This window comes from Pseudomonas sp. MWU16-30322 (genome assembly GCF_020515535.1).
GTDB lineage: Bacteria > Pseudomonadota > Gammaproteobacteria > Pseudomonadales > Pseudomonadaceae > Aquipseudomonas > Aquipseudomonas fluorescens_H.
Window position 1 is genome coordinate 341,661 of sequence record NZ_JAIWYL010000001.1, and the last position, 115,343, is coordinate 457,003.

96 protein-coding genes, 1 tRNA gene and 2 pseudogenes (2 of these 99 cut by a window edge) are annotated in these 115,343 nt (G+C 60.2%); 63 read left to right on the top strand and 36 right to left on the bottom strand.

Annotation, left to right across the window (positions count from 1 at the left end; all coding sequences use genetic code 11):
• The 5 genes in view from LCH64_RS01500 to LCH64_RS01520 are tightly spaced (at most 44 nt apart) and all read left to right on the top strand, a layout consistent with a single transcriptional unit that may run on beyond the window.
• Positions 1-2,808, top strand: the 3' portion of a protein-coding gene (locus LCH64_RS01500; protein WP_226499268.1) for a response regulator. It extends 690 nt beyond the left edge of the window; the window shows 2,808 of its 3,498 coding nt (coding positions 691-3,498); its start codon lies off the left edge, out of view; it ends in the stop codon at positions 2,806-2,808.
• Positions 2,808-3,641, top strand: coding sequence for a protein-glutamate O-methyltransferase CheR (locus LCH64_RS01505; protein ID WP_103483522.1), 834 nt, complete (start codon positions 2,808-2,810; stop codon positions 3,639-3,641). The genes LCH64_RS01500 and LCH64_RS01505 overlap by 1 nt, the downstream gene beginning before the upstream one ends.
• Positions 3,638-4,231, top strand: a complete 594-nt coding sequence (locus LCH64_RS01510) for a chemotaxis protein CheB (RefSeq protein WP_226499269.1) — start codon at positions 3,638-3,640, stop codon at positions 4,229-4,231. Before LCH64_RS01505 ends, LCH64_RS01510 begins: the two co-directional genes overlap by 4 nt.
• The gene (locus LCH64_RS01515) at positions 4,225-5,439 is read left to right on the top strand and encodes a hybrid sensor histidine kinase/response regulator (RefSeq protein WP_201137599.1); all 1,215 of its coding nucleotides are present in this window, start codon (positions 4,225-4,227) and stop codon (positions 5,437-5,439) included. Before LCH64_RS01510 ends, LCH64_RS01515 begins: the two co-directional genes overlap by 7 nt.
• Before the next feature lie 44 nt (positions 5,440-5,483).
• Positions 5,484-5,861, top strand: coding sequence for a response regulator (locus LCH64_RS01520; protein WP_003225116.1), 378 nt, complete (start codon positions 5,484-5,486; stop codon positions 5,859-5,861).
• A gap of 114 nt (positions 5,862-5,975) precedes the next feature.
• Here the strand turns inward: LCH64_RS01520 and LCH64_RS01525 are convergent, their stop codons facing one another.
• The 8 genes from LCH64_RS01525 to LCH64_RS01560 form a co-directional block, all read right to left on the bottom strand.
• Positions 5,976-7,646 (bottom strand): ATP-binding protein, encoded by a 1,671-nt coding sequence (locus tag LCH64_RS01525; protein ID WP_226499270.1) that lies wholly within the window; start codon positions 7,644-7,646, stop codon positions 5,976-5,978.
• The gene (locus LCH64_RS01530) at positions 7,643-9,145 is read right to left on the bottom strand and encodes an ATPase domain-containing protein (protein WP_226499271.1); all 1,503 of its coding nucleotides are present in this window, start codon (positions 9,143-9,145) and stop codon (positions 7,643-7,645) included. Before LCH64_RS01530 ends, LCH64_RS01525 begins: the two co-directional genes overlap by 4 nt.
• A gap of 140 nt (positions 9,146-9,285) precedes the next feature.
• Positions 9,286-10,341: a tetratricopeptide repeat protein gene (locus LCH64_RS01535; RefSeq protein ID WP_003225109.1), complete on the bottom strand. Its 1,056-nt coding sequence runs from the start codon at positions 10,339-10,341 to the stop codon at positions 9,286-9,288.
• A gap of 182 nt (positions 10,342-10,523) precedes the next feature.
• Positions 10,524-11,945, bottom strand: a complete 1,422-nt coding sequence (locus tag LCH64_RS01540) for a TolC family protein (RefSeq protein ID WP_226499272.1) — start codon at positions 11,943-11,945, stop codon at positions 10,524-10,526.
• A complete protein-coding gene (locus LCH64_RS01545) occupies positions 11,945-15,133 on the bottom strand; it encodes an efflux RND transporter permease subunit (RefSeq protein WP_003225105.1) in 3,189 nt (1,062 codons plus the stop codon). The genes LCH64_RS01540 and LCH64_RS01545 overlap by 1 nt, the downstream gene beginning before the upstream one ends.
• A gap of 15 nt (positions 15,134-15,148) precedes the next feature.
• The gene (mexE, locus tag LCH64_RS01550) at positions 15,149-16,402 is read right to left on the bottom strand and encodes a multidrug efflux RND transporter periplasmic adaptor subunit MexE (protein ID WP_003225103.1); all 1,254 of its coding nucleotides are present in this window, start codon (positions 16,400-16,402) and stop codon (positions 15,149-15,151) included.
• Positions 16,403-16,675: 273 nt separating this feature from the next.
• A complete protein-coding gene (locus LCH64_RS01555) occupies positions 16,676-17,128 on the bottom strand; it encodes a DUF805 domain-containing protein (RefSeq protein WP_103483515.1) in 453 nt (150 codons plus the stop codon).
• A 15-nt stretch (positions 17,129-17,143) separates the two neighbouring features.
• The gene (locus LCH64_RS01560) at positions 17,144-17,491 is read right to left on the bottom strand and encodes a DUF4190 domain-containing protein (RefSeq protein ID WP_226499273.1); all 348 of its coding nucleotides are present in this window, start codon (positions 17,489-17,491) and stop codon (positions 17,144-17,146) included.
• Positions 17,492-18,074: 583 nt separating this feature from the next.
• Here LCH64_RS01560 and LCH64_RS01565 point away from each other — a divergent pair.
• From LCH64_RS01565 to LCH64_RS01635, 15 genes are all read left to right on the top strand, one after another.
• On the top strand, positions 18,075-19,016 hold the full coding sequence (locus LCH64_RS01565; protein ID WP_003225097.1) for a sigma-54 dependent transcriptional regulator: 942 nt from the start codon (positions 18,075-18,077) through the stop codon (positions 19,014-19,016).
• A gap of 118 nt (positions 19,017-19,134) precedes the next feature.
• The gene (locus LCH64_RS01570) at positions 19,135-19,341 is read left to right on the top strand and encodes a hypothetical protein (protein WP_003225095.1); all 207 of its coding nucleotides are present in this window, start codon (positions 19,135-19,137) and stop codon (positions 19,339-19,341) included.
• 68 nt (positions 19,342-19,409) lie between these two features.
• On the top strand, positions 19,410-20,327 hold the full coding sequence (locus LCH64_RS01575; RefSeq protein ID WP_003225093.1) for a DNA-binding protein: 918 nt from the start codon (positions 19,410-19,412) through the stop codon (positions 20,325-20,327).
• A 32-nt stretch (positions 20,328-20,359) separates the two neighbouring features.
• Positions 20,360-20,716, top strand: coding sequence for a type III secretion system inner rod subunit SctI (gene sctI / locus LCH64_RS01580; protein WP_103483514.1), 357 nt, complete (start codon positions 20,360-20,362; stop codon positions 20,714-20,716).
• 9 nt (positions 20,717-20,725) lie between these two features.
• Positions 20,726-21,520 carry a type III secretion inner membrane ring lipoprotein SctJ gene (sctJ, locus tag LCH64_RS01585; protein ID WP_103522347.1) on the top strand — a complete coding sequence of 265 codons (795 nt, stop codon included), beginning with the start codon at positions 20,726-20,728 and terminating at the stop codon, positions 21,518-21,520.
• A complete protein-coding gene (locus LCH64_RS01590; RefSeq protein WP_226499274.1) occupies positions 21,517-22,146 on the top strand; it encodes a hypothetical protein in 630 nt (209 codons plus the stop codon). Before sctJ ends, LCH64_RS01590 begins: the two co-directional genes overlap by 4 nt.
• Positions 22,115-22,720 carry a type III secretion system stator protein SctL gene (sctL, locus tag LCH64_RS01595; RefSeq protein WP_226499275.1) on the top strand — a complete coding sequence of 202 codons (606 nt, stop codon included), beginning with the start codon at positions 22,115-22,117 and terminating at the stop codon, positions 22,718-22,720. The genes LCH64_RS01590 and sctL overlap by 32 nt, the downstream gene beginning before the upstream one ends.
• A 63-nt stretch (positions 22,721-22,783) precedes the next feature.
• A complete protein-coding gene (locus tag LCH64_RS01600) occupies positions 22,784-23,005 on the top strand; it encodes an HPr kinase (protein WP_003225084.1) in 222 nt (73 codons plus the stop codon).
• Positions 22,992-23,402: a type III secretion system chaperone gene (locus LCH64_RS01605; protein WP_003225083.1), complete on the top strand. Its 411-nt coding sequence runs from the start codon at positions 22,992-22,994 to the stop codon at positions 23,400-23,402. Before LCH64_RS01600 ends, LCH64_RS01605 begins: the two co-directional genes overlap by 14 nt.
• Positions 23,395-25,401: a type III secretion system outer membrane ring subunit SctC gene (gene sctC, locus LCH64_RS01610; protein ID WP_226499276.1), complete on the top strand. Its 2,007-nt coding sequence runs from the start codon at positions 23,395-23,397 to the stop codon at positions 25,399-25,401. Before LCH64_RS01605 ends, sctC begins: the two co-directional genes overlap by 8 nt.
• Before the next feature lie 100 nt (positions 25,402-25,501).
• Complete coding sequence (locus LCH64_RS01615; RefSeq protein WP_146774697.1) at positions 25,502-25,696, top strand: hypothetical protein; 195 nt, start codon at positions 25,502-25,504, stop codon at positions 25,694-25,696.
• On the top strand, positions 25,689-26,039 hold the full coding sequence (locus LCH64_RS01620) for a hypothetical protein (protein ID WP_003225079.1): 351 nt from the start codon (positions 25,689-25,691) through the stop codon (positions 26,037-26,039). Before LCH64_RS01615 ends, LCH64_RS01620 begins: the two co-directional genes overlap by 8 nt.
• Positions 26,040-26,137: 98 nt before the next feature.
• Entirely contained in the window at positions 26,138-26,536 is a 399-nt protein-coding gene (locus LCH64_RS01625) for a type III secretion system chaperone (RefSeq protein WP_003225077.1), read from the top strand.
• Between the two features lie 132 nt (positions 26,537-26,668).
• On the top strand, positions 26,669-27,967 hold the full coding sequence (locus LCH64_RS01630) for a pectate lyase (RefSeq protein ID WP_226499277.1): 1,299 nt from the start codon (positions 26,669-26,671) through the stop codon (positions 27,965-27,967).
• A gap of 1 nt (position 27,968) precedes the next feature.
• Positions 27,969-28,286 (top strand): HrpW-specific chaperone, encoded by a 318-nt coding sequence (locus LCH64_RS01635; protein WP_103520945.1) that lies wholly within the window; start codon positions 27,969-27,971, stop codon positions 28,284-28,286.
• 54 nt (positions 28,287-28,340) lie between these two features.
• On the opposite strand, the gene LCH64_RS01640 is transcribed toward LCH64_RS01635, so the two are convergent.
• The 13 genes from LCH64_RS01640 to sctW form a co-directional block, all read right to left on the bottom strand.
• Complete coding sequence (locus tag LCH64_RS01640) at positions 28,341-28,952, bottom strand: aspartyl/asparaginyl beta-hydroxylase domain-containing protein (protein WP_226499278.1); 612 nt, start codon at positions 28,950-28,952, stop codon at positions 28,341-28,343.
• Positions 28,953-29,030: 78 nt separating this feature from the next.
• Complete coding sequence (locus tag LCH64_RS01645) at positions 29,031-33,992, bottom strand: AvrE-family type 3 secretion system effector (RefSeq protein WP_226499279.1); 4,962 nt, start codon at positions 33,990-33,992, stop codon at positions 29,031-29,033.
• A 114-nt stretch (positions 33,993-34,106) separates the two neighbouring features.
• The gene (gene sctU / locus LCH64_RS01650) at positions 34,107-35,198 is read right to left on the bottom strand and encodes a type III secretion system export apparatus subunit SctU (RefSeq protein WP_201137610.1); all 1,092 of its coding nucleotides are present in this window, start codon (positions 35,196-35,198) and stop codon (positions 34,107-34,109) included.
• Positions 35,195-35,995 carry a type III secretion system export apparatus subunit SctT gene (sctT, locus tag LCH64_RS01655; protein ID WP_201137611.1) on the bottom strand — a complete coding sequence of 267 codons (801 nt, stop codon included), beginning with the start codon at positions 35,993-35,995 and terminating at the stop codon, positions 35,195-35,197. Before sctT ends, sctU begins: the two co-directional genes overlap by 4 nt.
• Before the next feature lies 1 nt (position 35,996).
• On the bottom strand, positions 35,997-36,257 hold the full coding sequence (gene sctS, locus LCH64_RS01660; RefSeq protein WP_003225065.1) for a type III secretion system export apparatus subunit SctS: 261 nt from the start codon (positions 36,255-36,257) through the stop codon (positions 35,997-35,999).
• Between the two features lie 7 nt (positions 36,258-36,264).
• Positions 36,265-36,918 carry a type III secretion system export apparatus subunit SctR gene (gene sctR, locus LCH64_RS01665; protein WP_003225064.1) on the bottom strand — a complete coding sequence of 218 codons (654 nt, stop codon included), beginning with the start codon at positions 36,916-36,918 and terminating at the stop codon, positions 36,265-36,267.
• Entirely contained in the window at positions 36,915-37,946 is a 1,032-nt protein-coding gene (gene sctQ, locus LCH64_RS01670; protein WP_226499280.1) for a type III secretion system cytoplasmic ring protein SctQ, read from the bottom strand. Before sctQ ends, sctR begins: the two co-directional genes overlap by 4 nt.
• Position 37,947: 1 nt before the next feature.
• Positions 37,948-38,499, bottom strand: a complete 552-nt coding sequence (locus tag LCH64_RS01675; RefSeq protein WP_226499281.1) for a type III secretion system HrpP C-terminal domain-containing protein — start codon at positions 38,497-38,499, stop codon at positions 37,948-37,950.
• A complete protein-coding gene (locus LCH64_RS01680) occupies positions 38,496-38,948 on the bottom strand; it encodes a type III secretion protein (protein WP_103483501.1) in 453 nt (150 codons plus the stop codon). Before LCH64_RS01680 ends, LCH64_RS01675 begins: the two co-directional genes overlap by 4 nt.
• Positions 38,935-40,290, bottom strand: coding sequence for a FliI/YscN family ATPase (locus LCH64_RS01685; protein ID WP_226499282.1), 1,356 nt, complete (start codon positions 40,288-40,290; stop codon positions 38,935-38,937). The genes LCH64_RS01680 and LCH64_RS01685 overlap by 14 nt, the downstream gene beginning before the upstream one ends.
• A complete protein-coding gene (locus LCH64_RS01690) occupies positions 40,290-41,222 on the bottom strand; it encodes an FHA domain-containing protein (RefSeq protein ID WP_226499283.1) in 933 nt (310 codons plus the stop codon). The genes LCH64_RS01685 and LCH64_RS01690 overlap by 1 nt, the downstream gene beginning before the upstream one ends.
• A 12-nt stretch (positions 41,223-41,234) precedes the next feature.
• Positions 41,235-43,328 (bottom strand): type III secretion system export apparatus subunit SctV, encoded by a 2,094-nt coding sequence (gene sctV, locus LCH64_RS01695; RefSeq protein WP_003225053.1) that lies wholly within the window; start codon positions 43,326-43,328, stop codon positions 41,235-41,237.
• Complete coding sequence (gene sctW, locus LCH64_RS01700; protein WP_226499284.1) at positions 43,325-44,434, bottom strand: type III secretion system gatekeeper subunit SctW; 1,110 nt, start codon at positions 44,432-44,434, stop codon at positions 43,325-43,327. The genes sctV and sctW overlap by 4 nt, the downstream gene beginning before the upstream one ends.
• A gap of 265 nt (positions 44,435-44,699) precedes the next feature.
• Between sctW and LCH64_RS01705 the strand changes: the two genes are divergently transcribed.
• Both LCH64_RS01705 and LCH64_RS01710 read left to right on the top strand, forming a co-directional pair.
• Positions 44,700-45,257, top strand: a complete 558-nt coding sequence (locus LCH64_RS01705) for a sigma-70 family RNA polymerase sigma factor (RefSeq protein WP_103483498.1) — start codon at positions 44,700-44,702, stop codon at positions 45,255-45,257.
• Entirely contained in the window at positions 45,254-45,802 is a 549-nt protein-coding gene (locus tag LCH64_RS01710; RefSeq protein WP_226499285.1) for a GNAT family N-acetyltransferase, read from the top strand. The genes LCH64_RS01705 and LCH64_RS01710 overlap by 4 nt, the downstream gene beginning before the upstream one ends.
• 76 nt (positions 45,803-45,878) lie before the next feature.
• Here the strand turns inward: LCH64_RS01710 and argP are convergent, their stop codons facing one another.
• Complete coding sequence (argP, locus tag LCH64_RS01715; RefSeq protein WP_103483496.1) at positions 45,879-46,805, bottom strand: HTH-type transcriptional regulator ArgP; 927 nt, start codon at positions 46,803-46,805, stop codon at positions 45,879-45,881.
• A gap of 99 nt (positions 46,806-46,904) precedes the next feature.
• Between argP and LCH64_RS01720 the strand changes: the two genes are divergently transcribed.
• Complete coding sequence (locus LCH64_RS01720; RefSeq protein ID WP_157160366.1) at positions 46,905-47,315, top strand: hypothetical protein; 411 nt, start codon at positions 46,905-46,907, stop codon at positions 47,313-47,315.
• Between the two features lie 66 nt (positions 47,316-47,381).
• A complete protein-coding gene (locus LCH64_RS01725) occupies positions 47,382-47,666 on the top strand; it encodes a hypothetical protein (RefSeq protein WP_003225039.1) in 285 nt (94 codons plus the stop codon).
• A gap of 32 nt (positions 47,667-47,698) precedes the next feature.
• On the opposite strand, the gene LCH64_RS01730 is transcribed toward LCH64_RS01725, so the two are convergent.
• Positions 47,699-48,067, bottom strand: a complete 369-nt coding sequence (locus tag LCH64_RS01730) for a hypothetical protein (RefSeq protein WP_003225036.1) — start codon at positions 48,065-48,067, stop codon at positions 47,699-47,701.
• A gap of 274 nt (positions 48,068-48,341) precedes the next feature.
• Here LCH64_RS01730 and LCH64_RS01735 point away from each other — a divergent pair, with 274 nt between their 5' ends.
• On the top strand, positions 48,342-49,520 hold the full coding sequence (locus tag LCH64_RS01735) for a sugar transporter (RefSeq protein WP_226499286.1): 1,179 nt from the start codon (positions 48,342-48,344) through the stop codon (positions 49,518-49,520).
• A 53-nt stretch (positions 49,521-49,573) separates the two neighbouring features.
• Here LCH64_RS01735 and LCH64_RS01740 read toward each other — a convergent pair whose 3' ends face one another.
• Positions 49,574-50,503: a LysR family transcriptional regulator gene (locus LCH64_RS01740; protein ID WP_007963542.1), complete on the bottom strand. Its 930-nt coding sequence runs from the start codon at positions 50,501-50,503 to the stop codon at positions 49,574-49,576.
• A gap of 270 nt (positions 50,504-50,773) precedes the next feature.
• Here LCH64_RS01740 and LCH64_RS01745 point away from each other — a divergent pair, with 270 nt between their 5' ends.
• The 4 genes from LCH64_RS01745 to pgm all read left to right on the top strand — a co-directional run bounded on the left by LCH64_RS01745 (position 50,774) and on the right by pgm (position 56,996).
• Complete coding sequence (locus LCH64_RS01745) at positions 50,774-51,796, top strand: zinc-dependent alcohol dehydrogenase family protein (RefSeq protein WP_103483494.1); 1,023 nt, start codon at positions 50,774-50,776, stop codon at positions 51,794-51,796.
• A 547-nt stretch (positions 51,797-52,343) separates the two neighbouring features.
• Positions 52,344-53,804, top strand: a complete 1,461-nt coding sequence (locus LCH64_RS01750) for a hypothetical protein (protein ID WP_226499287.1) — start codon at positions 52,344-52,346, stop codon at positions 53,802-53,804.
• 48 nt (positions 53,805-53,852) lie between these two features.
• Positions 53,853-55,253 carry a PLP-dependent aminotransferase family protein gene (locus LCH64_RS01755; protein WP_226499288.1) on the top strand — a complete coding sequence of 467 codons (1,401 nt, stop codon included), beginning with the start codon at positions 53,853-53,855 and terminating at the stop codon, positions 55,251-55,253.
• 96 nt (positions 55,254-55,349) lie between these two features.
• On the top strand, positions 55,350-56,996 hold the full coding sequence (pgm, locus tag LCH64_RS01760) for a phosphoglucomutase (alpha-D-glucose-1,6-bisphosphate-dependent) (protein WP_226499289.1): 1,647 nt from the start codon (positions 55,350-55,352) through the stop codon (positions 56,994-56,996).
• Positions 56,997-57,182: 186 nt separating this feature from the next.
• Here the strand turns inward: pgm and LCH64_RS01765 are convergent, their stop codons facing one another.
• Positions 57,183-57,878, bottom strand: coding sequence for a pirin family protein (locus tag LCH64_RS01765; protein WP_003225024.1), 696 nt, complete (start codon positions 57,876-57,878; stop codon positions 57,183-57,185).
• 279 nt (positions 57,879-58,157) lie between these two features.
• On the opposite strand from LCH64_RS01765, the gene LCH64_RS01770 reads away from it, so the two are divergent.
• Positions 58,158-60,632, top strand: coding sequence for a UvrD-helicase domain-containing protein (locus LCH64_RS01770; RefSeq protein ID WP_226499290.1), 2,475 nt, complete (start codon positions 58,158-58,160; stop codon positions 60,630-60,632).
• A 57-nt stretch (positions 60,633-60,689) separates the two neighbouring features.
• Here the strand turns inward: LCH64_RS01770 and LCH64_RS01775 are convergent, their stop codons facing one another.
• Positions 60,690-60,962, bottom strand: a complete 273-nt coding sequence (locus LCH64_RS01775; RefSeq protein WP_045122460.1) for a DUF1652 domain-containing protein — start codon at positions 60,960-60,962, stop codon at positions 60,690-60,692.
• Between the two features lie 263 nt (positions 60,963-61,225).
• On the opposite strand from LCH64_RS01775, the gene LCH64_RS01780 reads away from it, so the two are divergent.
• From LCH64_RS01780 to LCH64_RS01845, 14 genes are all read left to right on the top strand, one after another.
• Positions 61,226-62,041 (top strand): helix-turn-helix domain-containing protein, encoded by an 816-nt coding sequence (locus tag LCH64_RS01780; protein ID WP_226499291.1) that lies wholly within the window; start codon positions 61,226-61,228, stop codon positions 62,039-62,041.
• Positions 62,042-62,093: 52 nt separating this feature from the next.
• Positions 62,094-63,500, top strand: coding sequence for an FAD-dependent oxidoreductase (locus LCH64_RS01785; RefSeq protein ID WP_226499292.1), 1,407 nt, complete (start codon positions 62,094-62,096; stop codon positions 63,498-63,500).
• A gap of 31 nt (positions 63,501-63,531) precedes the next feature.
• The gene (locus LCH64_RS01790; RefSeq protein WP_003225018.1) at positions 63,532-63,876 is read left to right on the top strand and encodes a cupin domain-containing protein; all 345 of its coding nucleotides are present in this window, start codon (positions 63,532-63,534) and stop codon (positions 63,874-63,876) included.
• A gap of 55 nt (positions 63,877-63,931) precedes the next feature.
• Positions 63,932-65,017, top strand: coding sequence for a polyamine ABC transporter substrate-binding protein (locus LCH64_RS01795; protein ID WP_226499293.1), 1,086 nt, complete (start codon positions 63,932-63,934; stop codon positions 65,015-65,017).
• Positions 65,018-65,477: 460 nt separating this feature from the next.
• The gene (locus LCH64_RS01800; protein ID WP_103483485.1) at positions 65,478-66,941 is read left to right on the top strand and encodes a serralysin family metalloprotease; all 1,464 of its coding nucleotides are present in this window, start codon (positions 65,478-65,480) and stop codon (positions 66,939-66,941) included.
• Positions 66,942-67,034: 93 nt separating this feature from the next.
• Entirely contained in the window at positions 67,035-67,457 is a 423-nt protein-coding gene (locus LCH64_RS01805) for an AprI/Inh family metalloprotease inhibitor (RefSeq protein WP_226499457.1), read from the top strand.
• 171 nt (positions 67,458-67,628) lie between these two features.
• On the top strand, positions 67,629-69,404 hold the full coding sequence (locus tag LCH64_RS01810) for a type I secretion system permease/ATPase (protein WP_003225008.1): 1,776 nt from the start codon (positions 67,629-67,631) through the stop codon (positions 69,402-69,404).
• Entirely contained in the window at positions 69,401-70,750 is a 1,350-nt protein-coding gene (locus tag LCH64_RS01815) for an HlyD family type I secretion periplasmic adaptor subunit (RefSeq protein WP_003225006.1), read from the top strand. The genes LCH64_RS01810 and LCH64_RS01815 overlap by 4 nt, the downstream gene beginning before the upstream one ends.
• Positions 70,751-70,752: 2 nt before the next feature.
• Positions 70,753-72,123, top strand: coding sequence for a TolC family outer membrane protein (locus LCH64_RS01820; RefSeq protein ID WP_226499294.1), 1,371 nt, complete (start codon positions 70,753-70,755; stop codon positions 72,121-72,123).
• 190 nt (positions 72,124-72,313) lie between these two features.
• Positions 72,314-75,265: an autotransporter serine protease gene (locus LCH64_RS01825; RefSeq protein ID WP_226499295.1), complete on the top strand. Its 2,952-nt coding sequence runs from the start codon at positions 72,314-72,316 to the stop codon at positions 75,263-75,265.
• Positions 75,266-75,489: 224 nt separating this feature from the next.
• Positions 75,490-78,576, top strand: coding sequence for an autotransporter serine protease (locus tag LCH64_RS01830; RefSeq protein WP_226499296.1), 3,087 nt, complete (start codon positions 75,490-75,492; stop codon positions 78,574-78,576).
• A 57-nt stretch (positions 78,577-78,633) separates the two neighbouring features.
• Positions 78,634-80,322, top strand: coding sequence for a polyurethanase (locus LCH64_RS01835; RefSeq protein ID WP_226499297.1), 1,689 nt, complete (start codon positions 78,634-78,636; stop codon positions 80,320-80,322).
• 216 nt (positions 80,323-80,538) lie between these two features.
• Complete coding sequence (locus LCH64_RS01840) at positions 80,539-82,392, top strand: polyurethanase (RefSeq protein WP_226499298.1); 1,854 nt, start codon at positions 80,539-80,541, stop codon at positions 82,390-82,392.
• Between the two features lie 238 nt (positions 82,393-82,630).
• On the top strand, positions 82,631-83,005 hold the full coding sequence (locus LCH64_RS01845; protein ID WP_226499299.1) for a hypothetical protein: 375 nt from the start codon (positions 82,631-82,633) through the stop codon (positions 83,003-83,005).
• 121 nt (positions 83,006-83,126) lie between these two features.
• Here the strand turns inward: LCH64_RS01845 and LCH64_RS01850 are convergent, their stop codons facing one another.
• On the bottom strand, positions 83,127-83,351 hold the full coding sequence (locus tag LCH64_RS01850) for a YgdI/YgdR family lipoprotein (protein WP_226499300.1): 225 nt from the start codon (positions 83,349-83,351) through the stop codon (positions 83,127-83,129).
• A 205-nt stretch (positions 83,352-83,556) separates the two neighbouring features.
• On the opposite strand from LCH64_RS01850, the gene LCH64_RS01855 reads away from it, so the two are divergent.
• The 4 genes from LCH64_RS01855 (at position 83,557) to LCH64_RS01870 (ending at position 90,088) form a co-directional block, all read left to right on the top strand.
• The gene (locus tag LCH64_RS01855) at positions 83,557-85,209 is read left to right on the top strand and encodes a VRR-NUC domain-containing protein (protein WP_226499301.1); all 1,653 of its coding nucleotides are present in this window, start codon (positions 83,557-83,559) and stop codon (positions 85,207-85,209) included.
• Positions 85,206-87,491, top strand: coding sequence for an ATP-dependent DNA helicase (locus tag LCH64_RS01860; RefSeq protein ID WP_226499302.1), 2,286 nt, complete (start codon positions 85,206-85,208; stop codon positions 87,489-87,491). The genes LCH64_RS01855 and LCH64_RS01860 overlap by 4 nt, the downstream gene beginning before the upstream one ends.
• A 71-nt stretch (positions 87,492-87,562) precedes the next feature.
• Complete coding sequence (locus LCH64_RS01865) at positions 87,563-89,485, top strand: PAS domain-containing sensor histidine kinase (protein WP_226499303.1); 1,923 nt, start codon at positions 87,563-87,565, stop codon at positions 89,483-89,485.
• Positions 89,486-89,551: 66 nt separating this feature from the next.
• Positions 89,552-90,088, top strand: a complete 537-nt coding sequence (locus LCH64_RS01870) for a hypothetical protein (protein WP_003224989.1) — start codon at positions 89,552-89,554, stop codon at positions 90,086-90,088.
• A 54-nt stretch (positions 90,089-90,142) separates the two neighbouring features.
• Here LCH64_RS01870 and LCH64_RS01875 read toward each other — a convergent pair whose 3' ends face one another.
• From LCH64_RS01875 to LCH64_RS01890, 4 genes are all read right to left on the bottom strand, one after another.
• Positions 90,143-90,439, bottom strand: coding sequence for a hypothetical protein (locus LCH64_RS01875; protein ID WP_003224988.1), 297 nt, complete (start codon positions 90,437-90,439; stop codon positions 90,143-90,145).
• 187 nt (positions 90,440-90,626) lie between these two features.
• A complete protein-coding gene (locus tag LCH64_RS01880; protein WP_226499304.1) occupies positions 90,627-91,970 on the bottom strand; it encodes a cation:proton antiporter in 1,344 nt (447 codons plus the stop codon).
• Between the two features lie 5 nt (positions 91,971-91,975).
• A complete protein-coding gene (locus LCH64_RS01885) occupies positions 91,976-92,833 on the bottom strand; it encodes a glucose 1-dehydrogenase (protein WP_226499305.1) in 858 nt (285 codons plus the stop codon).
• A 196-nt stretch (positions 92,834-93,029) separates the two neighbouring features.
• Positions 93,030-94,184, bottom strand: coding sequence for a PatB family C-S lyase (locus tag LCH64_RS01890; protein ID WP_226499306.1), 1,155 nt, complete (start codon positions 94,182-94,184; stop codon positions 93,030-93,032).
• Between the two features lie 324 nt (positions 94,185-94,508).
• Between LCH64_RS01890 and fdnG the strand changes: the two genes are divergently transcribed.
• The 11 genes and pseudogenes from fdnG (at position 94,509) to LCH64_RS01940 (ending at position 107,559) form a co-directional block, all read left to right on the top strand.
• Positions 94,509-97,574, top strand: coding sequence for a formate dehydrogenase-N subunit alpha (fdnG, locus tag LCH64_RS01895; RefSeq protein WP_226499307.1), 3,066 nt, complete (start codon positions 94,509-94,511; stop codon positions 97,572-97,574).
• Positions 97,575-98,510, top strand: a complete 936-nt coding sequence (gene fdxH, locus LCH64_RS01900) for a formate dehydrogenase subunit beta (RefSeq protein ID WP_003224976.1) — start codon at positions 97,575-97,577, stop codon at positions 98,508-98,510. It abuts the gene before it with no gap.
• Positions 98,507-99,172: a formate dehydrogenase subunit gamma gene (locus tag LCH64_RS01905; RefSeq protein WP_103483471.1), complete on the top strand. Its 666-nt coding sequence runs from the start codon at positions 98,507-98,509 to the stop codon at positions 99,170-99,172. The genes fdxH and LCH64_RS01905 overlap by 4 nt, the downstream gene beginning before the upstream one ends.
• A gap of 3 nt (positions 99,173-99,175) precedes the next feature.
• On the top strand, positions 99,176-100,108 hold the full coding sequence (gene fdhE, locus LCH64_RS01910; protein ID WP_226499308.1) for a formate dehydrogenase accessory protein FdhE: 933 nt from the start codon (positions 99,176-99,178) through the stop codon (positions 100,106-100,108).
• 211 nt (positions 100,109-100,319) lie between these two features.
• Positions 100,320-101,219 carry a DUF1837 domain-containing protein gene (locus LCH64_RS01915; protein ID WP_226499309.1) on the top strand — a complete coding sequence of 300 codons (900 nt, stop codon included), beginning with the start codon at positions 100,320-100,322 and terminating at the stop codon, positions 101,217-101,219.
• Positions 101,216-102,193 carry a DEAD/DEAH box helicase gene (locus LCH64_RS01920; RefSeq protein ID WP_226499310.1) on the top strand — a complete coding sequence of 326 codons (978 nt, stop codon included), beginning with the start codon at positions 101,216-101,218 and terminating at the stop codon, positions 102,191-102,193. Before LCH64_RS01915 ends, LCH64_RS01920 begins: the two co-directional genes overlap by 4 nt.
• 9 nt (positions 102,194-102,202) lie before the next feature.
• Positions 102,203-103,759, top strand: a complete 1,557-nt coding sequence (locus LCH64_RS01925) for a helicase-related protein (protein WP_226499311.1) — start codon at positions 102,203-102,205, stop codon at positions 103,757-103,759.
• A gap of 22 nt (positions 103,760-103,781) precedes the next feature.
• A pseudogene (locus tag LCH64_RS28325) lies at positions 103,782-103,940 on the top strand (formate dehydrogenase accessory protein FdhE); the annotation flags it as partial.
• A gap of 190 nt (positions 103,941-104,130) precedes the next feature.
• The gene (gene selA, locus LCH64_RS01930) at positions 104,131-105,543 is read left to right on the top strand and encodes an L-seryl-tRNA(Sec) selenium transferase (RefSeq protein ID WP_226499312.1); all 1,413 of its coding nucleotides are present in this window, start codon (positions 104,131-104,133) and stop codon (positions 105,541-105,543) included.
• Positions 105,540-107,456 carry a selenocysteine-specific translation elongation factor gene (gene selB / locus LCH64_RS01935; protein WP_226499458.1) on the top strand — a complete coding sequence of 639 codons (1,917 nt, stop codon included), beginning with the start codon at positions 105,540-105,542 and terminating at the stop codon, positions 107,454-107,456. Before selA ends, selB begins: the two co-directional genes overlap by 4 nt.
• Positions 107,457-107,463: 7 nt before the next feature.
• A tRNA-Sec gene (locus LCH64_RS01940) sits at positions 107,464-107,559 on the top strand.
• A gap of 23 nt (positions 107,560-107,582) precedes the next feature.
• Here LCH64_RS01940 and LCH64_RS01945 read toward each other — a convergent pair.
• Positions 107,583-107,678 (bottom strand): annotated as a pseudogene (locus tag LCH64_RS01945) (metal ABC transporter ATP-binding protein); the annotation flags it as partial.
• Positions 107,679-107,857: 179 nt separating this feature from the next.
• On the bottom strand, positions 107,858-109,240 hold the full coding sequence (locus LCH64_RS01950; protein WP_226499313.1) for an aspartate aminotransferase family protein: 1,383 nt from the start codon (positions 109,238-109,240) through the stop codon (positions 107,858-107,860).
• A gap of 159 nt (positions 109,241-109,399) precedes the next feature.
• Here LCH64_RS01950 and LCH64_RS01955 point away from each other — a divergent pair, with 159 nt between their 5' ends.
• Positions 109,400-110,005, top strand: a complete 606-nt coding sequence (locus LCH64_RS01955; RefSeq protein ID WP_045122457.1) for a TetR/AcrR family transcriptional regulator — start codon at positions 109,400-109,402, stop codon at positions 110,003-110,005.
• Positions 110,006-110,077: 72 nt separating this feature from the next.
• Here LCH64_RS01955 and LCH64_RS01960 read toward each other — a convergent pair whose 3' ends face one another.
• Positions 110,078-110,674: a hypothetical protein gene (locus tag LCH64_RS01960; RefSeq protein WP_226499314.1), complete on the bottom strand. Its 597-nt coding sequence runs from the start codon at positions 110,672-110,674 to the stop codon at positions 110,078-110,080.
• 326 nt (positions 110,675-111,000) lie between these two features.
• Positions 111,001-111,318: a hypothetical protein gene (locus LCH64_RS01965; protein WP_226499315.1), complete on the bottom strand. Its 318-nt coding sequence runs from the start codon at positions 111,316-111,318 to the stop codon at positions 111,001-111,003.
• A 164-nt stretch (positions 111,319-111,482) separates the two neighbouring features.
• On the opposite strand from LCH64_RS01965, the gene LCH64_RS01970 reads away from it, so the two are divergent.
• From LCH64_RS01970 to LCH64_RS01980, 3 genes are all read left to right on the top strand, one after another.
• Positions 111,483-112,193: a response regulator gene (locus LCH64_RS01970; protein ID WP_226499316.1), complete on the top strand. Its 711-nt coding sequence runs from the start codon at positions 111,483-111,485 to the stop codon at positions 112,191-112,193.
• Complete coding sequence (locus LCH64_RS01975) at positions 112,190-113,518, top strand: ATP-binding protein (RefSeq protein ID WP_226499317.1); 1,329 nt, start codon at positions 112,190-112,192, stop codon at positions 113,516-113,518. Before LCH64_RS01970 ends, LCH64_RS01975 begins: the two co-directional genes overlap by 4 nt.
• Positions 113,519-113,580: 62 nt before the next feature.
• Complete coding sequence (locus tag LCH64_RS01980) at positions 113,581-114,765, top strand: DUF2252 family protein (protein ID WP_226499318.1); 1,185 nt, start codon at positions 113,581-113,583, stop codon at positions 114,763-114,765.
• Between the two features lie 17 nt (positions 114,766-114,782).
• Here the strand turns inward: LCH64_RS01980 and LCH64_RS01985 are convergent, their stop codons facing one another.
• Positions 114,783-115,343 carry the 3' portion of a helix-turn-helix domain-containing protein gene (locus tag LCH64_RS01985; protein ID WP_226499319.1) on the bottom strand. It continues 537 nt past the right edge of the window, so 561 of the gene's 1,098 nt are visible here — the last part of the coding sequence; the start codon falls outside the window, past its right edge — the gene reads right to left on this strand; the stop codon is at positions 114,783-114,785.

Consider the following 115,343-nt stretch of genomic DNA (forward strand, 5'->3'; position numbering starts at 1 on the left):
CTGGAGCGCCAGGCGTGGATGCGCAGCGGCCAGACCGAACTGGCAGAGCAGGTGCTGGGGCAACTGACGCTGAACCTGCTGGGGCGCAACATTCTGCAGTTCTGCGCGCAATATCTGGGCACCGCCGTGGCGGCGTTGTACGTGCGCGAAGAACACGGCGGCCTCAAGCGTGTGGCGTCCTACGGCTTCTCCCGCGAGCAGGAAGAACTGGATCAGCAGATCTATAGCGGCGAAGGCATCGTTGGTCAGGTTGCCCAGCAGGGGCAACTGATTCGTCTGGACTCGGTACCGGCCGACTACTTCAAAGTCAGCTCGGGCCTGGGCCAAGGCCTGCCACGCAGCGTGCTGGTGGTGCCGACGACTAATGATGACCAGGTCAACGGCGTGATCGAATTGGGCTTTTTACGGCCACTCACCGAGCGCGATATCGAATTGCTGGAACTGATTGCCGGCAACATCGGCACTTCGATCGAAGCGGCGCGTTATCGTCAGCGCCTGCAGGAAGTGCTGGCCGAAACCCAGCAGCTCAACGAAGAGTTGCAGGTGCAGCAGGAAGAGCTGAAAACCGCCAACGAAGAACTCGAAGAGCAGTCGCGGATTCTCAAGGAGTCGCAGGCGCATCTGGAGACCCAGCAGGTCGAGCTGGAGCAGACCAACGAGCAATTGGCCGAGCAGGCAAAGACCCTGGCCGAGCAACGCGATGCGATGGATCAGAAGAACACCGAACTCAATCACGCCCAGGTGCAGCTCGAAGAGCGCGCCGAAGAGCTGCAGCGCTCGAGCAAGTACAAGTCCGAATTCCTCGCCAACATGTCCCACGAACTGCGCACGCCGCTGAACAGTTCGCTGATCCTCGCCAAGTTGCTGGCCGAGAACCCGCAGGACAATCTATCGGCCGAACAGGTCAAGTTCGCCGAATCGATCTATTCGGCGGGCAACGATCTGCTGAATCTGATTAACGACATTCTCGACATTTCCAAGGTCGAGGCCGGCAAGCTGGAAGTGATCCCGGAAAACACCAGCGTCGCGCGTCTGGCCGATGGCCTGCGCAGCGTGTTCGAACCGCTGGCAGCGGAGAAGCAACTGTCTTTCAGCGTCGAGTTGCAGGCGGATGCGCCGATCATGCTGTACACCGACCGCCAGCGTCTGGAACAGGTGATCAAAAACCTGCTGTCCAATGCCGTGAAGTTCACCGAACACGGCGCGGTCAGCCTGACCATCGCCAGTCAGCCGGACGAGCGCATTTCGTTCATCGTGCGCGATTCCGGGATCGGTATTGCCGCGGATCAGCAGGAAAGCATCTTCGAAGCATTCCGTCAGGCCGACGGCACGACCAACCGCAAGTACGGCGGCACCGGTCTGGGCCTGTCGATCTCGCGGGATCTGGCGGCATTGCTCGGCGGTTCCATCAGCGTCAGCAGCGCGCCGGGGCAGGGCAGTGTGTTCACTCTGGTGTTGCCGCAGCAATACAGCGAGCCGGGTGACAGCCCCGCGGCCCCGTTGACCTTCACTGCGCCGGCATCGATTCCGGTGCCGGTTGCACTGCCACCGGCAAGCGTTTCGCCAATGGCGCCGGTGCATATCCCGCGCTTTGCCGATGACCGTGGCAAGGCACCGTTCGCCACCCGCTGCATCCTGGTGGTTGAAGACGAGCCGAATTTTGCCCACATCCTCTACGACCTCGCCCACGAACTGGGTTACCAGTGCCTGGTGGCCCACGGTGCGGACGAAGGGTATGACCTGGCCCGCGAGTTCGTGCCGGATGCGATCCTGCTCGATATGCGCCTGCCGGATCATTCCGGTCTGACCGTGTTGCAGCGTTTGAAAGAACGCGCCGAAACCCGGCACATCCCGGTGCACGTGATCTCGGTTGAAGACCGCGTTGAGGCCGCGATGCACATGGGCGCGATCGGTTATGCGGTCAAGCCGACCACCCGTGAAGAGCTCAAGGACGTGTTCGCCCGCCTCGAAGCCAAGCTGACCCAGAAGGTCAAGCGCGTGCTGCTGGTCGAAGATGACGATCTGCAGCGCGAAAGCATTGCCCGCCTGATCGGCGACGATGACATCGAGATCACCGCCGTCGGTCTGGCGCAGGACGCGCTGGAGAAACTGCGCACGACGATCTACGACTGCATGGTGATCGACCTGAAATTGCCGGACATGCTCGGCAACGATCTGCTCAAGCGCATGTCTACCGAGGACATCTGCTCGTTCCCGCCGGTGATTGTCTACACCGGACGCAACCTGACCCGCGATGAAGAAGCCGAGCTGCGCAAGTATTCGCGCTCGATCATCATCAAGGGCGCACGTTCGCCGGAACGTCTGCTCGATGAAGTGACACTCTTTCTGCACAAAGTCGAATCGCAGTTGTCCCATGAGCGGCAGAAGATGCTCAAGACTGCCCGCAGCCGCGACAAGGTTTTTGAGGGGCGCAAGGTGCTGCTGGTGGACGATGATGTGCGCAACATCTTCGCGCTGACCAGCGCGCTGGAGCATAAGGGCGCAGTCGTGGTGATCGGCCGGAATGGTCGTGAGGCGATTGATAAGTTGAATGAAGTCGAGGACATCGATCTGGTGCTGATGGACGTGATGATGCCGGAAATGGATGGTTTTGAAGCCACCATTGAAATCCGCAAGGACCCGCGCTGGCGCAAGCTGCCGATCATTGCGGTGACGGCCAAGGCCATGAAGGACGATCAGGAGCGCTGCCTGCAGGCGGGCGTGAACGATTACCTGGCCAAGCCCATTGACCTGGATCGCCTGTTCTCGTTGATTCGCGTGTGGTTACCGAAGATGGAACGCATTTAGTGGATAGCAATCACTCCGCGGAGCGCAACAGCGAAATCGAATTGCGGTTGTTGATCGAGGCTATCTACCTCAAGTACAGCTACGATTTTCGCGATTACTCCGGCGCTTCGATCAAGCGCCGGGTGCAGCACGCCTTGAACCAGTTCGAATGCGCAACCATTTCGGCCTTGCAGGAGAAAGTCCTGCACGATCCGACCGCGTTCATGCAGTTGCTGCAGTTGTTGACGATCCCGGTCAGCGAGATGTTTCGCGATCCATCGCACTTTCTGGCGATCCGCAAGGAAGTGGTGCCGCTGCTGCGCACCTATCCGTCGCTGAAGATCTGGATCGCCGGGTGCAGCACGGGTGAGGAGGTGTATTCGATGGCGATTCTGCTGCGCGAGGAAGGCCTGCTCGACCGCACGATCATCTACGCCACTGACATCAACCCGCGCTCGCTGGACAAAGCCAAGCAGGGGATTTTCTCCATGGAGAACGTCCGCGCCTACACCGCCAATTACCAGCAGGCCGGCGGCCAGCGCTCCTTTGCCGATTACTACACCGCTGCTTACGGCTACGCGATCTTCGACAAGAGCCTGTGCGAGAACGTGACCTTCGCCGACCACAGTCTCGCGACTGATAGCGTGTTCTCCGAAACGCAGCTGATTTCCTGCCGCAACGTACTGATTTACTTCAACAAGAAACTTCAGGACCGTGCCTTCGGTCTGTTTCACGAATCGCTGTGCCACCGTGGCTTTCTGGTGTTGGGCAGCAAGGAAACGTTGGATTTTTCCAACTACTCGAATCAGTTCGAACCGCTGGTCAAACAAGAACGGATCTACCGCAAATTATGAACGATGCCGTGGAGTTGCCTCGCGTCGAGGCCATCGTGGTCGGTGCTTCAGCCGGTGGGGTCGAGGCACTGCTGACGCTGCTCGCGCCGCTGCGCAAGGGCTACGTGTTGCCGATCATTGTCGTGTTGCATCTGCCGGAAGAGCGCCGCAGCCTGTTGGCAGAGGTGTTTGAGCGGCGGCTGATGCTGCCGGTGCAGGAGGCGACGGACAAGCAGGACATCGTCCCCGGCACGGTTTACTTCGCTACACCCGGTTATCACCTGTCGGTCGAGCAGGATCGCAGTCTGTCGCTGAGCCTTGAAGACCGCGTGCACCATTCCCGACCGTCGATTGACTACCTGTTCGAATCCGCCGCCGACGCTTACGGCGAAACACTGGCTGCCGTGTTGCTGACCGGCGCCAATCACGATGGCGCTCGCGGCCTGGCGCAAGTCAAGCGGCGCGGCGGACTGACCATCGTTCAAGACCCAAAAGATGCACAGGTCGCCACCATGCCTCAGGCTGCACTGAAGCTTCAGCAGCCCGACCATGTCCTAACCATTCACGGCATCGGCCGTCTGCTTGTCGAGCTGGAACGAATCGCATGCTGAGTAATATCCAGGCCAAATTGCTGATCGTCGACGATCTGCCGGAAAACCTGCTGGCCCTCGAAGCGCTGATCAAGCGCGAGGACCGCACCGTCTACAAGGCGCTGTCGGCGGATGAAGCACTTTCGCTGCTGCTGCAACACGAGTTCGCCATGGCCATCCTCGACGTACAGATGCCGGGCATGAACGGCTTCGAACTCGCCGAGTTGATGCGCGGCACCGAGAAAACCAAGAACATCCCGATCATTTTCGTCAGCGCCGCCGGCCGCGAATTGAACTACGCGTTCAAGGGCTATGAAAGTGGTGCGGTGGACTTCCTGCACAAGCCGCTGGATATCCACGCGGTGAAGAGCAAGGTCAACGTATTCGTCGACCTGTACCGCCAGAGCAAGGCCATGAAGCAACAGGTCGAAGCCCTTGAGCAGGCGCGCCGCGAGCAGGAAGCGCTGCTGCAGCAACTGCAGAGCACGCAATTGGAGCTGGAGCAGGCGGTGCGGATGCGCGATGACTTCATGTCAATCGTCGCCCACGAAGTGCGCACGCCGCTCAATGGCCTGATACTCGAGACCCAATTGCGCAAGATGCATCTGGCGCGGGACAACGCCGCTGCGTTCACTCTCGACAAAATGCACGCGATGGTCGATCGCGACGAGCGGCAGATCAAAAGCCTGATCCGGCTGATCGAAGACATGCTCGACGTTTCGCGCATCCGCACCGGCAAGCTGTCGATCCGGCCGAATCGTTTCGATTTGTCGCAACTGGTGGGCAACCTGCTGCAGAATTTCGCGCAGCAGATGGAGGCCGCCGAGACTGAAGTCAGCTTCACCGCGCCGGAGCCGGTGGTGGGTCATTGGGACGAGTTCCGTATCGAACAGGTGGTGTCCAACCTGCTGACCAATGCCTTGCGCTACGGTGGCCGCAGTCCGATTCAGGTGCGCGTGTACCGGGAGGGCGACGAGGCGCGGATCGAGGTTCAGGACCATGGCATCGGTATCAGTGAAGAGAACCAGAAGCGTATTTTCCAACAGTTCGAACGGGTTTCCGCCAAGACGGTAGTGGCTGGTCTCGGGCTGGGTCTGTTCATTTCCGAGCAGATCGTCGCCGCCCATGGCGGCTCCATCGCCGTCGAGAGTCAAATCAACGAAGGCGCCCTGTTTCGCGTTTGTCTGCCAATCCAGGAAAACGGCACATCCGACGCAACCTCTGAGTGACCGCACGGTCGTATCAGCAGCTATTGACCGAACAAAGGCTTCCCATGAGCGTAGATGCACAAGATGTAGTACTCGTCGTCGAGGACGAACCGGTTATCTTGATGGTGCTGACAGATTATCTGTCGGGGCAGGGGTATCGCGTGTTGCAGGCCGAAAACGGCGAGCAGGCGTTCGAGATTCTCGCGAGCAAGCCGCATCTGGACATGTTGATCACCGACTTCCGCCTGCCGGGCGGTATTTCCGGCGTGCAGATCGCCGAGCCTGCAGTAAAACTGCGCCCGGATCTGAAAGTGATCTTCATCAGCGGCTACCCGCAGGAAATCCGCGAGACCGGCAGCCCGATCACGCGCAAGGCGCCGATCCTGGAAAAACCGTTCGATCTGGATGTGCTGCAGGAAAAAATTCAGGAACTGCTGGCCTGATCTGAATACACCGAAACGCCCCTGTAGGAGCTGCCACAGGCTGCGATCTCTTGATCCTGAAAATCAGATCAAAAGATCGCAGCCTGCGGCAGCTCCTACTGTTGTTTTGGGGGATCAGTTCTTGATCATCTCGCGAACCTTGGCGGTCAGCAGATCGAAGGTGAACGGTTTGGTGATCATCTGCATCCCCGAGTCGAGGAAGCCACCGCGCACGGCAGCGTGCTCGGCATAACCGGTGATGAACAACACCTTCAACCCGGGCCGGTACTGCCGGCCGATTTCCGCCAGTTGCCGACCATTCATGCCTGGCAGGCCGACGTCACTGATCAGCAGATCGATGCGCTGCGCCGAGTTGAGGATCGGCACGGCGCCGTCGGCATCGCCGGCTTCGACAAACGCATAACCCAATTCACTGAGCACCGCGCTGACCAGCACGCGCACGGCAGGGTCGTCTTCGACGATCAACACGGTTTCTCCATCCAGCGCCTCCGGGGCCTGCTGAACAGCGGACACCGGATGCTCCAGCTCTTCGCCGCGAAAGCGTGGCAGGTACAGTTTGACCGTGGTGCCCTGATCGATTTCGCTTTCAATCGTGACGTGACCACGGGACTGTTTGCTGAAGCCGTAAATCATCGACAGACCCAGCCCCGTACCCTGACCGATGGGCTTGGTGGTGAAAAACGGATCGAACGCGCGGTTGATCACGCTCTGCGGCATGCCGCTGCCGTTGTCGGTGACGCTGAGCATCACGTAATCGCCAGGCTCGAGATTCGGGTAGGCCTCGGTGAATTCCCGTTCAAGCACCTGGTTGCTGGTCTCGACCACCAGTTTTCCGCCTTCGGGCATCGCGTCGCGGGCGTTGAGCACCAGATTGAGCAGGGCGCTTTCCAGTTGATTGGGGTCGGCTTCGGCGATCCACAGCTGGTCGTTGAGGCGCATGTCCAGCTGAATGCTTTCGTTGAGGCTGCGTTGCAACAGCTCGCCCATCGATAGCACCAGTGTGTTCATCTGCACGGCTTTGGAGTCCAGCGATTGCCGGCGCGAGAACGCCAGCAAGCGGTGAGTCAGTCCGGCCGCGCGGTTGGCTGAAGTCACGCCAAGATCGATCAGGCTGTCGAGGTCTTCGGTGCGCCCGCGAGCCAGCCGTCGACGCAGCAGCTCGAGACTGCCGATGATCCCGGTGAGCATGTTGTTGAAGTCGTGGGCGATGCCGCCTGTGAGCTGGCCGACCGCTTCCATTTTCTGCGACTGGCGCAAGGCTTCTTCGTTGTGGCGAAGTTGCGCGGTGCGCTCCTCGACCTGTTGCTCAAGGGTTTCCAGGGTCGATTGCAGGCGCCGTTCGCTTTCACTCAAATCGATCAGGCGATCGCGGGCGTCGTACTGTCGTCGTCGTCCGCGCAGGGCGGTGGAGACCAGGCTGACCAGGGTCGCCGGATGGAACGGGCGCTCCAGGAACGTGACGTTGCCCAGCAGTTTGCTCAGGCGTGAGGAGGGGCCCGGTTCCGGGCCTCCGTGGTGGGTCAGCAAGACGATCGGCAGATCCGACCAGGCCGGTTGCTGTTCGAGAAAATTCAGCAGGGTTTCCAGCTCGGGGCCGTGCAGGGCTTCGGTGGCAATCAGCAACAGCCCGGCGCCGGGTTCCAGTTGCGTACACAGTTCGCCCAGATCCGGCGTGATCACCCCGCCGTAACCCGCCTCATTGAGGATCATCAGCGCCACCTGGCTGTCACGACCCATGGGCGCCAGAATCAGCGCCCGTTCCGCCAGCGTTACGGTAACCGTCACAAGGTTTCTTCCTGCAACAGCGGTTTGCTCGCGCCGAGGTAAGTTGGTACGCCACGCAATACACCCTGGAAGGCCTCCAGCGGTTCACCGATGGTCATGCCGTGCGTGGAAATACGGTATTCACGGATGGTCGATTCGTGGCTGCCGGTACGTTTCTTGATGATCGAAATCGCCCGGCGGACCTTGCCGATGGCTTCGAAGTAGCGGAGCAGGATCACCGTGTCGGCCAGGTAAGTGATGTCCACCGGTGCCTGCATGTCGCCGACCAGACCGTGCTGGGCAACGGTCATGAAAGTCGCCGCGCCTTTGCGGTTGAGGTACAGCAGCAACTCGTGCATGTGCAGCACCAGTGCATTCTCTTCCGGCATCGCGGCTTGATAGCCGTTGATACTGTCGATCACCACGGTCTTGATGTTGCGCTCGTCAACGCAGCGACGTACCCGGTGGGAGAACTCGCCGGGGGACAGTTCGGCAGCATCCACTTGTTCGATCAGCAGGTTGCCGGTGGCTTGCAGCGCCTTGAGGTCGATGCCGATGTTGTTCATACGCTCAAACAGCAGACCCAGTTCTTCATCGAAGATGAACAGGGCGGCTTTCTCGCCGCGAGACACGGCGGAGGCGGCGAAGATCATCGAGATCAGCGATTTGCCGGTACCGGCCGGGCCAAGGATCAGCGTGCTGGAGCCGGTTTCGACCCCGCCGCCGAGCAGGGCGTCCATTTCCTGGATGCCGCTGCTCAGTTGCAGGCGTGGGTAGTCGCTGCGGTGTTCGGCGGCGACCAGGCGTGGGAACACATGCACGCCGTCGCCCATGATGGTGAAGTCGTGGTAACCGCCACGGTACTTCTGGCCGCGATACTTGACGATGCGCACGCGTCGGCGCTCGGCGCCGTAATTGGGGGTCAGTTCTTCGAGGCGGATTACCCCGTGGGCGACACTGTGTACGGTCTTGTCGAGGGACTCGGTGGTCAGGTCGTCAAGCAGCAGGACAGTGGCGTCATAACGTACGAAGTAGTGTTTGATCGCCAGAATCTGCCGACGATAGCGCAGCGAACTCTGCGCCAGCAGGCGGATCTCCGACAGGCTGTCGAGTACCACGCGAGTCGGCTTGAAACGCTCGACCACTTCGAAAATCTGCTTGGTGGCTTCGCCCAGTTCCAGGTCGGAGGAGTACAGCAGGCTTTGCTGATGCTCGGCATTGAGCAGGCTTTCGGGTGGCGTCAGCTCGAAGATCTCGATGTTCTCGTTGAGCTCCCAACCGTGAGACAGCGCGCCCTGGCGCAGTTCACGTTCGGTTTCCGACAGCGTGATGTACAGACAACGTTCGCCGGCACGGGCGCCCGCCATCAAGAAATGCAACGCGACGGTGGTTTTGCCTGTACCGGGTTCACCTTCGAGCAAAAACACATGCCCTCGGGACAAACCGCCGGCCAGGATGTCATCCAGGCCGACGATGCCGGTGGCGGCTTTTGCACTGATCAACTCGTTGGACGTAGACAAAGAATGCCCTCTCATGACTAGGGGAATCGAGGCAGCAGGCTGTATCAGCCGTTGTGCACTACCTGATTACTTGACCGCTGCCAGTCATGACGGTTCCGAGGTTTCGATATCAAAACGTCATTGAATTAACGAGTAAAGGCTCAAAGTCCTTGCTGCAAGGCCGGGTCGTCAGGGTTCATCTGTTCCAGTTGTGCCAGCAGAATCTGCACGTTCTGCAACTGCCCGCTTTCCTTCCAGTAATTGATCAGCAACACCCGCGCCTTGCGATCGGCAGGATGGCGCTGCACCACTTCCTGCAACTGTTTTTGCGCCGCTTCCAGCTCTTCGGCGGCGTGCAGGGTGGTGGCGAGGTCGTAGCGGTAGTCCTTGTTGTCGGGCTCGAGTTCCACCGCTTTGGACAAACCGAGCAGGGCGAACTCACGCTGGTCGTGGTGCAGCAACCACAGCCCCAACGCGTGTTGCAGGTAGGCGGAATCCGGTTGGGCCTGCAGCTGTCTGGCCAGCAACTGGCGGGCGGCGTCGCTTTGGCCCTGACGGTCGAGGACATCGATTTGCATGACCAGCGCCGGCAGGTTGTTTGGTTCCAGGCGCAGGGTATTGTCGAGCGCTTGCTGGGCTTGTTTGAGTTCGGCGTTGTGCAGATACAGGCGCGCCAGTTGCGCATAGGTGGCGGCGTTTTCCGGTTGCTCCTTGAGCACTTGCTCCCAGCCATCGATCGCTTGCTGCAGCGGCGCGAAATACAGACCCAGTTCATCCGGCGTCAGGCCCAGCAAGGCGTTGATCGCAGCGAACCGCACACTTTGGTCTTCATCGTCGAGCATTGGCCCGAGCAACAGACTGCGCTGCCCGCCGGGCACCAGTCCCACCACACTTTGAATCGCCGCCAGTCGCACTTCGGGCGCTTCATTTTGCAGATGGGCGTCGGCCAGTTTCAGCGCTTGTGGGCTTGGATAGTTGGGCAGCTCCGCCAGCAGCCAGGCACTGCGTTTGGGCGACAGATCCGGGCGCCCCAACTGCTGATACAACTGCCGCGCTGCTCCCGGCTGCCCTGAACGGGCCGCCGTGAGGGCTTCGCTGTAGCCGCGCTTGATCGCTTCTGGCACCACCGGGGTGGTGCTGCGCAGCGATAACCAGGCGATGACGATAACCAGCACAAGGCCAAGGCTGATGAACAGGTAGCGGCGGGACTGAGGCATGCAGGATTCCGTGAACGGGCGTTCTTTGGCAGAGGGGGCAAGCTTCGGTCAGCATGGCCGTTGAGTCAAATTCCCACACCGATCAATTGTGAGAACAGGCACAAAAAAGCCCCGCGACCGAATGATACGCGGGGCAAAAAATTGGTTGGTTGCGGCCAACCAAAGGAGCTCTGTAGAAATGCTTACTTGCTGGCGACGGTTTCCGGCTGCCAGCCACCACCCAGGGCCTTGTAGATCGCGACGATGCCGCGATACAGATCGACTTCAGCCTGGGCCTGGCTGTCTTCGGCATTCAGACGTTCCCGCTGAGCGTCGAGCAGCACGAGGAAGTCGGTAGTGCCTTCGCGGTAGCGGATCTCCGCCAGATCGGCTGCCTTGCGGCTCGATTCACTCTGGCGGATCAGCGAGATCAGCCGTTGCTGACGCTTGCCGTAATCGCTGAAGGCGTTTTCCGATTCTTCCAGCGCCAGCAGCACTTGTTGCTCGTAGGTCGCGAGCGCGCCTTCGGCATCGGCATCGGCGCCGCGCAGACGGGCACGCACGCTGCCCAGATCAAACGCTGCCCAGGTGATGCTTGGGCCCAGTGCCCAGGCGTTGGCGGCCGAGGAACCGATCTGCGAACCACGCCCGGCCGTCCAGCCAAGGAACCCGCTGAGACTGACCCGTGGGAACAGATCAGCTTTCGCCACGCCGATTCGCGCGGTGGCCGAGGCCAGTTTGCGTTCGGCGCTGAGGATGTCCGGACGGCGTTGCAGCAGCTCCCCCGGATCGCCGATCGGCAAGGCCTTGGCAATCGCCGGCAATTCTTTCGGGCTCAGATCCACGGTCAGTTTGTCCGGACGCTCACCCAGCAGGGTGGCGATGCGGTTTTTCTGTCGAACCTGTTCCGCCTGCAGTTGCGGCACGCTGGCTTCGACCGAGGCCAGACGCGCATCGGCACGTTCGACGTCGAGCTGATCGCCCACGCCGGCGTCACGCAGGCTGATGGTGATCTTGCGTGACTCCTGCTGGTTTTCCAGGTTGGCCACGGCGATTTTCTCGCGCAGTTGTGCACCGCGCAGCTGACCGTAGGCATCCACCAGTTCGGCAATCATGGTGACTTGCAGTTGGTACAGATCGGCTTCCGCTGCCTGCTGGTCGGCGTCGCTGGCTTCCAGATTGCGCTGGATACGCCCGAACAGGTCGAGTTCCCAGGCCATGTCCAGCCCCAGATCGTAGCGTTCGCTGTTGACCCGTTTGGTGGTCTGGCCGGGGATTTGTCCCTTGGCCAGATCGCTGCTCGCGCGGCTGGTGATGGTCGGCATCGCATCGTTGCTGACGTCGTCGCGGATCGCCCGGGCGGCTTTCCAGCGGGCGAACGCCACGCGCAGTTGACGGTTGCCTTGCAGCGATTGAGTCACCAACTGGTTGAGGGTCGGATCGTCGAATTGCTGCCACCAGATGCCTTCGAATTTCGAACGGTCAAAGTTCTTCTGACCGGCAGCGCCGTCGGTGGCGGTCGTGATGTTGGCCGCCTCCGTCGCCGGGGTCTTGTAGTCAGGGCCGACGGCGCAGGCGCTCAACGCCAGCACCAGCAGACTCGGCAGGAAGACTTTCAGACTCATTATTGCGCCTCCAGTGGCTTTTGCAGAGCGTGTGCCTTGGCCGCTTTGCGGGCTTCGCCACGCTCGACGAAATTACGGATCAAAACGTAGAACACTGGCGTCAGCAACAGACCGAAGAAGGTCACCCCGAGCATCCCGGAGAACACCGCCACACCCATGGCATGACGCATCTCGGCACCGGCACCGCTGGAGAACACCAGAGGCACCACACCCATGATGAACGCGAAGGAGGTCATCAGGATCGGCCGCAGACGCAGACGGCAGGCTTCCAGAACCGCCGCCAGCGGATCGAGACCTTCCAGCTGTTTGTCCTTGGCGAACTCGACGATCAGAATCGCGTTCTTGCACGCAAGCCCCACCAGTACGATCAAGCCAATCTGGGTGAAGATGTTGTTGTCGCTGCCAGAGATGATCACACCGGTGATGGCCGACAGCAGGGTCATCGGTACGATCAGGATCACCGCCAGTGGCAGGCTCCAGCTTTCGTACTGAGCGGCGAGTACCAGGAACGCCAGCAGGACGCAGAGCGGGAACACGAACAGCGCGGTGTTGCCGGACAGAATCTGCTGGTAAGTCAGGTCGGTCCACTCGTAGGTCATGCCGTTCGGCAGTTCATCCTTGAGCAGTTTCTCGATGGCTTTTTCCGCTTGGCCGGAGCTGTAGCCGGGGGCTGCCGCACCGTTGATTTCCGCGGTGATGAAGCCGTTGTAGTGCATCACGCGATCCGGGCCCGAGGTGTCGCTGACCTTGATGAAGGTCGCCAGCGGGATCATTTCGCCTTTGTTGTTGCGCACTTTCAGCTGACCGATCTGGTCGGATTCGAGGCGGAACTGCTGTTCAGCCTGAACGTTGACCTGATAGGTGCGCCCGAAGCGGTTGAAGTCGTTTGCATACAGCGAACCCAGGTAGATCTGCAGGGTATCGAAGATGTCGCTGACGGCCACGCCGTGGGTCTTGGCTTTTTCGCGGTCGATGGCAGCGTCGACCTGCGGCACGTTCACGGTGTAGCTGGTGAACAGCCCGGCCAGTTCCGGCACGTTGTGGCTCTTGGCGATGATGTTCATGGTTTCCTTGTACAGCTCGTCGTAGCCCAGGTTGCCCCGGTCTTCGATTTGCAGGCGGAAACCACCAATGGTGCCCAGGCCTTGTACCGGCGGTGGCGGGAAGATCGCCATGTACGCTTCCTGAATGTTCGCGTACTGACCGTTCAAGGCTCCGGCGATTGCTCCGGCGGACATGCTTGGGTCTTTACGTTCGTCGAACGGTTTCAGGGTCACGAACACGATGCCGGCGTTCGGGCTGTTGGTGAAGCCGTTGATCGACAGGCCCGGGAACGCTACGGCGCTTTCCACGCCCGGCTGCTTCAGTGCCAGGTCGGACATGCGCTTGATCACGTCTTCGGTACGATCCAGGCTCGCGGCGTCCGGCAGTTGCGCGAAGGCCACCAGGTATTGCTTGTCCTGGCCGGGGACGAAACCGGTCGGGGTGTTGGCAAAACCGAAGAACGTCAGCACCATCAGGCCTGCGTACAGCAGCAGGGCGATACCGCTGCTGCGGATAACTCGGCGCACGGTGCCGACATAACCATGGCTGGCACGGTCGAAGAAGCGGTTGAACGGACGGAACAGCCAGCCACCGAAGATCTTGTCGAGCACTTTGGAGAAGCGGTCTTTCGGCGCGTCATGCCCTTTGAGCAACACCGCAGCCAGTGCCGGCGACAGGGTCAGCGAGTTGAACGCGGAGATCACGGTCGAAATTGCAATGGTCAACGCAAACTGCTTGTAGAACTGCCCGGTGAGGCCGGAGATGAACGCGGCCGGTACGAATACCGCACACAACACCAGCGCCGTGGCGATGATCGGGCCGGTCACTTCACGCATCGCCCGCTTGGTCGCTTCGACCGGGGTCAGTCCGAGCTCGATGTTCCGTTCGACGTTCTCCACCACCACGATGGCGTCGTCGACCACGATCCCGATCGCCAGAACCAGGCCGAACAGCGACAGGGCGTTGAGCGAGAAGCCGAACAGGTGCATGACTGCAAACGTACCGATCAACGATACCGGCACCGCCACCAACGGAATGATCGAGGCACGCCAGGTCTGCAGGAACAGGATCACCACCAGCACCACAAGGATCAGTGCTTCGAAGAGGGTGTGAACCACCGCTTCGATCGAGCCGCGCACGAAGATCGTCGGGTCGTATACGATGCTGTAGTCCATGCCTTGCGGGAAGCTTTTCTTCAGTTCTTCCATCTTGCCGCGAACTTCGTTCGAGATCTCGATGGCGTTGGAGCCTGGACGCTGGAAGATCGGGATCGCTACAGCAGGCTGGTTGTTCAGCAATGAACGCAGGGCGTACTGGCTGGAACCCAGCTCGACGCGAGCGATGTCCTTGAGACGAGTGATTTCACCGTTGTCGCCTGCGCGAATGATGATGTTCTCGAACTCTTCTTCGGAGACCAGACGGCCCTGCGTGTTGACCGACAGCTGGAAGCTTTGGGCATTCGGGGCAGGGGGCGCGCCGAGCTGACCGGCAGCGACCTGACGGTTCTGCTCACGAATCGCCGTCACCACGTCGGTGGCGGTCAGGTTGCGCGAAGCGGTCTTGTTCGGATCCAGCCAGACCCGCAGCGAGTAGTCGCCCATGCCGAATAGCTGCACGTCACCGACACCACCCAGGCGAGCCAGCTCATCCTTGATGTTGAGGATCGCGTAGTTGGACAGGTAGAGCATGTCGTAGCGTTTGTCCGGCGAGGTCAAGTGCACAACCATGGTCAGGTCGGGCGAGGCCTTGTCGACGGTGATACCGATGCGCGTCACTTCCTCGGGAAGTTTCGGTTCGGTACGGGTCACCCGGTTTTGCACCTGCACCTGCGCGTTGTCCAGGTCGGTGCCCAGGGCGAAGGTGATGGTCAGGGTGATCTTGCCGTCAGCGGTGGACTGCGAGGACATGTACAGCATGTTCTCGACGCCGGTGATGGCTTGCTCCAGCGGAGCGGCCACGGTTTCACCGATGACTTTGGGGTTGGCGCCCGGGAAGTTGGCACGCACCACCACGGTGGGCGGCACGACTTCCGGGTATTCGCTGATCGGTAGCTGGAACAGCGAGATCGCACCGGCGATCAGGATCAACAGCGAGAGCACCGCTGCGAAGATCGGCCGTGAAATGAAGAATTGGGAAAAATTCATCGGAGTTGTCGTCCCTTAACCGCGTGGGGTCGCAGCGGCGAGCTTCACAGCCGTACCCTGTGCACCTTTGGCGGGTGCGACTTTGGGCAGGTTGCTGGCTTCCAGCGCTTGTCGTTGTTGAGCCAGAGCGGCAATGGTCTGCTCGCTGGCCATCGGGATCACTTCAGGGGTAACCGGCGAACCCGGACGTACCCGCTGCAAGCCCTTGACGATGATCGTGTCGTCCTTGTTCAGGCCGCTGCGCACGATGCGCAGGCCTTCGATCTTCGGCCCGAGTTCAACGGGACGGTAGGCGGTCTTGTTGTCGGCATCCATCACCAGCACGAACTTTTTGCCCAGATCGGTGCCGACCGCTTCGTCGTTGATCAGCATGGCGTTGTAGGTGCCGCTGCCGACCAGTTTCAGCCGTGCGTACAGGCCTGGGGTGTAGGTGCCGTCGCTGTTGTCGAACACCGCACGACCACGGATGGTGCCGGTTTTCGGGTTGACCTGGTTGTCGACGAAGTTCATTTGACCGAGGTGCGGGTTGCCGTCTTCGTTCGACAGGCCCATGTACACCGGAGTGGTCGCGCCGCGCTGACCGTTACGGGCGAGTTGGGTGTATTTGAGGAACACACGCTCGTCGGCGTCGAAGTAGGCGTAGACCTTGTCGGTGGAGACCACGCTGGTGAGCGGGGTGGTGTCGGCGGTCACCAGGTTGCCCGCAGTGATTTCGGCACGGCTGACGCGACCGCTGATTGGCGCGGTGACGCGGGTGAAGCTCAGGTTCAGCTTGGCCAGATCCAGCTGCGCTTGCAGTGCGCCAACGGCGGCGCGGGCTTCCTGTGCAGCACTGGTGCGCGAGTCGGCCAGTTCCGCGGAGATCGCGTTGCTGGCACGCAGGCGTTCGCCACGACCGGCTTCGTTTTCACTGCGGGTGGCGTTGGCACGCGCTTGAGCTACCAGGGCTTCGAGGCGGCGAACCTCAGCCTGGAAAGGGCGCGGGTCGATTTGGAACAGCAGGTCGCCTTTCTTGACCAGCGCGCCTTCGGTGAAAGCGACCTCGTCGATCTGGCCAGAGACCCGGGGACGGATTTCAACGGTTTCCGGCGCTTCGAGGCGCCCGGTGAATTCGTCCCACTCGTTGACCGGTTGTTCCAGCACCTTCGCCACGCTGACTTTGGCAGCGGGCAGGGTGGCGGCAGTCTCCGGAGTCTTGCCGCAAGCGCTCATCACCAGCACGGCCAACAGGGCCAAGGGGAAGCGCAAATGTTTGAGTGACTGTTCCATGGAATCATCCGCCAATGTATTGAAGATGGGCGGATGATGCTCGGCGGGGGTGTGATGGCACGAATCGAATGAAGCAAAGGTAACTATCATTCGGAATGATATAAGACCGATTCGAGCCCTCTAGCATGCACCTTTCGTTAGGGGGCTATCAATCTGTTTGATGACAAATCTATGTTGCGCCGCGAGTAAAGATCCAGCGGCGTTTCAGATTCATGTCGTACAAACAAAGAGACGGCCATGAAGGCCGTCTCGTTCAACGTGCTGCGGGGTGATTCAGTTGTTGCCTTTGCGGTTCGGCCCGAAACGGTTTGGCCCCGGCTGGCTGTCTTGCACCAGGAACACCAGGTTGACGATCGGCAGCAGCAACCACCAGCCGCTACGGTCGGTGTCGTGCATGCGGCGCGCACCGGCGGCAATGCTCGGCAGGAACATCGCCAGGCTGTACAGGTTGTAGAGCACGCCCTTGGTGTTGAGCATTGCATCGAGAACGCCCATGACAATGCAGATACCCAGGTTGATCAGCACGAACATCCAGTATTCGCGGCGAGTGGCGCGGCCTTTGAATTCGGCGTAATTCTTCAGCGCTTCCACGTAAGGGTTGCCCGTGGTGATCGCGGGACCGCTTGCATAGGACTGTTGAGTTGCCTGAGGTGCACCGCACTGTGGGCAGGCCACAGCCAGACTACTAATCTCCTTGGCGCAACCACGGCAGAAAACCAAGCTCATATTTTTTCCCTAAAATTATTCAATCGATAGACAGGACAAAACGAACGCGGCAAGGCCTGACAAAACAATGCCGGCAATCGCGAGGTTTCTTCCTGGGTGTTTTTGGTTGATACAGACAATGCCGCAAGTGAGGCCCGCAAGGCTGAGAATGCCCACACCGACAATCGCATCCCTGTCCCATTCGGAATCATCAAACAGGGTAAGTGCGCTGATTATTCCGAGGATCAACGAAACGATGGCCAGCCAGGGTATTGCAGCTTGCGTTTGCGGCACGCAGGCCTGTTGGGCAGCCCCGCATTGGGGGCAGGTGAGCGCCGTTTCGTGTAGCTCCCTGGCGCAAGCACGACAATAGACCATTGCCATCGTTTTCCTTAACTGAGTGCGAATGCCCGACCCTCCATCGGTCGGGGCGGCGGTAAGTTAATAGTTATTGCAAGATTTGTCATGCAGCGTTTGTATAACCAGCCTCTGAATGTTTAATCCGAGAGAAAGTAAGCGGGTATTACCATTGGCTGTTCATTTTGAGATCCCTGAAGTTTTCTGGCGCTTTTTGAGGTGTACTTTCGCAGATAGCGTCAAGATGTCAGGGTTATTGATATTCCCTATGATTGAGCTGTTGAATTTCAATTTTGCCGGCTCGAACGGGCTGCATAGACTGCCTGACAGCGGATGTCTGCTCGATTGACAGTCGCGCGGCAGATTTGCGCAAATACAAGCCGCCGTCGTTCATGCAAGCATTGCCGGGCAGATCCAGTCAGTGGGGGATTGGCTGTGAAAATGAACGCCGGGTACCTGCTGATCTCTATCGTCCAGAAAAAAAAGAATGGTGTGGCAGGCATACATTGCGTTCGCGACGTCGATTCTCCTTCCAGTGTTTTGCGTTGAGGAAGGTGCGGCGTTCTGTATTCCTCGAGCCCGACAGAAGTGATCATCATGAGGGAACAAGATGACCGGGGGTTTTTCGAATAATCACTCTACGCATTGGGAACATGAAGTTCTCGACAGTGCAGGGACGCTGCAAGCTTTCATAAATAAGGCTGCGCCATTGAAGGTCGATATGGTGCTGGAAGGCGAAACCGGCACCGGCAAGGACACGCTGGCCCGACGTATTCATCAATTGTCCTGTCGCGAGGGACCGCTGATTGCACTCAACTGTGCAGCGGTGCCCGAACAACTGGCCGAGAGTGAATTGTTCGGGGTCATGGCCGGCGCCTATACCGGCGCGTCAAAGTCCCGGGCGGGCTACATCGAAGCCTCCAACCACGGCACGCTGTATCTCGACGAAATCGACAGCATGCCGTTGCTGCTCCAGGCCAAGTTGCTGCGTGTGCTGGAGATGCGCGGTATCGAGCGCCTTGGCTCGACGCGCTTTGTGCCGCTGGATCTGCGGGTAATCGTCGCCACCCAGACCCCCCTGGAAAAACTGGTGGAAGAGGGAAAGTTTCGCCGCGACCTGTTTTTTCGCCTCAATGTGATCAAGATCCAGCTCCCCACCTTGCGCTCGGGCCTGCAACACATCCAGCCGTTGTTTCAGCGCTTCGTCAATGAAGCCGCCGTGCGTCACCATCAACCGATTCCGCAACCCGACCCCGACCTGCTCAAGCGTCTGCTCAGCCATCGCTGGCCGGGCAACATCCGAGAACTCAAATGCGCTGCCGAGCGTTTTGTGCTGGGCATGCCTGCGTTGCAGATGGATGCACCTTTCGGTGATTGCCAGTCCGGCGTGCCGCTCAAAAGCCATTTGCGCCTGTTCGAGAAAACCCTGATCCAGGATTGCCTCAGCCGTCACGACAAGTGCATTGACGCGGTGATCAGCGAACTGGGGATCCCCCGACGCACCCTTTACCACCGCATGAAAAGCCTGAGCATCGATTCCCCCGAGCTCTGATCTCGGGTTTGTGCGCATCGATTTGCCGACCTCATGGAACCGCTTCCGAGAATCGACCACTCACTGTTCGAACACCATTGGGGTGTTCAAACAACCTTCGATTATCAGGAGTAACACTATGGCCGGTACCGCATCCCTTGGCGCTTCGATGGCTGCCATGACGCAGATGGACGCCACTGCTGCAGCAACCACCACCATGAACGCCCAGGCTCAGTCCAACAAGATGATGACCGATACCGTCAACGGTATCGCCAGCGCCTATCAGGACTCTGCCACCAAAGCGCAGAACGCTGCCCAGCAGACCGGCAAGGCGATCAACTACTAAGTGGTCGTGGGCCCTCTCGACTCTGGTCGAGAGGGCCATGACTTGCGCAGTCAAGCAGGAGCACATCTATGTTTTCCACTTCGATAAGCATGCCCCAGACCACCTCGTTCCAGGGCGGTTTCAATACGTCCGGCCTGGGCAATCTGCAGAGCAACTCCGACAGCGGCGCCGGGCAGATCGCCTCGTTGCTGGGCGAGGCACTGTTCGAGAAAAACGGCAGCGGCGCGAACATCCGTGATGCGAAAAACCCGCTGCTGGGGATGATCGCCGACTACATGGACAAGAACCCGGACAAATTCGGCAAGCCCGACGATGCCAACGGCAAGGTTCGCAGCTGGCGTGATGAGCTGAGTGAGGACAACTACCTCAACAAAGAGGAGAAACAGGCCTTCACCCAAGGTCTGGAAGGTCTGATCAAGGACATCCTCGGCGGCGGCACCCAGAACGGCGGCAACGTCGGTGGCAGCAATGGCGGCTGGAATCCGGGCGCCGGCAATACCGGCAACAGCCAGGGCAGTGGCGGTATCCAGGACTTGCTGTCGTCGTTGCTGGGCAATCTGGGCGAAGAAAAACTCGACAACCTGCTCAAGCCAACCGGCAACCCCGTGCGTGACGCGAAGGGCGAAATGGCTTTCTCCAACGACGACAAGGACGTGCTCAAGGAAGTCGCGCGTTTCATGGACATGCACCCGGAAGAGTTCGGCAAACCGGACGGCAAATCCAAGGACTGGATGGGCGAGTTGTCCGAGGGCGATCTGTTCATGTCCAAGGGCGAGAGCAAGCAGTTCCAGAAAGCCATCGACATGATCAAGGGTGAGGTCAAGGGCAGTGCCCAAGGCAATTCACTGGGCGGACTGTTCCCCAATGCCGAGCAGAACTTCCTTAACGGCGGTGCCGGTAACACCCTGAAAACCGACGCCAGCATCGCGGCCGGCAACGTCTTGTCGGTGCTGGTACAGCAAAGCTCCACCAGCTATCGCGGCTGATTGTAAACCTTCGTCCCGGCAGGAGAGCATGAATGGCGATTACAGGGGTAACAGCTAACCACTCGGGTCTATCCGTTACCGAAGGGCTGCCGCTCAGGCCGCCTGCCGAGGCGGACATTGCCTGGTTTAACTCACAGATGCAGCAGGCCGCTGCCCGGCCACCGCGCGAGGAGGCGGCAGATTCGCCGATCGCCCGCGCTTCGACGGCCCTGCAAAAGGATGCCGACAAGGCCGATCGAGACTTGCAGCGAGCATCGCGCTCCACCGATCCGCAGCAGGCGTTGCAGGCCAACCGGTCCTTGTCCTCGTTTTATCTGGAGAGCCTGCTCAGCGCCAAACTGGTGAGCAAGGCTGCTCAGAGCGTAGAAAAACTCACCAGTCTTCAATAAGGCCAGACCATGCATTTCAAGGCATTCAGGCGGCTTGTGCCGGCGCTGATGATCCTGCTGCTGTGCGGTTGTGGCGAGCGTATGGAGCTGCATCGCGACCTCTCCGAACAGGACGCCAACGAAGTGCTGGCGGAACTGGCCGGCAAGCACATCGATGCGCAGAAGCGGCTGGACAAGAACGGCGTCGCGGTGCTGGTGGCGACCCGTGACATTTCCCGGGCGGTGCGGGCGCTCGAAGCCGTGGGGTTGCCGCGTCGCTCGCGCTCCAGCCTGGGTGAAGTGTTTCGCAAGGAAGGGGTGATTTCCTCGCCGCTGGAAGAGCGCGCGCGGTACCTCTATGCCTTGTCCCAGGAGCTGGAGCAGACCCTGTCGCAGATCGACGGTGTGGTGGTGGCCCGGGTTCACGTGGTGCTGCCGGAACGGGTGGCGCCGGGCGAACCGGTGCAACCGGCGTCGGCAGCGGTGTTCATCAAACACCGCGCGGAACTCGATCCGGACAGTGTACTGCCACGCATCCGGCGCATGGTTGCCAGCAGCATTCCGGGAATCAGCGGCGCCGATGACAAGAAACTCGCGGTGATCTTCGTGCCCGCCCAGAGCTATCAGGAGGCCGAGGAACAGGTGAGTATCGGCCCGCTGCGCATGACTCAGGAACGCTGGCAGTTCTGGCAGTGGCTTGCCGGGCTGTGTGCGCTGGCGGCGTTATTGCTGGCGGGCGGATTGCTGGTGCTCAACCCGCAATGGCGTCAGCGCCTTGGCAAAGCGGTAGGCGGGGCGAGACCGACGCCGTCGGATCCGCGATGAGTGTGCCGGCGGTTTCTCCGGAGCAAGCGCTGGCCTGGGTGCGCTGGTGGGTGCAGGGCGCACGGCAAGCCGAGGCTGATTGGGCTTTGGGCGAGCAGAACGTTGCAACACACTGCCTGGCGTTTTTACGCAGTCATTCGGGGCCGTGGCTGGATGCGCATCTGGGCATGAGCGCCGAGTGGCCCGCCACACCCAACCCCGTTCTGTTGCCGTTGCTCAGCCTGGATCGTGAGCAATGGCGGCGGGTGTTGAACCTGGTGGCAACGGTCTGCGCGGGCAGCCAGACCCCGCAACCACCGGGCTTGAGCCAGCCCGAGCTGATCTGGTGTCGACGTCTGGGCAAGGCGCTGCAACCGGGAAACTGGTTGCCGCCGACAGCGTTGGCCGACACTGCCGAGATTCGCGGCCTGCGCCTGTTGCGGGCGTGGGTGGGGGAGTCGGTCTGGTCTCGCTTGCGACTGACGTTTGCCCGTTCGCGCGTGGTCGATGCCGAACGTGTGAGTTTCGCTTCGCTGCCGGGGCAACGCCTGACGAGCCTGTGGCAGGCCGTCAGCTGGTACGCCCTTACTGTCCCGAATGAACAAGGAACGCCCCATGTTGACTCGCCGCTGTCTGACGTTCAGTGATCCTCAGGCGTTGCCCGACGGCCCGGTTCTGCGCCGTGAAGTCCTCGAACAAAATCTGTTGGCCAGCCAACTGCTGGAGGCTGCCCGCAGCAATGCCGAAAGCATCCTCGCTCAGGCACGCCGGCAGTCGGCGCAACTGGCCGACGAGGCCCGTGAGCAGGCACGGGCCGAGGTCTGGCGTCAGGCGGACGCGCTGCTCAACGAATGGCAGCAGCAGCGGCAACAGATGTGGACGGACATTATCGCCAGTGCCGAAACATTGGTCAGCGAGGCCATGCAGTGTCTGTTGGGCGAAACGGTGCAACCGCAGCGTATCAAGGCGCTGTTGCGCCAGCTCGCCGCAGCTCAGCCCTCGGATGAAGCTGGCGTGCTGCACTGTCATCCTGCAGAGCTGGATGCCGTCAGCCACCAGTTGCAGACGACGCAAGCGCTGTGGAGTGTCCGCGCCGACCCGCAACTGCCGCCGGACAGCCTGTGCCTGAGAACGGCGCTGGGGGATTTCAGCCTGTCGTGGGGCGCCCTGGTCGCCCAGGTCTGGCCATTGCCGCAAGTCCCGGCGCAATCAGTGCGATAACGCATGGAACCAAACTCGAAGGCTGACCACTCAGTGGGCAGTTTTCGGACCTGGAGTCTCACCATGCTGTCTTCTGATGCACTGCGCCGCCGTCTCGACAACACCTTCGAACACACGCAAAAGGATCTGGATTCCGCGGCTTTGTCACTGGATGCGTTTTCCCCGGATGACTGGCACGCGTTCAACTCGGCGATCCGCCAGTCCTCCACCGCCAGTTGGGCGGCCAATCAGGAAATTGTCGTCAAGCACAACCTGGCCAAGGCAATCATCAATGAAATCCGCTGAGCTGAGCGTCACCGTGCAACGCTGGCTGGACAGTGGTGAGGGCGAGCTGACGCTGCTGATCGATCAGCAATCGGTGCGCCTGCAACGGCGACCCGCCGGAGTGCTGTGTTGTGCCGGATTGAGTGTCGCCTGGCGCGGTGGCGACGCCGACCTTGAAGCGGCTCTGCGTTTGTCCGGCCCCAGTCTCGGACGCTTCAGCGCCGCCCTGGCGCTGGACCCGCAGGAGCGGCGTCTGTGTCTGGTGCGCTATCTGCCATTCGACGGAGTCAGCCCGATCATCGCCGCGCTGGAAGCCTTGGCCAATCAGCGTGAAGTCTGGGAAGCGATGCTGGCCCATACCCCGGCACCGGTGCGCCCTCGGCATCACGCTCTACCTTTGGGGCACCGTTATGTTTAAGCATTTGTGCGGGATGTCCCTGCTGCTGGCACTGTCGTTGCCGACCCTGGCTGCGGTTCCCGCTGACTGGGGGCAATCGGCCTACGCCTACGAAGCCACACAAACTCCGCTGGACACCGTGCTCAGGGATTTCGCCAATGCCTTTGGGGTCGGCCTGAGTGTGACCGGTGTCAGCGGTATGCTCGACGTCAAATTGCGCGCGACCAATGCCGTGGAATTTCTCGATCGACTGGCGCTGGAACACCAGTTTCAGTGGTTCGTCTACAACGGCAAGTTGTACATCAGCCCCCAATCGGCCCAGGTTGCGCAGCGTCTCGAAGTGTCGGCCGATGCCGCGCCGGATCTGAAACAGGCGCTGACCGATATCGGCCTGCTGGACAAGCGTTTCGGCTGGGGCGAATTGCCCGATGAAGGTGTGGTGCTGGTCAGCGGGCCGGCGCGTTATGTCGAGCTGATCCGCAGCTTCAGCAAGGAGAAGATCAAGCCGGACGAGAAGCAGCAGGTGATGATGTTTCCTCTGCGTTTTGCGGCCGTCGCCGACCGGCAGATTCAGTACCGCGAGCAAACCGTGAGCATTCCCGGCGTGGCGGCGATTCTCGAAGGGCTGCTGGAAAACCAGCGCTCCACGACGCCTTCAGCGCTGGACCCCAAGGCCAATATCAATGCGCTGCAGAGCATGGCTGATACTGCCCGGGGCAAGATCGTGCGTTTGGCCACGGAGCGGGTCAGCGGCCGTGCCGAGGTCAAGTCCAACGCCAGTGGACAGCGGCGCGTTGCCGCTGATGTGCGCAACAACGCCGTGCTGATTTACGACAACCCGGACAAGCGCGGGCAATACCAGCAACTGATCGAGCAGCTGGATCTGCCGAGCAAACTGGTGGAGATCGACGCGATCATCCTTGATATCGACCGCAGTCAGTTGACCACCCTGGAGTCGCGCTGGTCGGCCCGTGCTGGCAGCGTCACGGCGGGTAGCTCGCTGCTCGGCAGTGGCTCGTCGACCTTGTTCATACGCGACTTCGACCGATTCTTCGCCGAGATTCAGGCACTGGAGGGGCAGGGCGTGGCCTCGGTGATTGCCCGTCCCTCGGTGCTGACCCTGGAAAATCAGCCGGCAGTGATCGACTTCAGCCGCACGCAGTACATCACCGCCACCGGCGAGCGCGTAGCGACGATTGAACCGGTTACGGCCGGCACCAGCCTGCAAGTGATTCCGCGCACCATTGCCGGCGGTGGCGACAATCGTTTTCAGTTGATCGTCGATATCGAAGATGGCCAGCTGGAGCAGGTTCGCGACCAACAGACGCCGACCGTCAAACGCGGCACGGTAAGCACTCAGGCGGTGATCGCCGAAAACCGTTCGCTGGTGATCGGTGGTTTCCACGTCGATGAGCGTGGCGACCAGCAGCAACAGGTTCCGGTGCTCGGACAGATTCCGTTCCTGGGGCCACTGTTTTCCTCCAACAAGCGCCAGACGTCGCGGCGCGAGCGCTTGTTCATCCTGACACCACGCCTGATTGGCGACCAGGTAGACCCGGCGCGCTATGTGGCCAGTGAAAACCGCGGGCAACTCGACCGGGCGCTGGCGTCCGGCCGTGAACCGGGAAAACCTGCGATTTTGCGTGCAGCGATAGCCGCGACTTTTGCCGGTCTGGTCAAGGGCGCTATCCCGGGTGATATCAAACAGTCATCATCTGGTGCGGCCTTGGGCGACCTGTGTAAAGTGCCAGCGACGCTCACGCTGGATCGGCAGCGGATGCAGTGGTTCAACGCAACGGATTATCGGGTGGCGGTCGGCGTGGTGAAAAACACCAGTGCCACACCGCAGCGCATTGACCCGGCAGCTTGTTCAGGATCACAGACATTGGCCGTAACAGTTGCGCCCAAGTTCCTGTTGCAACCTGGTGAATCAACTGAGATTTTCGTGGCTTTACGACCGACGGCGACTGCAACGCCTGCGGCAACACCGGCACGGATATCGATGTTGCCCCCACAGTGATGGGGGTTATAAAAAATAACGAGACCTGCATCGTTTTTTCGCCGTCCTGCCCAATGGGTGGCCGGGAACGGATGTAGCGTCCGACAAGGAAGGTGACGAGATGAAGTTGTACCAGGCCATTATTGTGGCAGCGAGTCTGCTTTTGTTGAGCGCTTGTACTTTAATTCCAGAAGCTTCATGTGGTTCAGGTGATTGTCAGCAACTTGGCGCCAATAATGCCGAGTTGAATGTCTGGTGGTCTCCCGCACTACGGGATGGCGGCGGCGAATACAGTACGGTGTCTCTGAATGACTGAAACGATTTTGCAAAGTACCGATCAACAGGATTTTCTTGCGCGCATCGGCGAGAAGCAGGCCAGTGCCTGGCAATGGGCTCCGGGCATTGAGTTCGTGTGTCGCAAGGAGAGCCTGGGCTGGGGCCTGGCGCTGAATATCCAGCGTCAGGCACAACGTCCCGATTTGTTTTCGGACGCGCTTAAACGGCGTTTCGAAAATGTTGAATCCTACGACGGTTACTACATTTGCCTGGATAGCCAGCACACTTTCGTGGTCTGGCATGAACTCAACAATGAATATCAAGGAGAACAACTACAGGCGTTACTTGCTCAACTCTTGTCGCTGGCCGGGTTGAAACACTGATTTCGCAATGTTTGTTCTGAACGGAACTCCTCGTCGTTGTTTTTCCACTCATGTTTCGTACCGGCAGCTGTCCGGCGAAATCAACTACAGGAAAAGCAATGGCGAACTCCGAGTCCATCATCCAGCGTTTAATTGCCCAGTTGGCCAGCCAATTGGGTACGCCACTTACCTTTCAGCGCGGCGTCTGTGCGTTATATGACCGCGACCATCTTCAAGCGGCTGTCATTGAGTTGCCGGAACACAGCGAAACCGTGGTTTTGCATTGTCGCCTGGGCACTGCGCAACCCGGGGCGGACAACCTGCAACGTCTGCTGAGCATGAACTTCGATGTCGCGACTTTGCGCGGCTGCTGGCTGGCCCTGGATCAGGGCGACGTGCGCCTGTGTACTTCCCGTGAACTGGCTCGACTCGATGAAGACACCTTCGGTGGGCTGGTGCAGGGCTTTATTGCCCAGGTACGGGAAACCCGTGTGAGTCTGGCCCGTCTGCTCAATTGATCGACGAAGGAACTGCCTGTCAGCGCCGGCCACACAGAGGGCGTGTCGCCGCACAGTGCTGCGGCGAGCACGGTGGATCGGAGGCCATCCCGGCCTCGATCCGGACTCTCTCAGCAACGGGGTACGATGCAGATGGCAGATTTCAGTGTTTTTTCAGGGCTTTCACAGAGTGGGTCGGTGGCCGGTTTGTCGCTGGATCAGAGCACGCTGCCAGGCCAGAACGCGCCGTCCGGTGCTTCCGGGTTGCATGATCTGGCCAGCATGCTGGCCGAGATGTTGTTGGGCTCATCGTCGGGCAAGGAAGCCGGCGCCTCCGACCAGAGCGCCGGCGATGATTTGCTGCAGAAGCTGCAAGGGTCGGGCAAGGACGGGCAAACCGCCACCGAGGGCAGTGGCGGCGAGTCGTCCAAAGAGTTGCTGACTCAGGTCTTGATGGCACTGTTCGAGAAGATCCTCGGCGGCGACGGTGCTCAGGGCGGTGACGGCGCACAGGCCAAGGGTGTGGGGGGCACGCAAGGGGCTGGCGCTGGTTCGAGCCCCGAGGATCTGGTCAATACGCTGATGAAGAGCCTTGGCGAAGGCTCCCTGAACAGCGCAATCAGTCCGACTGCAGAGGGCGGCGGACAAGTGTCCGGCGACGATCGACTCAAGGAACTGCTGGAGATGATCGCCCAGTTCATGGACAGCCACCCCGATACCTTTGGCACGCCGGTAACCGGCAACACTGTGCCGGTGCCGGACGCTGGTGTCAGTCCGAACCCGGAAGCTGGGGCACCGGTTCTGGACAACAGCGGTGCAGCGCCGGTGACGTTCCCGACCGCTTCGAGCAACCCGACCGTGGTCAACAGCACCATCAAGGTCGGACCGGGCGAAGTGTTCGACGGCGGCGGCAAGACCTTCACTGCCGGTGCCGCACTGGGCGACGGTGGTCAGGGCGAGTCGCAGAAACCGCTGTTCGAACTGGCTGAAGGCGCCACTTTGAAAAACGTGATCATCGGCGAAAACGGCGCTGATGGCGTGCACGTCAAGGCAAACGGCGAGGAGCCAGTCAACGTGGATAACGTGCACTGGACCAATGTCGGCGAAGATGCCCTGACGGTGAAGGACGGCGGCGCCAAGACCACCCACCTGAACATCACCAACAGCAGTGCCCAGGGCGCGGCGGACAAGATCTTCCAGCTCAATGCCGATGCCAACGTCAATGTCGACAACTTCAAGGCCAAGGACTTTGGCACCTTCATGCGCACCAACGGTGGTCAGCAGGGCAACTGGAACCTCAATCTGAGCAACATCAGCGCCGAAAACGGCAAGTTCTCCTTCGTCAAAAGCGACAGCGAGGGTTTGAACATCAGCACTCACAACATCGACCTGAAAAACGTGCAGAACGCTTACAGCAAGCTGCCCGAGTCGACCCGGTTCCAGGAGGTCTGACATGAGCGCCCAGCCTTCAATCCCGAGCAGTTGGAAGGCGCTGGTTCATGGCAATGGCGAGCTGGATGCCCGTCAGCGTCAGGCGTTCGAACAGGCCATCGCTCTGGTCAGTCAGAGCTTGCGGGCGAGCCTCGAAAAACCGGCGATTCGCCGCAGCGAGCGCTTCAGCCTGCCGCGTTACATCGACAGCCTGGAACAGGATTTCCAGCCGCATGGCGCAACGGATCAATTACAGCAGGCAGCCGCGTTGACGGCCTACTGGATTGTCCGTTTGCTGGCTGAGCGTTTGCAGGAAGCGAACGCTCAGCCGCGCCGCTAACGGCCACCATAAACAACGGGCACCTGGTGACAGGCGCCCGTTGTTTATTGCGCTTCAGTGCCGACCCTGCAGGCGTGCCTGCTCGAATTCCAGATAAAGGATCGTGCGCGGTGCATCGCTGGCATTGACCACAAAATGATCCTGCGAGCCGTCGAAGATCACCGCCGTGCCGCAGCGATGCTGATAAAACTCGCCGGCAACGTTCAGGTAGGCGTAGTTGCGTTCGGCGGCCGCGCCCAGGGTCAGGTGCATTTGCAGCAGGCCTTCCTCGCAGACCTCGGGATGACGGTGAGTGCTGAGCCAGGCGTGAGGCTCCAGTCGAGCGAGGGCGGCGACCTTGAGCCCGGCCAGGGTTTCGAGCAGCGCCACCGTGCGCGGCAGTGCCGCCCGGGCGGGAGGCAGTACCTGATCGCGGAACAGCAGCGGGTATTGCACCCAGTCGCGGTTACCGCCGGCCTCGCCCCAGCCTTTGAGCCAGCCATAGTCGCCGCCCTGTTGCAGGTGCGTGGTGACTTCGTGGTGAATCTGTTCATGAGCCTTGTCAGTACGGTCGATGTCGAGCACCGGCGCTTGCAACGTCAGCACCTCGTGCTGCATCAACGGCCATTGCGCGGCCAGTTCGGCCAGTGGCGGAAAATCGTCGAGGGGATAAAACGCAGGACGCATGTGGCCTCCTTGGAGAGTCTGGATAACCGCTTGGGGAAAAAGCCGTGGCCACGCGGGCCACGGCGAAGGCAGGCAGGTTCAGCTCTTTAGTTGCAGGCCGTCTTTCTTCAAGGCGTCCACCGTGGCCTTGAGCGAAGCCCCAGGCCTCGAGAGTTCGCCGTCGAGGAAGTAACTCTTGGGGGTGTCCTGATCCTGGCCATAGCTGAAGTTGATCTTGCCCAGCGTCTTGTTGACGTTGAGCGAAGCACTGCTGCTGTAGCTGACCAAGGGCAGCGGCGAGGTGAAGCTCTCGGGCTGGTTGACGCTCTGGAACACGGTGATGGCCTTGATCCGCATGTTGTCGCGGTCGCTGAGCAGCGCCGCCAGTTCCTTCTGCGACAGATCGCCTCGGCGGCTGCCTTCATCGATGCGGTCCTGCACCGAGTCCTTGAGTTCAAGGCGCACTCGCGCCAGGGTGCCCGGCGTGCCTTGCAGATCCTTGACCAGGGCCTTGAGCGTCGGGTCCTGGCCGAGCAACGCGGAGACGCGCTCAGCGTTGCTCGGCGAGTGCATCGGGCTGACCAGACTCATGACCTTGGACACCACGCCTTGCTCGTCCAGACGCGAGAGGTTGGTGTAGGAGCTTTCAAAGCGTCCGCCGTCGAGCAGGCTGTGTCTGGCCTCCGCCGCCTGTTGCTGCACGCCGGCCCGCTTGAGCGCGCGCAGGGCTGCGTATTGCTCGTCGTTTTCCGCCGGTTTGTCGGAGAAGTGTCGCTGCAGACCGTCCAGTTGCTTTTGCAGTTTTTCCTTGGGGCCGAGGCCTGCGTAGTCGGCATGTGCGGTATCGGCCAGTCGCGTCAGTATCTGTTGTGACGCCGGATCCTTGAACGCGGCGCCGAGGCTGCCACCGAGTTTGCTCAGGTTGGCACTGGTCAGCGGTTCGGCTTCCTTGAAGGTGAATTTGACGCGTTTGCTGGTCTTGTTGTCGACGTTGACGGTCGCACTGCCACCCAGTGGCGCGACCACGCCCTGCGAGGCGCCGGACGGCTGGGCATTGCTGCCGGCGAGCTGGGCGCGGGCGAACAGTGAACCGCCGAAGCTGTTGAGCGCGCGCGGACGGTTGCGGCTGCTTTCCTGCAACTCGCCCTTGTTGCTGTGCTGGTCGAGGGAGTAGTTGGTGTAGTTGAGCAGGTTGACGTTGACCGTGCCGCCGACACCGACCCGTGCGGCGGCGGATAACGGCGAGCTGTCCTTGTCGCTGATGCCAAGGGCGACGCGCATCTCGGCGCTGGCGCTGGCATTGACGTCGACGTTGAAACGCAGGCCTTTCTGGGTTTCGTGATCGACGCCTTTTTTCATCACTTCAAGCGGACTCATCTTGCCGCTGAACAGGTTGTCGACGAACTGATCGATGCCTTCGTCAGGCACGGTGAACACCACGCCGTCACGCTGAGTGCGGGTGGCGGTGCCGGTGACGTCCACGCCCAGGCGAAACGCCGGGGTCAGTTGTCGATCATTGCCGATATCAACCTTGGTGAACTTGTCCACTTCGCCGGCCTTGAAGAACCCCGGCCAGTAGTCCTTGCCGCCACCCACGCCACCGCTGGCCATCCCCGAGCCTTCACGTTGCAGGTACACGGTCACGCCTTTGTCGCCACGCTCGGCGTTGAGGTTGTAATTGCGCCCGCCACCCACCGCACCGCTGGGCCACGGGCCCATGCCCTTGTTGGCCAGCGACACGAACGGCGTGCTGAGGTTGAGTCCGTAGCTGCGTTGCAGGGCAATTTCGTCGTCGGGGTGTTCGAGTTGCTTGAGCGCCGACTTGAGCTGGTCCGCCAGTTCCGCCTGGGTCTTGCTGCCGGTTGCGGCCCGCAGGTTGACGCTGGTGGCGTGGTCTTCCTTCTTGAACCCGTTGAGGAAGGCCTTGATGCCGTCGTAGGACGCTTCGAGGTTGGCGTGATCGGTGAAACCCATGTCGGTGATCTGCTTCACCGGATGTTCACCGTAGGTCTTGTCCCGCAAATCGCTGAATTGCTTTTTCAACTGCGCCAGCTGCTGGCTGTTGTCGGCGTCGGGGCGGAGCATTTCCACCCTGCCCAGCAGGTCGCCGAGGTCCTTCAGCGTCACCACGTCCAGCGCCAGCCGGGCTTTGGTCAGTCCTTGGCTGTCACTGGCGTCACGGCGTTGCCCGAGGGGAATATCGGCCTTTTGATGAGAGAGCTTCATGCCGTTGTCCTGCAGGGTCTTGAGCAGGGTGCCGGTGGGATTGTCCGCTGACGGTGCAACCTGCTTGAGTGCGCCTTGCACCTCCTTGAGCAGGTCATGACCTGAGCTGGCGATATTGAGTTTTTGCCCGAGGTTTTCCAGTTTCATGCTCAGTTGCGTGCGTCGTGATGCCGGCGCCAGTTCGCCGTGGATGTTCAGCAAACCCTCCTTTTGCTGCAGCAGTTTCGACTTGCCGTGCTGCTGGCCCAGATGCCGGGTGGCCCGCAGGCTGTTGTCCTCCAGCTCGCCGCGCAGGGATTCGAGATCCTGCAGCAGGTCGGCGCCTTGCGGGCCAAGATCGAGCTGACTGATCCGCGACTTCAGATCGCGCCCCGGCGGCGCGGCGGGCTGATCGTGATTGAGTATTTCCAGACGCTTGAACAGCTCGCCTTCGGACTTGTACAGCGGACGCAAACCTTCGCGGCCGTGGTGGTGGTGCTGGATGTGGTTGCCGATATTTTTCAGTACCCGCGGGGTTTCCAGCGTCGGTTTGAAAATGTTGGCGCGGATGAATTCACGGGTGGGTGCACGGTTGGAATTTTCCACGTTGCCACGGCCCATGAAGTTGGCATTCAGGCGGGCGGTGAGGCCGGTACCGGGAATTCTTGCGGTTTTCTCGCCGCCGCGCACTCGCGTGAACAAGTCGCTGAGGGCGTTATGGTCGGCCGGGCGCGGTGTCACGGGCTGCCAGGTCTGGCCCTTGAGCTGCAAGGGTGGTTGCTCGGGGTTGTCCCTGACGGTTACGTTCAAGCGATTGTCATCGCCGGTGCGGATACTTTGCAGCCGTTGCCCGGCCGGCAGCGGCACGGGTTTCCAGCTGGCCTCAGGGCGCGGCTGGTCGGGCTTGGCCTGCCAGTCATCCTTGGCCAGAGTGAACAGTTTGCCTTCGGTGGTCAGCGCATGCAGGTTGTGATTTTCGTCCAGTGCCAGCGAGGCCACGGTGCCTTCCAGATCGAGGCGGCTGAGGTCGCTGCTGGTGCCGTCGGGATGATGCGCGGTCAGGCGCTGGTTGCTGTCCTGGGCGACAAACTGCTTGTCGTTGAGCATCGCGAATGCAGTGATATGGCGTTCTTCAAGGCCGGCCAGCGGCTCGCCCAGTGCAACCTTGGTTGAGCGCGGCGGCTGGTTCAGGGTGTGGCTGCCGCCGACGTTGACGGTGTTGTAATGGGGGCTGACATCGAGCTTTTTCAGCTGCCCGTCCTGCAGCAAATAAGCTTTGCTGTCGATACCGCGCTGCAACTGCTCGACGTCCTTGATGCCGGTGTCCTTCCAGTCCTGACTGGTGGAGTCCCAGCGCTGCACACGCTGATCGCTCAGGCCCACCCGGCCCAGCCGATCAAGGTCGAAGGTCTGCGCCGGCGTTGGCGCGGCACTGCCGGGCAGGCCGCGCTTGTTGTCCAGCACCAGCGCGTCACTGAGATTCCAGCCATCCTTGAGGCGCAGATTGGGCTCGTCCAGCGCATGGGTGTGGGTCTGCCCGGCGCGATCGCTGAGCAACACCTGCAAACCGCCCTGATTGTCATGGAGCAAACCGCTGACCTGATGTTTGCCGCCCAGGCGTTCACCTTCGGGGTGGAAGTGCTCCTCGGGCATCAGTTGCAGGGTCGACGATTCGGCATCGATTTCTGCACGCTTGACGCTGTACAGACGACCTTCAGTGTCGCTGACGAACAAGCGCTCAGGGCTCAGGCCGATGTGCCTGGCTTCGGCCAGGCCACCATTGAGGATCAGCGTCTTGCCGGCGCCGGTGGCCGGGGTTTCCTGTGCCAGATCGAACAGGTGCAGGGTGCGGTTCTGCTCGCCACTCAGGGTCGCGACATGCTGATCGACGCCGACTGAAAAGGCCTTGAGTTGCGGAATTTCAACGTGCGGTACATCGCGGCTGGTGAGGTCCACCAGATGATCGCCGATCTGTCCATACAACTTGCCGTTGCCCTGACTCGACAGATGGCTGAACTGCATGTCTTCGCTGCCCGGCGGCGTGCTCCAGGTGCGGCTGGCGTGATCGAATTCGTAAAGCTTTTCTTCGTGCAGACGCAGGGGCTGACCGTCGCGATCCTGATGGATTCCGGTCAGATGGCCGAGATGCGCGCGGCCAATCGTGTCCAGTGCGTTGCCGGTGTTGACGCGTGCTTGCTGGTCTTGCAGGACCAGTGTCGGTGACTGACCTTTGCCGGTTTCCTGCGGGCCGGCCGGCTGGCTGCTGCGCAGCATTGTCACGGCGGTCGGCGTCTGTTTGATGTGCAGCAAATGGCCTTGGGGCTCCAGCAGCAGATGGTCCTCGCCATTGCGGTCACTGGCGCTGGCCTGATAGTGCTGCCCGGATCGGGTCAAGGTGCTGTGCAGCAGATCGGCCACCGCAGCGGGTTTGAAATCACTGAATTGCGGCTGGCCCTTGGCATCCAGATGTATCTCCGGCGACTTTTCGTCGCTCGGCGTGCGGCGCTGAATGCGCTCTTCCTGACCATTGAAGTGCGCGGCGTTGTTGCGGCTCAGTCGCGGCGTTTGCCCGGTGTTGCCGGCGCTCGAAGACGAGGCCTGCGGTTCGCTTTCCAGTGCCGCCGACGGATTGGCGTTGCTGGCCGAGGAGGAGGGGGCCGACAGGCGAGGCGTCGCCTGGGTGTCCTGTTTGACATGGCCGACCAGGTTCAGCAGGCGTCGACCCAGATCTCTCAAGGTGTGACTGCTGCGCTGGGTCGGTGCCTGCGGCTGTTGTTCCAGGCCCAGCGGGTTGTGGGTGGTCTGCGGGAGGGGCGCCAGCGTCGGCGACGCCGTCCGTTGAATCGATGACTCCATGGGAGAGCTCCAGGTCATGGACTGACACGGCGGGGTCGTTACGTCCGCCTTGGGCGTTCAGGAAAAATTCCTTTGCCCTGAGTGGCCGGCGCCGAGAGCTGGTTCCTTGGTGGTTCAGTAGGGTGTGCCGGGCATTTCAATGGTCTGCTCCTGCAGCTGATCGTCGAGTTCACGCAGCAGGCGATAGACCTGAGCCACCGCTTGCAGGGTTTCACGCGGGATGAACTGGCCGACTTCGCTGCGATACAGCGTGCGCGCCAGCCACACGTAACGAATCACCGGCACACCGGCCGCCCGGGCGCGCTCGATCAGCTCCCGCGCCTCGGCATCGTGGCCCTTGCCGATGATGCGTGGCAGCGGGGTTTGCTGCGGGCGATAGAACAACGCCACGGCATAGTGGGTCGGGTTGACCAGCAGCAAATCGGCTTCTTCCAACGGCGCCTTGGCCGCAGCCGCGCCGGCCGGCTGCTGGAGCATTTCCCGGGCCAGTGACTTGCGGTGCGACTTCATGTGCGGGTCGCCTTCCATTTGCTTGAATTCCTTGCGCAGGTCTTCGTGGCTCATGCGCTGACCCTTGATGAAAAAGTACTTCTGCAGGGCGAAGTCCACCACCGCCAGCACCAGCAGCAAACCCAGGCAGATACGCGAGAGGCGGCGAAACAGGGCGATCATGGCTTGCCAGTAAGTGTCCAGGTCAGCACTGGCCAGACCGATCAGATCGCCCAGCGCCGGCGGCAACACCAGGTACAGGACCACACCGATCAGCAACGCCTTGCACAGGCTGTTGAGCAGGTTGAACAACTGGCGCGAAGAGAACATCTGCTTGAACTGATTCAGTGGATTGAGCCGCTCGAAATCCAGCTTGAGCGCTTCGGGCGCGAACAGCGGCCCGAACTGCACCCAGCCACCGATCAGGCGCATGGCCACGGCAATCCCCAGCACTGGCAGCATGAACAGCAGCAAGTCCCAGCCGGCCTTGGTCAACACCTCGCCGACGCCGGCGCCGAACGGCCGGCCGATCTGCTGCAGGGGCAGGTTCATCAGCGCCTTGAGCCTGGCGATGCCGCCGTCGGCCAGCCCCAGGATCAGCTCGAGCAGTGCGCCGAAGATCAGCAGTTTGGGCACGTCCTGGCTTTGGCCTACCTGACCTTTCTTGCGGGCATCGGCGAGTTTTTTCTGCGTCGGCTGCTCGGTTTTTTCGCTCATGGCGTGACCTTGAGCAGCAAGGGCAGCAGGTGTTTGAAGTCGCCGAACTGCGCCAACTGGCCCTGGCCGAGCCAGCACAGCATCGGCAGATAGAGCACCAGAAAGCCCAGACCGACCAGGCTTTTTGCCGGCATCGCCAGCGTCGACACCTGCAACTGGGGGCTGTACAGGCTGAGAATCGCCATGCCGAACTCGATCAGCAACAACAAGCCCACCAGCGGCGCGGCGTACAGCACCATGCAGCGAAAGGTGCTGGCGAGCAGTTTCAGGTAAAGATCCCAGCCATCCGTAGCGGGCATTGGCAGCCAGTGATTGGCCGGCCACACCGCGTAGCTGTCCCAGATCACCTGCGTCAGCGCGGCATAACCGCCGCCGAGGATCAGCAACAGAATCAACAGTTGCTTGAACATGTGCCCCAGTTCCGAGGTGTTGTCGCCCAATGCCGGGTTGATCTGGCCGCCGATCAGCGCACCGCGCTGGTTGTCGAACAGGCAGCCGATGGACTCAAACATCCAGAACGGCATCGCCAGCAGCAGGCCCAGCAGCAGGCCGATCAGGCTCTCTTTCAAGACCAGCCCACCAAGGTCGATCCAACCCAGGTCGTGACCGGCCAGACTGGCGCGGATGCCTGGCATCGGCACCAGCGCCAACGCCAGGACGATGGCGTGGCGCAGCATGCCCTTGATCTCGCGAAAGGCGAACGCCGGCACCAGAAACAGGCAGGGATAGAGGCGCGCCATGCCTAACGTCAGAGCGAGGATGGATTCGGAGACTTCAGTGAAGGCCGGCTGGAACATTTCAGGCCCTCGTCTGCGCGATCATGCTGAATGCCAGGTTGGCCAATTGCATCAACTCGACGCCAATCCAGCGCCCGGTCAACGCCAGAGCGATGCCCACGGCGACCAGTTTGATCGCGAACGGCAGGGTCTGGTCCTGCAACTGCATGACCGCTTGCAGCAACGAGGTCAGCACGCCGACGATCACCGCCACGATCAACGGCGGCGCCGACAGCACCACCACCAGCAACATTGCCTGCTTGAACAGCGTCAATGTATCCATGGCGCCCTCACAGGTAGCTGTAGAAAAGGCCATCGAGCAGGCGTGTCCAGCCATCGACCAGCACGAACAGCAGGATCTTCAACGGCAGGGAAATGGTCATCGGCGCCACCATTTGCATGCCCAGCGCGAGCAGGATGTTGGAGACGATCAGGTCGATCACGATGAAGGGCACGTAGATCAGAAAACCGATCTGGAACCCGGCCTGCAATTCCGAGAGCACGAACGCCGGGACAATCAGCAGCAGGTCGTCGCGGCTGGCCTTGGCCGCCATCGGCGCCGGCCACATGCGCTGAGTGTTTTCCAGCAGATGGGTCTGGATGTCGGGATCGACATTGCGTGACATGAACAGGCGCAACGGCTCCAGCACCTGGGTGCCGGCGCTTTGCATGGCGCTGAAGTTGTCCATGCGTTGCGGCAACTGCCGGAAGCGCTGGCCCATGTCGTTGAACACCGGCGCCATGATGAACAGCGTCGCCGCCAGCGCGATGCCGTACAGCGCCATGTTCGGCGGTGCCTGCTGCACACCGATGGCGTTGCGGGTAATCAGCAGCACCATGGAAATCTTCAGGAACGCGGTGCAGATCATCATCAGCAGCGGCACCAGCGACAGGGCGCCGAGGAATAGGGCGAGGGTCAGCGGGTCGACATCCTGCACATTCACAGGCGCGGCTCCAGCCGGGTGATCTGCAAGCCCAGACGGCCTTCGATGTCGACCAGTTCACCCTGCGCCAGCACCCGCTCGCCGTGACATAACGTGGCTTCCCCCGGGGTGCAGCCGTTGAATCGCAGCACCGAGCCGACCCCCAGATTACGCAACTGGCCGAGGCTCAGGTGGAGGCTGCCGGCACGCAAGGTCAGGGCCAGCGGCAGGTCGTCAAAGCGCGTGGATTCTGCACCCGGCGCTGAGGGCTGTACCTCGCTGGGCACGGGTTGATCGGCGAGGGCGAAGTGATCCAGAGAGGCATTCATCGTCAGGTCTTCCAGTTCGGTGAGGGTGAAGTGCAGGGCAGTGCCCGGCAGTTGACGCAGGTGCAGACGGCAGGTGCCGATCTGCAGGCTGCCCTGGCCGTCGGCGCTGAACAGGGCCTGGTGGATGAGCAGAACATCACCCGGTTGCAGGCCGAGTAATTCGCCGCGACTCAGGCTGCAATGTCCCAGCAGCAACGGGATATGCACGGGCCAGATCGGCTCGTTATCGTTGCCGGCATTGCTTTGCCAGGCCGCGTTTTCGAGCCAGCGCAGCAAGGTCTCGGCGCTGATTCGCAGACGGCTGGTGTGGGTGCCCAGCGTCGCGCCGCGCAGCTCCAGCAGACAGTCCAGCCCCGGCACGGGCGGTGCAATGACCGTTTGCAACGGGCTCCATATCGCCTGTAGTTCAGGGGCCAGATACTGGTTGTACAGCGGCCAGTACCAGGAGCATTGCGTGCTGGCAGTCAGTGGGTCGGCAAGGATCGCCGGGCATGCGGAGATCGCACTCAGCAGTGGTTCTGCGTTGTCCAGCCAGAACCGGCCGCAAACTGATTCGAGCGCTGTGGTGGGCTCGCTATTGAAGGCGGTCGGGGCCAGCCGTAGATGAAGGGACGTGGGCGCCGGTTGCGTCAGGTTCAGACACAGGCCCGCGCCCAGGCGCTCGCGCACCTGGGCTTCGGCCGACGACAGGTTGCGCAGGCGCAACGCTTGCACGGTCATGTCAAACGCCCTCCCGGTGCAACCGCAGGCGCACCGCGCGTCCCAATTGCCGGGCAAGCCACGCCGCGCTGGTCTGTTGCAGCGGCTCGACCTGGCGCCACGCATCCGGAGCCATGTGCACGGCGATTTCCAGCGCCGCGCCGTGGTGGATGACATTGACCTTGACCGGGCCAAGGTTGGGCAGCTCCAGATGCGCTTCGAGTACGCCGGGTTGCGGATCATCCAGATGCTGCTCCAGACGTTCCAGCAGTGCTTGCCACCAATCGATGTCGCGCTGCTCCGGTGCCGCCGCACTGTCTGTGGAGGAACCGGAATTCTGCTGCTGCGGCTCCTGAAAACCGGCTCCGCCAAAGTCGGCCAGCAGGCCTCGGTCGAGGTTGCCCAGGGTGTCCAGCAAGTGTTCGAAATGCTCGCTCTCGTCACGAATTTCACCGCGCAGATCCTGCCGCCGTTCGGTTCTGGCGGGCCAGGTCGAGGCCGTGGTTTCCTGACGTGGGCGCAGGGCTTCGGGCATACGCGGTGGCGGTTTGAGTGTGGCGTGGCGCGGATTCATGAGGCATCCCGTGCAAGGTCGCGCAAATAGTCGAGTTTCTCCACATCGCGCTGGCGCCGCCGCAATTGCTGCTCGCTGTCCGCCGTCCATTGCTGCTGTTGCCGATGTTCGTCCTGCAAGGCCTGATAGCTTTGCTCGACCCGCTCGATTTTGCGCAGAGCCTGCTGTTCGCCGACCAGCCACTGGTTCATCTCGGTGAGCAGCAGACGCCGATTGACGTGGGCGTCGCGTTGGTCAATGCGACCTTGCTGGTGTTGGTCACGCAGCTCGCGCAGCTCACCGGCCAATTGTTCGAGCCGGCCGTGCAAGGCGCTGAGCACCGAGCGTTGGCGTTGCCAGGCTTGTTCGGCCATGGTCAAACGGTGGCGGCGGATCGGCAGTAGCAGATCGAGCGTCGGTGTCAGGTCGGCATTGGCCGGGGTCTGGTAATCGGAATCAGACTGGAGCATGGGCGGTTACCTGCAGAAGGTGATCCAGGGTTTCATCGAGCGTCACCGGCTCGCGCAGCGATTGCTGGAGGAAGGCCTCGATGCGGGCGCGAGCGTCCACGGCGCAATCGGTCAGCGGGTCGTTGCCAGGCTGGTACTCGCCGAGCTTGATGAGCATTTCCACTTGCTGATAAGCCGCCATCAGTCGGCGCAACTGTGTGGCCCCGTGTTGCTGTTCGGTTCCCACCACATTGCTCATTGTCCGGCTCAGGCTGGCGAGAATGTCCACCGCCGGGTAATGCCCGCGTTCGGCCAGGCGCCGGGACAGCACGATGTGGCCGTCGAGCAGCGAGCGCACCTCGTCGGCGACCGGATCGTTCATCGAGTCCTGTTCGATCAGCACCGAATACAGCGCGGTGATGACGCCGTCGTGGGTGCGCCCGGCGCGTTCCACCAGACGCGGCAACAGGCTGTAGACCGACGGCGGCAAGCCACCGCGCCCGGCCGGCTCACCGCTGGCCAGACCGATCTCGCGCTGGGCACGGGCAAAGCGGGTCAGCGAGTCAATGATCAGCAGCGTCGATTTGCCCTGCTGGCGGAAGCCCTCGGCAATCGCCGTGGCAGTGAACGCAGCGCGGGCGCGCTCCATGCTGCTGCGGTCGGAGGTGGCGCAGACCAGCACGGTGCGGCTGCGCAGTTCGGCATCCAGTTCATGGTCGAGAAACTCACGCAGCTCGCGTCCGCGCTCGCCGATCAAGCCAAACACGATGGCCTGACACGGGGTATTGCGCGCCAGTTCGGCGAGCAGGGTGGTCTTGCCGCAGCCGGCGCCGGCGAATATCCCCACCCGCTGGCCTTCACCCAGCGTCAGCAGACCGTCGATGGCGCGCAGCCCGGTGGCCAGCGGTGCTTCGATTCGCGGGCGCTCGCTGGCGGCAGGGGCATCGCGAATCACCGGCAGCGCGCCAACCGCCCCGGCCTCGGCAAACGCCTGCGGGCCTTCGCCGTTGAGCGCGCGGCCAAAGCCGTCGAGCACGCAGCCTAAAAGGTGATCGCCGACCAGCAGACTGTGCGGCTGGAACAGTGGTGTGACTCGCGCGCCAATGGCTATCCCGTCCAGCGCGCCGAGGGCCGCCAGCAACGTGTGTTCACGGTCGAACCCGACGATTTCGGCCATCACCTCGCTGCCGTCGGCACGCTGGATCTGGCACAGATCGCCGATCCGCGCCCGGGGCATGCGGCTGTGCAGCAAAATGCCGCTGACCCCGGTGATGCGCCCGTGGATCGCTACCGGTGCGCAGTGTTCGATCCGTTGCCGATGTTGCCCGCACCATTGCTGCAACTGCGCGATGCCATCCTGCATCACCAGCTCACCTCGATGCGCCGATCACCTTCGAACACCACTTGATGTTCGCTGATGCCGACCAGCCGCACGCCAGCCACTTCGTCGCCGAGAAACAAGCGCCGGCCATCGCTGGTCAACACGTTGGGCAAGCGCGCCAGACTGATCTGGACAATGCTGAACGGCAGCAGCGGGGTGGCTTCGGGCAGGTCGCTGAGCACCTGCAACGGGCTGCGATACTGCTGCTCGAAACGCAGCAGCATGCGTTCGGTCGATTGCAGCAGATCGTCCTCGTCGAAACGGCCTTTGAGCAGGATTTTGCCCGGTTGCTCGACGAGGCTGATCCGGCTCTGCAACTCACGCTCCTTGAGCATGTCTTGCAGAACCTGACGGACTTCGGCGGCATCCTTGAGCCCAGTTCGGCCCGGGACTGGCAGCGGCGTCGGCGGTTGCGCCGGGGTGTTGATGCCCCAGATCAATGTGGCGAGAAACAGCAACAGCGCACCCAGCAGCAGCAATGGGCCGAGCAGCGAACGCGAGCGTGTCGGGGCGGCTATGTCAGCGTCGCGCTCCGCATTCATGGGCGGCAATGGGGTTTCTGTCGATGCCGGCGGCTGATCTTCAGGCTCGTCCTCGGCGGGCCATTCGGTGTTGGCACTGACCACCGACAACCAGACACCATTGAGGGCAAACGGCGTGCCCGGTTGAAGGGTGGCGATGGCATCGACCTTGTGCCCCTCGCTGTCGGTGACCGGGCCGTCCTTGCGGGCCAGCGACCAGGTGTCGTCGACCAGCCGCAGCAGGCAGTGGCGATCCTTGATGCCGGGGTCGTACAACGCCAGGTCGGCGCTCTGGGCCGAACCGATGCACCATTCGCCACCGCTCAACGGCAGCGCCGCCCCCCGGTGCAAACCGGTGAGCACGCGCAGCTCATACATCATCTCGGGTTTCATCGCATCACTCCGTCAGGCCATCAAGGCATGGGCTTCTTGCAGATCGAGGCGTCCCAGCACCTGTACCTGCACCGAGGACAGCAACTCGGCGAAGGACAGCACCGGAACATGGTTGAATTCATCCCTGAGCAAACCGTGCAACGGGCTGCGTAGGTCCTGCGCCACCAGCAGCACCGGCGCCGGTCGCGAGCGCAGCGGGAAAGCGTGGCGCAGTTGTTCGAGCAGGGCATTGCCCAGTTCCGGTTCGAGGGCAAACCAGGCTTCGTTCTGGCTCTGGCGCAGGGCGTCGCGCAGCAGCACTTCGGTTTCCGGGGTGATCAGCCACGCATTGAGCGCACCTTGTTCGGTGTGCTGGTGGCAGATTTGTGCCTTGAGGGCGATGCGCACGTAATCGGTGAGGGCGTTCAGGTCGCGTTCGTGTTGCCCTTGTTCGATCAGCGTCTCGGCAATCGGCCGCACCGAGCGCAGCGACACCAGCTCGGCGGACAGCCGTTGCAGCACGGCGGCGAAACGCGCCAGGGGCAGGGTACGTTGCAGCTCCTGCGCCAGCTCCGGCTGTTCGCTTTCGAGCCAGCCGAGGATCGCCTTGCTTTCCTGCAGGCCAATGAACTGCGGGCCAGTGGCCTGGAAGGCGCGGCTCATGCGTTCGAGGATCAGTTCCTCGGCACTGACCGGCTCGACACTGCTCATGCGCAACAGCGCATGGTCGGGGGCAAACCACACCCATTCACTTTCATCACGCTCCGCGCGCCCCGGCTCGCCGTCGTGCAGCTCCCCGCACTGGCGCAGATGCACGGCTTGCAGGGTTTCACTCCAGGTGGCGCGAATCAGCGGCACTTCGTAGACGCAGAATCGAAATTCGTCTTCGGCGCAATCCTCGCTGAACTCCAGATCGAACGAAGGCAAGGTCAGGCCGAAACGGTGCACCAGGGTGTTACGTCGCTGGCGAATGCCGTGCAGCAAACGCTCCAGCGCCGCACTGCCTTTGTGGGCGGGATGGAACTGCAACAAATACGCGCGGGACGGATTGAAGCGGCGGATGTCTTCGCGGCCATTGAGCTCGGGCGCGCCATTGCGGGTGGCGCCGTCGTGATCCTGGAGAATCTGCTTCTGGCGAATGCGCCACAGCTGAATCAGGCCACTGAACAGGCAAATCAGGCTGATGCTGATGAACACCAGACTGGGCATGCCGGGGATCGCGGCAAAGCCGAGCATGCCGATCGAGGAAAACACCCAGGCCTTGGGCTGACTGGTCAATTGTTCGGCGATTTCATGGCCGATGTTGGCGTCGCCGGCCTGACTGTCCGGCGCCACCCGGGTGATGATCATGCCGGCAGTCAGGGAAATCAGCAGCGCGGGAATCTGCGCGATCAGGCCGTCGCCGATGGTCAGCACCGAGTACAGGTGCATGGCGTCGGAGGCCTGCATGCCGTTTTGCAGCACGCCGATGGAGAAGCCGCCGATCAGGTTGATAAAGACGATCACCAGACCGGCGATGGCGTCACCTTTGACGAATTTCATCGCACCGTCCATGGCACCGAACAACTGACTTTCCTTGGACAGTTGCTCGCGCCGCTGACGGGCTTCACGCACGTTGATCAGATTGGCGCGCAGGTCGCTGTCGATCGACATCTGTTTGCCGGGCATGGCATCCAGGGTGAAGCGCGCGGCGACTTCGGCCACCCGTTCCGAGCCCTTGGTGATCACCAGAAAGTTGACGATGGTCAGGATCAGGAAAATCACCAGACCCACCGCCAGATTGCCGCCCACCACGAAACTGCCGAAGGCTTCGACGATGTGCCCCGCATCCTGTTGCAGCAGGATCAGGCGGGTGGTGGCGATCGACAGCGACAGCCGAAACATGGTGGTCAGCAATAGCACCGCCGGAAACGTCGAGAACGCCAGCGGTCGCGGCAGGTACATGGCCAGCACGATCAGCAGCGAAGAGATGCAGATGTTCAGCGCAATCAGCACGTCGACCAATGCGGTGGGCAGCGGCAGGATCATCATGAACACGATGGCCATGACCATCACGGCGCCGACAATTTCGGTGCGGCGCATCACCGCCAGCGCCAGGCGGTTGAGGGCGTGGATCAGGCGATTCATTGCAGACCTCGCCCCGGCTCGACCAGCCCCATGGCCTGGCGTTCTTGCCGGGCCAGTTGCTCCATCAGGTTATGCAACAGGCGCAGGCCGTTTTGCCGGGTCTTGAGGTCCTTCCACAACACCAGCGGGAGGTTTTGCAGCAGTGGATAGAGCCCGTTGAAATACAGCGGCTGCAAGTGCGGAGCGTTGTCCAGAGTGTCATCGCTGAGTAGCGTCAGGTCGCGGGCGAAGAAACCGTTGGCACAAAAGCGCAGCAGCCGTTTGCTCATGGCCAGCGGCGTCATGCTTTCGCGGCGTTGTTTCTGGCTCAAACGCTGCAACAGGTCGTGGCAAGCCTTGATCAGATTGTTGAGCTGCCCGCAGGAGCCCAAGCCGCGCAACATCGAGCCGAGAACGTTACCGGGCAACGAGGGCGAAAGGGCGGCGATGTCGTCCGCCAGCGCTCGTTGCAAGGTGCGCAGGCCTCGGGCGAATTGCTCTTCACTGAAGTGTTCGAGCAGGGCTTCGAGCAGACTGGCCAAGGGTTGCTGGCCGACGATGGCTTTGTAGTAGAGCCGACGCATCGCCGCCCGTTGCTGCGGGTCGCGGCTGAACAGGGCGATGGCGCTGGCGGTATTGAAGCCCGCTCGGATTTTGTCACCGTGCACCAGACGCAATTCGTCGATCAGCTCGCGCGTGTTCTGCGCCTCGCCGTCCAGACCTTCAGCCAATGACAGGCGCATCGCCTGTTGCAGCAGGATGTCGGTGCGCGCCGGATCGTTGTCCGCGACGCTCAGCGCCGCCTGCAGCGACGGCTGCTGTTGCAGTTGCTGCTGCATGCGCCGCGCCTGTTGTTCGAGGCTCGGCTGGTCGCCGTGATCAAGCAGGCGATAGAGCTCGACGAGCTTCTCGATGCGCTCCACGCGCTGCCCTCGGGAAGCATCGCTGATGTGGCGCTCGTCGAGGCTCTTGCTGTGGCGCTCGATGCTTTCGCTGAACTTCAGGGCCACCTCTTCCATGGAGTCGATCAGCGGGTTCTTCGCCGTGGCCGCAGTGGCTTCGGTGCCAAACAGCGGACGCGGCAGCAAGTCCAGTGGCAGGGCATCGTTGTAGTTGGAAATTTTCATGGAGGCGCACGTTCCACCGCTATTCAGGTGTGCAGTGAGTGGCGTTTGCCGGCGTCCGGTTCCCTGGGCGCGAAGCGGCCCGTTTGACTGTGCAAGAACTGGCACAGGCATTTTGTCGAAAGTGCAACAAATGGCAAAAAACGCGCTTTTCGTTTTTTAAAAGTGTTCAAAAACAACAAGTTGGAAAAGTACCAAGGTTGGTACGCTCGCTGCTCTCTATCCCTCCCGCCACTGTCGGCATAGCGTGAGTGATGAGGGAACAAGCGTGGAATCGAGTAGTGTTCAAACGGAAGCGAAAGTCATTGCCGCCATCGAACTGGACCTGGGCGGACTGGCACACAGCAGCGAGAAAAAGCTGCGCGGTTTCATCAATAAGCGAGTGTTCAACCCGGCCGATGTCGATGACCTGATGCAGATGACTTATCTGGAAGCCTGGCGCAACCAGCACAAGTACACCGGGGCGTCGAAACCGGAAACCTGGCTGTTCGGCATTGCCACTAACCTGGTCAGCAATCACTTCAAGAACTTCTATCGCCGGCCGCAGTGCGCGGTGCTGGAAGAGGCGGGCATCGAAAGTCTGGAATATGGCCACGACCCGAGCCAGGTCAGCGAGCACCAGCGTCTGCTCAGGCGCACGCTGGAGGCCATCGACGACTTGTCGGTGGACATGCGCGCGGTGATCGATCTGGTGGTGGATTCCGACATCAGCTATCAGGACGCCGCGCAGCAACTGGGCGTGCCCATCGGCACGGTGCGTTCACGTCTGGCCAGGGCCCGGGGCCAGTTGAAGTCCAGTGTCTACACCGGGAGGGCCAGCGCATGAACGGATTTCGTCATAGCCAACCCATGACCCTGCCACGCGGTGTGCGTGAGTCCTGCGATGCCGACCTGCCGGCGATGATGGAGATCTTCAACGAAACCGCCGGCACGGGTGCCAACTCGCCAGTGACCCGGCCGATGACGCTTGAGGAAGTGACTTTCTATATCAATCTGTACAAGCGCGATGGCCTGCCCGTCTACGTGCTTGAACGCGGCGGCGAAGTGGTCGGCTGGCTGTCGATCAACCGCTTCAGTTGGGGCACCCAGGCCTGCCGCAACACCGGCGAAACCGCCATTTATGTGCGCGCCGACCGCTACGGCAGTGGCATCGGCGTGCGCCTGGGCCATGCGACGGTGATCCTCGGGCGTCAGTTCGGCCTGGAAACCCTGGTCGCCTGGATCATGGCCGCCAACGTGCCTAGCCAGCACATCGTGCAATCCATCGGCGCGGTACTCTGGGCCCGCTTGCCAGGTATCGCCCGGTTTGGCGAGGAGCGGGCGGACGTGTTGCTGTTTGGTCTACCGTTGTTTGAGGATGGGCCGGACTGAGGCAGATGTGCATCTGCTGCTGTGCAGCGGTGACTCGCGTCGCCGCTGCCGAGGGCAGCCTCGGCAGCGGCGCTGGTTACTTCCTAGACATGGTCGAGCGCTTCACCGGTCCTTTGCTGCTCAAGATCCGTCGTGCTGCGTGCACGGCGCGCTCGGAGAGCATTTCCATGCGCGGTGATTGCAGCGCCCACGCATGCCAGTACAGCTCGACATCGGTGAAATGCCCCGGCGCCACATCCACCAGTTCGCGACTTTTCAGCAAATCGCTGACCTGCATATACGGCACCATGCCGTAGCCGAGTCCGCGGCGAATGGCTTTCAGACGAGCCTCTGGCAGTGACAGGTAGTGCGTGGGGTAAGCGTCTGCGTGCAGGCCGAAGCGTGACTGCATGAACTCCGACTGCAAGGTGTCTTTGCGCGAATAGGCAAATACCGGCGCCTTGCGTGCCGCCGCGCGGGTCAGGCCTTTGGCAAACCAGCGCTGCTGAAACTCTGGCGATGCGACCAACTGGTAACGCACCGGACCCAGCAGCTCAGCGAAACAACCGCGCATAGGCTGCGAACGCGTGCCGATGCAGCCGATGACCTGGCCGCTTTCCAGCAAGGCATAGGTGTGATCCTGATCGTCGACCACGACGTCGAGCAAAATATTCTCGCTGACGAATATCTCGGCCAGTGCCGGAAAGAACCATGTCGCCAGCGTGTCGCCATTGACGGCAATGACCACGCGCAGGTGATCCTGTTCATCGCCGGTCAGCTCGTTCAGCAGTTCTTCTTCGAGCACGGTTGCACGACGCAGATAGAGCATCAGTTTTCTGCCCGCCAGCGTCGGCTCGCACGGGCGACCGCGCACCACCACCGAGCTGCCCAGGCGAACTTCAAGGGCGTGTATGCGTTGCGACACCGCCGACGGCGTCACGTTAAGACGTTCCGCAGCCTTCTCGAAACTGCCGCTGTCGACCACGGCGAGGAACGCCTGCATCTGTTTTGCGTCGAGTTGCATGGCTGTCGCTCTGGTTAAGTATTTCTAATCGTTACTGAAAGATACTGCGTTTTTCTTCACTTAAACATAGCGCTGCTCAATCATTGCTCGGCGGCGACAGTGAGCGGTTACAGCCCGCGCAACACACTGCACCGGGTGTCATCCGATTTTCCGAATGACAGCAATGAGGCTTTATTCACAGAGAAAGGTGGGCGTGATGAGCATTCAAATATGCAGCGTCCGATACTTGCCATGAAACTCAATATGATCATCGCTGTGAGCGCCATTGCATTGGTCGGCAACTATGTCTGGCAATCCCACGACCTGAAACTCGGTCCTTATGAGTATCAGGTCTCGGCAAAAACACAGCCGTCCCGCCACACTCATTCCGAGGCCCGTCGGATGGCGCTTAGCGGCGCCGGGAAGAAGTGCGCTTCGCTCGGCAAGCAGATCGACGTGTTTGACGTGCAATCGCGCTTGCCGCTCGATCCCGGGAATGACGTGGCTAACGTGACATTCGTCTGCAAGTGATCGCTGTTTCGGCGATTCGAACCAGCCAGAAACATTGCAACTTTTAATCTATCGGCGGTACACACCATGAAGTTATTGATGATTGCGTTGCTTGCGACGCTGTTGAGCGCCTGTGTGACATCTGTGCATGACTGGTCCAGGCCCGGCGCGAGTGCCGCTGATATCCAGCACGACAAAGCTGAATGCCAGTATCAGGCCAAGGCCGCGACCGCCAGCTACCATTCAAGCCCTGCTGCAAACGATACAACTCACGGCATGGGCAGTGCCGTGGGTGACGGGATCGTCATTGCGGAAAAACAGATCGACCTGACGAATGATTGCATGCGCGTCAAAGGCTACTCAGGGCAATGAGCGGGGCAGATGGTTTCATTCAAGACCTCGCCTTATTGACCGATGCATACCGTGTTGGACTTGGTTCGTGTGGTTTGGCCATCGGCTGACGCGTCACCCTGAACGTCGACGCTTTCGGTGGTATTACATTCCTGCATGGCGGGTTTCGCGGTTTTCTGTTGCCACTCCCGATCTTGCTGGGCTTGCCAGTCGGCAACGGCTTTCTTGCGTTTCTGGTCGGAGATCATCATGCAGTTTGCAAACTCGGTAGAGCCTTGTACGTAGCCGTAACCGGCGCATGTCTGACGGTCTTCAGCCGCTTGTTGTTCAGCGCTCATGCAACCGCTTAACGTGGCGGCAGCGCTGAATGTCAGGAAAAGGAGGGGAATGACGCGTGCAGCGCAGGTATGAGGCGTTTTCATGGGGATTTCCAGGAAGTGAGGTCATACATTCAGGGGCTGCACGTCCTGGTCCGCTGGCCTGATGCCTGTGCTTGAGGGATCGAGGGACACTCGAAAGTGAACGTCGAGTGCTTCAACCCGTTGGACAAGTCACCAAATCTTTATAGTACAGTCGTCATCGAACCACCTGTCGTATGAGGCTTTTCGGCAATGGGTGTACTAAAAAACCGACAGATGGGCACGGATCGCATGCGTACAATTACGCACGATCATCGAAGAGTAATACGACGTTTAAATGAGTGATTCTACGGCGACAAACAACGGCAACTGGTACGCAGTGATTGCCCTGGCACTGGCTGCGTTTGTGTTCAACACCACCGAGTTTGTACCGGTCGGTCTGTTGAGTTCGATCGGCAGCAGCTTCGACATGTCGACCGCGCAGGTTGGCCTGATGTTGACTATCTATGCGTGGGTGGTGTCTTTGACGTCGCTGCCGATCATGCTGCTGACACGCAACGTCGAGCGCCGACGGCTGTTGATCGTGCTGTTTGGAATGTTTATCGCCAGTCACATTCTGTCGAGTCTGGCGACCAGCTTCGGTGTGTTGCTGGTGAGCCGGATCGGTGTGGCGCTGTCGCATGCGCTGTTCTGGTCGATCACCGCGTCTCTGGCCGTACGCCTCGCGCCGCCGGGCAAACAGGTTCAGGCCTTGGGTTTGCTGGCAACCGGTACTTCGCTGGCGATGGTGCTGGGCATTCCCCTCGGCCGCTTGTTGGGCGAGGCCATGGGCTGGCGCACCACGTTCATCGTGATCGCCGGCTTTGCGGCGGCGCTGGTGTTCTGTCTGGCAAAGGTGCTGCCGTTGTTGCCCAGTCAGAACTCCGGCTCGCTCAAGAGTCTGCCCGTGTTGTTGAAGCGGCCGGCACTGGTGGCCATCTATGTGCTGACGGCGCTGGTCGTGACGGCACAGTTCACCGCCTACAGCTACATCGAACCGTTCGTTCTGACCGTAGCGGGCATGAGCGGCGATGTGGTGACGCTCCTGCTGTTGTTGTTCGGTGGCGCCGGCATTTTCGGCTCGCTGTTGTTCAGCTACCTGCACAGCTATAACCCGCAGCGCTTTCTGATCATCTGCGTGTCGTTGCTCGCCTTGTGCCTGGTTTCGCTGTTGCCGTTGAGCGGCAACGTCTCATACCTCGGCGTGCTGAGTGTGTTCTGGGGGATGGCGATCATGGGCTTCGGGCTGGCGTTACAGTCGAAAGTCCTGGTGCTGGCTCCGGACGCTACCGACGTGGCGATGGCGTTGTTTTCAGGGATCTACAACATCGGTATCGGCGGCGGGGCACTGGTGGGGAGTTGGGTGGGGAGTCAGTTTGGCTTTGCTTACATTGGGGTGGTGGGCGGGATGCTGGCGGCGTCGGCGCTGGCGTTTTACTGCCTGTCGCTGTATCGCCTGGCCCGGTCCGTGGCTTGAATTCAAGGACTACAAGCCGCCGCCGGGCGCATTTCATTTAAAACGTTGCCTGCTTAATGCGCAGGCAACTCGAGACTGTCCGGGTCGCCGAAGAACATCTGAATCCGCGACCGTAACCAACGCTCCCCGGGATCATTATCCTGCGACCCGCGCCACGCCATGTGCAGCTCAAACGTGCGCGTCGGCAACGGCGGGTCTTCCGCCCGCACGCCACCGGCAGCCGTCAACGCATCGGCGGTGTAATCCGGTACGGTGGCGACGATGTCGGTGCCGGCGAGCAACGTACTCAAACCGTTGAATTGCGGCACGGCCAGCACCACATGACGCTTGCGCCCGAGCTTCTCCAGTTCCTCATCAATAAAACCACTGAGGTCGCCGGCGAACGACACTAGCGCATGCGGGCGCGCGCAGTAGTCATCCAGGCTCAGCGGGCCGGGCACGGTGTCGGCGCGCAGCAGTTTCGGCTGGCTGCGACGCAGTACCTTGCGTTTGGCGTTGGCCGGCAGGTCAGTGGTGTAGCTGACGCCGATGGAGATTTCGCCAGAAGCCAGCAGCCCCGGCATCAATATGTAGTTGACCCGACGCACGACCAGCACGATGCCCGGTGCTTCGGCGCGCAGACGTTTGAGCAACATTGGCAGCAGGGCGAATTCGACGTCGTCGGACAGGCCGATACGGAATACCGAAGTGCTGGTGGCCGGATCGAACTCAGCCGCACGGCTGACGGCGGTGGAAATCGAGTCGAGCGCCGGGGAGAGCAGGGCGAAGATCTCCACCGCGCGGGCGGAGGGTTCCATGCTGCGCCCGGTGCGCACGAACAACGGGTCATCGAACAGGCTGCGCAGGCGCGAGAGCGCCGCACTGATTGCCGGCTGGCCAAGAAAAAGCTTCTCGGCGGCGCGGGTCACGCTGCGTTCGTGCATCAGAGTTTCGAATACGATCAACAGGTTCAGGTCGACACGACGCAGGTCATTACGATTCATCTGGAGTCCTGGCAGAGTCATCAAGCTTGACGAGAGCGGCCATATGAGAACAATGGCCGGCATGAATATTACGGGGAAAGGCTGGTACTCTGCACCGCTAAATTCAGCTTTACCGAGCCGGTTGCGGTATTTTTTTCATCGATTTTGCCAATGCCGTCCATACTGCGGAATCAATGACAGGCATGTCGACTATTAATAGCCACTGATAGTCTTGGGTCAAAAGCCCAGATAGAGTTCAGGGCATTAGAGGTTACTTTGACGAGGTTTGCGATGTCCCGCACGATCCGTTTTCACAAGTTTGGTCCGGCCGAGGTGCTCAAATGCGAAGAGCATGCGGCCGCTCAGCCAGGTCCCGGCGAAGTGCAGGTGCGTGTCGAAGCGATCGGCATCAGCTGGTACGACATTCTCTGGCGTCAGAACCTGGCCTCGTCCCAGGCGCGCCTGCCGTCCGGTCTCGGCCATGAAATGGCCGGTGTAGTGACCGCCGTCGGCGACGGTATCGGCGATCTGTCGGTTGGCGACAAGGTGGCCAGTTTCCCGGCGCAAAGTCCGAACGACTATCCGGTGTATGGCGAGCAGATCGTGCTGCCACGCACCGCGCTGACCCGCTATCCGGATGTGCTCAGCCCGGTCGAAGCCAGCGTGCATTACACACCGCTGTTGATCGCCTATTTCGCTTATGCCGATCTGGCACGGGTCAAACCCGGGCAGTTTGCCCTGGTCACTGACGCCAGCCATTGTGCAGGCCCGTCCTTTGTCCAGTTGGGCAAAGCCCTGGGTGTGCGGGTGATCGCGGCGACGAAAACCGCTGAAGAGCGCGAATACCTGCTGTCGCTGGGTGCCGAGAAAGTCATCGTCACCGAGGAAGAAGATCTGTTGATGCGCATCAACAAGATCACCGACAGCCGTGGTGTCGACGTGGTATTCGATGGTCTCGGCGGCCCGCAGATGTCGTTGCTCGGCGATGTGCTCGCGCCACGTGGCAGCCTGGTTCTGTACGGTCTGCAGGGTGGTAACCAGACACCATTCCCGGCGTGTGCGGCGTTCCAGAAAAACATTCAGTTCTTCGTACACTGCATCGGTAACTTCACCGGTAAGCCCGAGCTGGGCATCACCCAGGACCACGTCGCCTTGCAGCGTGCCCTGCGTGACATCAATCAGCTCACCGCCGACCGCGTACTGCTGCCACTCAAGACTCGGGTCTTCCCGTTCAACGAGTTCGTCGAAGCACATCGCTACATGGACGAATGCCCATGCCGCGAACGGGTCGCCCTTCAGGTCGAACCTGCGTAACGCCCTCCAAACAGAGTCCGTGGCCCCACGGACTCTTGCGTTGTACCCCTCGCCAATAATCAGACATGCCGGACAGGGTGTGTGGCCGGTTGCGTATCTGAACCGGTTTTTGTCCGCTATCTGTATCTTCTAATCGGCATTTAAGCCCTGATAATTGAATGATTACTTTCATCTCAAGGAATGAGCCATGTCTGTGCATTCTGTTTTGTTTGCCGTGTTTAATATTTCCTCCTGTGGGCGATATACCGGTTTCTGTTTAATGGCTGTAGGTTATTTCCTATTGTCGTTCTGCTTTTCTTGTACTCAATGTTCGTGGGACGCTGTAAGAAGTTTCCTCAGATATTTTTCACTCAGGGAAAACTCAATGGTGACGGGGGTTTGCGTCACCTAGAGCGGTGAAGATATCGACTTCCATGCGTCAAGTGTTTCAAATAACTTCAAAAGCATAAGTGTTAGTATTTGATCGTCTATTACTTATTGATGAATTTATTGCGCCAGCTTCACTGCTGATGCGCGATATGAATTTTTTACGCCGGGTAAAGTACTGATGAGCACGATCCATGATCAGGCAATGAACTATGTCTATCAGCAAGTATTGCAGCGTCTGCTGAGCTTCTTTTCCAGAGCCGAACGCACAGCATTGCAATTGCTGATTCAGCGGCTGGTGGTCGCCGCCGGTGGAATGGAGCGCATGGGTGAATACAAGGTCATGGTGACGCCGTCCGGTACCCGTGACAGTTGCTATACCCTGGCGTTGCTGCGCGCCGCGCAACTGAGTATCGCTGGTCGAGCGCCGGCCACTTTTCAGTTGCGTGTGGCCACGTTGCGCTGGAGCGGAGCGGGGGCAGCGCCCGGAAATATGCACCGCAGCTTCGCCGCCCTGTTTCTGTACGACGATCCCCGGGTCGAGTTGCTGATGGTGGATCATCGTCAGGTGTTGCCATTCAATCACCTGGCGCCACCCGACAAGGACAGTACGGAAGCCAATCGCACCAACCTTCTGATGATGGGGCATCGACGGGCCTCGGACGAAAAGCTTGAGTTGTGGGATGACGCATGCCTGGCCTGGGCGGAGTTTTGCGGCCAGATCGCCCGCTGGGGCAATGGTGTCGACGCCTGGGTTGCCAGCGAGTCGCCGCGTCGACAAAAGCAATTCATCGATAACCTCGATCGGGCGGTGCAAAAGGCGGGTCTCGGTGCGCTGCCGCCCAATGCCGGAACATTCGATGAGCTGTTCGCCTTGCTCGACGGATTGGGAGGGGACTTATATCGTGGTTTTTACGCCGAATCCGAGCGCCGCTGCTGGCGTCCGGAAGACGGGTTCGAGTCATGCCGTCGCACAACGTTTGTCGACATTCACGACATGGCGGTGGGCAACCTGGAAGAACGCTGGCCGCTGCTCAGCGAGTTTCTCGGGTTTCAGGCAGAGGAGTGGGTGTTCCACCAAGGCGAGGGCGAATACGCCGACCCGTTGATCGAAGCCCATTTGCGCGGCCTGGAGGCGGAGTTCCTCGACGGCCGCAGCTATGAAACCGGGTTTTCCCAACATGTTCAGCACATGCTGGCGACCATGCAGCAGCAACGGGTGCCGGAACCGGTATGCGAGCAGATGATTGCCAGATTGGGGCAACAGCCGGCGCTGGATGAACTGCGCGAGGCCGCGGCGAATTGCATTCACGCGACCTATGACTTGAATGAAACCCAATGGATCTGCCTGTTGTTCACGCCGTTCATTGACCGTGGTGCCGGCCTCGAGCGGTTCCTGCGCCGTTGTCATCCCGGCATGTTGGTGGCGATGCCCGATTTGCATCGTGCCATGCAGGGGCTGCACGGCCCGGAGCAAGTGCTGCAATGGATGACGGATGTCAGTGGTTTGCCGGTCAGGCTGATCAGTCGTCTCTACGCCATGGAGTCATTGCCGGTGCGTGGCGCCGCCCCGCACGCAGCAGACGCCGCACACCAAACGGCTATCGACGCCAGCGTGGGTGAGCGATCAGTGGAACGTTGAGGTGAGCGCTCCATTCTTCGGCGCATCTGTGTCAACGGTATTGGGCCCATGAAGACTGCGCGGGAGCCCGGTTTTGCTTATCAGGCGGTCTATCGCTACCTGATGCGGCTGATAGCGGAGTCGGCCGGCGACGGCAACGCCAGGCTGCCGTCGTTGCGCCAGTTGGCCAATCGTCTGAACGTATCGATCTCGACCATTCAATACGCTTATTCGTTGCTGGAGAAGGAAGGCAGGATCTATTCAGTCGCCAAGTCCGGGTACTACGCCCGGGCGGTGGCGCAGGTTACGCAGCCAGCGTTTGGCAATGATCTGCTCGAAACGGTCTACGTCAATGCGCGGCGCCCGGGGATGCGATTGTTGAGTGCCGAAGATCCGGTTTCACTCCAATCGCTGGACAGCCCGTTGCTGTTGATGGAGCGCGAACTGCTGCGGCAGTACCCTCGGCAGCCACTGTTGCTCGGCCAGCCCTGTGGTGACTCTGAGTTGCGCGCTGCGCTGGCGGCCCGCTACACCACCTCGCCGAGGCAATGCTGGCATGCCGAGGATGTCTACATCGGTGCGGATCTGCGCGGGGTACTGGAAATCCTGGTTGCCGTTCTGCAACTCAAACACGCAACCGTTCTGGTCGAGTCGCCGTGTGACTGGTTGATACTGCGGTTGCTGCAGGCGGCAGAGGTGCGCGTGATCGAGCTGCCGTTGCTGGCGTGTGGCGGGCTGGAGCCGCAACTTCTGGAAACACTGCTCAAGACTGAAAGCGTGCGGCTGATTCTCCTGTCGTCGGGCCTGAGCATGCCCCGTGGCACGCAGGTTCCTGCGGATAACCGCGACATCATTGCCGGACTGCTTCGCGAGCATGGCACCTGGGTGCTGGAAAATGATTGCTATGGCGAGCTTGGCGAGGGAGTGGACGGCGAGCGCTTGCGTGATCGGCTGGATCCTGACCGGCTGTTGATCTTCTCCTCCTTCGAGAAAATCATTGGCATCGAGGCCCCTTACGGGTTCGTATTATCGCGCCAATGGAAAAACGAAATGCTGCGGCATTTTCTGATGCGATCGTTCCGACTGTCCCCGATCCGTCAGAAAGCCATTGCCCGACTGTTTGGAAACGGCCGGATCGACCAGCACCTGCACGTACTTCGCAGGCTCCTCAGGGAGTGTCGGGCCCCGATGATTCACTTGCTGCGCGAGCGTTTGGGCGATGCACTTCAGGTCGTCGAACCGCAAGGCGGCGCGACCGTCTGGGTGCGGGCACTGCGTCCGGTGGACATGCGCGATGTGTTTCAGCGCCTGCTCCGGCAACAGATATTGATTGCGCCGGGCGAACTGTTCAGTTTGCAGGGATTGCACCGTCGTCATCTGCGCCTGAACCTGCTGGATCATAGTGACACCGGCTTGGCGGGGACGATTGCGCTGCTGGGCGATGCACTGCGGTTGGCACCTCTTGAATGAACGTTGAAATCTGTCGGATAGATCCCGTCGCGCTGTGGTCAAACTGCCAGTAAACTGCGCTGTATTTCCTGAACCACTCTATTTCAGAGGTTTTGCATGACTATCAGTCCTTTTGCGGGCAAACCGGCACCGGCAGAATTGTTGGTCGACATCCCGCGACTGGTAACGGCTTATTACACCGGCCAACCGGACGCTTCGATTTCCACCCAGCGTGTGGCGTTTGGTACTTCCGGGCACCGCGGCAGCTCCTTCGACCTGAGTTTCAATGAGTGGCACGTTCTGGCAATCAGCCAGGCGATCTGCCTGTACCGCGAAGCCCAAGGCATCGATGGCCCGTTGTTTGTGGGCATTGATACTCACGCTCTGTCGACCCCGGCCGGGGCCAGCGCGCTGGAAGTGCTGGCGGCCAACGGCGTGACCGTGATGATCGCCGAAGGTGACGAATACACGCCAACCCCGGCGATTTCGCACGCCATTCTCTGCTACAACCGTGGCCGCACTTCGGGCCTGGCGGATGGCATCGTGATTACGCCGTCGCACAACCCGCCGCAAAGCGGTGGCTACAAATACAACCCTACCAACGGTGGCCCGGCCGATACCCACATCACCAAGTGGATCGAAGCCAAGGCCAACGAACTGCTCGTCAACAAACTGGCCGGCGTCAAACGCATCAGCTACGAGCAGGCGCTCAAGGCCAGCACCACTCACCGTCACGACTACCTCAACACTTACGTCGCTGACCTGATCAACGTGATCGACTTCGATGCCATTCGTGACGCCAAGCTGCGTCTGGGTGTCGATCCGCTGGGCGGAGCAGGGGTGCGCTACTGGTCGGCGATTGCCGAGCATTACCGTCTTGATCTGGACGTGGTGAACAAGCAGGTCGATCCGACTTTCCGTTTCATGACGGTCGATTGGGACGGGCAGATCCGCATGGACCCATCGTCCAGCCATGCCATGCAAGGTTTGATCGGTCTCAAGGAACGTTACGACGTGGCCTTCGCCTGCGACCCGGATCACGACCGTCATGGCATCGTCACCCCTTCGGGTGGTCTGCTGGCGCCGAACAACTACCTGGCGGTGTCCATCGACTACCTGTTCCAGAATCGTCCGCAATGGCGCGCCGATGCCGCCGTGGGTAAAACCGTGGTCAGCAGCGGTCTGATCGATCGCGTGGCCAAGCGTCTGGGACGTCGTCTGTACGAAGTACCGGTCGGTTTCAAATGGTTTGCAGATGGCCTGTTTGACGGCTCGCTGGGTTTTGGTGGCGAGGAGAGTGCTGGCGCTTCGTTCCTGCGCAAGGATGGCGGCGTCTGGAGCACCGACAAGGACGGTTTGATTCCGGCGTTGTTGGCGGCTGAAATGACCGCCCGTACCGGCCGTGATCCAAGCCAGGCCTATCGCGCCCTGACCGATGAACTGGGCGAACCGTTCTCGGTGCGCGTCGATGCCAAAGCCAACCCTGAGCAGAAAGCGCTGCTGAGCAAGCTGTCGCCGGAGCAAGTGACTTCGACCGAGCTGGCAGGCGAGAAGATTCAGAGCATTCTCAGCCACGCGCCGGGCAACGATCAGGCCATTGGTGGCCTGAAGGTGATGACCGAAAACGGCTGGTTCGCCGCGCGCCCTTCGGGTACTGAAGACATCTACAAGATCTACGCCGAAAGCTTCATTGGCGACGATCACCTCAAGCAACTGGTGGCCGAAGCGCAAACGCTGGTGGATGGCGCAATCAGCACCCAGTGATCTTCAGGGAGGTGAGTTCTTTCTGTGGTGAGGGGATTCATCCCCGATGGACTGCGTAGCAGTCCGCTCCAACGGTAAAGAAGGGCCGCTTCGCGGCCAATCGGGGATGAATCCCCTCGCCACAAAGGTTACAAAAAAGGGGCGACCATGACGGTCGCCCCTTTTTTTCGCCTGCAGTTCAGGCCATCAAGCCAGATCCACCAACACGATTTCGCTGTCTTCGAGCGCGGTCACGGTCAGCACCGACTCATGTTCCACAGCAACACCGTCTCGAGCTTGCGCACGCAAGCCATTGACTTCAATCAAACCGGTGGCAGGCACCAGATAGGCTCGGCGTCCGGCATCCAGGCGATATTCAGCCGTTTCCCCAGCCTTGATATTCGCCGCGACCAGCCGCGCATCGGCGCGAATGCGCAGGCTCTGGTCGTCACCGTCCTTGCCGCTGGCCAGGGTCACGAACCCTTCGCGCTGGCCTTTGGGGAACGGTTTGGCGCCCCACGATGGTGGCGCGCCGGTTTCGGTTGGAAGAATCCAGATCTGGAAAATCCGCGTTTCCTGGTCTTCCAGGTTGTACTCGCTGTGAGCGATGCCCGTACCGGCGCTCATGACCTGTACGTCGCCAGCCTCGGTACGGCCCTTGTTGCCAAGGTTGTCCTGGTGGGTAATCGCACCTTCACGTACGTAAGTGATGATTTCCATGTCACGGTGCGGGTGTTGTGGGAACCCGGTGCCGGCGGCGATCACATCATCGTTCCACACCCGCAGATTGCCCCAGTTCATGCGCTGCGGGTCGTAGTATTCGGCGAACGAAAAGTGGTGATGGGCATCCAACCAGCCGTGATGAGCGCCGCCCAGCGTGTTGAAAGGTCTGAGTTCAAGCATGATCGTCTCCTCAAAAGGTTCGTCATGGGGCGCAACGCCAGAGCCACGAAGCGAGACCGTTGGTTAATGACGGGCATCATCCTTCAGTCAATCATCGAGAAAAAGCGTAAAAAGTGCGGCATTGTCATCGAATCTGTTGATGGGAAGCAGGCTCGAAACGATCTCACCCAACTTTCAGTTCATCGCCTAAACCAATGACCTGTAAGCATTTCGCTAGAACTCATGGGCAAATAAAGACACCATAGCCCCCAACAGCCTCACACACTGGAGCCCATCAGCGTGGCGCAACACACTCCCGATCTTCCTCCCGAACTTCGTCCGTTGGCCGAGATGCCTTGGTTCAAACGTCTGGCCGCGCGCTTCTTCGGCCATGGCCTGACGCGTTTGCGCGCCCAGCACCGTGCCTCTTGGCTGCACGGTCAGGCTGACGGGTTTCGCAGCGGGCACACCGCGGGTGTGGAGTACGGATTCAAAGAAGGAAAACTCGAAGGGCTGGAGGAAGGTCGCCAGGTCCTGCTGATTCGTGACAGCCGCAGCACCGAGCATCGTCCGCCGAGCGTCGACAACCATCTGTTCGATGATTGGCGTCTGCCACTCAGCGCCGAACTGAAAAAACGCATGAAGGCCGATGTGGCACGCCTGCTGCCCGAGCACGCCCAGCCAAGCGTCGCGCAATGGAAGATGATTTTCAGTGATACACCCTCAACCTCGGTGATTGCCGGGGCCGGTGCGGGTAAATCGACGACGCTGGTGCTGCGTATTCTGTTGCTCACGCATTATCTGGGCTTTGAACTCGACTCGATGACCGTGGTGACCTTCACTCGCGAGTCACGCAAGGATTTCATCAATAAATTGATCGAGATGTTCGCGCTCTGGGGCCAGAAATTGAGTCTGAAACAGGCGCGGGAACTGGTGCGGACCTTTCACTCACGCATTCTGCCGATGGTTCGCAGCCTGCCGGGCTTCGAGCGCTTGCAGGCTTTTGAAAACCTCAGCAATCGACCACAAGGGGCTGACGAGGACGTCGACAGCAACCCGTTCGATCTGCGGATCAACGATGCCCAGCGCCAGCAGCTCAACGCCTGCTACCACCGGTTATTCAATGAAGACGAGCGTTTTCGCCCGTTGATTCAGCCGTTGGCCAAGGCTGCCTTGCAGTTGAAGGAACTGGAGCGCGATCACCCGGACGTACAGAAGCGCATGGCGGTGACTGAACTGGCGTCCAAACGCGACGAAGAACTGTGCGACGCCATCGAAGACCTGTGGTTTCGCGCCGGTGCCTGGCCGATCAAAGGCATTGAGCCCAACCGGCAGACGTTCGAGATCAACGGTTCGACCTTTCATTGTCATGGCTACATCCCCAGCCTCGATGCCTGGGTGGTGCTTGGCTTCGATCCCCGGGAAAACCCGCAGATCTGCCGGCCCAACGCCAAGCTCAGCGTGCGCGCCGAGTGGGCTGTAAAACGCACTCTGTTTCAAGCTTTCTGTCGTAAGCCATTGATTTGGCTGGATAGTTATGAAATGTCAAAGCGGGTTCTGTCGACGTTGGCCGGCGATGCGAGTGCGGGTCCCGGGTTCGATTACAAGGTCAAAGGTGAGCTGGTCTCAGCGCCGCTGCTGGACTGTTTTGTCGCGGCGGCCGGTTTCATCGAAAACCTCGGGCTGGATGTGCCGGACGCTGTCGGTCGTATGAGTTTTGCCAAGGATGATCCGGATCGGTTTTTCTTCGAGGCGCTGAGCCTGTTCTGGCGTGCCCTGGAAGATCATTTGCTCGATCAGAAGCCGCCGGTGATGACCTACAACCGGATGTTCGCGCTGTTCAGCGAACACTCCCCGGAAAATCTCAAGCTGCTGAGTGATGAGCTGCTGCGGCCCATGTCGCACTTGATGATCGACGAGTTTCAGGACGTATCGCCGCAAATCGTCTCGTGGATCCGCGCCAGCCTTGCGGAAATCCGCAGTCGTGGCCCGGCCATGCATGTCGGGCGGGGCGCACAGCGTTCGTCGTTGCTGTGCGTGGGTGACGACTGGCAGTCGATCTACGGCTGGCGGGGCAGTTCGCCGAGTTACTTCATGGAGTTCAACAAGGAGTTCCCGTCGCCGAGCACCACGCGGGTAATGCTCAGTGACAATTACCGCAGCCATCAGCACATCATCGATGCTGCCGAACACATCGTCCGCGCCGCGCCGGCAATTCCGGGCAAGAAGGCCAAGGCCAGTGGCGCAGCCAAGGCATTGCAGCCGGTGAATGTGCTCGAGCGCGATGATCAGGCTTTGGGTCAGCGCCTGGCCGAACACTACAATCGCGGTGATTCAATCTTGATGCTTTATCGAAAAGGCAGTGATAAGTCATTGATAGAGCAGCATATACAGCCTGTAGTTAATGTGGATTCGAGCTTGCCGTACGAGGCTCGACGTCTGAAGCAACTGACCTATCACAGCGCCAAAGGTCTGCAAGCCGACGCCGTGTTCCTGCTCGGTGATTGCCAGCACCTGACCAGTTCGCCGTACAAGAATCAGGTGTACCGCATGGCCGGGCTGGGCAAGGCCGGTGACAGCGAGCCTTATGACACGGCGCAAAAGGACGAGATCCTGCGTCTGGCTTATGTCGGCATCACTCGGGCGGTCAGCCATTGCTATTGGTACGTCGAGCCGCAGGACAACCAGGCAGTAAACATGCCGAGGGCGTCCGATCGGGTCGCGCAAGGCAAGGCGTTCTTTGTCGATCACCGCTCGCAAGCAAAAACCGGGTAACCGCCGCGCACAAAAAAGCCCGCATTTACGGCGGGCTTTTTTAATTAAAACAACAACTTATGCGTAACTCCTGAAAGATTCCGGAGGAATAAATGCCTCCAGCTCATCCTCTACGGCCTCGATAATGCGCTCGACATCGGCCGCGTTCATCACCGTGGCACATGGAATGCCGGCGATAGCGATCATGGTTTCGCCGCTGGCACGATCAAACAGACGGGCAATCATGCTGCCCGGTGCATCCATCGTTGCTTCGAAACCCATGGGATGAAAGTGCCAGCGCATCAGTTGGCACGCGTTGGGAAAGGTGACTTTGCTCGAAGCTTTATTCATGTGTTGCCCGCCTTCTTCATCGAGCGCTTCCTTTTGCTCATGTTAGGTGGGAAGAGTCTTCATTGGCTCAACCGGTCAGTGACGTTAAAAGTAGCATCCGGATGTGAAATCTCTGTGAGATTTTTCAGTTCATTTTGCGATTGCTTCGCGTTTTTTGATGTAAGTCACGCCCTGATCAGTGATCGCCAAAAGGCCACTACCGTTTGCTCGTTGATCGTTTTCATGAAGTTGGGCAAGCTCGGTTCTTTTGCGCCGAGCCCTTTATGCACGCCGACGATGACGGCCCCGAACAGACCCCGGCCACGGCCGCCACGGTCATGCGCTATCACCTGAGCTGGAAACACCGCGATCTGGACAGCGTCATGGCGCTGTATCACCCGGACGTTCAGTACAACGATTTCTTTCAGAACCGGGTCCTCGGCCTCGACGAACTGCGCGAGTACGTGCGCGTGAGCATGCCGCGAGAATCCGACGAAGCGCTGGAGCATTGCGACCGGATCCGCGTGGATGGCAACACTGCGTTCATTCAGTACGAAGTGACCCTGCGCGGCGGCGACGGGCTGGTGTCATTCCGCTCCAGCGAAGCGATCACGGTCAAGGACGGGTTGATCTGGCGGGTCAACGAATACGCTTCACTGGTCCGTGCGCAAACCAACGGTGCCGTTGCACCCAGTCAGCGCCCGGCGGTGAGTCGCCTGGGCTTGTCGCCGCGCCAGATCAGTTTCATGGCCGAGGATCTGCAGCAGTATTTCGAACGCCAGCAGCCGTACCTCGATCCGGAACTGGACCTGCAACGAGTGGCGAAGGAGTGCGGGTACAGCCGCAATCAGATTTCCTATCTGCTCAATCAGGTGTTGGGCCAGAGCTTCTATCGCTACGTCAACCAGGCACGCTTGCAGCACTTGCTCAAGTCACTGGATCAGGCCACGCCGCCGCTGCGTATCGACGAGCTGGCGTTTGCGGCCGGTTTCAACTCGCTGTCAGCGTTCTACAGCTGTTTCCGCCAGCACACCGGCCAATCCCCCAAGGCTTACGCCAAACAAATTTCTTTGCGGGCACGCGCGCAAGACATTCGCTGAAGGCACGCACTAGGATCGGCGCCATCGAAGGTTTTCAGTGGCGGAGTCTTGCATGCCGGCGTGGCGCACTATCAGTTTGTGGATGGATCAACTCGACGAGCCGCTTACCGCGCGGCCAGCGCTGGAGCAGGATCTGGATGTCGACGTGGCAATCATCGGCGCTGGTTATACCGGGCTGTGGACCGCGTACTACCTGAAAAAACTCGCTCCCGGTCTGGATATCGCCATCGTCGAGGCGCAAACCGCCGGTTTCGGGGCGTCCGGGCGCAATGGTGGCTGGCTGATGGGCAACCTGCTGGGCGAGGATCGACTGCTTGCCGGGCTCTCGCCACAACAACGCCGCGCTTCGTTTGATCTGCTGCACAGCATTCCGGATGAAGTGGAAGTTGTGCTCGAACGTGAGGGCATCGACTGCGATTACCGCAAAGGCGGGGTGCTGTACTGCGCCGCACGCTATCCGGAGCAGGAAACCAGCCTGCGTGAATACCTGGACAAACTGCGTGCTCAGGGCCTGACCGACAACGATTATCGCTGGCTCAGCCCCGAGCAACTGGCGCAACAGATTCGCGTGGCAAAACCCTACGGCGGGATTTATGCGCCGCATGTGGCGACCATTCACCCGGCGAAACTGGTGCGCGGTCTGGCGCGCACCGTGCAGAACATGGGCGTGAAAATCTACGAAAACAGCCCGGTCACGCACTGGCAGTCCGGCAGTTTGCGCACGGCCAAGGCCAGTGTGCGCAGTCGCTGGATCGTGCCAGCCGTCGAAGGTTATTCGGTGACGTTGCCGCCGCTGGGCCGCTATCAGTTGCCGGTGCAAAGCCTGATTGTCGCCACCGAACCGTTGTCGGCAGCGACCTGGGATGAAATCGGCCTCAACCGTGGCCAGGCTTTCAGTGAGTTCAGCCGTCAGGTCACTTATGGCCAGCGCAGCGCCGATAACCGCCTGATCTTCGGCGCCCGCGGCGGTTATCAGTTCGCCGGCAAACTGCGCCACAACTTCGATCTGACCCGTGATGAAGTCGAGCTGCGCCGCTATCTGTTCGGCGAACTGTTCCCACAGCTGAAAAACGTGCAGATCACCCACGCCTGGGGCGGCAACCTCGGCATGTCCCGGCATTTCAAGCCGCACATGCTCTGCGATCGCGCCAATGGCATTGCGCTGTCCGGCGGTTATGGCGGGGAGGGTGTGGGTGCCAGCAATCTCGGCGGCCGCACCCTGGCCGATCTGATTCTTGAGCGTGATACCGAACTGGTGCATCAGCCGTGGGTGCTGCCGGACGGCGGAATTCATGCGCTACGCGCCTGGGAGCCGGAGCCGTGCCGCTGGCTCGGTTACAACGCGATCATCAAAAGTTTCGTCCACGAAGACCAGACCCTGGCCAACCCGGCCAGCGCACCGTGGCGGCGCAAGCTGGCCAGTCAGGTCGCTGGGTTCATGGAAGGTTTCATGCACTAACCGCCGTTTTCTTCACAAGACAGGTCTCACCATGAGCATTACGCAGTTCAAGAACACCGCCACTCTGCAACTGGACGAGTCCAACCCGGTCGCCGTGCCACTCGGTGAGCCGGTCGCGATTGCCTCGACCACCAGCGTCGAGCGCGACGACGGCGTCGAAACCGGCGTCTGGGAATGCACCCCGGGGCGCTGGCGTCGGCAGATCACCGCGCAGGAATTCTGCCATTTCATTTCTGGCCGCTGCACGTTCACCCCGGACGACGGCGGCGCAACCCTGCACATACAAGGTGGCGACGCACTGATGTTGCCGGCCAATACGCTCGGCATCTGGGATATCCAGGAGACCGTGCGCAAGACCTACGTGCTGATTTTCTGATTGTTTGATCCTTTGATTGCCTGCCAACAAAAATAGCCACTACAGGAATCACCTCATGATCCAGAAAACCCTCGCTCTGGCGCCGCTGCTGCTGGCCGCCTCCATCAGCCATGCCGCCGAGACGGTCAAGGTTTACAACTGGTCCGATTACATCGCGCCGGACACCACGAAAAGCTTTCAGAAAGACACCGGCATCGGCGTCACCTATGACGTCTACGACAGCAATGAGACCCTCGACGGCAAGTTGATGACCGGTAAATCCGGTTATGACGTGGTGTTCCCGTCCAACCACTTCATGGCCCGGCAGATCCAGGGCGGGGCGCTGAAGAAGCTCGACAAGAGCCAGTTGCCGAACTGGAAGAACCTCAACCCGGTATTGCTCAAGGCCTTGCAGGTCAACGACCCGAACAACGAGCACGGTTTCCCGTACCTGTGGGGCAGCACGGGTATCGGCTACAACATCGCCAAGGTCAAAGCGGTGCTGGGTGACAACGCGCCAGTGGACTCCTGGGATCTGATCTTCAAGCCCGAGTACATGGAAAAACTGCAGAAGTGCGGCGTGGCGATCCTCGATAACGGCCCGGAATTGCTGCCGGCGGCGCTCAACTATCTCGGCTTGCCGCCGCACAGCAAGAACCCCGAGGACTACAAGAAAGCCGAAGCGCTGCTGATGAAAGTGCGGCCGTATGTCAGCTACTTCCATTCCTCGAAATACACCAGTGACCTGGCCAACGGTGACATCTGCGTGGCGGTCGGTTTCTCCGGCGACATCCTGCAAGCGGAAAACCGCGCCAAGGAAGCGAAGAACGGCATCGACATCGGCTACGCGATTCCCAAGGAAGGCGCGGCGATCTGGTTCGACATGGTCGCCATGCCGGCCGATGCGCCGGACGAGAAGGCCGGTTACGCGTTCATGAACTACCTGCTGCGCCCGGACGTGATGGCCGGCATCAGCAATTACGTGCACTACGCCAACGGCAACGAGCAGGCTGACACTCTGATCGACCCGGCTATCAAGAGCGACACCAAGGTCTATCCGAGCCCGGAGATGATGGGCAAGCTGTTTGCGCTGGAGGCGATGCCGCTAAACATCGACCGGATTCGTACGCGGGTGTGGAACAAGATTCGAACGGGTAGTTGATTCACTTCATTCCTGTGGGAGCGGGCTTGCTCGCGAATGCGTCCGTTCAGTCAGCAATTATGTTGATTGATAAGCCGCATTCGCGAGCAAGCCCGCTCCCACAATGTGTTTTCAGCGCAGCATTTTATTTGATATCAATACACTGGCATTGCACTAATAGAGTGCAGGAAAGTGAGACGCGTCTAACAAAAAACAACTTACCAATATTTAATATTTAAATAGAAAATCGTCAGACAATTGGGCGTGGTGATGCCCGGTAAAACAATCTTTCGACCCCGCAGGCTTTGTTTTCGGCAGTTTTACGCAACAGTTCAATTTGATCTCAAAAAAACGCTAGACGACAGATTTCAAATTGTGTCAGGTTTCTTACGCCTTCATTGGGCGAGTGATAGGACGATCTCGCCAGGGATTGTCGCTATCTGACAAAAACTGTTCCATTGCTAAACAAGGAAGTGTGTTTATGTCGAAAGTAAAAGCTAACGCTATTGATATCACCGCAGATACATTCGTACCTGTCGGCGCAGCGCAGTCTCTGGCTGCATCCAGCTCCGCCTGGAACCAGATCAATAGCTTCAGCCATCAGTACGATCGTGGCGGCAACCTCACGGTCAATGGCAAACCCTCCTTCTCGGTGGATCAAGCCGCTACTCAACTGTTGCGTGACGGTGCTTCCTGGCACGATCTCGACAACAGCGGCAAGATCGAACTGACTTACACCTTTCTGACCGCCAAAACCGCCAACTTCAGCGGCCTGGGTGTCACCGGTTTCAGTCAGTTCAGTGCCCTGCAAAAAGCTCAGGCCGTGCTCGCCATGCAATCCTGGGCTGACGTCGCCAATGTCACGTTTACCGAGGCTGCTAAAGGTGGCGACGGTCACATGACCTTCGGTAACTACAGCGGTGGCCAGGAAGGTGCGGCGGCGTTTGCTTTCCTGCCAGGCACCGAGCCTGGTTATGACGGTCAATCCTGGTATCTGACCGGCAGTGGCTACGACGTCAACAAAACCCCGGGGGTGAACAATTACGGGCGTCAGACCCTGACGCACGAAATCGGCCACACATTGGGGCTGTCTCACCCTGGCGACTATAACGCCGGCGAAGGCAACCCGACCTACAAGGATGCGTCCTACGGTCAGGACACCCGCGGTTACAGCCTCATGAGCTACTGGAGCGAAAGCAACACCGCCCAGAACTTCAGCAAGGGCGGTGTGGAAGCCTATGCCTCCGGCCCGTTGATGGATGACATTGCGGCGATCCAGAAGCTGTACGGCGCCAATATGAGCACCCGTGCCGGTGACACCACCTACGGCTTCAACTCCAACGCCGGGCGCGATTTCCTCAGCGCCTCGTCGTCGAGCGACAAGCTGGTGTTCTCGGTGTGGGACGCGGGCGGCAAGGACACCTTCGACTTCTCGGGTTTCACCCAGAACCAGAAGATCAACCTCAATGAAGCCTCGTTCTCCGACGTTGGTGGCATGGTGGGTAACGTGTCCATCGCCAAGGGCGTGACCATCGAAAACGCCATCGGCGGTTCGGGCAACGACCTGCTGATCGGTAACAGTGCGTCCAACGAGCTGAAGGGCGGTGCCGGCAACGACATCATCTACGGCGCCGGTGGTGCGGACAAACTGTGGGGCGGCGCAGGTTCGGACACTTTCGTGTTCGCCGCCAGTTCCGACTCCAAGCCGGGTGCCATCGATCAGATCCTCGATTTCGTCAGCGGTCTGGACAAAATCGACCTGAGCGCTATCACCGGCGGTTCCGGCCTGCACTTCGTCAACAGCTTCACCGGTGCAGCCGGCGACGCGATCCTGACTTCGTCGGGCGGCAACAGCCTGTTGTCGGTGGACTTCTCCGGGCACGGCGTGGCGGACTTCCAGGTCAGCACCGTTGGCCAGGCAGCGACCAGCGACATCGTGGCGTGATGTGAAACGGGAAAGCGGCGCTCGATGCGCCGCTTTCTTTACTTGCATCGTCCTGGCCGCTGGGCAAGGCTACGTGCCGGAGAGAATATTCTCATGATCTATAAAGCTTTTACCTACAAGGCAATGGCGTGGCTTTCGGCGGCGTTCATCATGATTTCTGGAGAAACAACCATGGCAAGCAGCCTCAGACTTGAAGATCCATCGGTTTTTGCCGGGCAATGGCAGGCGACGTTGAGCGCCAACAATGATGCGCCCGAAGCGCAAAAGCTGCAGGACAAGCCTTCGAACACTTGTGCTCTCGAGTTGCAAGCCAATCAGACCGTTGGCAAGGGCGCTGAATGCCTGGGCGCATGGCTGGAAGATTCGCCCATCGGCTGGTTTCCGGAACCCGACGGAATTTCTGTGACCGGCAAGGAAGGTTCAAGAATCGTGTTTTTCAGCCGACAAAGTGACGGGCGCTATTCCAGTACTTTGAAGTCGGGCCTGATTGTTACACTCCAACGCGCGGCGAAATAAACACTCAACTAAGCCAGATTGAATATAAGGCAGTGCTTGAACGTTATAAATGATCGTGGCAGTTGTTGTTGAATTGTAAACGGGTACTTGCAAAACATCTTCGCAGGTAAGCGGAACATTAATTGAGCGCTCGCCGAAGTCTGGCGGGATCTATCATTTCAGGAAGAATCAATGAAGATGGCGAAGGCCCCAGCCACCGCTCCCTTATTCAAGGCTTTGGGTGACTATAAAGGCATTCTGATCAGCGTCGGGTGCTTTACTGCACTGATTAACGTGCTGATGCTGGTGCCCTCGATTTATATGCTGCAGGTCTACGACCGCGTACTGTCTTCGCAGAACGAAACCACCCTGGCGATGCTGTCCTTGATGGTCGTTGGATTCTTTGCGTTCATCGGCATGCTGGAGGTAGTGCGCAGTTTCATCGTGATCCGTATCGGCAGCCAACTGGAGCGCCGCTTCAACCTGCGGGTCTATCAGGCGGCGTTCGAACGCAACCTGTTCAAGGGCGAGGGTAACGCCGGGCAATCGCTGGGCGACCTGACCCATATTCGCCAATTCGTCACCGGACCGGCGCTGTTTGCGTTTTTCGACGCTCCGTGGTTTCCGGTCTATCTGTTCGTCATCTACCTGTTCAACGTCTGGCTGGGCGTGCTCGCCACCGCTGGGGCGCTGCTGCTGATCGCGCTGGCGTGCCTCAACGAATACATGACCAAGAAGCCGCTGGGCGAAGCTGCCGGTTACTCGCAGAAGTCCAGCCAACTGGCGACCAGCCACCTGCATAACGCCGAAACCATTCAGGCCATGGGCATGCTTGGCGCGTTGCGCAAGCGCTGGTTTGGTGTGCATTCGCGCTTCCTTGGCCTGCAGAATCAGGCCAGCGACACTGGCGCGGTAATCAGCTCGATCAGTAAGACCCTGCGTCTGTGCCTGCAATCGCTGGTGCTCGGCCTGGGTGCGTTGCTGGTGATCAAGGGCGACATGACCGCCGGGATGATGATCGCCGGTTCGATCCTGATGGGCCGGGTGCTGAGCCCGATCGACCAGTTGATCGCCGTGTGGAAACAGTGGAGCGGGGCGAAGCTGGCCTACCGTCGTCTGGACTCGTTGCTGCAGGCGTTTCCGCCGAGCGATGACGCCATGGCGTTGCCGGCGCCAAAAGGCCAGATTGCCTTTGAGCAAGTCAGTGCCGGCCCTCCGGGGCAGCGCGCGGCGACCCTGCAGATGGTCAACTTCAGCATCGGCGCGGGCGAAGTGCTGGGCGTGCTCGGCGCCTCTGGTTCCGGCAAGTCGACCCTGGCCCGGGTACTCGTCGGCGTGTGGCCGACCCTTGGCGGGACTGTGCGTCTGGACGGTGCGGACATCCATCGCTGGAACCGCGACGAACTCGGTCCGTACATCGGCTACCTGCCACAGGACATCGAACTGTTCAGCGGCAGCATCGCCGAGAACATCGCCCGTTTCAGCGAAGCCAATCCGGAGAAGGTCGTGGCTGCCGCGCAACAGGCCGGTGTCCACGAGATGATTCTGCGTATGCCACAGGGCTACGACACGCAACTGGGCGAGGACGGCAGTGGTCTGTCCGGTGGTCAGAAGCAGCGCGTCGCTCTGGCTCGGGCCATGTATGGCGATCCGAGTCTGGTGGTGCTGGATGAGCCGAACTCCAACCTCGATACCGTTGGTGAAGCCGCGCTGGCTAGCGCCATCGCCCAGCTCAAGGCCAAGGGCACCACCGTGGTGCTGGTCACGCACCGCTCTTCGGTACTGGCCCAGGCCGACAAGTTGCTGGTGCTCAACGACGGTCGTTTGCAGGCATTCGGTAACAGTCAGGATGTCCTCAAGGCGCTGTCCGGCGCCCAGGAACAACAACGGGAAAAATCTGCGCAGGCACCGGGCGGGCTCAGCATGAGCCGGCAGTACCAGCCCACGACAAGGAATTCGGGTGTATGAGCAGCGCCAGCATGAACACTGAAAACGAAGCCTCCATGGAACACGCGTACGTCACCGAGCGCCCGGAGCGCGATGCGAAATTCTTCGCGCGCATGGGCTGGATTCTGGCCATCGTCGGCGCCGGCAGCTTCTTCACCTGGGCCGCACTGGCGCCGCTGGATCAAGGCATTCCAGTGCAGGGCACCGTGGTGGTGTCGGGCAAGCGCAAGGCTGTGCAGTCGATGAGCAGCGGCGTGGTCAGCCGGATTCTGGTACGTGAAGGCGAAATCGTGAAGCAGGGGCAACCGTTGTTCCGCCTCGATCAGACCCAGGTCGCCGCCGACGTGCAGTCGCTGCAGGCGCAATACCGCATGGCGTGGGCCAGCCTCGCACGCTGGCAGGCCGAACGCGACAACCTCAAAGAAATCACCTTTCCCGCCGAGCTGAGCAACGACCCGGACCCGCGTCTGGCACTGGTGCTGGAAGGTCAGCGTCAACTGTTCAGCAGCCGCCGCGAAGCGTTCTACCGCGAGCAGGCCGGGCTGCGCGCCAGCATCGAAGGTGCCACCGCGCAACTGGCCGGCATGCGACGCGCGCGCACCGACCTCAATGCCCAGGCCGATTCGCTGCAACAGCAACTGAGCAACCTGCAACCGCTGGCGGACAACGGCTACATCCCGCGCAACCGCTTGATGGAGTACCAGCGGCAGCTGTCGCAAGTGCAACAGCAACTGGCGGAAAACACCGGTGAAAGCGGCCGGGTCGAGCAGGGCATTCTCGAGTCGCGCCTGAAACTGCAACAGCATGGCGAGGAATACCAGAAGGAAGTGCGCACGCAACTGGCCGACGCGCAGCTGAAAAGCGTGACCCTGTCCGAACAACTGACTTCTGCCGGTTTCGACCTGCAACACAGCGAGATCCTTGCCACCGCCGATGGTGTGGCGGTGAACCTCGGCGTGCACACCGAAGGCGCCGTGGTGCGTCAGGGCGAAACGCTGCTGGAGATCGTCCCGCAAGGCACCACCTTGGAAGTCGAAGGGCACTTGCCGATCAACCTGATCGACAAGGTCGGCACGCATCTGCCGGTCGATATCCTCTTCACCGCGTTCAACCAGAGCAAGACCCCGCGTGTGCCGGGTGAGGTCAGTCTGATTTCCGCCGACCAGATGGTCGACGAGAAAACCGGCGTGCCGTACTACGTGTTGCGCAGCAGCGTCAGTGATCAGGCCATGGAGAAGCTTCACGGTCTGGTGATCAAGCCCGGTATGCCGGCGGAAATGTTCGTGCGCACTGGCGAACGCTCACTGCTCAACTACCTGTTCAAACCGCTGCTCGATCGGGCCGGCTCCGCGTTGACCGAAGAATAAGGATGTTCGGCTGTATGAATAAGCTTTCGATGTTGGGAGCAGCGTTCGCGCTGCTCGCAGGAAACAGCGCGCTGGCGGCCATGGGGCCATTCGAGATCTACGAGCAGGCATTGCGCAACGACCCGGTGTTCCTCGGCGCGATCAAGGAGCGCGACGCGGGCCTGGAAAACCGCATCATCGGCCGCGCCGGGCTATTGCCGAGACTGGGTTACAACTACAACCGTGGTCATAACACCTCCAAGGCCACGCAACTGACCAATCGCGGCAGCCTCACCGAAGACCGCAACTACAACAGCTACGGCTCGACTCTGACCTTGCAGCAACCGTTGCTCGACTACGAAGCCTATGCGGCGTATCGCAAAGGCGTGGCCCAGTCGCTGTTCGCCGACGAGGCGTTTCGCGGCAAGAGTCAAGAGCTGTTGGTGCGGGTGCTGGATAACTACACCAAAGCCTTGTTCGCCCAGGATCAGATCGACATCGCCCAGGCCAAGAAGAAAGCCTACGAGCAGCAGTTCCAGCAGAACGAACACATGTTCAAGCAGGGCGAGGGCACACGCACCGACATCCTTGAAGCCGAGTCGCGGTATGAGCTGGCGACCGCCGAGGAGATCGAGGCGCGCAACGAGCAGGACGCGGCGCTGCGTGAGCTGGGTGCGCTGGTCGGCGTGCCGACGGTGGACATCAGCGAGCTGGCACCACTGGATCAGAATTTCCAGACCTTCGCCCTGATGCCAGCCAACTACGACACCTGGCACGAGCTGGCGATCAGTAACAACCCGAACCTGGCGTCGCAGCGTCAGGCGGTAGAAGTGGCCAAGTACGAAGTGGAGCGCAACCGCGCCGGGCACCTGCCCAAAGTCAGTGCCTATGCTTCGATCCGCCAGACTGAATCGGACAGCGGCAACACCTATAACCAGCGCTATGACACCAATACCATCGGTTTTGAAGTCAACGTGCCGCTGTATGCCGGTGGCGGGGTGTCGGCTTCGACCCGTCAGGCCAGCCGCAGCATGGAGCAGGCAGAATACGAACTCGACGGCAAGACCCGCGAAACCTTGATCGAATTGCGCCGCCAGTTCAGCGCCTGCCTGTCGGGTGTCAACAAGCTGCGCGCGTACCAGAAGGCCTTGGCCTCGGCTGAAGCGCTGGTGGTGTCGACCAAGCAAAGCATTCTCGGCGGCGAGCGGACCAATCTCGATGCGTTGAATGCCGAACAACAACTATTTACCACCCGCCGCGATCTGGCTCAGGCACGCTACGACTACTTGATGGCCTGGACCAAGCTGCATTACTACGCGGGGACCTTGAACGAACAGGATCTGGCGCGGGTGGATGAGGCGTTCGGACAAGGCCCGAAAAGCAACCCGCGTTAATGCTTGGCACCGAACCTGTGGCGAGGGAGCTTGCTCCCGCTTGAGTGCGTAGCGCTCACAAGATTTTGGGCTGCTGCGCAGCCAGCGGGAGCAAGCTCCCTCGCCACAAATAGACTCGCTCGATATTTCAAGAAGTGCTCGCCCGGCGAAACGGGTCATAACAAAAACATAAGAAAAGTGAGTGGTGAACATGGACGTACGCATCAAGCCGGCAGCGGTCGGCACTCTGTTGCTCGCAGTTTCCATTGCGCAAGCCAACGCGCAGTACCTTGAAACCGGCAAGCCCGGCGATCCCGCCAGTTGGCGCAGCGCCGAATTCCAGCGCGACTGGGGCCTGGCGCGGATGCAGGCGGATCAGGCCTACGCCGCCGGCATCACCGGTAAAGGCGTGAAGATCGGCGCTCTCGACTCCGGCTTCGATGCCACCCATCCCGAGTTCGCCAGCGACCGCTATCACCCGGTGCTGGCCTCCGGCAGTTACGTCGATGGTTCGCTGTTCAGTGTCAACGGCACCCTCAACCCCAACAACGATTCCCACGGCACTCACGTGGTCGGCACCATGGGCGCGAGTCGTGACGGCACCGGCATGCACGGCGTGGCGTACAACGCACAAATCTACGTCGGCAACACCAACAACAACGACAGCTTCCTCTTCGGCCCGAAACCCGATCCGCGCTATTTCAAAGCGGCCTACGACGCCCTGGCCGCTGCCGGCGTGCGCGCGATCAACAACAGTTGGGGCAGTCAGCCGCCGGATGTCAGCTATCGCACCCTGGCCGATCTGCATGCCGCTTATGCCCAACACTGGAATCAGGGCACCTGGCTCGATGCAGCGGCGGACGTCTCGCGCCGTGGCGTGATCAACGTGTTCAGCGCCGGCAACAGCGGCTATCCGAACGCCAGCGTGCGCTCGGCATTGCCGTACTTTCAGCCGGATCTCGAAGGCCACTGGCTGGCGGTCTCGGGGCTGGATCAGAGTAATCAGCAGAAGTACAACCAGTGCGGCATCGCCAAATACTGGTGCATTACCACACCGGGGGCGAAGATCGACAGCACCATTCCGGGTGGCGATTACGCGATCAAGTCCGGCACCTCGATGGCCGCGCCGCACGCCACCGGGGCACTGGCGCTGGTGATGGAACGCTATCCGTACATGAACAATCAGCAGGCGCTCGAAGTGCTGCTGACCACCGCCACGCAACTCGACGGCTCGGTCACCGATGCACCCACCGAGCGGGTCGGCTGGGGCGTGGCCAACCTGAATCGGGCGATGCGCGGGCCGGGGCAGTTGCTTGGCGCGTTCGATGCCAACCTGGCGGCCGGGCAAAGCGATGTCTGGAGCAATGACATCTCCGACAAGGCACTGATTCAGCGTCAGCGCGAAGACCTCGCCGAACACAGCGCCTGGCAGCAAACCCTGCAGGACAAGGGCTGGCAGAACGGCATTGCGGCCGGCGCCAGTCAGCAGGATCAGACCGACTACGCGGTCGGTATGGCGCGCGATGCCGCAGCAGCGACGCGGGTCTATCAGGGCAGCCTGATCAAGTCCGGAGCAGGGCGTTTGCTGCTGACCGGCGACAACACCTTCCGCGGCCCGACCACGGTCAATGGCGGTTTGTTGAGCGTCAACGGTTCGCTGGCGTCGGCGGTGACGGTCAACGACAGCGGCACCCTGGGCGGCTCCGGGCGCATCGGCGCGTTGCTCGCCAACAGCGGCGGCCGTGTGGCGCCCGGCAACTCCATCGGCACCTTGAACGTGACCAGTGACGTGACCTTCGCCCCGGGCTCGACCTACGCGGTGGAGCTGTCACCGACCAGCAGCGACCGCATCGTCGCCGGCGGCGTCGTGAGCATCAACGGTGCCACCGTCAGCCTGTGGCTGGAAAACAGCCCGACTCTGCTCAGCACCACTGAAACCCGCAGCCTGCTCGGCCACTCGTACGACATTTTGCAAGCGGCTGGCGGCATTCAGGGCCGGTTCGGAGCGGTGCTGCCGGACTACCTGTTCATCGGTGGCAACCTCGACTACGCGGCCAACGCGATTCAGCTCGACATCCAGCGCAATGCAACCTCGTTCGCCAGCGTCGGGCAAACCCCGAATCAGCGCGCCGTAGCGGCTGCCGTCGAAGGTTTGGGTGCTGGCAATTCGGTGTACGAAAGCCTGTTGCTCTCAGCGTCTGCTGCCTCGGCGCAGCAAGCTTTCCAGCAACTGAGTGGGGAGATCTACCCGGCAATTGGTTCGATGCTGATCAATGACAGCCGCCAGTTGCGCGACGCGGTGGGCGAACGTCTGCACGATGCCAGCGCCTCACAAAGCAATGGCTGGATCAAGGCACTCGGTGCCTGGGGTTCGACCGACTCCGCTAACGACACGGCGCGCTACAGCACTTCGATCGGTGGCTTGCTCGCCGGTGTTGACGGTGCGCTGGACGAGCAAACGCGCATCGGTCTGGTCACCGGTTACAGCGACAGCTCGCTGAACATGGGCTCGGACACGCACTCGTCAGCCAAGGTCGACAGCTATCACCTCGGCGCTTACGCCGGTCATGAAATCGGCGCGTGGCGCCTGAGCACCGGCGCGGCCTACAGCTGGCATCGCGCCGATGTGAAGCGCGATCTGCAATACGGCGAGGTCAGCGCCAAACAGAAAGCCAAGGTCGATGCGACCACCACTCAGGTCTTCGGTGAAGCGGCTTACCGGCTGAACCTGCAACCGCTGGCACTGGAGCCGTTCGCCAACCTCGCTTACGTGCATCTGGACACTGACGGCTTCACCGAAAAGGGTGACGCGGCAGCGCTGAAAAGCTCTGGCGACCAGCGTGATGCGGTGCTCAGTACGCTCGGTGTGCGGGCGGTCAAGCGCTTCAACCTGTCGAATCAGCAGGCGCTGGACCTGAGCGGGCATCTCGGCTGGCAGCACAGCCTCAGCGACATCGAATCTGAACAACATCTGCGTTTTGCCAGCGGCAGCACGCCGTACTCGGTCGAGAGTTCGCCACTGGTGCGTGATGCGGCGCTGGTCGGTGTGCAAGCCAGCCTGGTCTTGAGCAAGGACGTGCGAGTGAACCTTGATTACAACGGGCAACTGGCCAATCGCGAGAAGAGCCATGGGGTTGGGTTGAGCCTGAATTGGCAATTTTGACGGACGGTGTACGCGTCTCCCTGTAGGAGCACATAACTGTGGCGAGGGAGCTTGCTCCCGCTCGGCTGCGCAGCAGTCGCAAATTCGCCAGACCGGGTTCGACTGGAAACATGCAGGGGGCCGCTTCGCGCCCCAGCGGGAGCAAGCTCCCGCGCCACAAAAAACAGCATTCATGAGATTGAAATAGACGGATTTTTCGCAACAACACTAAGGAAGGTCGCTGGATGAATAACAACAAAACCCCCGCGCAAACGGGCGGTCGCTTCGCCATGAAAACGCTCAATTGCGCCGTGATTTGCGCGCTGACCACTTGGGGCAGCGCACACGCGGCGCCTTATGTGGAAAGCGGCCGCACTGGCGATCCCGCCAGTTGGCGCAGCACCGAATTCAAGGCTGACTGGGGCCTGGGCGCCATCGGCGCGGATTACGCCTACGCCGCCGGTTATACCGGTAAAGGCGTGAAACTGGGGATCTTCGACCAGCCGGTGTACGCCGCGCACCCGGAGTTTTCCGGCGCTAACAAAGTCATCACCCTGGTCACCAGCGGGATCCGCGAATACACCGACCCGTACATCCCGGTCAAAGCCGGGGACGCGTTCCGCTATGACGGTTCGCCCTCGGTCGGTTCCAACGGCAAGCTCGGCGCCCACGGCACCCACGTCGGCGGTATTGCCGCCGGTAGCCGCGACGGCGGGCCGATGCACGGGGTGGCGTTCGGTGCGCAGATCATCAGCGCCGACAACGGTGACCCGGGCCCGGAAGACGGTATCGTCCGTGGCAACGACGGCGCGGTGTACAAGGCCGGTTGGGATGCGCTGATCGCCAGCGGCGCGCGGATCATCAACAACAGCTGGGGCATCGGCATCACCGACCGTTTCGACCTCGGCGGCCGCAACCCGGCGTATCCGCACTTCACCGTCAACGACGCGCAATTGCAGTTCAACGAAATCCGCACACTGCTCGGCACCAAGCCCGGCGGTGCCTACGACGGCGCCATCGCCGCCGCCCGCAGCGGTATCGTGACGATCTTCGCTGCTGGTAACGATTACAACCTGAACAACCCGGACGCCATCGCCGGCCTCGGTTACTTCGTGCCGGACATCGCGCCGAACTGGATCACCGTCGCCGCGTTGCAGAAGAACCCGGACCTGGCCAGCGCCAATCCGTACATCATGAGCACGTTCTCTTCGCGTTGCGGCTACACCGCGAGCTTCTGCGTCTCGGCGCCGGGGACGCAGATCTACAGCTCGATCATCAGCGGCACCAACGCTGACAACCTGACCACTGGCTACGCCAACTACAACGGCACCTCGATGGCCGCGCCACACGTGGCCGGCTCGATGGCGGTGTTGATGGAGCGCTTCCCGTACATGACTGGCGATCAGGTCGCCACGGTGTTGCGTACCACCGCGACCGACCTCGGCGCACCGGGCATCGACGCCTTGTACGGCTGGGGCATGATCAACCTGCGCAAGGGCATCGATGGTCCGGCGATGTTCGTCACCGAGAAAGACATCCCGGAAGAATTTCGCATCCAGGGTGCCTACGGTTCCGGGCAGTTCGTCGCGGACTTGCCGGGCATTGGCGCGATCATCGACAAGGGCAAACCGACCGAGCGCCTGTGCACCGACATCACCTGCGGCCTCGACACCTGGCGCAACGACATTTCCGGTCACGGCGGCCTGACCAAGCAAGGTATCGGCACCCTGGTGATGACCGGCAACAACACCTACAGCGGCCCGACCCTGGTCAATCAGGGGCGTCTGGCGATCAACGGCTCGCTGGCTTCGGCGGTCACGGTCAACGACAGCGGGATCCTCGGCGGTAACGGCCGCATCGGCGCACTAACCGCGAAAAGCGGCGGTACCGTCGCGCCGGGCAACTCGATCGGCACGCTGAACGTCGCCGGTGACGTGACCTTTGAACCGGGTTCGACCTACGCGGTAGAAGTATCGCCGACCAGCAGCGACAAGATCGTTGCCGGCGGCAAAGCGGTGATCGATGGCGCCACGGTCAGTCTGTCGCTGGAAAACAGCCCGACCTTGCTGACCACCACTGAAGTGCAGAGCCTGCTCGGCATGCAGTTCAACATCCTGCAAGCGGCCGGTGGAATTCAAGGGCAGTTCGGGCAAGTGCTGCCGAACTACGCGTTCCTCGGCGGCACCCTGGCGTACTCGGCGAGCGGCGTACAACTGGAGGTGGGGCGCAATGGCGCGTCGTTCGCCAGTGTCGGTCTGACGCCGAACCAGCGTGCGGTCGGCGCGGCTGCCGAGCGTCTGGGCGCGGGCAATGCGCTGTTCGAAACCCTGCTGTTGTCGCCGAACGCGGCGTCTGCGCAACAAGCGTTCCAGCAACTGTCCGGCGAGATCCATCCAGCCATCGGCACGCTGCTGATCAACGACAGCCGCTACCTGCGTGAAGCCGTGGGCGAGCGTTTGCGTGAGCGTGATCTGTTCAATGCCAACGCGCCGACCGACGATCGCAGCAACGCCTGGGTCAAGGTCCTGGGTTCGTGGGGCAAGAGCGATGGCGGGCATGAAAATGCCGACTCCAACAGCTCCATCAGCGGGCTGCTGGCTGGCGTCGACGGCTTGATTGCTGAAGATACGCGTCTGGGTTTCGTTACCGGTTATAGCGACAGCTCGTTGGGGATGGGCGGCGGCACGCATTCGTCGGCCTCGGTCGACAGCTACCACCTGGGTGCGTACCTGGGGCATCAGATCGATGCGCTGCGTCTGACCGCCGGTGCGGCCTACAGCTGGCATCGCGTGGATGTGAAACGTGACCTGCAATTCGGTGACGTCAGCGGTAAACAGAAAACCAGGCACGATGCGGCGACTACCCAAGTGTTCACCGAAGCGGCTTATGATCTGCGCCTGCAACCGATGAATCTGGAGCCGTTCGCCAATCTGTCGTACGTGCACTTGAACACCGACAGCTTCACCGAGAAGGGTGATGCGGCGGCGCTCAAGGGCGGTGAAGACAACCGCGATGTGGTGCTGTCGACCCTTGGCGTACGCGCCAAGCGCACCTTCGCGCTGTCGGACAAACATCAGCTGGAACTGGGCGCGACCCTGGGCTGGCAGCACAACCTGAGCAGTGTCGATGCTGACAGTCATCTGGCGTTTGCCAATGGCAACAGCGCGTTCACCGTGCAGAGTGTGTCGATGGATCGTGATGCTGCCGTGGTCGGTGTACGCGCCGGGCTGGCGCTCAATCGCGATGTCCGGGTTAACCTGGACTATAACGGACTGATCGGTAACAACGAGAAGGATCACGGAGTGGGTCTGACGCTCGACTGGCAGTTCTAAAGGCAATGCCGGCAGTTCCTTGGGGGCTGCCGGTTTTGAAGGAAGAGAGAGCACAACATGGGACTGTTCGATTACAAGAATGCCGATGGCAAAGCGTTGTACAGCGACGCTATCGCGCTGACGCTGTATGCCTACACCCCGACCGGGCAAGCATTGCCGGGCACGGCCTGGAAACCGCTCAGTGCGACAGCGCTGGGCTATCAGGGCAAGGTCGGGGCGCAGGGTACGTTCTTTGGCGAGAAGGACGGCTTCACCAGCGCCGAAGCCGAAGTGCTTGGCAAATACGACGCAACAGGCAAGCTGACCGGTATCGGTGTGGCCTTTCGTGGCACCGGCGGGCTTGGTTTCAGCGACACTTTCGGCGACTTGAAAAACAACCTGCTGGCCGCCATCGGGCCAGCGGATTACGCGAGCAACTACGCGAAAAATGCCTTCGATAATCTGCTCAAGGCTGTCGTCGCGTTCGCGGTATCACACGGCATTGCCGCCAAAGATGTACTGATCAGCGGTCACAGCCTTGGCGGGCTCGGGGTCAACAGCGTGGCCGAGTTAAGCGCCAGCAACTGGGGCGGGTTCTTCAAGGACGCCAACTACATTGCGTTCGCTTCGCCGACCCAGAGCAGCACCGGCAACAATGTGCTGAACATCGGTTACGAAAACGATCCGGTGTTCCGTGTGCTCGATGGCACCACCTTCAGCAGCAGCTCAATGGGCAAGCACGACAAGCCGCATGAGTCGACCACCGACAACATCGTCAACTTCAATGACCATTACGCGTCCACCGCGCAGAACCTGGTGCCGTTCAGCATTGCCAATCCGCTGAGCTGGTCGGCCCACGGCTCGTTGGGCTATGCCGATGGCTTGAATCGGGTGATCGACTCGAAGTTCTACAACCTGACGCACAAGGACTCGACCATCATCGTCTCCAACCTTGAGGAAGCGTCCCGGGGCAAGACCTGGGTCGAGGATCTGGGGCGCAGTGGCGAGCCACACACCGGCAGCACTTTCATCATTGGCACGCAGAGCAACGACTGGCTCAAGGGCGGGGCGGGTAACGACTTCCTCGAAGGCTTGGGCGGCGATGACCGTTTCCGTGATGACGGGGGTTTCAACATCCTCCTCGGCGGTCAGGGCCACAACACCTTCGAGCTGCAGAAACCGCTGCAGAACTTCAGCTTTGCCAACGACGGAGACGGCACGCTGTACGTGCGCGACGCCTACGGCGGTATCAGCATGACCCGCGACATCGGCGCGCTGGTGAGCAAGGAGTCGGGGTCGTGGTGGGGCAGCAAGGAGATCACCTGGGGCGTCACGGCCAAGGGTTTGACCAATGGCAACGAACTGACCCAGTACACCCATTCGCTCAACGGCGATGCGTACGGTAATGCGCTGCACGCCAGTGCCGAGGGGGACTGGCTGTTCGGGCTGGGCGGCGATGACAAGCTGATCAGCGACAAGGGCCACGTGACCTTCGTCGGCGGCGCCGGCAATGACGTGATGACGACGGTGGGTGGCAACAACACCTTCCTGTTCAGTGGCGCGTTCGGTTTCGACGCGATCAATGGCTACCAGGGCAGCGACAAACTGGTGTTCATGGGCGTCGAAGGCGCGGGGCAGGGCTACGACTACAAGCAGCATGCGGCACAGTCGGGGGCTGATACGGTGCTGAAGATTGGCGAGTATGCCGTGACCCTGATCGGGGTTGGGGTGGCTAACCTGTCGGACTCGTCTTTCGTGTTTGCCTAGTCACTCGTCGGGAGAAACCCTGTAGGAGTGAGCCTGCTCGCGATAGCGGTGAGTCAGTCTCCATCCATGTTGCCTGACACGGCCTCATCGCGAGCAGGCTCACTCCTACCGTTAAAAGCAACGCAAGTAGTACTGAAATGCTCCGGGGCGTGCCCGCGAGGGGCGCCCTGGCTGTGAGCTATCTCTGACAATTCCAACAAAAGAGAGGCAATAGCAATGGGTGTGTATGACTACAAGAACTTCGGCACAGCCGATTCCAAGGCGCTGTTCAGCGATGCCATGGCGATCACGCTGTATTCCTACCACAACCTCGATAACGGCTTTGCCGCCGGTTATCAGCACAACGGCTTCGGTCTCGGCCTGCCCGCCACGTTGGTGACTGCGCTGCTCGGCGGTACTGATTCGCAAGGGGTGATTCCCGGTATTCCGTGGAATCCCGACTCTGAAAAACTCGCCCTCGACGCGGTGAAAAAGGCTGGCTGGACACCGATCACCGCCTCGCAACTGGGCTACGACGGCAAGACCGACGCGCGCGGAACCTTCTTCGGCGAGAAGGCCGGTTACACCACCGCCCAAGTGGAAATCCTCGGCAAGTACGACGCCCAGGGCCATCTCACGGAAATCGGCATCGCCTTTCGCGGCACCAGCGGCCCGCGGGAAAACCTGATCCTCGACTCCATCGGCGATGTGATCAACGACCTGCTGGCAGCCTTCGGTCCCAAGGACTATGCCAAGAATTACGTCGGCGAAGCGTTCGGCAATCTGCTCAATGACGTGGTGGCGTTCGCCAAGGCCAACGGCCTCAGCGGCAAGGACGTGCTGGTCAGCGGCCACAGCCTCGGCGGTCTGGCGGTCAACAGCATGGCCGACCTCAGCGGCGGCAAGTGGGGCGGGTTCTTCGCCGATTCCAACTACATTGCCTACGCCTCGCCGACCCAGAGCGGCACCGACAAGGTGCTCAACGTCGGCTACGAAAACGATCCGGTGTTCCGCGCCCTCGACGGCTCGACTTTTACCGGCGCCTCGGTTGGCGTGCACGACGCGCCCAAGGAATCGGCTACCGACAACATCGTCAGTTTCAACGATCACTACGCCTCGACCGCGTGGAATCTGCTGCCGTTCTCCATCCTCAACATCCCGACCTGGATCTCGCACCTGCCGACTGCTTACGGCGACGGCATGAACCGGATCATCGAGTCGACGTTCTACGATCTGACCAGCAAGGACTCGACGATCATCGTCGCCAACCTGTCGGACCCGGCGCGAGCCAACACCTGGGTGCAGGACCTGAACCGCAACGCTGAAACCCACAAGGGCAGCACGTTCATCATCGGCAGCGACAGCAACGACCTGATCCAGGGCGGCAGCGGCAACGACTACCTCGAAGGTCGCGCCGGCAACGACACCTTCCGTGACAGTGGCGGCTACAACGTCATTCTCGGCGGCGCCGGCAACAACACCCTCGACTTGCAGCAGTCAGTGAACAAGTTCGACTTCGCCAACGACGGCGCCGGCAACCTGTACATCCGCGATGCCAAGGGCGGGATCAGCATCACCCGCGACATCGGCAGCATCGTCACCAAGGAGCCGGGCTTCCTCTGGGGCCTGTTCAAGGACGACGTGACCCACAGCGTGACGGCCAGCGGCCTGAAGGTCGGCAACAACGTCACGCAGTACGCGTCCAGCGTCAAAGGCACCAGCGGCGCCGATACGCTCAAGGCCCACGCCAGTGGTGATTGGTTGTTCGGTCTGGACGGCAACGACCATTTGATCGGTGGTGCCGGCAACGACGTGTTTGTCGGTGGCGCCGGCAATGACCTGATGGAGTCGGGCGGCGGGGCGGATACGTTCCTGTTCAACGGCGCATTTGGTCAGGATCGGGTGGTGGGTTTTACGGCCAACGACAAACTGGTGTTCCTTGGCGTGCAGGGCGTGTTGCCCAATGACGACTCCCGCGCGCATGCCTCGATGGTGGGGCAGGACACGGTGCTGAAGTTTGGCGCTGACTCGGTGACGCTGGTTGGAGTGGCGCTGAATAGCCTCAGTGCCGATGGAATTGTGATCGCCTGATGCACCCGTAACCTGTGGCGAGGGAGCTTGCTCCCGCTGGGTCGCGAAGCGGCCCTGAAGACTTTGTGCGCGCTACGCGCTCAAGCGGGAGCAAGCTCCCTCGCCACAACCCAGTATCAAAAGTGACTCGATAGCCACACCCTGACTCAAAAGCTCTGCAAACAGCAAAAGCGGCCTAAAGCCAGCACGTGCCCACACGTTCTATAGCTAGCCGCCATCGAGTACAGGAGATTCACACGTGAGAAGGTTCAAGGGGTATGTCGGGATTGTCGGACTGGCGCTGTTATCGGCCAATGCCTGGGCCGATCTGCCGCCAACCTCGATTCTGAGCCGTTACGGGATCAGTACCGATCAACTGCCGAAACCGGAAAAGACCGAAGTGGTCGAGCCGGTGGAAGAGAAAAGCCTGTTTCAGATTCAGCCCGAACAGCCGTTCGTGACGTTCCTGCCGGGTGACGGCAAACAAGCGCAAGCCACTGGCAACCTGAGCATTGACCGCATGACCCAGCTGGATCTGGAACGCTGCCGGCGTCTGCAAGCCGAGCTGGCGCGGCGCGGTGAGCAGCATTTCAGTTGCGATCACAGCATTGTGGGCCTGCCTGCTTTCGAGTAACACACACGCATAACACTTCCCCTGTAGGAGCTGCCGCAGGCTGCGATCTTTTGACTTTGTTTTTCAAGATCAAAATCAATAGATCGCAGCCTGCGGCAGCTCCTGCACGTACAGCAGGGTGTCAGTCTTCCTTGCGCACCGTCGCGACCTCGTCGCCGCGGACTCTCACCTTGGTCCCGGAAATATCCTCGAATTCATAGAAGCCATCCTTGTTCTTGGTTTTCGGCATGTCCTTGGTCAAATACTGGGTGCCGTTCTGCAAGGTGACCACCGTCGGCGTCGAGCAGCCGCCCAATGTCAGCAGGGCCGCTACCGCCAGGGGAATACCCAGAGTCTTGATCTTCATACCCACCTCAAATACCTCATTCCATATCAATTGACCGACTTCGGTCTCTAACGCGGTTGGTGCCATCCAACCGGGAAAAGTTCGATGGCACCCTGAAAAAATTCCGATTGCCGCTGCCACTGATCTTTTTCCGTTTGCACGCGACGGGGCAGAGCTGGTATCTGTACGCATAACCAGTATTCGCTCGCCATGGCCCTGAATTCCCGTGACTGCCAACCCGCTCGACGATCCGTTCTATTACCTCAACAACTTCCGGCAAGTGCTTGATTGGCTTGAGCTGCGCTATGCCGATGTGATGAGCGAATCCGAGCACGGCTTTATCCGCGACTTCAAGGCTTTGCCACGCGCCTCACAGGGTTTGCTGGTGCGCATGGTAATGCGCAAGGGCGTGCATTTCCGCCTCGGCAAACTCAACTACCCGGAAATCGGGGACATCAGCGACGCCGCGCAGCCGTTGCTGAGTCACGGCTGGCTCGACGATCAGGCGTTGTTGAGCGTGGCCGAAGTGTTCGACGTGTTGCTCAAGGCCGAACTCCTGCAAGCGTTCGGTGCTTTTATCGAACAACCCAAGGGGCGCAAGGACGACTGGCTGCCGGCGCTCGCGGAGCAGTTCAGTGCATCGCGCAGCCTGTCCGACTGGGCGCCGACGCTCGGCGACTGCTTGCTCAGCCTGACCATCATGGACCTGTGCGACCGCCTGCGCCTGATGTTCTTCGGCAACCTGTACCAGGACTGGTCGGAATTCGTCCTCGCCGACCTCGGCATCTTTACCTACGAAAAAGTCGAGTTCTGCGCCGATTCCCGTGGCCTGCGCAGCCGTGAAGACGTTGACGCCTGCCTGTTCCTGCATCAGTGCCAGCAACGCTTCGAGGCCGGTGAACCGTTGGAAACCATTGTCGAGCAGGTCAGCGCACTGCAGTTCGACAACCCGTGGCTGCAACGGCGACGCGGCAAGGTGCTGTTCCAGATCGGCCAGTATTGCGAGCGCATCACGGAGTTCGCCCTGGCGCTGAGCATTTACCGCGATTGCGCCTACCCCGGCGCCCGCCAGCGAATGATTCGGGTGCTGGAGCGCTGCGGCGAATACGCACTGGCGCTGGAGCTTGCCACTCTCGCCGAACAGGCGCCGGAAAGCGCCGCCGAACAGCAGAGTCTGCAGCGGATGCTGCCCCGGCTGCGGCGCAAGCTCGGCGGGCCACCGCTCAAGCGCGCAACGCCGCGCCCGGTCGAGCGCCTCGATCTGCAATTACCGCGCACCGATCCGTCGCTGTCGGTGGAGTTTTATGTGCAGGCGCATCTGCACGAAGACAGCGGCCCGGTGCATTACGTCGAGAACAGCCTGATCAACTCGCTGTTCGGCCTGCTGTGCTGGCCGGCGATTTTTGCGCCGCTGCCGGGGGCGTTTTTTCATCCGTTTCAGCGCGGGCCGGTGGATCTGCTCAACGAAGACTTCCAGCAACGCCGCGCCGAACTGTTCCAGGCCTGCCTCGACCAACTCGACGATGGCCGTTATACGGCGACCATTCGTGAGCGCTTCGTCGCCAAATGGGGCGTGCAGTCGCCGTTCGTGTTCTGGGGCGCCTTGAATGAGCAACTGCTGGAGCAGGCGCTGGCGTGCTTGCCGGCCGAACATCTCAAGCACTGGTTCAATCGCCTGCTGCTCGACATCAAGGCCAACCGCGCCGGTATGCCCGATCTGATCCAGTTCTGGCCGCAGCACAAGACCTACCGGATGATCGAAGTCAAAGGCCCCGGTGACCGCCTGCAGGACAATCAATTGCGCTGGCTGGAGTTCTGCCACCAACACCAGATGCCGGTCGCCGTGTGCTACGTGCAATGGGCGGAGCAGAGCGCTTGAGCTACAGCATTGCCGTCCGCGCGTTGTGCGAGTTCACCGCCAAGACCGGCGACCTCGACCTGCGGTTTACCCCTTCGCCGACTGCGCTCGAAGGCATGCTCGGGCACCGCACCGTGGCCTCGCGGCGCAGCGACAAGTACCAGAGCGAGGTGGCGCTGGAAGGCGAGTTTCTGCAATTGAAAGTCAGGGGCAGGGCGGACGGCTACGACCCGGCGCAGAACTGTCTGGAAGAAGTCAAAACCTATCGCGGTGACCTGAGCAAGCAGCCGGCCAACCATCGTCAGCTGCATTGGGCGCAGGCAAAAGTCTACGGCTGGCTGATGTGCCGCAAGCTCGAGCTTGAGCGGATCAATCTGGCGCTGGTGTATTTCGACATCGTCAGCGAGAAGGAAACCTGTGTGGTCGAGGCCTTCACTGCGCCAGTCTTGCAAGACTTTTTCGAACAACAATGCCGGTTGTTCCTGAACTGGGCCGAGCAGGAAATGGCCCATCGCGAGGCGCGCAATCGGGCCGCGCAGCAATTGAGCTTTCCCCACGCCGATTTTCGCCCCGGCCAGCGGCATCTGGCCGAATCGGTGTTCAAAGCGGTCAGCACCGGCCGTTGCCTGATGGCCCAGGCACCGACCGGGATCGGCAAAACCCTCGGCACGCTGTTCCCGATGCTCAAGGCTTTGGCGCCGCAGCAACTGGACAAGGTGTTGTTCCTGACCGCCAAGACCCCGGGGCGCAAACTGGCGCTGGACGCCAGTCAGGTGTTGTTCGATCAGTCTGAACGCTTGCCGTTGCGGGTGCTGGAGATGGTCGCCCGCGACAAGGCCTGCGAACACCCGGACAAAGCCTGTCACGGCGAGTCCTGCCCGTTGGCCCAAGGCTTCTATGATCGCCTGCCCGCCGCCCGTGAAGCGGCCAGCCGGATCAATCTGCTGGATCAGGCGGCGATGCGCGAAGTGGCTCGCCAGCACACGGTTTGCCCGTACTACCTGAGCCAGGAAATGGCCCGTTGGGCCGACGTGGTGGTGGCGGACTACAACTATTACTTCGATTTCAGTGCGTTGCTGTTCGGTCTGGCCCAGCTCAATCAGTGGAAAGTCGCGGTGCTGGTGGATGAAGCGCACAACCTGGTCGAGCGCGGGCGCTCGATGTACAGCGCCAGTCTCGATCAGGCTGCGCTGGCCAGTGTGCGCAAGACGGCCCCCGAGGTCCTGAAAAAATCCCTGCAACGGGTCAACCGCGAATGGAACGCGCTGCATCAGCCGCAACTGGCGCCGTATCAGGCCTACGACAAGGCTCCGGAAAAACTGCTGCAAGCGGTGTCCCTGTGCAGCGCGGCCATTGGCGATTACCTCAACGACCATCCGCAGGGACTCGACAGCGCGCTGCAAACCTTCTACTTCGACATGCTGCAGTTCGGCCGGGTAGCGGAGCTGTTCGACGAGCATTACCTGTTTGACATCAGCAAACGTGACCTCGAGCGCAAACGGCCGCTGTCGCAGCTGTGCCTGCGCAATGTGGTGCCGGCAGCGTTCATCGGCCCGCGCCTGAAAGCGGCGCGCAGCAGCGTGCTGTTTTCCGCAACGCTGAGCCCGCGGCGCTATTACGCCGACCTGCTCGGTACGCCCGCCGACACGGTATGCATCGACGTCGAATCGCCGTTCAGCGCCGATCAGTTGCAGGTGCAGATCGTCAGCCGCATTTCCACGCGCTTCAATCATCGGCAGGCGTCGCTGGAACCGATCGTCGAGCTGATCGCCCGCCAGTTCAGCGAGCGCCCGGGCAATTACCTGGCGTTCTTCAGCAGCTTCGATTACCTGCAACAGGTGCTGACCCTGCTTGCCGAACGCCATCCGCAGATCAATCTGTGGCAGCAATCCCGGGGCATGGCTGAAGGGCAGCGTCAGGTATTTCTCGATCAGTTCACCGCCGACAGCCAGGGCATCGGCTTCGCCGTGTTGGGCGGTGCGTTCGGCGAGGGCATCGACCTGCCCGGCGCACGGCTGATCGGCGCGTTCATTGCGACCCTGGGGCTGGCCCAGCTCAACCCGGTCAACGAACAGTTGAAACGGCGTATGGCGGCGATTTTCGGTGCCGGTTACGATTACACCTATCTGTATCCGGGTGTGCAGAAAGTGGTGCAGGCCGCCGGGCGAGTAATCCGCACGCGGCAGGATCGCGGCGTGGTGATGCTGATCGATGACCGCTTCGCCGAACCGCGCATTCAGCAACTGTTGCCGCGCTGGTGGGCGCTCGGTACAGACCCGGCCTCAGATCAAAGCGTGAATTGAAGCGCGTTTGCACCTTCCCATGGCGCTGGATTGCCGCATACTTGCGCTAATGAAAACCAGCGGTGAACCTGATGAGTGACAACCCGAGCAAAACTGCCGCGATCGAGGAGATGCGTTTCCGTCTGCTGATCGATGCGGTGGTCGATTATGCGATTTACATGATCGACCCGGACGGCATCATCACCAGCTGGAACTCCGGTGCCAAACGCTTCAAGGGCTACGAAGAGGCGGAGATTCTCGGCGAGCATTTCTCGCGCTTCTATACCGCCGTTGATCGTGCGGCGGGCCTGCCGCAACGCGCGCTCGACACCGCGCTGCACGAAGGACGATTCGAAGGCGAGGGCTGGCGGGTGCGCAAGGATGGCACCAACTTCTGGTGTCACGTGGTCATCGATCCGATCATCGATCCCAACGGCAAACTGCTCGGCTACGCCAAGATCACCCGCGACCTGACTGATCGCAAGATGGCCGAGGAAACCCTCAGGCAAAGCGAGCAGCAGTTCCGCCTGTTGGTGCAGGGTGTCACCGATTATGCGATCTACATGCTCAGCCCCGAAGGTCGCGTGAGCAACTGGAATCAGGGCGCCCAGCGGATCAAGGGGTACAAGCCGGAAGAAATCATCGGCCAGCATTTTTCGATTTTCTACACCCCTGAAGACCGCATCGCCGGCGAACCGCAACGGGCGCTGGAGATTGCTACCCGCGAGGGTCGTTTCGAAAACAAGAGCTGGCGCATGCGCAAGGATGGCACGCGGTTTCTGGCCCACGTGGTGGTCGATGCCATTCGCGGCGAAACCGGCACGCTGCTCGGGTTTGCCAAGATCACCCGCGATGTCACCGAAGCCCATGAGTCGCAACTGGCCCTGGAGAAAACCCGTGAAGCGCTGTTCCAGGCACAGAAGATGCAGGCCATCGGTCAGCTCAGCGGCGGCATCGCCCATGACTTCAACAATTTGCTGACGGTGATTCTCGGCAATCTGGAGATTCTTCAGAAGCGCATCGGTGAAGACCCGAAAAACAGTCGGCTGCTGGAAAACGCCACTCAAGGCGCGCTGCGTGGCGTGTCGCTGACCCAGCGCATGCTGGCCTTTGCCCGACGGCAGGAACTCAAGACCGAACCGGTCGATATTCCGCAACTGGTGCAAGGCATCACCGGGCTGCTGCGCAGTTCGATTGGACCGGGGATTCGTATCGAAACGCGGTTTCCCGAGGATCTGCAACCGGTGCTGGCGGACAGCAACCAACTGGAACTGGCGCTGCTCAATCTGGCGACCAACGCCCGCGACGCGATGGGGGACGGGGGCAGCCTGACCATTACCGCGCAGCCGGAAGTGGTGCTTGAGCAAAGCCACTCTTCAATGGCCGCTGGGCGCTATGTGTGCCTGAGCGTGATCGACACGGGTGAAGGCATGGACGAAACCACGCTGGGTTCGGCCAGAGATCCGTTTTTCACCACCAAGGGCGTGGGCAAGGGCACCGGATTGGGCTTGTCAATGGTGCATGGCTTTATCGAACAACTCGGCGGCCGCTTCATCCTCAAGAGTGAAAAGGGCCGTGGCACCACCGCTGAACTATGGATACCGGTGGCGGTAGCCAGCGTGACGGCAAAAACCTTTTATCCGGCGGTCGAAGCGGTTCTGGTGCCACGCCTCAGCGTGCTGGTGGTCGACGACGACTCGCTGGTGATGACCAGCACCACGCTGCTGCTCGAAGATCTTGGCCATCGTGTGATCAGCGCGACATCCGGTACCAAGGCGCTGAAGCTGTTCGAGCAGGGTGAAGTCATCGACCTGATGATCACCGACATGGCCATGCCACAGATGAGCGGCGCGCAACTGGCCCATGCAGTACGTCTGCTCAAACCGGATCTGCCGATCATCCTCGCCACTGGTTACGCCGAACGACTGGAGGGGTTTGCCGCGAAGTTGCCGCGTCTGCCCAAGCCGTTCACCCAACTCAATCTGGTGGAAATCATCGCTCAGTCGATGAAATGAATCCGCCTGAACTTGTCCGTGGCGTGGGCCTTCTAAAAGGTTTCCCCGCCATGGAGTGCGCGTCCCTTGCCTCGCATACTGACCCAGCCCACCGCAGAAGAGCACCTGACCGAACACGACGCCAAGATGTTCGGCTCACCCAAGGAACGGCTGGATTTCTATCGCAAGGAAATCCAGTATGAAACCAGCATCCTCGCCAACCGCACTGACGCCTATCTGGCGGCGCAGTCGTTTCTGGTGATTGCCTTTGCCTCGTGCATGGCCAACCTCAACCCCGAGTGGGGCAAGCTGTTTACGCTGGTGGTGCCGCCGTTCCTCGCACTGCTCGGACTGCTCAGTTCGCTCAATGCCTGGCCGGGGATTCGTGCCGCGTACGACATCATCGATCACTGGCACTACAAACAGAGCGAGTTGTTGCGCAGCGAGCCGATCATGGGCATGGCGTACGACGAGTCGCCGCTGTTCAGTGAAATGGAATCCAGCCATAAGGGCTATCGCAAGTCGCTATTGTTTTCGGTGCGCACGCCGTGGATTTTCGCCACGTTCTGGATCCTGCTCGGGGCTTACGCGGTGTTCATTCAGGTGACCAACCCCGGCGGCTGAACGCCGCCCAAAGAAAAAGCCCGGACTTCGCAGCCGGGCTTTTTCTTGTGCGCTTTATTCGACGGTTTCAAGCTGCCGGCGCAACTCCTGCGAGTGATGCGGCGACATCGGAATCGGCGGGAAGTCCTCGTTGAGGACGCACAAGTGATCGATGGCTTCGGCGAACTTCGCATCGGCTTTGCGGCGCATGGCTCGATAGTGCTCAAACTGCTCAAGGTCCAGATTGTCCGCCTCCAGCAGCTCGTAAGCGGCGCGGTTGAGGGCGTGGGCGTCTTCGAACAGTTGACGATTGCGTTCCAGGGCCAAAGCCCTGCAAGCCTTGATTTGTGCCGGAGTCGAGCATTCTTTCATGACCGTGACCTTGTTATCCAAAGATTCCTTTTCATGGGCTGCAAGCCGCAGGGGAACCGAACCTGCCGGACCCCGCCGAGTGCTTACAGCGAGGGGTTATGGTTGTGACTGCCGGAATCTGCAGAGGGATCCATTTATTTACAGAAAAAACTTCGATGGATTGCCCAAGATATTTCCGCCGGAAAAATCAGTTTTTTCGTTTTTGCCGTTGTTCGTAGCGCGCCAGCAGTGGCTGGGTGCTGATGCCATGCAGCAAAATGCTCAGTGCCACCACGGACAGGGTGATGTTGGTGCACAACGCCGCGACCGAAGGACTCAGGCCGTGGTTCAAGGCATAAAACAGATAGAACAGGCTGCCGATCCCGCGGATGCCGAACCAGCCGATCAACAGGCGCTGGCCACCGTCAAGCAAGGTGCCCCATGGCATCAGTGCAACGCAGAGCGGGCGCACCACGCAGAACAGCACTGCGCCAATGACCAATGCCCGCCAGTCCCAATGCGGCACCAGCACCACGCCGAGCAGGGTCACCAGAAACACTTCCATGGCCCGTTCCACCAGACTGCCGAAGGAGAGCATGTCGCCCATCATGATCCCGGCAGCGACCTGACTGCTTTCCAGGCGTTCGGTATCACCGTGTACCGCGTGCTGCGGCTCGACGTTCTGATGGCCCACCACCGGTTGCACCAGATGTTCGGCGGGCGGCTGGCTGGCGCCGGTGGATTTGACTTCTTCCTGACGCAAGCCGAGGCCGGCGGCGAATACCGACAGAAAACCATAACCGCCAATCGCATCTGCGCCGACATAAGCCAGAGCAATCAGCGACAGCGCCAGATAATCATTCGGGCTCAGGGTGCTGTCGTCGTTGCGGATGCGCAACGACAGCGTCAACCGACCGATGCCGCGGCCCATCCAGTAACCGGTGAGCAAGCCGACCGGCACCGCCCAGAGCAAACCGTGCAGCACCCAATCGGTCAGCGCGCCGGGATGAGCATCGGCCTGCACCAGCAGCAAGCCGAGAATCACGAACGGGAACGCGATCCCGTCGTTCAGTCCGGCTTCACCGGAAAGACCAAAGCGCACGCTGTCGACATCCCGTGCGTCGTTGACCTGTACCAGCGCGGCCAGCACCGGGTCGGTCGGTGCGAGAATCGCGCCGATCAGCAGCGACGGTCCCCAAGGCAGTTGCAGGCCCCAATGCAGCAATACGCTGACCCCGGCGATGGTCAACACCATCACCGGGCCGGCCAGCCCGAAAGCAATCCGCCAGCGCTTGTCGCGCAGTGGCAAACGCAGCTTGAGGCCGCAGACAAACAGCGAAAACAGCACCGCCACTTCCGTAAGGTGTTCCATCCATACGGAAGCGTTTTCCAGTGACAGCTTCAGCAAATCCAGACCGCTCGGGCCGATGCCAATCCCCAACAACAGGCACACGGCCGAGGTGGTGACCGGCATCCAGCGCAGGTAGGACGAGGTCAGCGCAAGGGTCAGCAAGACGGCGCCCAGCACCGCGACCCATATGACAAAGCTCATGAGGCTTACAACATCGGCTTGCCGCCGGTGACGCCATAGCGCTGACCGGTGATGTAACTGGCTTCATCAGAGGCCAGCAGCACATAGATCGGCGCCACTTCCACCGGTTGTCCGGGGCGACCGAGCGGGGTTTCGCTGCCGAAATTCTGTACTTCTTCATCGGGCATGGTCGAGACGATCAGCGGCGTCCAGATCGGTCCGGGGGCCACGCAGTTCACGCGGATTTCTTTCGGCCCGAGTATCTGCGCCAGCCCGCCGGTGAAGTTGGCAATTGCGCCTTTGGTGGTGGCATAGGCGAGCAGGGTCGGTTTGGGCATGTCGGAGTTGATCGAGCTGGTGTTGATGATCGACGCACCGGGGCGCATGTGTTTGATCGCCGCCTGACACAGGCGGAAAATTGCGGTGATGTTGACGTCGAAGGTCATCACCCATTCGTCATCGGGGATTTCTTCGAAGGTCTCGTGGGTCATCTGGAACGCAGCGTTGTTGACCAGAATGTCGATGCGCCCGAAGCGTTCGACGGTCTTGTCTACCAGTTCCTGGCAATGGGCCTTGTGCGCGAGGTCGCCGGACAGCAACAGGCACTGGCGGCCTGCCTGTTCAACCCAGCGTGCGGTTTCTTTGGCGTCGTCATGTTCATTCAGATAAGCCACGACCACATCGGCGCCTTCACGGGCGAAGGCAATCGCCACCGCGCGACCGATGCCGCTGTCGGCACCGGTAATCAGCGCAATCTTGCCGGCCAGCCGCCCGGAACCGACGTAGCTTTGTTCGCCGCAATCGGGGTAGGGCTGCATTTTGCTTTGCAAACCCGGCACGGCTTGAGCTTGTGTGGGGAAGGGTGGTTTTGGGTAATCGGTCATCACAAATCTCCGAGGTCTCAGGGCAGGTATGGGCGGTTGACCCGGACGGTTTGCCGTGAGTTCGATCGGATTTTGGATGACCACAAAACCATTGTAGGAGTGAGCCTGCTCGCGATGGCGGTGTATCAGCCGACATTGATGTTGAATGTCAGTCAGCTATCGCGAGCAGGCTCACTCCTACAGATTGGTGGTGTTTTCAGGTATTGCGGTTGTTCAGGGCGCGCTCCATGCGAGCGATGCCTTCTTCCAGCAACGACCGTGGGCAGCCGAAGTTCAGGCGCACGAACTGTTGGTGTTGATCACCGAAATCCAACCCGGCGCTCAGACCGACCTTGGCCTGTTCGAGGAAGAACTGCTGAGGATTGTCCAGCTCCAGCGCCGAGCAATCGAGCCACGCCAGATACGTCCCTTGCGGCACATTGATGGTCACGCCCGGCAAGCGGCTGCGCACCGCGTCCACCAGCCAGTCGCGGTTGGCCTGCAGATAGGTTTTCAGTTCGGCCAGCCACGGCGCGCCTTCGCTGTAGGCGATGCGGGTGGCTTCCATGCCCAACGGATTGACGCTATCGACCATGCCACAACGTGCATGGTTGACGCGCTCGCGCAGGGCGGCGTCCTGGATGATCATGAACGAGGTTTTGAGGCCGGCGATGTTGTAGGCCTTGCTGGCGGACATCAGGGTGATGGTGCGCTTGGCGATTTCCGGACTGAGGGAGGCGGTCGGAACATGTACGCGGCCGTCGAAGCACAGCTCGGCGTGGATCTCGTCGGAGATGATCCAGGCGTCCTGTGCCGCACAGATGTCGGCCACGGCTTGCAGCTCTTCACGAGCAAACACTTTGCCGATCGGATTGTGCGGGTTGCTCAGGAGCAGGGCGCCGCCACCGTTCAGCGATTCGCGCAGGGTGTCCAGCGGCGTGGCGTAAGTGCCATTGGCCTGGGCGACAAACTCCAGCTCGACCTTGTTCAGGCTCCAATGCCCCGGCGCATGCCGCAGCGGCGGGTAGTTCGGTACCTGCACCACGACATTCTGCTGCGGCTGCACCAAGGCTTTCAAAGCCATGTTGAAACCGGATTCAACCCCGGGCAGGAAAATCAGTTCCTGTGGTTTGACCTTCCAGGCGAACTTGTTCCACAGGTCGGCGACGATGGCTTCACGCAGATTGTCCTGCGCCACGCTGTAACCCACCAACGGGTGCAACAGACGCTGCTGCAACGCCTCGATGATCACCGGAGGCGCGGCGAAATCCATATCAGCGACCCACATCGGCAACACATCGGCCGGGTAGCGGCTCCACTTGGTGCTGCCGGTGTTGTGGCGGTCGAATACCTGATCAAAATCGAAAGTCATGCGCGGTCTCGTGAAGGCGGGTTGTTCAGGGGCGTCATGATAAACCCATGACAGTTGGGGGATACACAAAACCTGTGGGAGCGAGCCTGCTCGCGAAGGCGGTGTGTCAGTCAATATTTGTCTCAACTGACAGGGCCTCTTCGCGAGCAGGCTCGCTCCCACAGGTTTTCCAGGGCATGACCGATTGTCGCCGACGGTCGGTTTTCACACAGAGTGTGTGGTCATTGTCTACAGTGAAAAAACCGGCAGTCATTCTGCCGTAACCGTGTTTGTCCAGAAAAAGCCCGGCTCAAGTACCGGGTTCCACCTGATCAGGAGTGCACGATGGATCTCAGCCGTCGTCAATTCTTCAAGGTCGCCGGTATCGGCCTTGCAGGCTCTAGCCTGGGCGCGTTGGGCATGGCCCCGACGCCGGCCTTCGCCGAGCAGGTGCGTCACTTCAAGCTTGCCCACACCCATGAAACCCGCAACACCTGCCCGTATTGCTCGGTCGGTTGCGGGTTGATCATGTACAGCCAGGGCGATGCCGCGAAGAACGTCGCGCAAAACATCATCCACATCGAGGGCGACGCCGACCACCCGGTCAACCGCGGCACCCTGTGTCCAAAAGGCGCAGGCCTGCTGGACTTCATTCACAGCCCGGGCCGTCTGCTGTATCCGCAAACGCGCAAGCCCGGCAGCAGCGAATGGACCCGGATCAGCTGGGATGAAGCGCTGGATCGCATCGCCGACCTGATGAAGGCCGACCGCGACGCCAACTTCATCGAGAAGAACGACAGCGGGCAAACGGTCAATCGCTGGCTGACCACCGGATTCCTCGCCGCGTCCGCAGCGTCCAACGAAGCGGGCTACATCACCCAGAAGGTGATTCGCAGTCTCGGCATGCTGGGGTTCGATAACCAGGCGCGTGTCTGACACGGCCCGACGGTGGCAAGTCTTGCCCCGACGTACGGCCGTGGTGCCATGACCAATACCTGGACCGATATCGCCAACGCGAATCTGATCCTGGTGATGGGCGGCAACGCAGCAGAAGCGCATCCGTGCGGCTTCAAATGGGTGACCGAGGCCAAGGCGCATAACGCTGCCCGGTTGATCGTGGTCGACCCGCGTTTTACCCGGACCGCTTCGGTGGCCGACTATTACGCGCCGATCCGCACCGGTACCGACATCGCCTTCATGGGCGGGTTGATCAATTACCTGCTGACCCAGGACAAGATCCAGCACGAATACGTGCGCAATTACACCGACGTCTCGTTCATCGTCAAAGCCGGCTATGGCTTTGAAGACGGCATCTTCAGCGGCTACGACGCAGCCAAGCGCAGCTACACCGACAAATCCGGCTGGGGTTACGAGCTGGGTGAGGATGGCTTCGTCAAGGTCGACCCGACCCTGCAGGATCCGCAGTGCGTCTATCAATTGATGAAGCAGCATTACAGCCGCTACAACATTGATCTGGCGAGCCAGATCTGCGGCATGCCGGTCGATGCCATGCAGAAAATCTGGGATGAGATTGCCACGTGCTCCACGCCCGGCAAGACCATGACCATTCTCTATGCGCTCGGCTGGACGCAGCATTCGATCGGCGCACAGATCATCCGCAGCGCGGCGATGGTGCAACTGCTGCTGGGCAACGTCGGCATGCCCGGCGGTGGCGTCAATGCCTTGCGCGGGCACTCGAACATTCAGGGCCTGACCGACCTCGGGTTGCTGTCCAACTCGTTGCCGGGTTATCTGACCCTGGGCAGCGATGGCGAGCAGGACTACAACGCCTTTATCAAAAAACGTACGCAAATGCCGTTGCGTCCGGGGCAACTGTCCTACTGGCAGAACTACAGCAAATTCCACGTCAGCCTGATGAAGTCGTGGTACGGCGCCAACGCCACGCTGGAGAACAACTGGAATTACGACTATCTGCCGAAACTCGACATCCCCAACTACGACGTTCTGAAGATGTTCGACCTGATGAGTCAGGGCAAGGTCAACGGCTACATGTGCCAAGGCTTCAACCCGATCGCCGCGTTGCCCGACAAGAACCGGGTGATGGGCGCGCTGGCCAAGCTCAAGTGGCTGGTGGTGATGGATCCGCTGGCCACCGAGACCTCGGAGTTCTGGCACAACGTCGGGCCATACAACGACGTGAAAAGTGCCGAGATCCAGACCGAAGTGATTCGCCTGCCGACCACCTGCTTTGCCGAGGAGGACGGCTCGCTGGTCAACAGCAGCCGTTGGCTGCAATGGCACTGGAAAGGCGCCGACGGCCCGGGCGAAGCGCAGACCGATATCCGCATCATGAGCGAATTGTTCCTGCGCCTGCGCAAGCGTTATCAGGCCGAGGGCGGCAAGTTCGCCGATCCGCTGCTGAAACTGTCGTGGCCGTACAAGATCCCGGACGAGCCTTCGCCGGAGGAACTGGCCAAGGAAATCAACGGCAGCGCCATGGCCGACTTTACCGACGCCAGCGGTGCGACGGTCAAGGCCGGCTCGCAACTGGCCGCGTTCGCTCAGCTCAAGGATGACGGCAGCACCGCCTCCGGCTGCTGGATCTTCGCCGGCAGCTGGACCGAGGCCGGTAACCAGATGGCCCGGCGCGACAACGCCGACCCGTATGGCATGCACCAGCATCTGGGCTGGGCCTGGGCGTGGCCGGCCAACCGGAGGATTCTCTATAACCGCGCTTCGGCGGATGTCTCGGGCAAACCGTGGGATCCGAAAAAGCGCCTCGTATGGTGGAACGGCAAGGCCTGGGGCGGCACCGATGTGCCGGACTACAAGGCCGATGTGCCGCCGGAAGCCGGGATGAACCCGTTCATCATGAACCCCGAAGGCGTGGCGCGGTTTTTCGCCGTCGACAAGATGAACGAGGGGCCATTCCCCGAGCATTACGAGCCGTTCGAAACGCCGATCGGCATCAACCCGCTGCACCCGCAAAACAAGAAAGCCACCAGCAACCCGGCGGCGCGGATCTTCGATTCGGTCTGGGAAAGCCTCGGCGAAGCCAAGGACTTCCCGTACGCCGGCACCAGTTACCGGCTGACCGAGCACTTCCACTTCTGGAGCAAGCATTGCAAGTTGAATGCGATTGCCCAGCCCGAGCAGTTCGTCGAAATCGGCGAAGTGCTGGCGAAGGAGAAGGGCATCGCGGCCGGAGATCGGGTGCGGGTCAGCTGCAAGCGCGGGTTCATCGAGGCGGTGGCGGTGGTGACCAAACGCATCCGGCCGCTGCAGGTCAACGGCCAGGTGGTGCATCAGATCGGCATCCCGCTGCACTGGGGATTCACCGGTCAGACGCGTCACGGCTACCTGACCAACACCCTGGTGCCGTTCCTCGGCGATGGCAACACCCAGACCCCGGAATCCAAGTCATTCCTGGTCAACGTGGAGAAACTGTAAATGGCCAGCCAAGACATCATTGCCCGCTCGGCCACCACCACGGTGCCGCCCTCGGTGAGAAATCAGCAGGAAGTCGCCAAGCTGATCGACACCACCAAATGCATCGGCTGCAAGGCCTGCCAGGTCGCCTGCTCGGAATGGAACGAGCTGCGCGACGAGGTCGGCCACAACCACGGCACCTACGACAACCCGCAAGACCTGAGCGCAGAAACCTGGACCCTGATGCGCTTCACCGAACACGAAACCGACGCCGGCAACCTGGAGTGGCTGATCCGCAAGGACGGCTGCATGCATTGCGCCGAACCGGGGTGCCTCGCGGCATGCCCAAGTCCCGGGGCGATCATCAAGCACGCCAACGGCATCGTCGATTTCGATCAGGATCACTGCATCGGTTGCGGCTATTGCATCACCGGTTGCCCGTTCAATATTCCGCGGATTTCGCAGAAGGATCACAAGGCTTATAAGTGCACCTTGTGTTCTGACCGCGTCGCGGTAGGGCTGGAACCGGCGTGCGTGAAAACCTGTCCGACCGGGGCCATCGTCTTCGGCAGCAAGGAAGACATGAAGGAACACGCCGCCGAACGCATCGTCGACCTGAAAAGCCGTGGCTTCGACAACGCCGGTCTGTACGACCCGGAAGGCGTCGGCGGCACTCATGTGATGTACGTGTTGCACCACGCCGACACGCCGAAGATCTACGCCGGGTTGCCGGATGCGCCGGCCATCAGTCCGCTGGTGGGCCTGTGGAAAGGCATCAGCAAACCGCTCGGCCTGCTGGCGATGGGCGCGGCGGTGCTGGCCGGGTTCTTCCACTACGTGCGCATCGGGCCGAACCGTACCGAAGAGGATGACCATCCGACGCCGCCCGATACCTCGGTGCATGTTGTCGATCCGGCGGTGCACACCTTCGATCCACGCGGGGAGGACCGGCCATGAGCAACAAGACGATCCTGCGCTACACCGCCAACCAGCGCACCAATCACTGGCTGGTGGCGATTCTGTTCTTCATGGCCGGGCTGTCCGGGCTGGCGTTGTTTCATCCATCGATGTTCTGGCTGACCAACCTGTTCGGCGGCGGGCCGTGGACGCGGATTCTGCACCCGTTCATGGGCGTGCTGATGTTCGTGTTGTTCCTCGGCCTGGTGTTCCGCTTCTGGCGCGCGAACTTCTTCATCGACAACGACTGGAAGTGGATGCGCCGCATCGATCGGGTGTTGGTCAACGACGAAGAGAGCGTCCCGCCGGTGGGCAAGTACAACGCCGGGCAGAAGATGCTGTTCTGGACTTTACTGCTGTGCATGCTCGGTTTGCTGTTCACCGGGCTGGTGATCTGGCGTGCGTATTTCAGTGCGTACTTCGGCATCACTGTGATCCGCTGGGCCATGCTCCTGCATGCGCTGGCCGGGTTTGTGCTGATCCTCAGCATCATTGTTCACATCTACGCCGGACTGTGGATCAAGGGTTCGGTGGACGCAATGCTGCATGGCTGGGTCAGCCGCGCCTGGGCGAAGAAGCACCACGAACTCTGGTATCGCGACATCACTCGCGATGAACGCAATCCGGACGTGCCGGAGCGACCGATCACCAAAAAGGGCTGACCTTTGGCAACCATTCTTGAACCCGGGGAAATCGAAGCGGCGGCCAGCTCGCCGCCGTTTCTGTACCTGCCACCGCACAACCTGTTTATTTTGCGCGCCCAGCGTCTGGAGCAATTGGCCGAAGGGCATCCGCTGGCCGATTACCTGCGACTGATCGCCGGATTGTGCCGGGCTCAGCAGCAGGTGATGGACGAGCCGCCCTTGACGGTGCCAATCGACGCGCAACGCCTTGAAGTCTGTCAGCGCCACGGCCTGCCGCCATTTGCCGCCGATACGCTGGTGCGCGAGGACGGCTGGCAGGCGTATCTGGATGCTTTGCTGCAACGCTATGTGCCATCGGAACAGCCGGCGGTGCTCGACGCGTTGGCCACGCTGCGGGAGGCCAGTGCCGGCCAGTTGCGTGCGTGGGCGGTGGCGCTGGTCAGCGGCCAGTATTCAATGGTGCCGGCGGCGCTGGTGCCGTTTCTCGGCGCCGGCCTGCAAGCGGCGTGGAGCCACTGGCTGCTCAGCGCAGCGAACCTGCAACTGAAACCCGGCGACAGCCTCAGCCAGTGCCCGGGCTGCGGTTCGCCGGCGATGGCCGGGGTGATCCGCCATCGCGGCAAACACAACGGCCTGCGCTATCTGGTGTGTTCGCTGTGCGCCTGCGAATGGCACGTGGTGCGGGTCAAGTGCGTGTATTGCGAGTCGAGCAAAGGCCTCGATTACCTGAGCCTGGAGGACGATCGCCACGCCGCCAATCAGGCGCCGATTCGCGCGGAGGTCTGCCCGGGCTGCAACAGCTACCTGAAACTGGTGTATCTGGAGAACGATGCCGAAGGCGAAGCGTTGTCGGCGGATCTCGGCAGCCTGCTGCTCGACATGCGTCTGGCGCAGGACGGTTTTCAGCGTCTGGCACCGAATCTGATGCTTGCCCCCTCGGATGCGGATACATAAGCAAAATTTGCGATGAAGAAGAGATGTAAGTGTTAGCCATGCAGAAAAAGAGGAGCAATATAAATCTAGGCACCATGAAGATCATGCCTCTAGGTGATGTCGTAGCAGAAAGCTTGGAAAATAATTTCGATGATGGCATGCTGCCACTCAGCCAGGGCATAGCTTCCCAAATCATATGCTATTAGCACTCCCATGGATTTGAGCATTCGAAATGGATTTGAGCCTAGAAAGTAGTGACTTTCTCGATGGGTTTGATCACCTAGAGAGTCACAAGATTAGTAAAAACACGATTGATATTTTTTCGTTAAAGATAAATGCAAATGAATTCAATTATTCTACATTGCAATGTAGTCTAATCGACCCGCTTATAAATTATTCATTGTCACGAAAGGTGAGAGAGGAATATCGCGGTAAGCCAGGAATGCTTTCTCGAAAGGCGAGAGACAAATTTCTAGATCACCTCCAGAATAAAGGGGAGTTGGGCGAGCTTTTGCTATATTGTTTTTTAGAGTCGCATCTAAAAGCTCCCAAAATTCTTTCAAAGCTAGAGTTAAAAACCTCTACAAGTCAGTATGTGAATGGAGCGGATGGTGTCCATTTTATAAGGCTTCCTGACGGTGATTTTCAGATAATTTTTGGCGAATCAAAAACAGAGACGGAACTTACTACGGCTCTTAGTCACGCATTTAAATCAGTGTACGAATTTAAGAATGAGATAAATTCTAAAGGTGCGGAAAAAAGCGGGCTGCCGTATGAGAAAGGTCTTATCAGTGATCATTTAGAAAAAGAGACGTTCAGCGATGATGAAAAGGCATTTATCAAAAGCATTATCTATCCTAAGCGCGTGAATACTTTTGAGGTGGATGACGCATTTGGCGTTTTTGTTGCTTATGAAATTACAATTCATGATGATGATAAGAAACTTTCAAATTCTGATTTTAGAAAAAAAATTCAAATTCAGATAAAAAGTGAAATAGCAAGCCGTCTTGCGCATATCGAGAGCAAAATAAACGAATTTGATCTCGTTGGGCATCATTTTTATATTTATGTACTGCCATTTACAGATCTTATAAAGCATAGGGGAGAGATCCAGAGGGAGATTACTAGATGAGACTGTTTGATGAGCTTTCGCAGCAAGCGTTAGGGGATGATTACTTTAAAGAACTTCTGGTTAAACTAGAGCTGCTATCAGCACATAGGTTTTTTGAGCTACCAGAATCTGATCTTGAACCCAAGGAGCTAACTGATGCGCTGAGATTTTCAGATATATTATCTCGATCTTCCGACCCTGAAGCTAAAAACAAAGCATACAAAATTGTTAGCCTTTTATCTGAAACAAACTGGGAGGACTCCACGTTTTTAAGTTTTGCGAAGCCCATTCTAGTTAGATTGGGGAATTTTCCTGCATTAAAATTCCTAGAGGATGCATCTAGTCAACAGATACGCTCGCCTAGAGAAGTGGTGTTTGAGCGAATAATAAAGGAGGTGTTTCACGCAATACCAAATAGCGAACACACCTTTACAGACTCTCAGTACGAAATTTATGAAAATTTAAAAAAGAATAACCACTACAGTTTTTCTGGTCCGACATCAATAGGAAAGTCTTTCATAATTAAGGCTTTTATACATCATCTTATTGAGGAGCATAGAGGTACTGACAATGTCGCTCTCCTTGTACCAACTAGGGCGCTGATCAATCAGGCTGCTAATCAAATAAAATCTGAGTTCTCTCAGTACTCCCAGTATAAGGTGCTCACTCACCCCATCATTCCTAGTGCATTCAAAAATGAAAGCACTCGATTTATATTTATCTTTACGCCGGAGCGATTGATTTCTTACCTTTCTGAGTCAGACAATCCGAAGATTGATTATCTCTTTGTTGATGAGGCTCACAAAATAGTTTCAGAAAAAGATACGCGAAGCCCACTCTACTATCACGCGGTTTTGCAGGCTGAGCGTAAGAGTGTAAAGTTGTATTTTGCATCGCCCAATATTCCAAACCCCGATATTTTCTTAAAGCTATTCGAAAAAAGTTCTGATGAGTCGCTTTGCATTAAAAGCTCACCAGTTTCTCAGAATAGATAGTTTCTTGATTTGGTCGAAAAGAAAAGTCTTCTTCTTTCTGATTCAGGTGTCGAATTATCGATTGATTTGAGTTTTGAAGATGTAAGTCTTAACTACTGGATTAGAAAGCTTTCTGGAGGGGAGAAGAGTATTATTTATTGCAATTCTAAGTCTGATACTATTGGTCTCGCGCTGGATTTTGCAGCAAATCTTCCACAGAAAAAGAACAAGGAAGTAGATGAGGTTATCAGTCTGATAGAAGAGCATCTTCATAAAAAATACTATTTAATCGACTGTCTAAAAAAGGGTGTGGCATTTCATTTTGGAAATTTGCCTCAGAGAATAAGAGAGCGGATTGAGTGGCTCTTTGAAAATAGAAAAATTGATTATATTTTTTGTACCTCTACTCTTCTTGAGGGAGTCAATCTTCCTGCAAAGAATATATTTATATTGAGTAATGCTATTGGTCTTACAAAATTTAGCGATATTGATTTTTGGAATTTGTGCGGTCGAGCTGGTCGATTAACCAAGGAGTTGTCGGGGAATATAATATGCACTAGGGCTGAAAAAAGAAAAAATAGGTGGGATAGACCTGAGATAGATTTAAATGTTGTGAGAAGAAAAGACATAAAAAAACTTGAGCCGCAGCTTATATCCGGGAAAGGAAATTTTTTTAAAAATATTGAGTCAGCACTTTCCGGCAAGGACTTTAGCACAAAAGCACCTGCGGCTGATCAGGTTAGAATATGGAAACATTATGCCAATATCGCATTGATACATGAGATAAGGGGGGAGGACTCTGTTCTTCGTTCTAATATGATTTCAAGTGCACAAACAGCGCAAGCTGTTTTACGGCAGAAAAGCTTGTCGAATTCGGTTCCCGAAAAAATACTAGAGGCATCTTCAGGAATTAAAGCTGAGTATCAAAATAGAATTTTTTGCGATCCAAATATAAAGTCGATTCTATCGGCGGATATAAATTATGATACAGCGCTTTTAGCATTGAATACGCTCAGTGCTCTCTATAATTGGGAAATGGAGGAGTCTTCCGGGAGAACTCCTCTGTACCGGTCCAGAGATACCTTAAAGTATTACGCGGTATTAATCGCTGACTGGGCTAACACCAAGCCTCTGCATTATATGATACAAGGCGCTCTTGAATATCATGAGAAAAAAGGCGAGGTTTGGGTTGTAGATAGAATGGAGCCATTCAATAAAAACGACAAGCGTCAATTGAATATAGTAATTAATGGTTTGATCTCTGATATTGATAATTTCATAAGGTTTAAGATAAGAAGTTATTTTGAGAACTACAACAATTTGTTGGAGGCTCGTTTCGGGGCGGAAGGTGCCGGGCCAAATTGGTCGGAATTTTTAGAGTATGGCACTACTGACTCGAGAATTATCGAGCTACAGAACTATGGTGTGCCCCGGCATCTTGCGCAGTTTTTAATTGCTAATTTTTCGAGTCTCATGAACTTCACCAATAAAGCAATTGTCCCTTTCAGCAAAGAAGAAGTTCTTTCTTTGATGGATGAGCAAAGTGATGAGTTTAGAGAGTTGAGTGATTTAAAACTATACGGCTGAAAGGTTGTTTGTAATTTGAAATAACGCATTTATCCGTGGATAGTTTTTTCATGACATTGTAAATGCCAAAGACGAAGCGTTGTCGGCAGATCTCGGCAGCCTGCTGCTCGACATGCGTCTGGCGCAGGACGGTATTCAGCGTCTGGCACCGAATCTGATGCTGGCGCCGGGAGACGAATGACCAGAGCGTCTACACTCCTGAAAAACCTGTGAGAGGGGTTTGCTCCCGAAGGGGCCGTGTCAGTCAGATCATTTGTGGCTGACTCACCGCATTCGCGAGCAAGCCCGCTCCCACAATTGGGGGCCGGTGTGCTGTATTTAGACGCGTTGCGTCAGGTCATGCCGGAGAGTCTTGTTTTCGGGAGTGGCTGATGTCTTCGAGTGTTGCCCTGCGGTTGCCTTCCATTGATGGTTTGTTGCGTCACCCGGCCTGTCTGCCGCTGGCCGAGCGTTATGGTCGTGAGGCGTTGCTGAGCGGCTTGCGGCAGTTGCTTGATGAGCTGCGGCTCAGCGTGTTGCAAGGTCAACTGTCTGCCATTGAAATCAGCCCCGAAGTGCTCGCCGGCCGCGTTGGCGAGCGCCTGGCCCAGCAACAGCGCAGCAACGTGCGGCGGGTGTTCAACCTGACCGGCACGGTGCTGCACACCAACCTCGGCCGCGCCTTGCTGCCCGAAGAGGCCATCGAAGCGGTGCAAATGGCCGCACGTTACCCGCTCAATCTGGAATTCGATCTGGCCAGCGGCAAGCGGGGAGATCGCGATGATCTGATCGAAGGCCTGATCCGCGAACTGACCGGCGCCGAAGCCGTCACCGTGGTCAACAACAATGCCGCTGCGGTGCTGCTGACCCTCAACAGCCTGGGCGCGCGCAAGGAAAGCATCATCTCGCGCGGCGAACTGATCGAAATCGGCGGCGCGTTCCGCATCCCCGACATCATGGCCCGCGCCGGCGTGCGCCTGCATGAAGTCGGCACCACCAACCGCACCCACGCCCGCGACTACGAAGCAGCGATCAGCCCACGCAGCGGCTTGATCATGCGCGTGCATGCGAGCAACTACAGCATCGAAGGCTTTACCGCTCGCGTACCCACCGCCGAGCTGGCCGAACTGGCTCATCGGCATGGCTTGCCGCTGCTGGAGGATCTCGGCAGCGGCAGTCTGTTGGACCTGACCCGTTGGGGCCTGCCAGCGGAACCCACGGTGCGTCAGGCGTTGCTGGAGGGTGCGGACATCGTCACTTTCAGCGGCGACAAATTGCTCGGCGGACCACAGGCTGGCTTGATTGTCGGGCGCAAAGACCTGATCGCGAAGATCAAGAAAAATCCGTTGAAGCGTGCTTTGCGGGTCGACAAAGTAACCCTGGCCGCACTGGAAGCGGTGCTGGGTTTGTATCGCGACCCGGATCGCCTCGCCGAACGTCTGCCGAGCCTGCGGCTGTTGACTCGCCCGCAAGCCGAGATCCTCGCCCAGGCCGAGCGCCTGCTACCGGCACTGGTACAGGTCATCGGCGAACCGTGGAATGTCAGTGCAGTGGAAGCGCTGGGCATGATCGGCAGCGGCAGCCAACCGGTGGCGCGTTTGCCGAGTGCAGCGCTTTGCCTGCGCCCGCAGGTATCGAAACGCTTGCGCGGACGCTTTCTGCTCAATCTGGAAGCGGCGTTGCGCAACTTGCCGATCCCGGTGCTCGGGCGCATTGACGACGATGCGCTGTGGCTCGATCTACGGCAACTCGACGATGAAGCGGCGTGGCTGGCGCAGTTGCCGCAGTTGCAGGTCGAGTCGTGATCGTCGGCACCGCCGGGCACATCGACCACGGCAAAACCTCGTTGCTGCAAGCCCTGACCGGACAAACCGGCGACCGCCGGCCGCAGGAGCGCGAGCGCGGAATGACCATCGACCTCGGTTATCTCTACGCGGAGCTGGAACCCGGTGCCGGGCTGACCGGGTTCATCGACGTGCCGGGCCACGAGAAATTCACCCACAACATGCTCGCCGGGGCGCAGGGTATCGATCTGGTGTTGCTGGTGGTGGCGGCGGACGATGGGGTGATGCCGCAGACCCGTGAGCATCTGGCAATTGTTCAGTTGCTGGGCATTCCCCGGGCGCTGGTGGCGATCACCAAATGCGATCGAGTCGAGACGGGCAGGGTGAAGCAGGTTCAGCGGCAGATTCTCGATCTGCTCGAAGCCGGGCCGTTTTCCGACGCGCTGATACTGGCGGTGTCGAGCGTGACCGGGCAGAGCGTCGATGAACTGCGCCAGACCTTGCTGCAGACCCAGGGTGATGTGCATCAGCGCAGCCGTGAAGGTGGTTTTCGCCTGGCCATCGATCGCGCCTTCAGCGTGGCGGGCGCCGGGATTGTGGTGACTGGCACGGCGTTGTCGGGGACGGTTTCCGTCGGGGACAAACTGACCCTCGGGCCATCCGGTAAAGCGCTGCGAGTGCGTGGCTTACATGCGCAAAACACAGTCGCTGAACAAGCCTTCGCCGGGCAACGTGTGGCATTGAATATCAGCGGCGAGCGACTGACATTGGAACAGATCCATCGCGGCCAATGGCTTTTGGCGGACTGGCTATACGCACCGACGCAACGCGTGGACATCGACTTTCAACTGTTGCCCGGCGAGCGTACCTTCGAACATTTCCACCCGGTTCACGTGCATCTCGGCACCCAGGACGTCATCGCCCGCGTCGCGTTGCTCGAAGGCACGCGCCTGCTACCTGGCGAGCGCATGTTCGCGCAACTGCTGATCAACACTCCGGTGCACGCGGTGAAGGGCGATCGCGTGATCCTGCGTGACCAGAGCGCGCAACGCACCCTCGGCGGAGGTCAGGTACTCGACCCGTTCGCCCCGGCCCGCCAGCGCCGCAGCCCGGAACGACTGGCGCAACTGCAAGCCCTGGCCCGCAGCGACACTCTTGAGCAGGCGCTGCCGGTGTTGCTCAACCACAGTGCTAGCGGCCTCGATCCGCAACGGCTGGAGCGTCAGTTTAATCGCCTGCGGGAGGGCTGGTCGCTACCGGCCAACGTGCGCTTGATCGACACCCGCCAAGGCCCGGTGCTGTTCAATCTGCAGCGCTGGGGACAACTGAAGTTCACCGTGCTGGAGCAACTGGCGAAGTTTCATGAGCTGGAGCCCGACCAGATGGGCCCGGATCGCGACCGCTTGCGGCGCTTCAGTGGTCTGGCGCTGGAGCGTTCGACTTTTGTCAGCCTGCTGGAAGAACTGCGTGCTGCCGGGTCGATCAACGCCAGCGGGCCGTGGCTGCATCTGCCCGATCATCAGGTGCGGTTGAACGCTGAAGACGAGACCCTGTGGCAGCAGATGCAACCGCTGTTCGAACAGGCCGGTTTCGATCCGCCATGGGTGCGCGACGTTGCCAAAGCGCTCGGTACGGAAGATGCCTTGGTGCGTCTGCTGCTGCGCAAACTGGCGCGGTTGGGGTTGATGCATCAGGTGGTGCGCGACCTGTTTCTGTCTGACGGGCAACGGCAGCGCATGGCCGACATTCTGTTGCAACTGGAGCAGGAAAATCCGTCGATTCAGGTGACAACGTTCCGCGATGCGCTAGGCTTGGGACGCAAACGTTGTATTCAGTACCTGGAATACTTCGACCGCCTCGGCCTGACCCGGCGCATCGGCGAATCCCGGGTGATCCGCCACGACAACGCGCTGGCCAGTGCCGACGCACCCTGAGTTCAAAGGAAGGCAATCGCGCCCGGTGGCGCGGCCGGGCTTCAAACCCGGTTGGGGACGGCATCCGTTCCCGGGCAGGTTCGACTCCGGCTGCCTTCCGCCAATTACGCAGCTTCACCCAATACCCTGTGGGAGCGGGCTTGCTCGCGAAAGCGGTATGTCATTCAACATCGATGTCGACTGGTCATCCGCCTTCGCGAGCAAGCCCGCTCCCACAGGGATTGGGTTTCAAATTTGAATGACAGAGTTACTAAACCACAGATCAAGCCGCGCCTCTTGACTCCATATTTCCTCGATTCCTTGTAGGCCTTCGCCTGCTCGCGATAGCGGCGTGTCATTGACATAAATATCGACTGACACACCGCTATCGCGAGCAGGCGAAGGCCTACAGGGGATATGGGTTACAGGCGGCCGTATTCGCGCGCTGTGCGATCTACCGCGATCCGAGTCTTGTCGACCAGTTCATCCAGTTCCGCCCGGGTGGCGATCAGCGCCGGGGCCATGATCATCCGCCCCAGCGTTGAGCGAATGATCAAGCCTTCCTCGAACCCGATGGTGCGGCAGCGCCAGGCGATGTCGTTCTCGTTAGCAAAGCGCTTGCGGGTGGCTTTGTCTTCGGCGAACTGCAATGCCGCCACCAGCCCGACACCCTGAACGTCACCCACCAGCGGATGGTTGCCGAACACCTCACGCAGGCAGTTCTGCAGGTACGGGCCGGTGTCGTTTTTCACCTGAGTGACCACGCCTTCATCGCGCAAGGCCTTGAGGTTGGCGATGGCCACCGCAGCCGCCACCGGGTGTCCGGAGTAGGTGAGGCCGTGGGCGAACACGCCGCCTTTTTCCACCAGTGCTTCAGCCATGCGCCGCGACAGGATCAGCCCGCCCATGGGGATGTAGCCGGAGGTCAGGCCTTTGGCGATGGACAGGGTGTCCGGTTCAAAACCGAAGGCCTGGTGCGCGAACCATTCGCCAGTGCGGCCGAAACCGCCGATGACTTCGTCGGCGCACAGCAGCACGTCGTACTTACGGCAGATACGCTGAATTTCCGGCCAATAGGTGGCGGGCGGAATAATCATGCCGCCAGCGCCCTGGAACGGTTCGGCGACAAACGCAGCGACTTTGTCGGCGCCCAGTTCGAGGATCTTGTCTTCCAGTTGCCGCGCCGCTTGCAGGCCGAACTCCTCCGGGCTGAGGTTGCCTTCGTGGGCGAACCAGTACGGTTCGTCGATGTGCGCGACGTCGGGGATGGTGCCGCCCATTTCGTGCATGAATTTCATGCCGCCCAGCGCCGTCGCGGCCAGGGTCGAGCCGTGGTAGCCGTTCCAGCGGCCGATCATGATTTTCTTCTCGGGCTGGCCCATCACCTGCCAGAACCTGCGCACGGTGCGGATCAGCACTTCGTTGGCTTCGGAGCCGGAGTTGGTATAGATCGCGTGGCTGTAGTGCTTGGGCAACAGGCTGAACAGCAGCTCGGAGAGCTCGATCACCTGCGGGTGAGTGGTGTGGAAGAACATGTTGTAGTAGGGCAGTTGTTGCAGCTGCGCGGTGGCAGCGGCGGCCAGATCCTTGCGCCCGTAACCGAGGTTGGTGCACCACAGGCCGGACATGCCGTCCAGATAGCGATTGCCGTCGTTGTCCCACAGCGCCAGGCGATCGCCGCTGACCATCACCCGCGGGCCTTCCTCGTTGAGAGCCTTCTGGTCGACGAACGCGTGAATGTGGTGGGCGGCGTCAGCGGCCTGGTAATCGCGGGTGCTGCGGGTCGGATCGAATTCGGCGGACATGGCGGTTCTCCAGAGAAACGGGGCAAGTGGGTGCGCGTTCATTCCAGCGGTGCACGGCCAATATTTGTCACTTAAAAATATTTTTGTAAAGAAAATATTTGTCGGTAAAAAAAGAAATCCGTAGGCTGACGCCCATCAGCAACACAGGACACCAGCACCATGAGCGGGCTCAGAGAACGGCAAAAGGAACAGCGCAGGGAAGTTATCGCGCAGGCAGCGCTGGAGCTGTTCATCAGCAACGGCTTCGGCGCCACCACGCTGGAGCAGATCGCCAATCAGGCCGGGGTTTCCGCGCCGACGGTGGTCAACTATTTCGGCGGCAAACAGGAGATTTTGCTGGCGTTGCTTAAGCAACCGGACGAGCAGGCGATGCGCGATGCTAGGGCCAATCTGGATGACGACAGCGATCCACTGGAGGCGTTGTGCGAGTTCGAAGGGCTGATGACCCGTTACCAGTTGCAGGCCATGCCGGCATCACTCTGGCGGGAACTGGCGCCGTTTCTGTTTTCCGGCGAACTGGCGCAGGCCCTGGAGCCGTGGAATGCGGCGGTTATCGAGGAAACCAAGGCGTTGCTGGTGCACTTCCAGACCCTCGGCAAAGTGCGCGAGTCGGTCGATATCGACGTGGCGGCAACGCTGTTCAATCAGTACGCGAACCTGGCGTTCATTCGTCTGGCGACCGAGCCTGAGCCGGATCGGGCTGCACACGCCGAACACATGCGCGGTGTTCTCAGCCTGCTGTGTCACGGCATGCTCGCGCATTGAATGCATCTTGGGAAAAGGCCTACAGACGCTAATCCCGCGCTCCCCTCAACGTTGCGCAATGGACGGAGGGTTCTACGAGCCTTTCGGCAACCACGGCTGCATCTGCTGCAGCAACCCGCGTCCGCCACGACGCAGTCCGGCCGCCAGGGTCAGCCACGACAGTTCGGTGATGATCACCTCAGAGGCGTGCAGCAAGCGCACTTCGCCAGCCGTGCCACCGGCCGTTCCGCCATCCGGCATGTACACCGTCATCCAGTCGCCGACGCTTTCCACCACCAGACACAGTCGCCAGCCTTGTTCCTCGGCAATCATGCCGACCTGCGCACCGTCGGGAGTCTCCATCCCCGCGAACCGCGCGGTGGTGTCCTTGAGCAACTGGTAGCCGGGCAGATTGCTTAACACCTTGTCGCCGGTGGCTTCAATCGCTCGTGCCGCCGTCGAAGTCCGGGCCAGCAGCCCGGCGAGAAAACACAGCACAATCAAGCCGAATAACGTAGCCAGCGTGATCAGGGTCACGCCGGCAATGTCGTGCCCGGCAAACATCGGCAGCAGTTTTTCCACGGGGCCACGCAACAGGTGAATGGCTTTTTCCAGCAGGACGAAAATCAGCACCAGAGGCAGAATGAACAGCAACCCGCCAATCACGGTGGTTTTGATGAACTTGAACATGGCAGCTCCTTGCCGAATTCCTTCAGTCACAGAAACCAAGGCTAGCTGATTAAAATGCCGAGGCTGACTGGCGACGAACAAGGAGCAGGGCGCATGAGCGCTGGCGCGACATATGGCTCGGTTGCATCCCGAACATGAGTGGATTCAACGATTGCAAACGACTGAAAAATACTCCCGACCCAACGAATGAACTGTGGCGAGGGAGCTTGCTCCCGCTGGGGCGCGAAGCGGCCCCGCTGTTGAGGAGGACTGCTGTGCAGTCCAGCGGGAGCAAGCTCCCTCGCCACAAAAAGCCACCTGGATGTTCAGGACTGATCAAGATCACTTCAGCGGGCCAATCCTTGCCCGGCCGACGGGGTATTGTCCGAGCATTCGATGTGCAGTTTGCCGTGGGTCATGATCCAGTGGATCAGGTCGGCGGTCGCAATCGAATGCACGTACTCCACCCATTGCGAATCAGTCGGGCCGTACTGTTCGAAATAGCGGCGCAGGACAACCCGGCTCTGGTCGTTGGCCAGCCCCAGGCAAAACTCCTGGAACAACAGCGGCGTATCCTGCTCAGGCGCGGTGGTGCGCTGGCTGAGAATCAACGGATAGCGGGCGTCGTGGCCCTCGGCGGTATAACGGTTGTGCAATGCGCTCATTGAATGCCCCCGGTTGTCGATGGCGTGCAGGGTGCCAAAGGGGTTTTGCCGCAGCATGTCCGCTTGATGTCCGGGGCGAAGGAATGTTGCTCGATTGAAATATATGACCCGCCCGCCAGAATAGTTTTAGATGCGTTCTTTTTTGGCCTGAGGATCCTGTGCCCGTGAGCAGACTGCTGATCGTCGACGATGACGTGGAAATTCTCGCCCTGCTGAAGAAGTTCTTCGTCCAGCACGCCTACGAGGTCGATGTCGCCGCCGACGGCGCAGCGATGTGGGCGGCGATTGCCCAGCAGCGCCCGGACACGATCATTCTCGACCTGATGCTGCCCGGCGAAGGTGGCCTGAGTCTGTGCCAGAAAGTGCGCGCGCAGATGGGCATTCCGATCATCATGCTGACCGCCATGGGCGAGTTGAGCGACCGGATTGTCGGCCTCGAACTGGGCGCCGATGACTACGTCACCAAACCGTTCGCCCCGCGTGAATTGCTGGCTCGCCTGCGCGCCGTGCAGCGTCGCGCCGGTGAGCAGGTCAGCCCCGCGAGCGAGCCGTCACGGCCGGTGATCGCCTTCGCCGGTTGGCATCTGGATATCACCTGTCGCGAGCTGCGCTCCCCGGAAAACGTGATGATTCCGCTGTCCGGTGGCGAGTTTGATCTGCTGGTGGTGTTTCTCGATCACCCGCAGCGCATCCTCACCCGCGAGCAACTGATCGACTTGTCTCGCGGTCAGGGCCACGACGCCTTTGATCGCAGCATCGACGTGCAGGTCAGCCGCCTGCGCCGCAAGATCGAACCGGACAGCAAGCGCCCGGATCTGATTCGCACGGTGCGCAACGGCGGTTATATGTTCACGGCCAAGGTTACTCGCGCATGATCCGCCGGCTCTTGCGGCGCGACCCACTGAGTCGGCGGATCGCTCTGACCATCGTTGCCGCCATGCTCGCTTCGCTGGCACTCAATTTCCTGTTCGTGGAGGTTGCCGGGACCTGGGCGCGACCACCGATTGAACGCACCGGGTTGCTGGAGCAGATTGCCGCAACCGTCAAGGTGATCGAGGCAGCCCCGGCGCCTTTGCGCGCGCAACTGGCGCAAGCGGCCAGCGGCCCGACGCAGGGTGTGCGGTGGAGTGCGCAACGCGCCGACCTCGGATTGCCCACAGGCGGTACGCCGCTCATCGCCGACAAGACGTCCGGGTTGCATCAGCTGTTGGGCGATGAGCGAGACATTCGGGTGTTCAATCCCGCTGACTGGCCGAGCGGCAGTCCGCTGGCCCGGTACGCGGCGCTGATTCAACTGCCGGATGCCAGCTGGCTGCTGTTCTCCTCGCCCGAGCGCTCCTGGGGCCTGGACATCGGCACGCGCATCGCAATCATCATCGCTCTAGGCCTGATCGCTACCGTGCTGGTGGCCTGGCTTGCCACGCAGCAACTGGCCAAGCCGCTGCAGCGTTTCGCCAGCGCCGCCCGCCGCTTTGGCGGTGATCTGCGCGCGCCGCCGATCAACGTCGAAGGCCCGGACGAGATCCGCCAGGCGATCATCGCGTTCAACACCATGCAGGCGCAGATTCAGCACTACATCAGCGAACGCACGCACATGCTGGCCTCGATTTCCCACGATTTGCGCGCACCGTTGACCCGCATGCGCCTGCGCAGCGAGTTCATGGAGGATCTCGATCATCAGGGCAAACTGATCCGCGACATCGAAGAAATGCAGTCGATGATCAACGCGGCACTGGCGTTCTTTCGTGAAGACACCCAGCCGGAGCAAGCCACCGCGTTCGACCTGTCGGAGTTGCTGCAGACCATCATCGACGACTACCGCGACCAGAACATCGCGATCGATTTCAACGGCCCGGCGCATCTGGTCTATGAGGGCCGGCCGCTGGGGATCAAGCGGGTGATCGTCAACCTGCTGGAAAACGCCGAGAAGTACGCGCAGCAGCCCGCCATCGCCCTGAGCAGCGACGGCTACAGCGTCTGCATCGACGTCAGCGACGATGGGCCGGGGATTCCCGAAGCGTCGTTGCAGCGAGTGTTCGATCCGTTTTTCCGCCTGGAAACTTCGCGCAACCGGGAAACCGGAGGTGTCGGGCTCGGGTTGTCGGCGGCGCGGGCAATCGTGCGCGAGCAGGGCGGCGAACTGACGTTGAGCAATCGCAGCAGCGGTGGCTTGCGAGCTCGAGTTGAATTGCCTTTGTAATATGTTGAAACATTTGGCCGTGACGAGCGGTCAACAGGACACATTCTCTGCAAGAAGCGTCCATGAAAACCCCACGGCCCTCCGCTCGTCTTGAACCGCTGTCGCAACTGCGCAATTTGAAAATGGCCCGCTCCGCCCACGCTTACGTTCGCGGCAGCACGGTGCAGTTTTACCAGTGGCTGCATAGCCAGCCCGGGCGTAGCCTGCCGCAGGGGCCGGCGGTGTGGATCTGCGGTGATTGTCACGCCGGAAATCTGGGGCCGACGGGGGATTTGAAGGGACGCATCGACATCCACATCCGCGACCTTGATCAAACGGTGATCGGCAACCCGGCGCATGATCTGGTGCGCCTGGCGCTGTCCCTCGCCACTGCCGCCCGAGGCTCGGACCTGCCCGGCGTCGCCACCGCGCGCATGTTGGAAGAGATGATGCGCGGCTACGAGCAGGCGTTTGAAGACGACGTCGATAAAGAGCCGCCAAGACCCGCGCAAGTGAAGGCCGGGATGCGCAGCGCCGTGCAGCGCACGTGGAAGCATCTGGCGCAGGAACGCATCGAGAACACCAAGCCGACCATTCCGCTGGGCAAGCATTTCTGGTCGCTGTCACGCGAAGAGCGCAGCGCGCTGAAGACCCTTAGCGCCACCCCGGACCTGCACACGCTGGTGACGTCATCGAAGGGCCGCTCCAAGGATGACAACGTGAAAATGTTCGATTCGGCCTATTGGGTCAAAGGCTGCAGCTCACTGGGGCTCAAGCGTTATGCGGTGTTGCTGGGCGTGGGCGAGGGCGACGATCAGGAATATTGTCTGCTGGATATCAAGGAGGCAGTTGCCGCCGCCGCACCTCGGGTAGCCCGAGCCGCGATGCCTCGTGACAACGGCAAACGCGTAGTCGAAGGTGCGCGCTTTCTCTCGCCAGGCCTGGGCAACCGGATGATCGCCACCCGGGTGCTCGACCATGGCTTCTTCATCCGCGAACTGCTGCCTCAGGACATGAAACTGGAACTCGACCAGTTGAGCCAGACCGACGCGATGCTCGCCGCCGGGTATCTGGCCCGAGTTGTGGGGCTGGCCCATGCCCGGCAGATGGACATGAGCACACGGGCCTCATGGATGCGTGAATTGCAGGCGTGTCGCTCGAAAACGCTGGATGCGCCGTCGTGGCTGTGGACCAGTGTCGTTCAGTTGGTCGGCAATCATGAAAAAGGCTATCTGGAGCATTGCCGGCGTTATGCGTTGCAGCATTGACCAGACCCACTGAAAACCTAACGGGCCAGCCCTTCCAGGGTGATTGTCACGGTGTTCGTTTGCCGAGGCCCGGCCAGCGGGGCATTGGTCTGACTGCGATAAGCGTTAGGGCTGCAGCCCAAATGCTTCTGAAAGGCTCGGCGCATGCGTTCTTCCCGGCCGAAGCCAACGGTTTCGGCGATTCGCTTGATCGGCTCGCGGGTGGTCTTGAGCAACCAGGTCGCCGCCTCCAGGCGCAGGTTCTCCACGGCTTGCGCCGGAGTCTCACCGGTCGCGGCGACATAGGCGCGAGCAAAGTGCCGCGGGCTCATGCCGAACTGCTCGGCCAGCCGCTCCACGCGCAAATCACCATTCAGATTCGCCGCAATCCAGCCATGCAAACGTGCCAGACGTACATCCGGATCGGTGCGCAGCGCCTTGGACTGGGCGTTGAGTGAAGCACTGAGTTGCGGTTGCTCGGCGCTGCGCCACAAAAACACCGTGAAGTAGCGCGCCAGCGCCAACGCCGCGTGGGCGCCCAGATCCTGTTCGACCAGGCCGAGCGCCAGGTCGATACCCGCCGTGGCGCCGCCGCAGGT

Coding starts and splice junctions, on each gene's coding strand:
- LCH64_RS01685 (WP_226499282.1), bottom strand. CDS start 40,290: ATGCAGGATGGCATCGCGCAGTTGCAGCAATGGTGCGGGCAACATCGG.
- LCH64_RS01835 (WP_226499297.1), top strand. CDS start 78,634: ATGGGACTGTTCGATTACAAGAATGCCGATGGCAAAGCGTTGTACAGC.
- LCH64_RS01810 (WP_003225008.1), top strand. CDS start 67,629: ATGAAGATGGCGAAGGCCCCAGCCACCGCTCCCTTATTCAAGGCTTTG.
- LCH64_RS01725 (WP_003225039.1), top strand. CDS start 47,382: ATGAAGTTATTGATGATTGCGTTGCTTGCGACGCTGTTGAGCGCCTGT.
- sctV (WP_003225053.1), bottom strand. CDS start 43,328: ATGAATCGCCTGATCCACGCCCTCAACCGCCTGGCGCTGGCGGTGATG.
- sctT (WP_201137611.1), bottom strand. CDS start 35,995: ATGTTCCAGCCGGCCTTCACTGAAGTCTCCGAATCCATCCTCGCTCTG.
- LCH64_RS01785 (WP_226499292.1), top strand. CDS start 62,094: ATGCCGGCGTGGCGCACTATCAGTTTGTGGATGGATCAACTCGACGAG.
- LCH64_RS01840 (WP_226499298.1), top strand. CDS start 80,539: ATGGGTGTGTATGACTACAAGAACTTCGGCACAGCCGATTCCAAGGCG.
- LCH64_RS01815 (WP_003225006.1), top strand. CDS start 69,401: ATGAGCAGCGCCAGCATGAACACTGAAAACGAAGCCTCCATGGAACAC.
- LCH64_RS01955 (WP_045122457.1), top strand. CDS start 109,400: ATGAGCGGGCTCAGAGAACGGCAAAAGGAACAGCGCAGGGAAGTTATC.
- LCH64_RS01605 (WP_003225083.1), top strand. CDS start 22,992: ATGAAATCCGCTGAGCTGAGCGTCACCGTGCAACGCTGGCTGGACAGT.
- LCH64_RS01510 (WP_226499269.1), top strand. CDS start 3,638: ATGAACGATGCCGTGGAGTTGCCTCGCGTCGAGGCCATCGTGGTCGGT.
- LCH64_RS01600 (WP_003225084.1), top strand. CDS start 22,784: ATGCTGTCTTCTGATGCACTGCGCCGCCGTCTCGACAACACCTTCGAA.
- LCH64_RS01765 (WP_003225024.1), bottom strand. CDS start 57,878: ATGCTTGAACTCAGACCTTTCAACACGCTGGGCGGCGCTCATCACGGC.
- LCH64_RS01775 (WP_045122460.1), bottom strand. CDS start 60,962: ATGAATAAAGCTTCGAGCAAAGTCACCTTTCCCAACGCGTGCCAACTG.
- LCH64_RS01805 (WP_226499457.1), top strand. CDS start 67,035: ATGATCTATAAAGCTTTTACCTACAAGGCAATGGCGTGGCTTTCGGCG.
- LCH64_RS01820 (WP_226499294.1), top strand. CDS start 70,753: ATGTTCGGCTGTATGAATAAGCTTTCGATGTTGGGAGCAGCGTTCGCG.
- LCH64_RS01735 (WP_226499286.1), top strand. CDS start 48,342: ATGAGTGATTCTACGGCGACAAACAACGGCAACTGGTACGCAGTGATT.
- LCH64_RS01545 (WP_003225105.1), bottom strand. CDS start 15,133: ATGAATTTTTCCCAATTCTTCATTTCACGGCCGATCTTCGCAGCGGTG.
- mexE (WP_003225103.1), bottom strand. CDS start 16,402: ATGGAACAGTCACTCAAACATTTGCGCTTCCCCTTGGCCCTGTTGGCC.
- LCH64_RS01780 (WP_226499291.1), top strand. CDS start 61,226: ATGCACGCCGACGATGACGGCCCCGAACAGACCCCGGCCACGGCCGCC.
- LCH64_RS01890 (WP_226499306.1), bottom strand. CDS start 94,184: ATGACTTTCGATTTTGATCAGGTATTCGACCGCCACAACACCGGCAGC.
- sctS (WP_003225065.1), bottom strand. CDS start 36,257: ATGGATACATTGACGCTGTTCAAGCAGGCAATGTTGCTGGTGGTGGTG.
- selA (WP_226499312.1), top strand. CDS start 104,131: ATGTCTTCGAGTGTTGCCCTGCGGTTGCCTTCCATTGATGGTTTGTTG.
- sctQ (WP_226499280.1), bottom strand. CDS start 37,946: ATGACCGTGCAAGCGTTGCGCCTGCGCAACCTGTCGTCGGCCGAAGCC.
- LCH64_RS01710 (WP_226499285.1), top strand. CDS start 45,254: ATGAACGGATTTCGTCATAGCCAACCCATGACCCTGCCACGCGGTGTG.
- LCH64_RS01740 (WP_007963542.1), bottom strand. CDS start 50,503: ATGAATCGTAATGACCTGCGTCGTGTCGACCTGAACCTGTTGATCGTA.
- argP (WP_103483496.1), bottom strand. CDS start 46,805: ATGCAACTCGACGCAAAACAGATGCAGGCGTTCCTCGCCGTGGTCGAC.
- LCH64_RS01950 (WP_226499313.1), bottom strand. CDS start 109,240: ATGTCCGCCGAATTCGATCCGACCCGCAGCACCCGCGATTACCAGGCC.
- LCH64_RS01520 (WP_003225116.1), top strand. CDS start 5,484: ATGAGCGTAGATGCACAAGATGTAGTACTCGTCGTCGAGGACGAACCG.
- LCH64_RS01565 (WP_003225097.1), top strand. CDS start 18,075: ATGACCGGGGGTTTTTCGAATAATCACTCTACGCATTGGGAACATGAA.
- fdxH (WP_003224976.1), top strand. CDS start 97,575: ATGGCCAGCCAAGACATCATTGCCCGCTCGGCCACCACCACGGTGCCG.
- LCH64_RS01915 (WP_226499309.1), top strand. CDS start 100,320: ATGGATTTGAGCCTAGAAAGTAGTGACTTTCTCGATGGGTTTGATCAC.
- LCH64_RS01965 (WP_226499315.1), bottom strand. CDS start 111,318: ATGAGCGCATTGCACAACCGTTATACCGCCGAGGGCCACGACGCCCGC.
- LCH64_RS01865 (WP_226499303.1), top strand. CDS start 87,563: ATGAGTGACAACCCGAGCAAAACTGCCGCGATCGAGGAGATGCGTTTC.
- sctC (WP_226499276.1), top strand. CDS start 23,395: ATGTTTAAGCATTTGTGCGGGATGTCCCTGCTGCTGGCACTGTCGTTG.
- LCH64_RS01875 (WP_003224988.1), bottom strand. CDS start 90,439: ATGAAAGAATGCTCGACTCCGGCACAAATCAAGGCTTGCAGGGCTTTG.
- LCH64_RS01980 (WP_226499318.1), top strand. CDS start 113,581: ATGAAAACCCCACGGCCCTCCGCTCGTCTTGAACCGCTGTCGCAACTG.
- LCH64_RS01540 (WP_226499272.1), bottom strand. CDS start 11,945: ATGAGTCTGAAAGTCTTCCTGCCGAGTCTGCTGGTGCTGGCGTTGAGC.
- LCH64_RS01800 (WP_103483485.1), top strand. CDS start 65,478: ATGTCGAAAGTAAAAGCTAACGCTATTGATATCACCGCAGATACATTC.
- LCH64_RS01885 (WP_226499305.1), bottom strand. CDS start 92,833: ATGACCGATTACCCAAAACCACCCTTCCCCACACAAGCTCAAGCCGTG.
- LCH64_RS01790 (WP_003225018.1), top strand. CDS start 63,532: ATGAGCATTACGCAGTTCAAGAACACCGCCACTCTGCAACTGGACGAG.
- LCH64_RS01635 (WP_103520945.1), top strand. CDS start 27,969: ATGAGCGCCCAGCCTTCAATCCCGAGCAGTTGGAAGGCGCTGGTTCAT.
- sctU (WP_201137610.1), bottom strand. CDS start 35,198: ATGAGCGAAAAAACCGAGCAGCCGACGCAGAAAAAACTCGCCGATGCC.
- LCH64_RS01560 (WP_226499273.1), bottom strand. CDS start 17,491: ATGGCAATGGTCTATTGTCGTGCTTGCGCCAGGGAGCTACACGAAACG.
- LCH64_RS01750 (WP_226499287.1), top strand. CDS start 52,344: ATGAGCACGATCCATGATCAGGCAATGAACTATGTCTATCAGCAAGTA.
- LCH64_RS01645 (WP_226499279.1), bottom strand. CDS start 33,992: ATGGAGTCATCGATTCAACGGACGGCGTCGCCGACGCTGGCGCCCCTC.
- sctJ (WP_103522347.1), top strand. CDS start 20,726: ATGCATTTCAAGGCATTCAGGCGGCTTGTGCCGGCGCTGATGATCCTG.
- LCH64_RS01905 (WP_103483471.1), top strand. CDS start 98,507: ATGAGCAACAAGACGATCCTGCGCTACACCGCCAACCAGCGCACCAAT.
- sctL (WP_226499275.1), top strand. CDS start 22,115: ATGTTGACTCGCCGCTGTCTGACGTTCAGTGATCCTCAGGCGTTGCCC.
- LCH64_RS01625 (WP_003225077.1), top strand. CDS start 26,138: ATGGCGAACTCCGAGTCCATCATCCAGCGTTTAATTGCCCAGTTGGCC.
- LCH64_RS01975 (WP_226499317.1), top strand. CDS start 112,190: ATGATCCGCCGGCTCTTGCGGCGCGACCCACTGAGTCGGCGGATCGCT.
- LCH64_RS01555 (WP_103483515.1), bottom strand. CDS start 17,128: ATGAGCTTGGTTTTCTGCCGTGGTTGCGCCAAGGAGATTAGTAGTCTG.
- sctI (WP_103483514.1), top strand. CDS start 20,360: ATGGCGATTACAGGGGTAACAGCTAACCACTCGGGTCTATCCGTTACC.
- LCH64_RS01880 (WP_226499304.1), bottom strand. CDS start 91,970: ATGAGCTTTGTCATATGGGTCGCGGTGCTGGGCGCCGTCTTGCTGACC.
- sctW (WP_226499284.1), bottom strand. CDS start 44,434: ATGAAAATTTCCAACTACAACGATGCCCTGCCACTGGACTTGCTGCCG.
- LCH64_RS01755 (WP_226499288.1), top strand. CDS start 53,853: ATGAAGACTGCGCGGGAGCCCGGTTTTGCTTATCAGGCGGTCTATCGC.
- LCH64_RS01830 (WP_226499296.1), top strand. CDS start 75,490: ATGAATAACAACAAAACCCCCGCGCAAACGGGCGGTCGCTTCGCCATG.
- pgm (WP_226499289.1), top strand. CDS start 55,350: ATGACTATCAGTCCTTTTGCGGGCAAACCGGCACCGGCAGAATTGTTG.
- LCH64_RS01960 (WP_226499314.1), bottom strand. CDS start 110,674: ATGTTCAAGTTCATCAAAACCACCGTGATTGGCGGGTTGCTGTTCATT.
- LCH64_RS01850 (WP_226499300.1), bottom strand. CDS start 83,351: ATGAAGATCAAGACTCTGGGTATTCCCCTGGCGGTAGCGGCCCTGCTG.
- LCH64_RS01630 (WP_226499277.1), top strand. CDS start 26,669: ATGGCAGATTTCAGTGTTTTTTCAGGGCTTTCACAGAGTGGGTCGGTG.
- LCH64_RS01570 (WP_003225095.1), top strand. CDS start 19,135: ATGGCCGGTACCGCATCCCTTGGCGCTTCGATGGCTGCCATGACGCAG.
- LCH64_RS01920 (WP_226499310.1), top strand. CDS start 101,216: ATGAGACTGTTTGATGAGCTTTCGCAGCAAGCGTTAGGGGATGATTAC.
- LCH64_RS01620 (WP_003225079.1), top strand. CDS start 25,689: ATGACTGAAACGATTTTGCAAAGTACCGATCAACAGGATTTTCTTGCG.
- LCH64_RS01680 (WP_103483501.1), bottom strand. CDS start 38,948: ATGCTCCAGTCTGATTCCGATTACCAGACCCCGGCCAATGCCGACCTG.
- LCH64_RS01730 (WP_003225036.1), bottom strand. CDS start 48,067: ATGAAAACGCCTCATACCTGCGCTGCACGCGTCATTCCCCTCCTTTTC.
- LCH64_RS01615 (WP_146774697.1), top strand. CDS start 25,502: ATGAAGTTGTACCAGGCCATTATTGTGGCAGCGAGTCTGCTTTTGTTG.
- LCH64_RS01745 (WP_103483494.1), top strand. CDS start 50,774: ATGTCCCGCACGATCCGTTTTCACAAGTTTGGTCCGGCCGAGGTGCTC.
- LCH64_RS01825 (WP_226499295.1), top strand. CDS start 72,314: ATGGACGTACGCATCAAGCCGGCAGCGGTCGGCACTCTGTTGCTCGCA.
- LCH64_RS01575 (WP_003225093.1), top strand. CDS start 19,410: ATGTTTTCCACTTCGATAAGCATGCCCCAGACCACCTCGTTCCAGGGC.
- LCH64_RS01795 (WP_226499293.1), top strand. CDS start 63,932: ATGATCCAGAAAACCCTCGCTCTGGCGCCGCTGCTGCTGGCCGCCTCC.
- LCH64_RS01535 (WP_003225109.1), bottom strand. CDS start 10,341: ATGCCTCAGTCCCGCCGCTACCTGTTCATCAGCCTTGGCCTTGTGCTG.
- LCH64_RS01590 (WP_226499274.1), top strand. CDS start 21,517: ATGAGTGTGCCGGCGGTTTCTCCGGAGCAAGCGCTGGCCTGGGTGCGC.
- LCH64_RS01690 (WP_226499283.1), bottom strand. CDS start 41,222: ATGAAACCCGAGATGATGTATGAGCTGCGCGTGCTCACCGGTTTGCAC.
- LCH64_RS01640 (WP_226499278.1), bottom strand. CDS start 28,952: ATGCGTCCTGCGTTTTATCCCCTCGACGATTTTCCGCCACTGGCCGAA.
- LCH64_RS01675 (WP_226499281.1), bottom strand. CDS start 38,499: ATGAATCCGCGCCACGCCACACTCAAACCGCCACCGCGTATGCCCGAA.
- LCH64_RS01515 (WP_201137599.1), top strand. CDS start 4,225: ATGCTGAGTAATATCCAGGCCAAATTGCTGATCGTCGACGATCTGCCG.